We start from the raw sequence: 115,343 nt of genomic DNA on the forward strand, positions 1-115,343 counted from the left end.
TTAGATTAGAAGATGCAAAAGGAAAAGTAGTGATAGAGAAACTAGTAAGTGACAAAGACGGAAAGATATATGGAGCAGTAGAAAGAGAAGGAAAATACTATCTAGTAGAAACAAAAGCACCAGAAGGATATATGTTAAGCCCTAAAAAAGTAGAGCTTAACATAGAAAAAGGAAAGTTTGAAATAGTGGATCTAGGAAATATAGAAAACGAAAAAGTTAAACCTATACCTAACCCAGATCCAGAAAAACCAAAACCTGTTGATCCAGAAAAACCTTCAATAGATAAACCTAGTACAGGTAAGCCAAATAAACCATCAATAAACCCGGGAGTTACATCTCCAGCTACAGGAGATGCTAGTATCTTAACATACTCTTTATTAGGAGTTGGAGCAACAGGTTTAATGATTGGAATAAATAGAAAGAAAAAGAAATAAAGTTTAAATGGAAAAGTTAGTAGTTTGTAAACTACTAACTTTTTTATTTGAAATAATATGAGCCTAATTATTAAAGTGAATACTTTAACAATCAAGCTCATACTAACAATGCGGAAAAAAGATTTTTAAAATCTTTGATGAAGGGTCAATGGCATAACCCTCAAATATATTATACGGAGATTAAAATAAAACCTTTACATAAAAATAAAAAACATTTTTATACATAAACTAAAAGGGTATTTATAGAACTATAAAAAATGAGTTAAATCCGGAGGCAATTATGAAAAAGAAAATTAGAAAAGCAATAATACCAGCAGCAGGACTAGGAACAAGATTTTTACCAGTGACAAAGTCTCAACCTAAAGAAATGTTACCTATAGTTGATAAACCAACTTTACAATACATAATAGAAGAAGCTGTAAAGTCAGGAATAGAAGAAATTTTAATAGTTACAGGAAAAAATAAAAAATCTATAGAAGACCACTTTGATAGAAGCATAGAACTCGAGTTAGAGTTAGAACAAAAAGGAAAAACAGAAATGTTAAATATGGTAAAGGATATATCCAATATGGCAGATATATATTTCATACGTCAAAAAGAACCTAAAGGACTAGGCAATGCAATTTATTGTGCTAGAAGTTTTGTAGGTGATGAGCCATTTGCAGTACTTTTAGGAGATGATATTGTAGATAGTGAAGTACCTTGCTTAGCGCAATTAATTGACGTATATGATGAATATAATACTTCTATACTAGGTGTTCAAAGAGTAGAAAAAGACGAGGTTGAAAGATATGGGATAATAGATGCTACATATATAGAAGAAGGGGTTTATAAAGTTGATGATTTAGTAGAAAAACCAAAATATAATGAGGCTCCATCGAATATAGCTATACTAGGCAGATACATAATAACTCCAACAGTTTTTGAAATACTAGAAAATCAAAAACCTGGTAAAGGTGGAGAAATACATTTAACAGATACATTAAAAACATTAAGTAAATATGAAGCAATATATGCGTACAATTTTGAAGGTAGAAGATATGATGTTGGAAATAAATTAGAATTTTTAGAAGCTACAGTGGATTTTGCATTAAAAAGAGATGATTTAGGAAAAGAATTTATGGAGTTTTTGAATCATAGAGTAAATCATGGAAATGATGATTTAAATCATAAAAAAGTAGATGAAAAAGAAATTGAAGAACTTGAAATGATAATACAAGAATCTGATAAAACTAATTATTAATATATTAAATCAGTAAAACTAAAATTTATTTTAAATCAATATAGAAAAAAGATAGATAAGGACAGTAATATGATGAAATACTAAAAGTATAATTACTTTTAGTATTTCATCATATTACTGTCCTTATATTTTTAAGATTATTTAATTATATTTGACATAAAAACTATAAACCAAATATAATAAGCATATAAGAATAGAAAGGGGAGAAAAAATTGAATATACAAAAAAACTTTCTACATAAAAATGGATTAGTAACAATAAATTTAGCAAGAGAGCTAATCCTAATGGAAGAAGGAGATAAGATAAATACAATTGATAACTACTCTAAAAAATACAATGTAGGAAGAGGAACAATACAATCAGTTATTAAACATCTGGAAAGTGAAGGGGCAATAAGTTTAGAAAGAAGGGGACATTTAGGAACATTTTTAATATATATAAACTATAAAAAACTTTGGGAGTTTACAAATTATAAAACAATTGTAGGGGTTATGCCGTTACCATATTCAAAATTATACCAAGGTCTATCTACTGGACTAAATATTGTACTTGGAAAAAATGACTTTTCAGTGGCAATGGCATATATGAGGGGAGCTGAAACAAGAATAGAAAGTTTAAAATATGGAAGATATGATTTTGCTATAACATCTAAACTAGCTGCAGATCAAATATTGAAAGAAAATGATGAAATGAAAGTAATTTTAGAACTTGGAGAAAACACTTATGTAAATAAACATGTATTGGTATATGGACAAGGTGAAAAAATTGAAATAAAAGATGGGATAAAAGTTGGAGTTGATAAAACTTCAAGAGACCAGTACTATTTATCGATAAAAGAATTTGAAGGCATAGATGTAGAATTTATAGATATGTCTTATAATCAAATTGTTACTAAGATATTAAATAAAGAAATAGATGCAGCTGTATGGTCAATAGATGAGATAGAAGAAAAAGAGATACTTTTATCATATAGAGATTTAAAAAATCATAAAAGTAAAGATTCAAATACGGCTGTAATTATAATTAACAATAACAATAATGGTTTTGATCAACTAATAGAAAAACTAGTAAAACCAAGTGAAGTAAGAGATATACAGCAGAAAGTTATACAAGAAAAAATAACCCCAAAATATTAAAAAATAAAAAAATGCAAAAAAACAAGGAAAACGATTGACAAAGATGGTGAGATTAAGTAATATAAAGACAAGAAATATTTAAACTCAATATACAAAAAAATGTACATTGAAAGATTCAATAAAGCCTTTTAGTTATAAAAGGTTTTTACATTAAACTCAATGTACAAAAAAATGTACATTGAGTTTAATGTAAAATAAACGAGAGGTGTATATTATGGATATAAGACTGGCAACATTACATCAAGCAGGTATAATTGATAAGCAAACGCTATTATATCTAAGAAATATAGTAATAAAATTAAAAGGTATAGGAATTGAAGAAAATAGTGATGATATGCAACGAATGATAACTCACTTTGCAATGGCAATATCAAGACAACAAAAATGTGAAGTAGCATATGAGATGGAAGACTTTTTATATGAAGAAGTAAAAAAAGATAAATATTATAAAGAAAGTCTTAGATTATGGGAAAACATACAAATTGATATACCAATAGAGTTTAGTGAAAATGAAAAGAAATTTATGATTTTACATCTTTGTACATTAATTAATAATAAATAAAAAATAATAAAATAAAAATATAAAAAGGAGAGATTAAAATGATAAGAATAGTTGTAGGCGGACAAATGGATAAAGAAAGAATAGCTAAAAAAATAGAAGAAATAGGAAAAGATAAAATTACCCTTGAAGTAAAAACAGACTTAGATGCAGCTATGGCAATGAAAACTGGACAAGCTGACTATTACTTTGGAGCATGTAACACAGGTGGAGGTGGAGCATTGGCAATGGCAATAGCGTTAGTTGGAATGAATGAATGTTTAACCGCATCGATGCCAGGTACTATGTTACCAAAAGAAGATATAGTAAAAGGAATTGAAAATGGTAAAAAAGCATTTGGGTTTACACCTCAACATGCGGATGAAGTTATAGAGATAATATTAGAAAAAATATTAGGCTAAGGAGGTAAATATAGTGGAAAATAACACTGTTGAAATTAATAATACAAACTCAAATATGACAAAGAAGATAGTGTCATTAGGTTTATTAGCCCTTTTATTTTCAGGATTATATTATATAACACAAGGTATGGGAGACGTATTTAAATATATAGTAGCTGCATTACTTGGAGGCTTATCATGTGTACTAGTAAATAAAAATATAGCAACATTTAATGATGCGCTAAGACCTATAATGCCAGAGTATATCGAAGGAAGAATGAAGAGAGCTGAACTTGCAGCAACTAGTTTTGCATTATCATTTGGATTAGTTGTAGGATTTGGGATACCGTTTTCAATAGGATCACCAATAATATTAGCACACAGCATACTATTAGGTTCTGACATAATAGGTACATGGTGTCCAGATTCTAAAAAAGGGACTATAATGTCTGCTGCAATTGGTGGATTATATGGAGTTGGAGTTGTATATGGACTAGAAATAGTTGTTCAACTATTCGCAATGTTACCAGTAAACTTCCTAGATGCTTTGGGTCAAGTTGGAGCACCCGTAGTAGCAGCATTTGCGGTGTTCCCAGCGATAGTTGTTGGTTACCAATATGGATTTAAAAAAGGAATAATTACATTCGCAATAGTGGCATTAGTGAATCAACTTGTGATGACATTTGGAAAGATAAAAGTTGGAGAATCTGTTATAAGTTTAAGTCCAGATGGAATGGCATTACTAGTAGGTGTAATAATCATGTTAGGATTTGCTATGAGGGAAAAAAGTGATGGAAGTAATTCCAATCAAGCACTAATCGGTATATTCGAACAAAGACTTAAAAATATAAAGAAAAATGTATTTATAATAGCTGTAATGGGTGGATTAGTAGCAGCAGCTACAAGTTTAATGTTCTTTGCGGGAGATCCAACGTCTCTAAAATTACTAGCAGAAGGTAAGACTATGGAAGCTGGTATATCAGCAGCAGCAAGAGCAGTAGGATTTATACCATTAGTATATACAACAGCTATAACAACTGGAGTATATGGACCAGCAGGAACTACGTTGGTATTTGTAGTAGGAATAATATTTATGCACAATCCAATACTTGCATTTATAGTAGGAGCATTAGTAATGTTCTTAGAGGTAATATTACTAGAAAAAGCAGCAGCAGGACTAGATAAATTCCCTGGAATAAAAAAATCAGGAGATCATGTAAGAACAGCTATGAATAAAGTACTTGAAATAGCTATAATGGCAGGGTCTATGATGGCAGGAAATGCACTAGCTCCAGGAACAGGATTTTTATTCGTAGCAGGTGCATATGCATTAAACAAAACTGCTAAAAAATCTATGGTAGAAATAGCTGTAGGACCAGTAGCTGTGATAGCACTTGGAATATTATTAAACATATTATTTGTATTAGGATTGTATGTACCAGCAGTGTAATAATTAGTTATTTAAAGGGATGGTTAAAAATACCGTCCCTTTAAAAATAAGGAGATGAAAAAATGAAAAATTACACAAATATACAAATACATGCTAAAGCAAGTTTAAAAGCTATGAAACAAAAAGGAAAAACTGTAATTCATATGAATGAAGATGCGATTATAGATTATACAGAAAAAATAACAAATAATGAAAATCCTATGTATATGGGAGTAAAAGATAACAAAGGAATAAGCAGAGCAATGCTTAAAAAGCTAAATAAGGAAGGATTTATACTTCACACAATAGATGATAAATCAGTTGGAGGAAGGGCAATAGATACAAACCTAATAAACCCATTAACCGGAAAAGTTATGACAGGATCATCAAGTGCAAGTGCAATAAATGTGTTACTTGGAATAAATGATTTGGGGATAGGTACAGATGGTGGAGGTTCTGTATTAGCACCGGCTATATGTTTAAATTTATATTCATATCTTGCAAAAGGAATGAACCTTAAGATTTCTCAAATTAAAAAATCAACAGATGGTATTAGCTTTGAAGCAGGCATAGGTTTTATATCAAAGGATATTGAAACACTAAAAAAAGCAGTAAATGTATTTTTAGAAAAAAATAATCAAATAAAAGAAGGCGTAAATTATGAAATATATGGGATAGGAGATAAAAATTACTTAGATAAATTTAAAAAAGTTAATAATATATCAAAGTTTATAGATTTAAATTTATATTCAAAAAGAGAAGAGTTAATTAAAAATTTAAATGAAATAAAAAAAGAAAGAAAGATATTTATATCATATGAAAAAGAAATAGATATAAATGGAAATGGAGATTCTCTTATAGGTATGTTTGGAGAGTGTGGAGCGAATATTCAACAAAATGGAAATAAGGGAATTATAAGAATATTAAATATGATAAATGCAAATTGTTTGGCTATACCTGATATAGAATTAGGATCAGCATATTTAATATATACATTTGACAATAAATTAGTTGAAAAACTATTTAAAATAGGAATTGAAATAGACAAAAAAATAGAAAAGAACAATGTATTTGAAAGATATTTTAAAGAAAATTACAACTTAAGAGAAAACAGTATAATATTTGATTTAGGAGATTGATTATGAAAATAATAGACGGATACACATTATGCCATGAACATATGTATATTGATTTATCTAAAGTAAAACAAAATGAAGATTGTAGATTAGACTGTAAAAATGAAACTATAAGAGAAATAAAAAAGCTATATGAAAGTGGGGTTAGGAATATAGTTGAAGTAACCAATATGGGTATAGGCAGAGATATAAATTATATAAAAGATATAGAAAAAGAAAGCAATATAAATTTTATATTATCAACTGGATTTTATAAAGAACCTTTCTTACCAGACATAGTAAGTGAAAAAAGTGAAAAAACCCTAGCTAAATTAATGCTAAAAGAGTTAACACAGGGTATAGAAGATACAAATTATAAAGCTAGTTTGATAGGTGAAATAGGAACTAGCAAAGACTTTATGACAGAACTTGAAAAAAAGGTATTTGTAGCAGCTTCTATAGCTCATAATGAAACTAATTGTCCAATAACAACTCATACAACACTAGGTAGTTATGGAATAGAGCAAGTAAATTTATTCAAAGAATATAATGTAAATTTATCTAAGGTAGTTATAGGTCATGTAGATTTAAGTGGAAACATAGATTATATATTGAGACTACTAAATGAAGGTGTTTATGTAGAGTTTGACACAATAGGGAAGATAAATTATTTACCAGATGAGAAAAGGGTGGATATGTTAGTTGAAATATCTAAAAGAGGGCTTATAGATCAAGTGGTTATGTCTGTTGATATAACTAGAAAATCTCACTTAAAGTACAAAGGTGGAATAGGATACAATTATTTATTTGAAACTTTCATACCTAAACTTAGAGAAGCTGGTATTAGTGAAAATAACATAGATAAAATGTTAAAAGAAAATCCAAAAAACTTATTTAAATAACAATTCTTAGGAGGATTAATATGAAGACATATCCATTACAAAGTATATCAATAGAACAAGCTAAACAATTACAATTTAAACTTATAGATGAAGTAACTAAAGAATTTAGTGGAAGTGAAATATTAACAAGGGGAGATTTAGGAGTTGTAAAGGGGATTAACAAACCAAGCACAACTTTAAAAGTTGAAAAAGTAATAGCTAATTTTTTCAACCAAGAAAAAGCTATGCTTGTAAGAGGGGCTGGAACTATGGCTATTAGAATGGCGTTATATTCATCAGTAAAAAGAGATGAAAAAGTTTTAGTTCACACAGCACCTATTTATCCAACAACTAATACCTCTATAGATATGTTAGGAATAGACACTATAAGTGCGGATTATAACAATGTAGAAGATATAAAAAATGTTATAGAAAATAATAAAGATATAAAGGTTGCAATAGTTCAATACACAAGACAACAGCCATCAGACTCTTATGATATAAAGCAAGTAATCGAAACTATAAAACAAACTAATAAAGATATAACTATTATAACTGATGATAATTATGCAGTTATGAAAGTTGAATATATAGGAGTTGAAGCAGGAGCTGACTTATCTTGTTTTTCATTATTTAAGTTATTAGGTCCAGAGGGAATAGGTTGTATTGTAGGTAAAAGTGTATATATAGACAAGCTTATAAAAACTAATTACTCTGGAGGACTACAAGTACAAGGACATGAAGCTATAGATTGCTTGAGAGGACTTGTATATGCACCTGTAATGCTTGCTATACAAGCTGATGTAACAACTAATATAGTTAATAGATTATTAAACAAAGAAGTAGAAAAAGTAAAAAATGCATTTATAGCTAATGCTCAATCAAAAGTTATATTAGTTGAATTAGAAGATGAGATAGCAAATGAAGTATTAATAGAAGCTGAAAAACTAGGGGCAGCGCCAAATCCAGTTGGGGCAGAGTCAAAATATGAATTTGTGCCAATGTTTTATAGATTATCAGGAACATTTATAAATGCTAATCCATCATTAGCTAAGAAGATGATAAGAATAAACCCTTTAAGAAGTGGTGAAGATACTGTTCTTAGAATATTAAATCAAGCTATAAAGAATGTAGAAATCAAATAGAGTGGAGGTATAGTGTATGTTTCTTGACAAAACAATAAAAGACAATAAAAAGCTTATAGACTACTCAATAAATCTTCATAAAGAAGGAGAAATTCTACCAGACACATATGTAATAGATATAGATACATTAATTGATAATGCTGCAAAAATATACAATGAAGCAAATAAATATAATATAAAACTTTATTATATGACTAAGCAATTTGGGCGAAATCCATATATAGCTAAAAAATTAAAAGATATAGGTTACGAAGGGGTAGTAGCAGTTGACTACAAAGAGGCTTTAATTATGCATGAAAATAATATAAAAGTTTCGCATATAGGTCACTTAGTTCAGGTACCTAAATACATTTTAAAAAAAGTAATATTAGACATAGAGCCTGAGGTTATAACTGTATTTTCTATAGATAAAATAAAAGAAATCAATGATATTTGTAAGGAGCACAGTATAAAACAAAAAATTCTTATAAGGGTATATGCTGATGAAGATACACTTTATCCATCTCAGTTTGGAGGGTTTAATATAGATTCATTAAATAAAACTATAAAGGAAATAATTAAATTTGAAAATATAGAAATAGAAGGATTAACAGCTTTTCCTTGTTTCTTATTTGACACAGAAAAAGAGGTTATAAAAGCAACAAATAATATAAACACAATTAAAAAAGCGAAAAGATTAATAGAGTCTAATTACGATATAAAGATAAATCAAATGAATATGCCTTCAGCAACATCTGTATATAATATAAAGGAAATAAAAAAACATGGAGGAACACATGGAGAGCCTGGACATGCTTTAACAGGTAGTACACCGATGCATGCTGTAAAAGATTTAGAAGAAAAGTTATGTATGGTGTATGTATCAGAAATTTCTCATAACCTAAAAGATACAGCTTATTGTTTTGGAGGAGGTAATTATAGAAGATCTCATCTAACTAAAGCTATGGTTGTTAATGATGACTCTAGACAAGATATTGTTGATGTTATAGAAAATGATCCTTTTAGTATAGATTATTACTTTGAACTTAAAGGAAACCATGAAATAGGATCAACTGTAATTATGAATTTTAGAACTCAAATATTTGTAACTAGAAGTGATGTTGCTTTAGTTGAGGGACTTAAATATAATTCACCAAAATTAGTTGGAATATATGACAGCTTAGGAAGAAAGAAGGGGCTATAATATGAAAAGATTCATAGTAGTAGTTTTAGATGGATTTGGAATAGGGGAGATGGAAGATACTAAAATTGTTAGACCAAAAGATATAGGAGCTAATACTTTTAAACATATAGTAGAAGAAACTAATATATACCTTCCAATTTTAGAGAAATTAGGGATATGTAATGCATTGGGATTCGAAGTTGGAGATATGAAATTTTCAAAGTATGCCATGTTTGGAAAAGGTAATCTTATGCATTTTGGAGCAGATACATTTTATGGACATCAAGAAATAATGGGATCTACACCTAAAAAACCACTAAAAGAACCTTTTTTGAAGGCAAAAGAAAGAGTTAAAAAAAGGCTTATATCAAATGGATATAAGGTAAACGAGTATGGAAATGAAGCTAAGATATTGGTTATAGATGATTGTGTCACAGTAGGGGACAATTTAGAAGCGGATTTAGGACAAGTTTACAATATAACTGGATCTTTAGATTTAATAAGTTTTGATGAGCTTGTTAAAATTGGAAAAATAGTAAGAAAAAGTGTTTATACATCTAGAGTTATAACTTTTGGAGGCGAAAATATAAGTCTTGAGGATATATTAAATGCATATGAAGAAAAAGAAGGTATATATGCAGGAATAAATGCGCCTAGAAGTGGAGTATACAATAAAGGGTATCAAGTAATACACCTTGGGTATGGAGTAGATCCAAACACTCAAGTTCCAACAATACTAGGTAAAAATAATGTAAAAGTTTATTTATTTGGAAAAGTAGCAGATATAGTTGAAAACAACTACGGTATAAGTATACCTGGAGTAGATACAGGTGAAGTATTTGATCAATTTATACAAAAGGTAAAAGAAAATGAATCGGGATTCTTCTGCTTAAATGTTCAAGAATCTGATTTAGCAGGACACCAACAAAGCAGTGAAAAATACGCTAAAGTTCTTAAAGTATCAGATGATAAGTTAAAGCAGCTTATAAACATTTTGGATAAGGATGACATACTAGTAGTTATGGCAGACCATGGAAATGATCCCACTATAGGTCATAGTCAGCACACAAGAGAACAAGTTCCAATACTTATATATAATGAAAATATTAAACCAGGGTATATAGGTGAATTAAAAACATTAGCAGATATAGGAGCAACAGCTATAGATTATTTTAGTCTAGAAGGAACTGAAAATGGAGCTAGCTTTTTAGACAAAATACCAATTACTACTAAATCATAAATAAAAAAAGGTGCCAAATTAACGATTTTCGACAAAGATAAATTTATAAATTTATCTTTGTCGAAAATCGTTAAAGGCACCTTTTTTTATTTCTTTATATGCACATCCATTTGAGGATAAGGTATATTGATGTCCTCCTTATCAAATCTTATTTTAACTTCTTCCAATAAGCTACCATGAATATCCCAGTAATGCTCAGATTTACACCATACTCTAACTGTAAAATCTATAGAACTAGGTCCATGGGCAGTTATACCTACAAAGTAAGATGGATCAGATAAAATAAACTTTTGCTTTTTAACAACATCAATTAAAACATCTTTAACATGATTAACATCATTGTCATAACTAACACTAAACGTTAAATCTACTCTTCTTTTTTCTTTAGCAGAGTAGTTAACCAAACTACCATTTGATAAAGATCCATTAGGAATTAGTATCAATTTATTATCTACTGTTGTAAGTTTAGTATAGAATAAACCAATCTCCTCAACACTTCCTTGATAAATTCCTGTTTCTATATAATCTCCGACTTTAAAAGGTCTGATTAAAAGTATGATAAAACCTCCTGCGAAGTTTGATAAACTTCCTTGAAGAGCTAAACCAATAGCAACCCCTCCAGAAGCCACCAATGCAGCAAGTCCTGTTAATTGAACATCCCAATATCCAAGTATTATTAAAAATAGGAATGCTTTTAATGTTACTTCAGCAAATGCATGTAAAAACTTAGTAAGAGTTACATCAACAGATTTCTTCTGTAGAAAAGTTGTAAAGTGCTTAACAACCTTTTTTATAATTTTTAAACCTATAAATATAACAAGTAAACCTATAACAAGTTTAGCTCCGAAAGTTGTAATCCAATTTAAAAACTTTTCAGTTAAAATATCTAAAGGCATATTACTGATTTTCTCAACATTTTCAGTAACAGATTGTACTATATTTTCATCCAAAATTTAACACCTCGCTCTTATTTAAAAATTTAGCTAATAGATATGATATAACATTTTTCAACAAAAGTCTACAAATGAGGGGGTGGCAGAGAAATAACAGGGATAAAAATATTAAGATTGTAACCAAAAATGACGAAATATTAACCTTAGGAGGCTTTTTATTTTGGAAAAAATTTTATATAATAGAGGTTAGGCGAAATTAGAACTAGGAGGAAAGTATGAGTAATTTGGCAAAATCAGCATTTTGGCTTATGGTAGTCACTATGTTATCGAAAGTGTTAGGACTTGGAAGGGAATTAGTATTAGGATATTTTTATGGGACGAGTGTGTATAGTGACGTATATATAGTAGCAATGAATATACCATTAGTAGTTTTTGCATCTATAGGTACAGCTTTACTTACAACATTTATACCGTTATATCAAGAGGTATTAAATGATAAAGGAGAAGAAAGAGCTTTAAAATTCTCAAATAATATAATGAACATAGTGATTATATTAAGTATAATACTAGGTATTTTAGGATATATATTCGCAGAACCTCTAGTAAAAATGTTCGCATTTCATTATGAGGGGGAAAAGTTAATATTAGCAGTTAAATTTGTAAGAATTATGATAGGTGGAGTTGTGTTTATTGGTTTAAGTAACTTAATGACTTCATACTTACAAATAAAAGGTGATTTTACTATTCCTGGGATGATAGGTTTTCCTAATAACATAATAATAATACTATCTATAATATTAAGTGGAGTTACAGGAAATATATATATATTAGCAATTGGTTCATTAATTGGAATGTTATCTCAATTTTTATTTCAAGTTCCATTTGCTATTAAAAAAGGATATAAGTTTAAGCCTACAATAGATTTTAAAGATGAATATTTAAAGAAAATGTTATGGTTAGTTATGCCTGTACTTATAGGAGTAGCGGTAAATCAAGTAAATACAATGGTTGATAGAAGTTTAGCATCAGGACTTGAAGATGGTGTAATAACAGCACTAAGTAATGCTAATAGATTGAATGGATTTGTTATGGGGATGTTTATTGCAACTTTAGGGGCGGTTATATATCCAACTTTATCTAAATTATCAACTGAAAACAATAAAGAGAAATTTGCAGAATCTGTCGCTAATAGTGTAAACTGTGTAAATTTATTAGTTGTTCCTGCATCAGTTGGTGCTATGATACTTGCGACTCCAGTTGTTAGAATATTATTTGAAAGAGGGGCATTTAATGATAGATCAACAACACTAACTGCAACAGCTTTAATATTTTACTCAGTTGGTATGATTGGATTTGGATTAAGAGATATATTAAGTAAAGTATTTTATTCATTAAAAGATACGAAAACACCAATGATAAATGGTATAATAGCTGTCATTTTAAATATTGTGTTAAACCTAGCATTAGTAAAAGTTATGGGGCATGGGGGATTAGCTTTAGCAACAAGTTTATCAGCTATTATATGTATAATACTTTTATTTATAAGTTTAAAGAAAAAAATAGGATATTATGGTCAAGATAAAATAAGAGCTACATTTATAAAAACATTAGTAGCATCTCTTGTAATGGGAGTTGTAACATATTTTGTATATAAATTCTTATTTGGAATTTTGGGATTAGGATTTATACAAGAAGCAATCTCTTTAGGAGTTTCTATAGCTATAGGCGGAGGGATATACCTAGCACTTATAATAGTGTTTAAAGTAGAAGAAGTAAATATGGCAATAGATATGATAAAGAAAAAGTTAAAAAAATAATAAAGTTATTATAAGGGTTAGTGTATAAGTTTTGCTACCAAAGCTGGAAAGATGCTTTAAAGGTAGCTAAAACTTATACACTAACCCTTTTTTAGATGTGGAAAATGAGGGAAAGGAGGGAAGTGAATATTAATCTCCCTCCTATATATACTTAAAATTCGCAATAAATAAAAAACTATGTTACAATTATAACAACATAAGATAATTGACGAGGGGGATTTACATGAAATTTATAAAGAAGTTACTATTATTAACACTGCCAATTGCAATTTTAATCCTAGGTGCAGGATGTACAAATAAAAGTAGCAATACTAATCAAAGCGAAACTTCGGGAAAGTCAACAGTACCTATGAAAGGGTTTTTCTGGGAGGCTAAAAAAGGAAATGATATTATATATTTAACTGCATCTATGCAGCCAAGTAAACCGAATTTAGATTATAATAATGGAAAAATGAAAAAAATATTGAAAGAGACAGATGCTTTAGCACTTGAAATAAATTTTAAAGATCAAAAAACAGTAAAAGATCTTCAAGAACAACAACAAAAAGAAATATATTTAAAAGATAAAAAACTAAAAGACTTACTTACAAAAGAAGAACAAGGGAAGTTAGATAAAATTTTAGAATCATTAGGACTAAAATATAAAGAAGTTGAAAATCTAAGTCCAAGTGGATTTTTATCATTAGTTAAACAAGTAGAAGCAGAAAAAGCAGGCTTAACAGGTACTTCTTTAAATGGTTATTTAGCAAATAAGTTTAGTGAAGATAAAAAGACAATAGTATCACTAGAAAGTAATGAAACACAAGTAGATATATTAAAAAAATCAACACAAGATTTAAAAGACTTTGTAAATGGATTTAGCTCAAAAACGTTACAAGATACAACAAAAGATTTGAATGAAAATATGTATGCCTTTATAAAAGGAGATACTGGATATATGGAACAAGAAGCGAATAAACTACAAAAATATAACTCAAAAGAGTATGAAACACAATATTTAAAAAGAGATGAACAAATGGCAAAAAAAATTGATGAATTAGCAAAACAAAAAGAAAAATATATTGTATCAGTAGGAGCTCTTCACTTCTTTGGAGAAAACAGTATATTAAAAAATCTTGAAAATATGGGATACACAGTAACTCAAATTAAGTAAATTCAATATATTTAGCAATTTACAAATATAAGACTAACACTAATCAAACAAGAAAAAGGGGAAGTATTCAACTGACGAAAGACTTAAAGTCCGATTTTAAGGGCTTTGTCTGAAGAAAGTGAACACTTCCCCTTTTTCTAGTAACCCAAAAACCTAAATACAAAAAGGATAGGTGTTCAACTGACGAAAGACTTAAAGTCTGATATTAAGGACTTTGTCTGAAGAAAGTTAATATCTATCCTTTTAGTAAAATTTAAAGAACTATACTAAACTTTTAAAAATACATGTCGTATAACTATTTATAAGTATATATTAGAGGTGATAAAATGATTGACAATATAGATTTATTAAAAATGACAGCATTAATGTCAAATAACAATAGTTATAAAACTTACAATAACACAGAGAGCGGACAAGCATTTGATATGTTAATATTAGGTTTATTAAAAGCAGTATCAAATACGCCGCAAGGTAGAACTAATCAATATGTAAACAATTGTTGTACATGTTGTAATCATAATAATAACAATATACAAACATCAAATAATAAAACTGAAAACTTAGATACAGTAAATTCTATGCATAATAGTAATAAACTTACGGCAACATCTAAAAATAAAGATGTAAATGCACAAATAGAAAATGCTATAGCTATATCATCTAAGAAATATGGGGTTGATGAAAATTTAATAAGATCAATAATAAAAGTAGAATCAGACTTTAATCCTAAGTGTACATCAAAAGCAGGAGCTAAAGGTTTAATGCAACTTATGCCTGAAAATTGTAGAGATCTAGGTGTTAAAAATCCATATGATATATATGAAAATATAGATGGTGGAACAAGACATATAAAAGAATATTTAGATAAGTACAATGGCGATACGAAAATGGCTTTAATGGCGTATAATGGAGGACCTACAAGAATGAGAAAAAGAGGAGTTAATTCTCCAGAAGATATATATTTAATGCCAAAAGAAACACAAAATTATGTGCCTAAAGTTATGAAATATTATAAGGGATAAACTGAATATTACCTTGTAGATACTTAAATATACATCTAGCGATTTTTGCGCAAGGGGGTAAATATGAACTACAAGCAATTGATAGAAATTAAAAATAATGTAAGAGCACATATGAATAAAAAAGATACGTTAACAGGTATATATAATAAGGATTACTTTTTTGATTATATATCAAACAAACCAAATGGAACTATTATAAAGATTAATGTAGATGGAATAAATTTTGTGAATGTACATTATGGAATGGAAATTGGAGACACATTGATGAGATTTATAGCTATTTGTTTAGAGGAAAACTGTAATTGTGAAAATGCAGTAATAGCTAGATTTTCAAGTTTTGATTTTATAATTCATAAAACTAATACAAACAATGAGAGAATTTATGAATTCATGGAAGAAATTAAATCTATATTAACCAAAGAAATAAAAGATATATATAAGGTTTATATCAATTTTAATATAGCTGCAGTTATATACAAAAATGATGATTTAGACATAGCTGATTCTATTAGCAAATTAGATATATGCATGAAAAATTTAATTAGCAAGGGGAATAGAGTTGGGATATATAATGATACATACGAAGAACATATAAGTATACAATCGATAGAGAGTGCAATAAAGAGTAATGAAATTAAGTTGCATTACCAACCTAAAATAGATTTATATACAGAAAAAATAGTAGGGGTAGAAGTTTTAATAAGATGGTTTAGTAAAATACATGGATATATACACCCTGAAAAAATAATATCGTTTGCAGAAGATTGTGGATATATAAATATTTTAGGTAAATGGATACTAGAGAAGGCTTGTATAGATATAAATTATTTAAATAAAAAGTTAAACACAAATATAGATTTATCAGTAAATATATCTCCACTACAATTAGAAGAAAAAGACTTTATAAGCGATATAATTGAAATATTAGATGAGACTGCATTTGATTCCAAATCTTTAAAGTTAGAAATAACAGAGAGTGAAAATATAGAAGATATAATAAAGATAAATGATATAATAAATAATATTAAAAAAACTGGAATAAAAATATCGATAGATGATTTTGGAAAAGGATTCAACTCAATTAACTATATAAAAAATTATAATGTAGATGAAATAAAGATAGATAAATCCTTAGTTGAATATTCAAATAGAAATCCTATGTTTGTTGAAAGTTTAATAAATATGATTCACACAACTCAAACAACTGTTGTTGCTGAAGGTGTAGAAACAGAAAAGGAATATTTAAGGTTAAAAAGTATGGAATGCGATTTAGTACAAGGATATTACTTTTATAAACCAATGGATTTAAATGAGTTAATTGAGTCAGTAAAAGAAGAAAAACTTACAACAGAGGAAGAATTAACTGTAGGGGAATTTTATTAATTAGAGGTAAATATGAAAATAAGAGAATTTAAAATTTCTAGTGAAAATAGTTCAATAGATATAAAGAAGCCAAAACAGTCACTAAGTTTTAGTGATAGTTTTAATAAGGTGAGTATATCTAAAAGTAAAGAAGAGGTAGATAGATATTTAAATCAAATTAAAGACATAGGAAAAGACTTAGCAAATACAAGAGGATATTCACATGTTATTAGATATAAGCAAGCGATACAAAAATATTTGAAGTCTGTAGTTGATTATACCTATGAGACAGATAAAAAAGATTCTTTTTGGAGTAATAATTATTTTAAAACAGTAAAAGTAGTTGATGAAAAATTAGAGAACTTAACTAAGTCTGTTTTAGAAAATGAAAAAGATAATATAGATATTATTTCAGAAATAGATGACATTAATGGGCTTTTAATTGACCTATATTTGTAAAATAAGGAGAGGCACTTATGCAAAGCAAAAATGAAATAAAAGAGATATATGAACCTCAGTTTGAACAATTACAAAAGGGTGAGACAGCATCTGTAAATGCTATAGAAGCTATATCACATGCAGAGATGGAATTAGAAGTTTTAGTAGGTAGTACTCGAGAAAAAATTTCTAGTATAGTAAATCTCAAAGAAGGAGATATCTTAGAGTTAGATAAGTATTTAGAAGAACCATTAGATATAAGTATAAATGGGGTAACTATAGCAAGCGGAGAAAGTATGATAATAAACGATAAAATAGCGGTAAGATTATCAAAGATAAAATCAATGCAAGAAGAATATTAAATTCTTGAGGAGGTAGCGTTTTGAAAGTTACTAATGATAAACATATAGCATTCAATAGCATATATAAGATGGATAAATTAAAAAATAATAATGAAAATAAAAGTCAAAATAATACTGATAGTGTGCAAATATCAGAGTTAGGAAAGTATTTAAGTAAAGTTAGTTCAAAAGAAGAGCCTATGGATATGGAAAAAATAAATCGACTTAAACAGCAAATTGAAAATGGAACTTATAAAGTTGATTCTAGAATTTTAGCTAAAAAAATAGTAGGAAAATTGTAGGAGGAGAAAAAAATGAGTCCAGAGTTAAAAGTTATAATATACGAACAAAGAAAACTGTTTAAAGAGTTATTAAATTTACTAGATGAGCAGTATGATTTAATACTTGGAAAAGATCCAACATTATTAGATAAAATTTCAAGAAAACTAGAAAATGTATCTAGAGATATAGCAAAGTTAGAAATTCAAAGAAGAAACATAGTTGGATCTGATTTTAGTATGGGGACTTTAATAGAAGAAAATGATGATAAAAACATTAAAGAAGCTTATGAGGAAATAAAGAGTACTATAAAAATGATAGAAGTTCAAAAAGAATCAAATCATGTTATTTTAAAGCAAAAACTATTTTTTACTAAAAAAATGTTAAATGTAATAAAGCCAAGTCAAGGAACAGGTACATATAATTATTGTGGACAAGTAGGAAAGTAAAAATTAAATAATCGGAGGGAATATATGTCAGGATTATTAGGTAGTTTACAATCAGCAAGAACTGGTATGAGTGCAAGTCAGGCATCAATACAAACGACTTCTCATAATATCAACAATTTAAACACTCCAGGGTATTCAAGACAACAAGTAGAGCAAAAAGCAAGAAGTGCATATAGTTATCCTGGATATAACAGTCAGTTAGGCGCTGGACAATTAGGGACAGGAGTCGAAGTTACCGATATAGTTAGGGTTAGAAATTCATTTTATGATTTCCAATTTAGAAATGAAAGTCATACATATGGTCAAATAGGTGTGAAATATGATCATTATAGTACTATGGAAACTATATTTAATGAACCATCTGAAACAGGGATTTCTTCATCTATAAATAATTTCTTTATGAGCTGGCAAGAACTTTCAAAGAATCCTAATGACGTTGGATCTAAGGATATAGTTATTCAAAATAGTGACTACTTAGCTAAAAATATAAGTAATGTATATAAAAAATTAAATGAGTTAAGTGAAAATGCGAAAAAAAAGCTAAATGAAAATATAGACGATATAAATGGAAAGTTAAAAGAATTAAAAGAGCTTGATAAACAAATTAAATTAGTTGAGGGTAGCGGAAAATCTCCTAATGATTTAATGGATGAAAGAGATAGAATTTTAGATGATTTAAGTTTTAAAATGAACATAAATGATGAAAATGTTCAAAAGCTATTAAAGGATAAAATAGCAAGCGGAGAAAATATAACTGAAGATGATCTAAAAAAGATACCAGGTGTATCTGGAGAAATTAAAGGTTCTTTTGAAATGCTTGATAAAATAGAGGGATACAAAAAGGATTTAGAAGAATTGGCAGAAGGTATCAAAAAAAGTGTAAATGATACTTTAGGAGTAGATATATTTGAAACTGGAACAGACTCTATACTAAAAGTAAAAGATGATATTTTAGATAAAACTACGGATTTAAATATAACGGCAGAGACTGCGCAAAAAATGTATAAATTAAAAGATGAAAAAGTAAGTATCGGTGGAGAAGATATAACTATAAATAATTTCTACAATAGCATAATACAGAGACTAGGAAATGAAACTCAAGAAGTTAGAAGAAACGAAAAAAACCAAAGCAAGGTTTTAAAAGAAATAGATAATTCAAGATTAAATGTATCGGGGGTATCATTAGATGAAGAAATGATAAACTTGATACAATTTCAGCATGCGTATAATGCAAGTGCAAAGGTAGTTTCAACTATTGATTCATTACTAGATGTTGTAATAAATGGGCTAGTAAGATAATTTTAGGAGGAGAATTATGAGAATAACAAATTCATCAATGATTAGAAGTCATATGTATGATGTTCAAGAAGGTTTACAAAGAATGGACAATTTAAATAGACAAATAGATTCACAAAAACAAATAAATAGAGTTTCAGATGACCCACATAAAGCTATAAAAATAATGAACTTAAACAATGAAATAAAATATGCAGAAAAACATAATCAAAATGTAGAAGAAGTTGTAGGTTGGATGAATAATACTGATGCTAACCTAGAAGAGTTTGGAACTCTGCTTGGAGATATAAAAAACAGTGTATTAAAGGTTGGAAACGGAACTTACTCAGATGAAGAAATGAAGGCTATACAAGCTGAAATGAATGAGAAAATAAAAGCTCTAGGAGAAACTTTAAACACTACTCATGGTGGAAGATATATGTTTGGAGGAACATCTGTGGATGAACCACCAGTTCTCATAGAAGAAAAGGATGGGGTTGTTACTTTAACATTAAATCCTAAGATAAATGATGAAGATTTAAAAGCTGAAATTTCTGATGGAATAAATTTAGATTACAATGTTTCTGCAAGTGAGATATTCAATAAAGATGGGAAGAATTATTTAGATTCAATAAATGATTTATCAAAGCTTATGAATGATATAGCTAATGGAGTAGATGTAGAAGATAATAAAAAAGAGTTATTGGGAGATGTAAAACAAAATATAGATGACTTTTTTAATCATACTGTTGATACTAGAACTAAATTTGGAGTGAAAGTAAATACGGCAGAAAAAATAAAAGATCTTAATGATGAAAATATATTAAATATGAAAGGTGTATTATCATTAGAGCAAGATGTAAATTATGTAGATAAATTTATAGAATTAAAATCTGCAGAAATGGTATATAATGCATCTATTCAAGTTGGAGCAAAACTTATACAACCTAGTATATTAGATTATTTAAGATAGAGGTGAAATTATGAAAGTAGTATTTGAAAAGGGACTTCCAGGGTTTGAAAATCATAAAAACTTTGAGATAAATGATATTGAAGAAAATCAAAAATTTAAAGTTGTAAATTCTTTAGATGATAAGAGTGTAGGGTTTATAGCTGTATCACCGTTTGATATAAAAAAAGATTATGAAATTAAATTAGATGATGATACTATAAATTCATTAAAAATAGATAGGCCAGAGGACGTATTACTATTAAATATAGTAACACTTGGAAAAAAGCTAGAAAATAGCACTGTAAATCTAAAAGCACCTTTAGTAATGAGTGTAAAAAATAAGCTAGGTTTACAGTTAATATTACAAGATGACAAGTACAATATAAAAGAACCTTTAATAGGATGTGGTAAAAATGTTAGTAATTTCTAGAAAAAAAGATGAGTCACTATTAATTGGAGATGACATAGAAATAAAGATAGTTAAGGTAGAGGACGGAAGTGTTAAATTAGCTATAGATGCACCAAAAGATAAAATAATACTTAGAAAAGAAATATATGAAAAAGTAAAAGAAGAGAATTCAAGTGCAATAGCTAAATTAGATGATATTTTAAATTATTTTAAGTAGGTGAGGTAATATATGTACACGGCAAATCCATACAATGCGTATAAACAAAATTCTGTAAATACGGCATCTAAGGAGCAATTACTTTTAATGCTATTAGATGGAGCGGTTAAATATACAAAAATAGCCAGGTTGGCGATACTTGATAGAAATATAGAAAGAGCTCATAAAGAATTAGTTAGAGTTCAAGATATATTTTTAGAACTTATGATAACTATGGATAGAAGCTCTAAGGCTATGGATGATTTATATCAGTTATATGAATATATAAAAAATGAATTAGCTAAAGCAAATATGAAAAAAGATATAAAGATAATAGATGAAGTGCTTCCTTTGATAGAGGAAGTAAGGGATATGTGGCATGAAGTTGATATGAAAATTAAAACTGGTAAATAGGGGGTAATTTTATGACAAGTGTTGGTAGTGCAAGCAGTGTGAGAATTCCAGGTCTTGCAACTGGTATGGACACTGATTCTATGATAAAAGACATGCTTTCAGGAGAACAACAAAAAATTGATAAAGCAAAGCAAAAACAACAAACAGTAAAATGGCAACAAGAGATATATAGGGAAGTGATGAAAGATATTAAATCTTTACAAGATAAGTATTTTTCAGTAGCTTCTCCAAATTCTATAATGAGTAGTAGTGCATGGAATACATTAACTATAGGAAGTTCAAATGAGAATGTAATTACAGCATCAGGAAGTGCAGGAGCTAATAAAGTTGATTATAGTTTTAATGTTGTAAAGCTAGCTCAATCAGCTAAAATGAACTCAAGCAAAGCTACAAATAATGTGGATATAAAAAAAGATAGCTCATTAGAATCTTTAGGTTTAAGCGGAGAACAAAAGTTTTCAATAAAATTTGGAGATGGAGATAAAGAGATATCGAAAGAAATAACAATAAGAACAGAACCTTTATATGAAACAGATAGTGATGGGAATTTTGTATTAGATAAAGACGGAAATAAAGTAGTAAAAGAGCCTGCTGATACTGTAGACACTTTAATAAAGAAGATAAATGACAGTACAGATGGAAATGTTAAAGCATCTTATAGCGATATGACAGGTGAATTTACTATTCAAAGTACTAAAACAGGAGAGAATTCTAAGCTACAAATAGTTGATGATTCTGGAAACGAAAGTGGAGCTTTAGATTTTTTAGGAATTTCAAAAAGTGAAAAAGGCTCAAATTCACAAATAGAAGTTAAAGCAAAAGATGGATCGTTTACAAAAACGTTAAATGAAGAGTCTAATTCATTTAGTATAGATGGAATAACATACAATGTTCATACTACAGGGACTTGTGAAATAACTTCAAAAGAAGATGTACAACCTGTAGTTGATAATATGAAAAAATTTGTAGAAGATTATAATAAGATAATGGATAAAGTTTATTCTCTTGTTACAGAAAAAGCAAATAAAGATTATCCACCATTAACAGAAGCTCAAAAGAAAGATATGAGTGAAGAAGAAATAGAAAGATGGGAAAAGAAAGCTAAAGAAGGATTATTAAGAAATGATTCTGAAATGAGAAGCTTCATGGATAAAATGCAAGGTTCAATATTTGGAGACAACATGACTTTTTTAATGGAATGTGGATTAACTTCAAATGAAGATTATACAAAAAAAGGGCAATTATCTTTAGATGAAGACAAGTTTAAAAAAGCACTTCAAAACAATAGTCAAAAAGTATATGATGCATTTGCAGGAGGCAATGATAGTGTTTTAGAAAAAATGAAAGATACTATGTATGATTATGTAGGAACTTCATCATCTGTTTTTGCTAAAAAGGCTGGGCTTGAAAAAACTTCATCAGTTGTGAATAATTTTTATTCAGAGCAAATAAAAAGACAAGAAGATGCTATAAAACTTCTTCAAAGAAAAATGAATGATAGAGAAAATAAATTATACAAACAATTTGGACAGTTAGAAGCAAGCATGAATAAGCTTAATTCACAAATGAATTATTTTGCACAAATGTAAATTTAGGAAGGTTAAATTATGATTGAACTTGCTAATAAATATAAAGACATATCATTAGATATAATTAAAAAACTAAAAAATAAAGATATAGAAGAGATAAACGAACTTTTAGATATAAGACAAAACATACTAGATGATGTTACTAATTCAAAACAATTCAAAGAAATACTTTTCAAAGAAAATATACTTGATATAGATGAAAGTATAAAATCTTTATTAAAAGAACAGATAGAAACTACAAAAGAAGAAATTAAAGAACACAATAGATCCAAAAAAGCTAGTATGTCTTATATTAACATAGCCAAAGAAAATTTAAATATTTTTAATAAAAAAGTATAAAGTTTTTCTAAATAGTTCCGATATATAATATTGTAAGCGATACTTGGCCAAGTAATTGCAAATAAAATAAAAAGACAAGGATGTCGTAAAAAACTAAGGAGAGTATAAAAATGAGAATAAACACTAATATGAATGCTATGATAGCAACTAACCAAATGAGCAAAAACACTGCTTTATCTGGAAAATCTATGGAGAAATTATCTACAGGATTAAGAATAACTAAAGCTGGAGATGACGCTGCAGGTCTTGCTATATCTGAGAAAATGAGAGCTCAAATAAAAGGTATGGAACAAGCAGATAGAAATGTACAAGATGGTATATCTATGGTACAAACTCAAGAAGGTGCTTTAGAAGAAGCTGGAAACATAGCTCAAAGAATGAGAGAGCTTGGAGTTCAAGCTGGAAACTCTACTTTAACAACTGAAGATAGAACTAAGATAAGCACAGAGTTAACTCAATTAAACGAAGAAATGGGTAAAATAGCTTCTGAAACTAAGTTCAACGGTAAAAATATATTAGATGGATCTAATGCTAGTATGACTATACAAGCTGGTGCAAACCAAGAAACAAGAGTTATATCTAATATAGATTTAAAAACTATAGGAACTACATTAAGTTCAAAAGTTAAAGTTGGAACTGAAACTGAAGCTAAGGACCTAGTAACTGCTTTAGATACTGCATTAGAGTCTATAAATAATGGAAGATCTAAACTAGGAGCTGTACAAAATAGATTAGAATACACTTCTTCTAACTTAACTACATCTACAGAAAACTTAACAGCTGCAGAGTCTAGAATAAGAGACGTAGATGTTGCTAAAGAAATGGTTAACTTATCTAAGTTAAATATATTAAACCAAGCATCTCAAGCTATGGTTGCACAAGCTAAACAACAACCAGAATCTGTAACTCAATTATTAAGATAATAATAATTAAGTTTTAAACTAAAGGGTAAAGCATATGCTTTACTCTTTATTTTTAAATTTAATTAAATTGAAAGGATATAGAATTATGCTACTAAGTATAGTTATGATGATAAAAAATGAGGAAAAATATTTAGATAATACTTTAAAATCATTAAATCCTTTAATGAATAACATAAAGAGTGAACTTATAATTTTAGATACAGGATCCTCAGATCGAAGTGTTGAAATTGCCCAGAAATATACAGAAAAAATTTATTTTGCAAAATGGAATGATAACTTTGCTCAAATGAGGAATATATCAATAGGGTATGCAAAAGGAGAATGGGTACTTATATTAGATGCAGATGAAGAATTAGTTAACTATGAAAATTTAATTAACTTCTTTAAAAATGGAATACATAAAAAATATAATAGTGCATCCATAGAGTTAACAAATATAATGTCAGAAGATAAAAAACTTTTTAATAAAGCATCTATTGTTAGATTATTTAAAAAAGATAAGACTTTTAGATATGAAGGTGCTATACATGAACAACCAATATATAAAGAACCTATATTTAATGATGTAGCTAATTTTAATCATTATGGATATATGTATAAGAATGAAGAAGTTAAACAAAAAAAACTTAGTAGAAATGAAAAAATTTTACTATCTGAGTTAAAGGCCAATCCTAATAATCCATACATATACTATCAGTTAGCTATGAACTATTCAGCTTTTGGAGATAAAAAAGAAGCCCTTAGTTACATGAAAAAATCTTATAAAATGTACAATGAATTAAGAACTACATATTCATATGTAAGTTCCGGTTTAGCAAAATTATATATTGAATTAGATGAATATGAAGAATGTGAAAAACTGTGTAAAGAGTATATAGAAAATGATGATAAAAATATTGATATGTATTGTTATATTGCAATAAGTCAGAATAATCTTAAAAATTATGAGGAAAGTCTATATAATTATAATAGATATTTATACTTAATCGAAAATTATGAAATATCAACTCAAGCTAAAGACTTATACAGTATATGTGACACTATAAGTTTTAGAGAAAATGCTAAAATAGACATACTTAATATATATTATAATTTAGGAATGTATGAGAAGGTTATAGCTGAATCAAAAAACATAGATTTAGAACAACTAAAACAAATATACTACGTGCTAATTATGAGTTTATATAAATTAGAAAGAGAATGTGAATTATTTAATATATATGAAAAAATATCACTATCACAAGTTGAAAAAAATATATTTCAAGAAAATATAGAAGATATAATTTTAAATATTAAACAATCGGATAGATTTAAAATATATAATATTCTAACTAAAATAGATGGAAACTATGGAATTTTAAATAAAATAAGGATAGGGCTGCAATTATCAGATGAAGAGTATAGTGAGATTTTATTAGAAGAAAATGAATTATACTATGCAGATGTCATTTATTATGCATTAAAAAGCGGAAGTGATTTGGTAAAATTGTTGGCAGGAGTTAATCATGTAAGTCTAAATAAATATTTTGGATATTTAGTTTTATATAGAAGAGGTTGTATATTAGAACTTTATGATTATTTAGTTAAAGCTTCTAACACGATGGATTTGAATAAAATTATAATATATAGATGTTTATCTAAATATTTACTATTTGATGGAGGGTTAGAAGGTGAAAAATATGAGCAATTGATATATATGTATTTAGCATATAGTTCTGTTTATATAAAACAAATATATAATGAGTTGTTAAGTGATGAAGAGTTATTAAGATTGGTTAATGATGAAGATGATGTCTTTATAATTAAATTAAATTTAATAGAAAAGCTCAAAAAAAATAACCCAGTTGAATACATAAAAAATATGAGACAACTATTAATTGAAAATAAAAAATATAAAAATATTATATCTATATTAATTAATAATTTTAAATCTGAGATTGAAGAAAATGAAGAACTCAAAAATCTTAAGAAACAATATAAAGAGATTATTAAAAGTGACGTAAATAAAGGTGATATAAAAAATGCTCAAATAAAAATAAATGAATATCAAAACTTATTTGAATTTGAGTCGGAAATTTTAAATCTAAAAGCTATCACAAATATACTAACTTCAGAATTTGTAGAGGCTGATAATATCCTTAAACAAGCGTATATGATTGACAGAAATAATTATGATGTTATTTTTAATATAGCATTTGTTAAAGAAATGCTTGGAGAGTTTAATGAATCAGTTAAATACTTGGATTACATAATAAAATACTGTGACGAAGAGACTATTGTATCTGATGCAAAAGATAAAATTGCAGAAATTATTTAGTATGAATATAAAAACAAGGGTAAAGTTAATGCTTTGCCCTTTAATTTTTATTAAGGGACAGTATAGAATGATTAACTTTAAAAGATGGGAATATTTTTCAAACACTAAAGTTTAGGAAAAAAATGACGAAAAATATATTATAATGGTTTATATTGTAAAAAGAGTATATGAACATATTCCAAGATTTGTATAAGGAATTTATTTGTTACTTAAATAATAATTTAGGAGGCATTATGGTAACAGCATTAATATTTGCAGGTGGAGTAGGAGTTAGAATGAATAACAATGCAAAGCCTAAACAGTTTTTACAAATAAATGGAAAATCAATTTTATTACACACAATTGAAAAATTTGAACGACATGTTCAAATTGATAACATAATTGTTGTTTGTATTGAAGGTTGGATAGATTATTTAAAATTAGAACTAAAAAAACATAATATAAAAAAAGTAAAATGGATAGTTCCAGGAGGTAGTACTGGACAAGAATCTATTTTAAATGGATTAAAAGAGTTAGAAAAACAATTGGAAATAAATAATGATAATATAGTTCTTATACATGATGGTGTAAGACCAATTATAGATAATTACACAATAACAGAAAATATAAATAGTGTACGAACATATGGGAATGCGATTACAGTAGCGCATGAGATAGAAACAATAGCATCTGTTAATGAAGACGGAAAAATTGATAGATTGATAGATAGAAATACTGTTAAAATAGCAAAAGCACCGCAAAGTTTTTACTTAAAAGACATAATAGAAGCTCATAAAAAGTCTATAGAAGATAAAAAAGTTGATTTTATAGATTCAGCAACATTAATGAGTTACTATGGAAATAAATTACACACTGTAATTGGACCATCGGACAATATTAAGGTGACTACAGCTAAAGACTTTTTTATGTTAAAAGCTATGCTTGAATTAAGAGAAAACTTACATGAGTTAGAAAGATTGGAGAGTTATGATGACAGAGAAAGAGTATATTATAGATAGTTTTAAGAAAAATTTAAAAAAACTAAAAGACAAAAAAGTAGTTATTTATGGAATAGGAAAAAGTACAAAAGTAGTATTGGATGAATTTACAGATTTTAACTTCATTGGACTTATGGACCCTGTAAAAGAAGGGGATGTTATATTTGGGAAACCAGTATTATCTGTTTCAGATATAGGAAATATGGATGTTGATGCTATTGTTATTATAGCTAGGGCTAGCAATCTATCAATAATATATCAAAGAATTGAAAATATATGTAATTCTAAAAACATTGAGGTCTATGATATAAATGGAAGTTTAATAGAAAATATTATAAATGAAAATCAGTTAGAAAGTGAGTATTTCAATAAAAGCATTGATGATATAAAGAGTGTGTATGAAAATTATGAATGTATAAGTTTTGATGTGTTTGATACGCTTATCATGAGAAAAACATTATATCCTGTGGATGTTTTTCAAATAGTAGATAAAAAAGCAAAAGAAAATAATATTTATTTTGGTGATTTTTATTCTCTTAGAACAGAAGCTGAAAGAGAACTTAATTTAGAGAAAAGTCCTAAAATAATTGATATATATAATAGATGTCAAGAAAAAGAGCACTTTTCAGATGAAATTAAAGAAAAGTTAATGAAACTGGAAATTGAAACAGAACGTGAAGTACTTATTCCTAGAACTGAGATGGTAGAGTTATTAAAATGGTTAGTAAGTAAAGATATTGATGTATATTTAATCTCAGATATGTACTTAAGCAAAGAGATTTTAGAGCCAATATTAAATAATTTTGGAATTCAAGGATATAAGAAATTAATGGTATCATGTGACTACGGAAAATCTAAGTGTAATGGTTTGTATAATTACTATTTAGATCTTACAAAAAAGGAAAAATATTTACATATTGGAGATAATTACGAAGCAGATGGAAATATGGCGAAACTAAATGGATTAGACACTTATTCAATTAAATCTTCAATTGATATGATGGACCTATCTAATTTAAGAACACTTAAAAAGTATGATAATGATTTTAGAAGTAGATGTATAATAGGGAATTTCATATCAAATGCCCTGAATAATCCATTTGCTTTTTATAAAACTGAAGGAAAAATAGCTATTAATAATAATTATGATTTTGGATATAGCTTAATAGGGCCGTTTATATTTACTTTTATAGAATGGATGTTAGGTAAAGTAAAAAATGAAGGAATAGATACTTTATTACTATCAGCAAGAGATGGATTTATAATTAATGAAATTTTAAAATCAAAAAAATTGAATTTAGATAATAAGCTAAATATAATTTATTTTAAAACATCGAGAATGAGTTCTGCGATAGCAGGAATCAAAGATGAAGAAGATATAAAATACATATCATCATTAGCTTTTTCAGGGAGTGCTGAGGAGATGTTGCAAACTAGATTTTTCTTAGATGTAAATGATATAAAAGCTAAGGAACATGGAGAATCTGATGAAAAATATATTTTAAGACATAGAGATTTAATTTTAGGTAAAGTAAAGGAAGCTAGAGCCAATTATTTAAAATATATTGAGTCACTTGAATTAAAAGATGATGCAAATATAGGTTTTTTTGACTTTGTATCTTCTGGAACATGTCAAATGAATTTAGAGAAAATAATGAATAAAAATCTAAAAGGTCTATATTTCTTAAAAGTATTAGAAGATTATGAAGGTAAGTTAAACTTAGATATTAGCACATTACTAGAATCTAAGTTTGTATATGAAAAACAAAGTTGTATGTTTGATAGCTATATTTTCTTAGAAAATATAATGACATCTTATGAACCATCTATAAAAAACTTTGACGAAAATGGATTAGCTAAGTATCTTGATGAATCAAGAAGTAATTATCAAATTGAAAAGATTAAAGAAGTTCATAAGGGAATCTTGGATTTTTATTTTGATATGGACCTTGTACCTAGTGGTAAGGTATCTAGCAATGAAATATTACTTGTAGATGAGATTCTAAAGAACATTAAAAATGGATATAGTTTAATTTCGGCTAGTATATTTAAAGATACTACTTTAAAGGATGAATTCTGTAGTAGAGAGTTTGATTCAGCAGCTTGTCTTGCATTATAGAAAGGATAATCATATGCGATTTTATATAAAAAAACAATTGATTCAGAATTGTAAATTTTTACTAGAAGTACATAAAAATATTAGAAAAAATTTAAGTAAAATAGATGTAAATTTATTGATAGAATGCCAGCAAACAGCTGTACATGTTGGAAAAAATATATTAGAAGAAGATGGGTATGAGGATGTTGTCTCTATCTTGGAGCAGTATTGTGAATTAGTTTATCAAGTTAATGATGAAGAAATAGATAAAACTTCTAAAAAAAATATACTAAAAAATATGGATTTATTTATACAGAATACGAAGAAATGTATTAAGTTAATACCTGAAAGGTATGAAATTTTGTTTTTACCATATAAAGCATCTATGTGGGATAGCATGGAAAGTATTTGGATTTCTGTAAGCAAAGATAATCGTTACGATGTTAAAGTTATGCCGATACCATATATAGAAAAAAACGGAAGTGAAGTGAACGGGACTGTAAAATGGGAAGGCGAACAATTTCCTGAATATGTTGGTATAACTTCTTTCTTAAATTATGAAATTGATAAAAATCATCCTGAAATTATAATAATTCACAATCCTTGTGATGAATATAATACAGTAGCATCAGTGTTACCCAAATATTACTCTTATGAATTAAAAAAGAATACAGAAATATTAGCATATGTTCCATACTATGTAACTGGAGGAAGTCAAGCTGATAGTTTTTATAATCTTCCTTCATATGAAAATATAGATTTTATATTTACTCAAAATAATAATTTTAAAAATTATTTTCACAAAGAATTTAAAGATAAATTAGTTCCGTTAGGTTCTCCTAAAATAGATAATATAGTAAGTAATAATTTAGAATTAGGGACAAGCGAGGACGATTTAAATAATTCTGAAAAAAAAGTAATTCTTTACAATACGAGTATTTCAAGCATTTTGCAAGAACGTGAAAAAGCTATAGATAAAATGAATGATGTTTTTGATTGTTTTAAAGGCAGGGAAGACGTTAAGTTAGTGTGGAGACCTCACCCGCTTACTGAAGCAACTATAACCTCTATGGCAAAAGAACTTGAGCCTAAGTATAAAAAATTAAAAAATATGTTTTTAACTGAAGATATTGGAGTTTTAGATAAATCTTCAGATGTGACAAAAGCAGTTAAAAGTGCAGATGCATATATAGGAGAAGAAACGTCATCATTAGTACATTTATTTGGAGTTCAGGGGAAACCTATATTTCTTTTAGAAAACAAATTATCAAGTTATAATAATCAGATAATGGAAAATAACCTATGTTTTTCTGATTTTATAAAAATAGATAATAAATTATGGTTTGTACATAACTTTTTACCTGCATTATTTACTTATGATATAGATAATCAAAAGATTGAATTCGTAAAGAAGTTACCTTTTAATTCGGGGAATATAGTACGCTCATACTGTGAGATTATTAAATACAAAGAAAAATTAATACTTATACCTATGAGTTCAAGAGAGATATGTGTTTACAATATTAAAACTAAAGCAATTTCTACTCAAGAAATAAAACAAGCTAAATACTGTAATTTTATGAGAGGCATCACTTATAATAATAAGTTGTTTATGATACCTACAGCATACGATGCTATAGTAGAATTTGATATGGAACAAGAAAAAGTAAAATATCATAGCAAATGCATTACTAAATTAAAAAAAATTACTGGGTATGACGGTGGATATAATTTTATGTATGGTGTAGTTGAAATAGAAAATAAACTATACTTATCTTCAGTACAATCAAATTACATTTTAGAATTTGATATGGATAAGGGAACATATATGATATATGAAGTAGGAGATAAAGGGCATACATACTGGGATATGGTATTTGATGGTAAATATTTCTGGCTAAATCCATTTAAAGGAAAAGATATAGTGCGTTGGAATAAAGAAACTAGTGAAAGTAAAGTATACAATTCTTATCCAAAAGATTTTAAGGGAGATTCAGAGTGTTTTTTAAGATTTATAGATTTCGATGAAAAAATTATTGCTGTACCTAAAACTTCAAATATGTTTATATCTATAGATAAAAAAAGTGGGAAATTAGAACAAATTAATTTGAGTTTACCAGAAGTCACAAATGAAAATATATTCTGGGGAAGCAATTATTACTTTGCTAAAAAAGTGGGCAACGCAAAACTTGCCACAATGTCAGCCTATGATAATAAGTTTAGATTAATAGATTTAGAAAATAATTCTTGTGAAGTTATAAGTATAAATAATATAGAAGATGAAACTATTGAAAAACTTATGAAACAAGGGTTTGATAAGATGGGAGATAATCTTCCGTATGCAATCAGAGAATCTAATATTTTTACACTTGATGCATTTATCAAGTACTTATCTAATTATGAACATTTAGTTGAAGAACAAATTAAAGCATACTCACAGGTTATAGACAATATAGATGGCACTTGCGGAGAAAAAATATTTTGCTTTTTAGATAAAGCTTTAGAGAGGGAAATGCAAAAATTATGATTACAGATTTAGAACAAGTTTATAGATGGCTTTGCGATTTAGAGTCGAAAGAAATATTTTTAAATAGATTAAACTATAACATTACTGGTGATTTTAGATACATTTCAAATATAGTAGATAAGTATGTACAAAGAATATCCGATAATTTTTCATGGGAAAATCTAATATCTAGAATTAAAAATCTTACTGATGAAACTAAAATTGTAATTTATGGTGCAGGGGGAGAAGGAGATGCTCTTTACTGGATTTTGAAATCATCAGGTATTGAAGTTGATGTATTCTGTGATAGAAATACAAGTTTATCTGGAAGTAAGATAATTCCTGTAATTTCTCCGAAGCAGTTATTTGATGATTATAAATCAAATAAAATTGCTATTGTTATTGGTACAGAAATGTACTTTGATGAGATATATAAATTTTTAATCCAAAATGGTATTAGAAAAGAAGATATATATGGTGGATCAGCGGATACTACAAAACAGTATTTTGATAAGGAACTATTAAGTTTAACTGAAAAAGAGTATTTTGTTGATTGTGGAGCCCTTGATTTACAAACAACAATGAATTTTCTTAATGTATGTTGTGAAGGTAAATCATATGCATTTGAGCCAGATGTATCTAATTTTGAAAAATGTATGAAAATGAAAGAAAAATATAAATTAAACAATATAGAAATATATAATCGTGGTTGTGGATCGAAAAAGGAATGTTTAAAATTTACTTCAACTCAAAATGGAAGTTCATATGTAAGTGATAATGGTAATGCAGAAATATCAATAGAGACATTAGATCAAATGCTAGAATCAAAAGAAATAACATTTATAAAAATGGATATTGAAGGCATGGAATTGGAAGCTTTGAAAGGTTCGGTAGAAATTATTAAGAAACAGAAACCTAAATTGGCAATTTCTATATACCACAAAAGTGATGATTTAATAAACATTCCTATACTTATTAAAAACTTAGTACCAGAATACAAGTTTTATATAAGACATTATAGTATTTATCCTGCAGAAACTATTTTGTATGCAGTTATTTAAGGAGAAATCAAAATGGTAGAACAAGATTTAATCATAGAATCATTTAATAATATTTTTAGTGAATACAAAAAATCTGATATCGTATTATATGGAACTGGATTTAGAACAAAGTGTGTCATTGAAAATTTTCCAGAATATAATTTCATAGGAGTTATAGATAAATTTTGTAATGAAGATTCATTTTGCGGGATTCCTATAATTACAATGGAAGAGGTATATATCAAAAAAACTACATTAGTTATAATTATGGCACAGCCGAGCTCAACAAAAACTATATTTACAAGAATTGGGTATGACTGTTTAAAAAATGGAATAAAGGTATGTAATTTCCATGGAAGAGATTTATTTCAATTGTATAAATATAACAAGAAAAATATTCTTATGAATAACTATTTTGATATAAGCAAAGAGATTTTTATAAATCAAATAGATAGGCATGATTCGGTAAGTCTTACTATATCAGAGATTTTATTTACTACAAAATATTTAAATCGAGTAGATTTTTATGAAATCTTAGCACATAAATCAAAAGAAATTGGACTACAAGAAGCAGCAAACTTTTTTAAAGCAGCAAAAGAAGAATTAAATACGAATATAGAGTTGAATGAATTATACCTTAAACTAGCAAAAAAATTATCTATTTCAGAAAAAAGTTTACTACAATTTAAACAATTTGAGATCGAATCTTGGACAAGCATGATCGTTTTTAGAAATGATATAGTAGAGGGGATAAGATATGCTATAAATAAGAGTAAAAAAGTGTATTTATACAATGATACTGTATACTCTAATGAGAACATAAATAAGTTTATTATAAATAATTTAGAATTAAATTTAGAAAGTCTATATTTAATAGATAAACTCTCATTTGATGAATTTGATAAAAATAATCTGTTTTTAGTAACAGATAAAAATGAAAGAAATATAAGAAGTAAATGTGACACTTTAAAGATTAAATCCCCTATTGATATGGCAAACATATCTGGGTATTCAGATTTATTATTGAATGCACATTCTGTTAATGAACGAAGTATGTGTGCTATGTTTATAGCGTACGCATTTAATAGTCCGTTTGCATTATACAAAAGTGATGGATTATTAGTTGTTGATGATATAAAAACATTTGGATATTTGTTTATAAGTCCAATTGCAGTTAAGTTTGTTTTGTGGATTATAGAACAAACTAGAAAAAACGAATATGATACAATTTTATTTGCAGCTAGAGATGGATATTTAGTTCAACAATTATTTAATATTGCTAGGAAATATATTAAAGTAAATTCAAATGTAGAGGATTTATATTTTCAAACATCACGTACTGTATGTATAAAATCTAATATAGAAAATAAAAGTGATATTAAGTGGATATGTGAATCTCCATTTGCACATTCTCCAGAACAATTGCTTATAAGAAGATTTGAACTAAATGAAAATGAAATAAAAAAGTATGATGAAAAAATATATAAAGATACATTTCAATATGCATTAGAATATGAAGCTGATATTTATAAAGAGTCAAGACGAATTAGAAATAACTATCTAAAATATATTGAAAATTTAAATCTAAAAAAAGATAAAAAATATGCTTTTGTAGACCTTGCATCATCAGGGACATGCCAATATTTTTTAGAAAAAATTATGGATTTTAAATTAGATGGATTATATTTATGTAGATATATGAATTTAAATAAAGAAAGAAATAAGCTTAATATAAAATCTATGTTTAATAATGGATTTTTATCTTATGGATTTCAAAGTTTTTTAGCTGAAAATTATATGCTACTAGAAACTATTTTTACTTCGTTTAAACCAACTTTAATAAGTATTGATCAAAATGGAGAGCTAATATATGGAGAAGAGACTAGAAATACAAGTGAATTTATTTATTTAGAAACACTACAAAGCTGTATAAAAAATTACTTTAAAGATTTTTTGAAAAATATGTTTGTTGAAAATGAAAATATAAGTGTGGAATTCATAGATTATATATATAGTTTAAAAGAGTATCCGTATACACGAGAAGGTTGTAATGAACTTAGTAATTTAATGCTTCGAGATGATTTAGGACAAGGTATGATACCGTTACAATGAAAGTAGGTGAAAGGATTGTCAAATTCATATAAAAGTAGTTATAGCACTGATGATAAGAATTATAATACCTTAGATTTAAAAATTAAAAATTACATTAGCAATAATAAATCAGAGGACTTTGATGAAATTCTTATCAAGGACAATAATTTTGAAGTCTTTTTTAACTTTAGCAAAACGAGGCAGTCTATTTTAAATTGGTATGATTTCAAAGAAGGAGCGGACTTACTTGAAATAGGTGGAGAATTTGGAGCTCTTACAGGTATGCTTTGCGAAAAGTGTAAATCTGTTACATGCATTGAAAGTGATAAACTTAGATCAGAATGTATTTTAAAAAGATATGAAAATAGAAATAACTTAGAGATTTTTAACAGTATTGAAAAAATCATAAATTTAAATAAAAAATATGACTACATAATTATTATAGGGACTATAGAGCTTATAGAAAATATACCTGGATTTTTGACAAAAATGAGGTCGTTACTCAAACCTGAAGGAGTTATTTTGATAGCTACAGAAAATAGATTAGGATTAAAATATTTTTGTGGAGCTTCTTACCCAACATTAGAAAATCCATTTGATGGCATAAATAAAAGATTTAAAAAAAATGGAAGAACTTTATATACTAAGTTTGAACTAGAAAATATTATCAAGAATTCAGGATTAAAAATAAATAAATTTTATTATCCAGTTCCTGATTATAAATTTACTCAAGAAATTTACTCGGATACATATTTACCAAAAGGGTCTTTAAAGGAAAGGGTAATGCCTTATTATTTAAATTCGAAGTCATTGATTGCAGATGAGATGTCTCTATATGATGATATTATAGAAAATAATGTTTTTGAAGTATTTGCGAACTCATTTTTAATTGAATGTAGAGAAATAGATGTTGAATGCAAAATTGATTATGCGGCAATTTCTACTGATAGAAAAGCAGAAAATGCATATGCTACAGTCATTTATAGTGATAAAACAGTTAAAAAAAAGCCACTATTTTCTCAAGGTGTACAAGGTATAAATGATTCTTACAATAATATAAAAGAGTTGGAATTAAGAGGTTTGAATACTGTAAATACAAAAATAAAAAATAACGAATTAAACATGCCATTTTTAAAAGCTAATACACTATCTAAGGTTTTAAAAAATTATATTAAATATGATAGAGACAAGGCTTTAAATTTATTTGATTCTTTATACAAAGATATATTAAAGTCATCTGAGCATGTGAATCAAAATTTATGCTATTTAAATCAATTTAGTAAAGAAACTCTTGATATGGGGATTATACTGAAAAATGCATATATTGATATGGTTCCGGTAAACTGTTTTTATGAATATGATAAATTAATTTACTTTGATCAAGAATTTAAAATGGATTATTTTCCTGCAAATTATGTAATGTTTAGAGCAATTAAATATACATATCTTCTTATTAAAGAAACAGATAATATAGAGTTAGCTAAAGAGGAATTAAAAGATAAATATGGATTAAATAATTTATGGGATTTTTACGAATCAATTGATATAAAATTTGTAATGGAAAATAGGCAGTTTGAAATTTATAAGAACTATCTTTCATGGGTAGATGTAGACAAAAATATAATAAATCAAAATTCAAAATTATTAACAGGATTATAATATGGATAAAAATTTTTTAGACTCAGAAGTTAGAGATGATTATCTAGTTACATCTCATAGTAAAAAAATATGGGCTGTTCAGTTGGATTTATTAAAAAAGTTTCAAGAAGTTTGTGAGATGAATAATTTAAAATTTTATTTAACCTATGGTAGTCTATTAGGAGCGATAAGACATAATGGTTATATACCTTGGGATGACGATATTGATATTGCAATGCCAAGAGAAGATTATGATAAGCTAAAGGAAATTGCTACAAAAGAGTTTGAAGATCCGTACTTTTATCAAACGCAAGAAAATGAAATTGATTTTTTCGGTGGTGGATTTTCAAGACTAAGAGATAGTAGGACTACAGGTTATGAATACATACACTATGGACATGATTTTAATGCTGGTATATGGATTGATATAACTGCTATAGATAACGTCCCTAATTTTTATTTATTTAGAAAACTACAAAGACACATGGTATGTTTTTATCAGCAAATTATGTTCGCAAAAATATATAGCAGAGATAATGATTGTTTTTTAGACATTTCTTTTTTAAAAATGAAATTATTAAAAAAGATAGCTAATATGTTAACACATAAAGAAATTTGCTTTAGACTAAATAAGTGGTGTAGTATAGCTAAAAATAAAAAAACCAAAAATGTAGGAATATTAACGCAGTATAAATGCTATGAAAAAGAATTATATAAAGCTAAGTGGTTTAGAGATGTTAAATACAAAACATTTGAAAATCTAAAAGTACCTATACCAATAGAATATGATGGATTTTTAAAAAAAATATTTGGAGATGACTACATGAAGTTACCTCCTTTAGAAGAAAGAAAGCCTCATCATAATGGATACTATAACAGTGAAAAATCATATATAGATATAAATAAAGGTATAGAATTAAGGTTTACAGATATATTTAGAACTTTAAATCAAAAGCAAGTTGTTATATTTGGAGCTGGAGAAATGCTTGATGCATATATGAATAGATATGGAAAAAAATTCAAACCAAGTTTTCTTGTAGACAACGATTGTAATAAATGGGGAACGCAAAAGTATGGTATTAATATAAAATCTCCAGATGAGTTATTAAAAAATGGACAAAAACTACACATTATTATATGTAGTATTTATTTTCCGGAGATAAGTAGGCAGTTAAGTAACATGGGAATTAAAGATTATTACATATATTCAAAAAAGCGTGAATGGATATTAGAAAGATTACCAGAGTTGGAGGAATATGAAGTTGAAAAAGTATAAGACTGGATATATTGCAGGAGTTTTTGACTTGTTTCATGTAGGTCATTTAAATGTACTAAAAAATGCAAAAGATAGATGTGATAGCTTAAGGGTTGGAGTTTTATCGGATGAGTTAGTTGAACATTTTAAAGGTAAGAAACCATATATACCAGATTTAGAAAGAATGGAAATAATTAAAAATATTAAGTGTGTAGATGATGTGGTTAAAGTGACCTTTAAAAATATTAATAAAATGGATGCTTGGAATTTATATCATTTTGACTGTTTATTTTCAGGAGATGACTGGAAAGGAAATGAAAGTTGGAACATTGATAAACAAAAGCTTAATGAAGTTGGATCTAATATAGAATTTTTTAATTATACAAAGGGGACTAGCTCAACACAAATAAAAAAATTAATTTTAGAAGAAACAGGTATATGTTAATTATGGAATATATGAATAGTAAATCAAAGATAAAAGAAGGAACTTATTTTATAACAGGAATAACAGGATTTATTGGATCCATTATAGCAAAATCTATAATTAAATCTGATAATTATAAAAATGGGAAAATTAAAATAATAGGACTTGTTAGAGATATAGACAAAGCGTTGGAGATGTATTCTAATTTTGATCAATTCAACTTAAAGTTTATCAAAGGTGATTTAATAAATTTAGGCCATCTAGATTTATTAGTTCAAAATGATATTAGCAGTATAGACTATATATTTCATTGTGCGGCAACAACAAAATCATCTGAGATGATTTTGAGACCTGTAGAAACTGCTGATGGAATTGTTCTAGGAACTAAAAATATTCTAAATATAGCTAAAAAGTACAATGTAAGTAGTATGGTATATATTTCATCTATGGAGGTTTATGGAGTTATAAGTAGTGATGGGGATAGAACAGATGAAAATAATATTGGAACTATAGAAATATTGTCAGAAAGAAGCTGCTATCCACTTGGTAAACAGATGGCAGAGCATTATTGCTTTTCATATTATAAAGAGTATGATGTACCTGTTAAAATAGCTAGACTGGCTCAAACATTCGGTGAGGGAACGTTGAAAAATGATACAAGGGTATTTTCTCAATTTGCAAAATGTGTTATAGAAAATAAAGATATTGTGCTTCATACAGAGGGGGATTCTGTTGGAAACTATGTAGAATCAGAAGATGCAGTTAGTGCACTTTTCATTTTATTGAACTATGGGATTAATGGAGAAGCTTATAATATAGCAAATGAAGAATCTACTATGACTGTTTTTGAAATGGCAGAACTTGTAGCAAATGAAATTGCAAATAGAAAAATTAAAGTTGTTTTTGACATACCAGAAAGTAACATATATGGATATGCAAAAAAAACAGAGCTTAGGTTATCATCATCAAAGATAAGGAGTCTTGGATGGGAACCTAAGTATAAAATTAAAGATATGTACAAAAAACTTATTTTTACATTTAAAAACTAATTAAAATTAGATAAACTTAATTAATAAAGAAAAAATAAAGGCTTGAAACTTAAGTTTCAAACCTTTATTTTTTTTCTTTTATACGATTTATAGGAATTAAGGCTTTTGAATAATTAAAACTATAAGAGAGTTCATAGTATTTTAAGGCTTTTACAGAATCTCCTATCAATTCATAAAATAGACCTAAATTAAAAGCCGCCAAATAAGTACCAGTTCCATCAACTATTTCAAATTTAGTATATTTTCCAAGTTGCAAGGCATTTAAATAGGAAAACTCTATATTATTAAAATAATTCATATACTTTTCAGGGTTATATGAAACTAATTCTGTAAAAAATACTCCACAAGCAAAGTAAAAGTCACAAGAATTATTCATTAGATCAAACACGTTATCAATAATTTCAAGACCTTTTTCAAATTGATTGACTTTAATCAAATTGTATATATAAAGAATTATACCGTCATTAAAAAAATTGTCTTTATCAAAATTTACATTGTTATAAAATTTATCAAAGTATGGGGACGCATCCACATACATACTAGCACTATAGTAAGTTTTAGCGGCTTGATATAGAAGATATGAATCGTTTGAATTAATTTTTAATTCATTTAGAATTAAAGAAATATTTCTATCAAATTTATTTGTATTTAAATATCCGTCATGTTCTATTTCTATATCAACAATTTCTCTAGGTAAAGACATATCTAATTGCTCATGTATGCGTCTTTCGAAGTATACACCTTTTGGAGCTAGCCTTGAAATAAATGCATTAGATTTTTTAACTTCATTGTCTTGTTCAAATAAATTTATTACTTTAATTTTACCAATGATGTTTTCTTTAGAATTAATAAAATTATTGATTTTATCTATATTTAAATTTGATAAGACTTCATCAGCATCTAAAATTAAATTCCAGTCTCCACTAGATTGTTTAATTGCAAAGTTTCTAGCATCAGAAAAATTATTGTTCCATTCATAGTCGAATATCTTGGCACCAATCTTCAAAGCTATTTCTTTTGTTTTATCTGTTGAACCAGTATCAACAACTATTATTTCGCTAACGAAGTCTTTAACAGACTCTAGACAACGTCTAATTTTTAATTCTTCATTTTTTGTAATCATAACTAAACTTAAAGTTTTCAATTTTGTACCTCCTGTGCAATGTATATATGAATAAATCTTAGTATATCAGAAAAAAATTGAGGAAAATTATAAAATCACTAAATGAAATAAAAATATAAAAAAAATTTATAAATTTCAAAAAAACTATACAGTTTCAAATTAAAATGCCGATTATTAAACTAAATGAGAAGCTTTTGCAAATTAATGTAGAATAATGAATTATTCTGTTATAAAAAATCAAATTTTAGAATTATCCAAAATAAAAGTAAAAGCTTGAAATAAGTGATATTTTGGTATAAAATGTAAGTGTAAGTCGAAAAATGATATTTAAGGGCAAAACTAGGGAAATCTAGCTACGCAAAACTATAGGGGCTAAGGCTTTGAAAAGCTATGCTCGCCAGTTACCGAAGAGTTAATAAAACTTTTTGTTATCATTGCTAATATTGAAATTGTAAAATTAAGCAAAGAGATACTAAAAATTTTAAGAAAATCTATAAAATCATATTAATACATATTGGTGAAGTGTGTGTATTTTTAAAATACATAAAATTTGCATATACTTTTGTTATAAAAACTATTTGTGTAAAAATTCACGATGAAGTTATAATTATGATTAATTTTCTTTTCTCGTTTTGTTTTAATTTTCAAATAAAAAATTAGTAATAATATTCTATAAAAGTGATGAACTACTCTTTCAGAGTAGTTTTTTTTAATTCTAAAAAACATTTTAAGCATTGGAGGGGAAAATGGAAGTTTACAATTTACTAAAATCAGGATTAGATGCAACAGAATTAAGAAGTAGAGTTATTGCTAATAACATTGCAAATATTAATACTCCAAATTACAAGAGAAAATATGTAGAGTTTGAAAATACACTAAAAGAGTCTATGGATAAAAATACTAAGCCTGATATAAAAACAGATACATCATCAAAAGTCAGAGAAGATGGTAATAACATTGATTTAGAAAATGAAAAAGTTAACCAGGCGGCTACAACTCTTGAATATAACGCACTTATAACTTTAACGAATATAAAACTAGGGATGAGTAGAAGTGTAATAACAGGGAGGTAAGTAAATGAGCATTTTTTCAGGAATGAGAATAAGTGCAAGTGCACTTTCGGCAGAGCGATTAAGAATGGATGTTGTTTCATCAAACATAGCTAATATGAAAACAACTAGGACACCTGAGGGCGGAGCTTATCGACGAAAAGTGCCTGTATTTGAAGAAAATTATGATAAAAAATTAGGGATGCTAGGCGTGAAATCAGTAGCTATAGAGGAGGATAAGTCTCCACTAAGAAAATTATACGAACCAAATAACCCAGATGCAGATGCCCAAGGTTATGTGGAGTATCCAAATGTAGATATTTTAGTTGAGATGACTGATTTAATGACAGCATCTAGATCTTATGAATCAAATATAGATACATTAAATGCACAAAAAAGTATGATTTCAAAAGCTTTAGAAATAGGTAGGTAAAAGGAGTAGTTTATGAGTGGAATAAGTACTATAAATGCAATAAACAATATAGCAACAAATAACAATTTACTTACGGGAGCTAGTAACACAGGAAAAGTTGAAAAAGAAAATAACTTTGGAGATGTAATAAAAGAAGCATTAGATAAAGTTAATGATAAGCAGGTACAATCAAATCAAAAAATTCAAGACCTTATAAAAGGAGAAAAAGTCTCTATGCATGATGTAATGTTGTCAGCTCAAGAAGCGCAATTGTCAATGCAGTTGATGATTGAGGTTAGAAACAAGATATATGAAGCTTATCAAGAGCTAAATAGAGTCCAATTATAACTTCATAGCAAGGAGAATTTTAAATGAATATAAAGGAATTTCCGCAAAAAACAAAAGATTTTGTAATCGTAAAAAAAGATCAATTTATTGAGCTTCCTAAAAAAAAGAAAATAATAATTGCAACTGCAATTGTGACTTTGGTTGTAGCAGGAATATTTGGAATTAATTATGCAAAATCAAATAAATATGCAGTGCTTTTTTCAGGATTAGATTCTAATGATGCTACGGTGGTAACTAAAGAGCTAGAGTCGAAAAAGATTGAAACTAAAATAAAAGGCGATAGTATTTTAGTACCAAAAGGAGACGTAGATAAACTTAGAATGGAATTATCAAGTAATATTTCTAATGGATCTAAGGGATTTGAGTTAATGGATGGGGGATCATCATTTGGGATGACTGATGAAGAATTCCAAATTAAAAAGCAAAGAATGATTCAAGGTGAAATTGAAAAAACCATAAAAGTTTTTCCTCAAGTACAAAGTGCTAGAGTTCATATAACTCAAGGAGAAGAATCTGTATTTGCTAATGAAACAGTACCTGGGAAAGCTGCAGTTTATGTAGAGTTAAATCCAGGACAGACTTTAAAACAAGATCAAGTAATATCTATAATGTCGCTTGTTTCAGCGAGTACACAAAACGTACCAAAACAAAATGTTGAAGTAATAGATCAAAATATGAAATTGTTATCAGATGGATTAATAGACGATAAAGGAAATGTACATACAAATAGCTTAAGTGAAGTTGATGAATCTATTAAAGCTGAAAAAGACTTAAGTAAAGACTTAGAAAGATCGATACTAGGTCTGTTAGAACCTATATTTGGAGAAGGAAATATAAGAGCTAGTGTTAATACAGATTTAGATTTCGATTCAAGTGAAAAAACTGAACTTATAATAGATCCAAATAAAGTAATTACAAAGGAATCAAAGTCAAACAGTAAGTCGAGTGAAAGACAAAACTCAGGCGGAGCTGTAGATAATAATATGAGTAATATTAATGAAAGTGGAAAAGGAACAGATGAAGATACTCAGCAAGAAGTAGAATATCAAACTGGGAAAACTGAGACAAAAGTAATAAAAGCTAAAGGTGGCATAAATAGAATAACTGCTTCAGTTGCAATAAATGGAACACTTACTAGTGCAGAACTAAGAAATGTTGAAGGCATGGTAGCAAATGCAGTTGGTATGCAACCTAAAAGAGGAGATAGTGTTAAGGTAGTTTCTATGGGATTTGGCTCAGAAGACGAAGATACTTCTACATTTGGAGTTATAAAGAGTGCTATAAGTAAGGACAAATCATTAGGAAGGGTGTTAATTATAGCAGGTGTACTGAGTGTAATTATTTTACTTTTAATAATAGGTACAATAATTTATATGATTATAAAGAAAAAGAAAGCATCTAGTGAACTAGATTATGTAGATGAAGAAGATGAAATAGAACTAATCAACAAAAAACTAGAAGAGTTAGAACAAAATAGATTAAATAGTAACGAAGAAGAGGATGAGGAAAATATTAGCTTAGAAGATGAAGTTAAACAATTTGCAGCTGATAATCCAGATCAAGTTACAGACCTAGTAAATAGTTGGTTAAATGAGTAAAGGGTGAGATTATTTGCAGACAGAAGGTATAAAAGGTAATGCATATGACTTAGGAGATATACCTAAGTTTAGAAGAGTCACAGGATCTAGAAAGGCAGCTATACTTTTAATGACATTAGGTCCTGAGATAGCTTCAAGTGTAATAAAAAATCTTTCAGATAGAAAAATTCAAAAAATAGGGGTTGAAATAGCTAATATAAATACTGTAAAGCCAAGAGAAAGAAGAGAGGTTTTACAAGAATTTATAGAGTTAAACAAGGGAAAAGAGTTTGTAATAGAAGGTGGAATTGACTGTGCGAAATCTTTACTTAATGGAGCATTAGGAAGTCAAAGAGCTACTAAATTATTAGAAGGTATAAAATATGACGCATATACAAAGTTATTTATATCAGCTAGAAAGGCTGAGCCTGAACAAATACTAGCATGCATACAAGGTGAAAGTCCTCAGGCTATAGCTATAATATTAGCTCATATTCAACCTGATAAAGCAGCAGTAGTATTATCTGAATTACCTGATGAACTTAAACTTGAAATTGCACTTAAGATAGGAACTACATCAAACATATCACCAGCTGTAATAAAATCTATAGACAAAGCTATAGAAGAAAAATTAAATAGCTTAGGAAAGTTAGAGATGGAAAGTGCTGGTGGTGTTAATAGCTTGGTAGATATATTAACAAATGTTGATAGAAAAACAGAGAAAAATATTATCAAATTTATCGAGCAGAAAAATGAAGAATTGGCTGAAGAAATTAAATCTAACATGTTTATCTTTGACGATATCGTTAGACTTGACAATATGGCTATTCAAAGAATTCTTAAAGAAGTTAATGTTAAAGACCTTGCATTTGCGCTTAAAGGAGCATCAGCGGATGTCTCAACTGCAATATTTAAAAATCAATCTCAAAGAGCATCCCAAGCATTACGAGAAGAAATTGATTTACTTGGTAAGGTAAAGATATCTCAAGTGGAAGAAGCTCAACAAGCTATTGTAAATGTTGTTAGACGACTTGAAGATGCTGGCGAAATAACATTATCTAGAGGTTCAGACGATGAGTTTATTTAAAAGTAACAGTATTTTAAAATCTAATGGAGTAGTTTTTAAAGGTGTTAAGCCTTTAAAAACTACTACTAAAGCAAAACAAATTAACAATGAAGAAATAATTGATGAAAATGAAGAGTTAAAAGTCAAAGAAGAAATTGAAGAACAACTGCATCAAGCAAAAGATACTTGTGAAGATATGATATCAAATGCACAAGTAGAAAGTGAAAGAATTGTTCAAGAAGCACAAAATGAATGTGAAGAAATAAAGAAAAAAGCATATGAAGAAGGTCATAACATAGGATTAAGAAATGGTTATGAAGATGGCTACAAAGAATCATATGAAGATAATATTGAAAAAGCAAAAAAAGAGTCAGAAGACATTATCAATAAAGCAAATAATATTTTGTTACAAGCCAATGAGCAATTTACAGACTTTTTAAAAGATAGTAAAAAAGATATTATTAGTTTGAGTATATCTATAGCAGAAAAAGTCCTTAAAGAAAAATTTAAAGATGTAGACGCTATGAATAATATACTTGAAGCTACTATAAAAGAGTATGAAATTAAAGAAAATTTTGTAATAAGAACTAATGCAATATATATAGAAAAAGTTAATGAACAATTAAATGAGTTGAAAAGCCAACAATTAATAAAAGGAGAATCATTTATATTAGCAGATGACTTTATAGAACCAGGAAACGCAATAATTGAAACCAATAAAGGTAGATTAATAGTAGGGGTTGACTGTGTTTTAGAAAAGGTGAAAGAGGAACTTTTATGATAGATATAGACTTTGAAAGATTGAAAAATAAAGTTTTAGAAGTTAAAGAGGTTATATCAGAAGGTAAGGTAACTAAGATAATAGGTCTTACTGTTGAGGTAGAAGGTATAAAGGCTTTTGTCGGTGAGCTTTGTACAGTTTACAATTATGCAGATGAGCCTATAAACTGTGAAGTTGTTGGTTTTAAAGATAAAAATGTAATTTTAATGCCACTAGGAGAACTTGCAGGAGTAGCTCCTGGGTGTAGAGTTGTTGCTAGAGGAATACCACTCAGTGTTAAATGTAGTAATGATTTATTAGGTAAAGTGCTTGATGGAATTGGAAACCCAATAGATGATGAAGAGGTTTTAGGAGGAGAAAGATACAGTCTTTCAAATGAACCACCTGATCCAATGAAAAGACCAAGAATAAAAAATATAATGCCTACAGGTATAAGGGCGATTGATGGATTCTTAACTTGTGGAGAGGGTCAAAGGATAGGTATATTTGCAGGAAGTGGTGTTGGAAAAAGTACAACTTTAGGAATGATAGCAAAAACAGCTAAAGCTGATGTAAATGTTATTGCCCTTATAGGGGAAAGAGGTAGAGAAGTACTGGACTTTATAGAGAGAGACCTAGGTGAAGAAGGTATGAAAAAATCTGTAGTAGTTTGTGCAACTTCTGATAAATCACCTCTACTTAGATTAAAGGGAGCACTAACAGCAACAGCTATAGCTGAATACTTTAGAGACCAAGGTAAAAAAGTTATTTTAATGATGGATTCTGTAACCAGATTTGCAATGGCTCAAAGAGAAGTTGGGTTAGCCATAGGGGAGCCACCTGCACAAAAAGGATATACACCATCAGTATTTGCACTACTTCCAAAACTTATGGAAAGAAGTGGGATGTCTGATAAAGGGTCGATAACTGCTTTTTATACAGTTTTAGTTGATGGAGATGACTTTAATGAGCCAATTGCAGATACAGTAAGAGGTATTTTAGATGGTCATATTGTTTTATCTAGAGACCTTGCACATAAAAATCATTACCCAGCTATAGATATTTTAAATAGTGTAAGTAGACTTATGAAAGAAATTTGTGAGGACCAACATCAAGAGTGTGCATCTTTAGCAAGAGATATATTAGCTACATACAAAGAGGCTGAAGATTTGATTAATATAGGTGCATATGAAAATGGATCTAATAAAAATATAGATTTAGCGATCGAATACATAGATAAAGTTAATTCATTTTTAAAGCAAGGTGTAAATGAAAAAACTAAATTTGAAGAGAGTATAGTCGAACTAAAGAACATATTCAAATAACGAGGAGAGGTTTAAGTGACAAACTATAAGTTTAAGCTACAAAAGTTATTAGATATAAAAATAAAAGAAGAAGAAGAGAGCAAATTAGAATATACAAAGGCACAAAATGATAAAAAAGTAGTAGAAGATAACATCAAAAAATTAGATTGTAGTTACAAAAAATATGCTCAGTTTGAAGATTTAGAGGATACTATAAGTCAGAAAGTAAGGTTAAACTATCTTCACTCAATAAGTCAAACTATAGAGCAAAGCAATAGAATATTAGTAGAAAAAGAAAGAATAGTAGTAGAAGCTAAAGATAAATTTATTGAAAAACAAATAAATAGAAAATCTTTAGAAACATTAAAAGAAAATAAATTTATAAGGTTAAGAAAAGAAGAAGCGAGAAAAGAACAAATAGAAAATGATGAATTTGCTTTATATGCGTACATGAGAAATAAAAAGAATATATCATAAAGGATGATTGAGATATGAATTTTAACTTAAATTTTTCCTTCGACTTAGTAAACTTAGCACTTGGAAAAAGCAATTTAAGCACAAAGTTATCAAGTAAAGGTGGATTTGAAGATTTACTAGCTTCTTTAGATATGGACATTGAAAATACAAATGTAGATCAAAAAAATGAAGATTGTGATTTAATAGCATCATTAATTCAAAATCTTTTTTCAAATTTAAATAAATTAAAAGAAATGGATAATTCAGATTTAAATCCAGATTTGAAAAAAGAAGAAATTTTGAAGTCAATAAACGATACTATTTTGAGCATAGATGATAAATCAAACTTAAGCTTAAAAACATTAGATATCGATAAGATGATGAAATTAAGTAATGATGAAATAAGTAGTTATATTGATTTAAATTTTAATTTAGATAAATTTACTAAAACTGATGATTTAAATTTACCAACTGATGATGAAATTATTTTACCTAAAGGTTTAAATCTAGACAAATTGTCGAAAAAAGCTGGTGAAGAAAACACTAAACTGGCAGAAAATATCAATGAACAGGATGAAAATCCTAAAGATGGAATTAAAAAAGTAGACAGTGAGATAAAATCTTTAAAGTCATATGAAGAATTAAATGTAGCAACAAATGCTAATAAAAATAATATTGTAGATGTGAATCAAAAAGATAAAAGTAAGGATGAAAGCTTGAGTATCTTAGAAAATATAGCAGATAAAAATGCAAGTGATTTATCTATAATAAACAACAAAACATTTACTCAAGAATCCTCTACAAATAAAAATTTGCCAGCAGTAACCATACGTGCAAGTAACATTGGTGATGATTTTATAAAAATGGTTAAATACTTAAAAAATAATAATATAGAAGAAATCAAAGTCAATATAAATCCTAAAGAGTTAGGGGACATGACTATAAAGCTTTTAAAAGATAGTGAAGCTACAAAGGTATTTATACATGTAGGAAAAGAAGAAACTTTTAATATGTTAAATAAAAATTTACATGATATAAATAAACATCTAACAGATTTAGGAATAAAGGCTAAAGATATAGTTGTTGAAATGAAATCCAATGATCAAAATTTCTTTTCAGATAACTTAAGTCAACAATTTAGCAAAAAAGAAGAACAAAAAAAGCAAAAAAGAAATAATAGAAGCAGTGACACAGTACTAAATTCTGTAGAAGATTTAGATGAAAATAAAATAGATGAATCAAATCTTAATATATTAGCTTAGAGGTAAATTATGAATAATTTTATGAAAGTAAATACACAACAGGCAAGTACTAAAAGTTCAACAAGTACCAAAACTGTAGCAAATACCAAGTCGTCTGATAAAACAGAAAATGGAACACAAATAGTTATGCCTGGAGAAGAAACAAATAAAGATTTATTTTTAAAGTTACTAGTAGCACAAATGAGTAACCAAGATCCTCTAAACCCACAGGACCCTACACAATATGTAACGCAGCTTGCTCAATTTAGTTCGTTAGAGCAGATGCAAAGTTTGAATGAAGGAATGGAATACCTAGTAGGTTTAACTAATGGAGTTTTAGTAAACTCTGCAATGAGCACAGCATCAGCACTTATAGGAAAGAGAATAGAAGCTTATGCTCCAAAGGAAGATGATACTGAGGAAACTAATAATGTAGTTAAAGATGATGAAAAGCCAGATGATAAAAAAACTATTACAGGAGTAGTAGAAGGCATAAAAATTAAAGATGGTATTGTTTACATGGAAGTAAGAGTAGATGAAACAGGAGAATTAAAATCTATAGAATATGGATCTCTTATAAAAGCAAGTGAAAATAAAGACTCTTTAGAGTCAAATACAAATAAAAAGGGAGAGTAATAGTATGTTAAAGTCAATGTATTCAGGAATAAGCGGAATGAAGGCAAATCAAACTAAAATGGACATTGTTGGTAATAATGTTGCGAATGTTGGGACAACAGCTTTTAAAAAATCAACTACAAGATTTTCAGATGCATTAAACCAAACAGTAATATATTCAAGTGTTCCTGGTGGAGCTGCTGGAGACCCTAATGTAATAGGAGGGGTTAACCCAGGGCAAGTAGGGGTTGGAACTAAGGTAAGTGGAATATTTAGAAATATGGCACAAGGTGCAATACAACCAACAGGAAGACCAACAGATTTAGCTATAGATGGAGATGGATTCTTTGTTGTAAGTGTAGGACCTAATCAAGAAGCTTACACAAGAGATGGGTCATTTACATTAGATGCTAATGGAAACTTAGTAACATCTGATGGATATAAAGTTTTAAATACAGACGGAAAGCCAGTAGAAATACCAAAAGAACAACCTAATCCAGATGGAGAAATGCAAAAGGTTTTATCTTTTAATATATCAAAAGAAGGTAAAGTTTCATATTTACTAGCAGATGGAACGAAGGTTGAAAATGCTCAAACATTAAAAATAGCAGTATTCCAAAATCCAGAAGGGATGGAATCTTTAAGTGGAAATCTTTATGGAGAAACAGCTAACTCAGGAAACCCTATGTATGGAGTTAAATATGGGCTTATAAATCAAGGGGCTATAGAAATGTCAAATGTTGATTTATCAGAAGAATTCACTGAAATGATAGTTACAACTAGAGCTTTCCAAGCGTCAAGTAAAGTTATAACAACAAGTGATGAACTTTTACAGGAAATAATAAACTTAAAAAGATAGTAGGAGGATAATATGAAAAAAAATGATATGTTAACTCCCTTAGGTCTTATTTTAGCTCTTGGATTTGTTGCATATGGTATATCAATAGGAAAAACAGGGATAGGTGCATTTGTAGATGCACCATCCATAGCAATTACAGTTGGAGGATCTTTTGCATCAGTACTTATAACATTTTCAATGGAAGATTTAAAAACAGGATTTAAAATAACTAAGGAAATATTAAGATCAGGGAATATAAATAAAGTTGATTTAGTAGATCAATTTAAGGAATTAGCTAGAAAAGTTAGAAAAGATGGACCTTTAGCGGTAGAGCAAGAAGTTTCTGAAATAGAAGATGCATTTTTAAGAAAAGGCTTAGAGTTAGCTATAGATGGTATTGACATGGAAGATATTAAAGAAATATTAGAAATAGAAATAGATGAAGTAGAAAGTAAATATAGTACAGGGTCAAAAATATTTAAAATATGGGGATCTTATGCACCTGCATTTGGTATGGTTGGAACATTAATAGGATTAATTCAGATGCTTTCAGACATGGGAAGTCCGGACACTATAGCAAGTGGTATGGCTGCAGCTCTTATAACTACATTTTATGGAGCATTAATGGCTAATGCTATACTAAATCCAATTGGATTTAACATTCAAATAAAAGGGGAAAGAGAATGTGAACGTATGGATATGATGATTTGTGGAATTATGAGTATCCAAAATGGAGATAGCACTAGAGTTATTGAAGAAAAATTAGTAAACTTCTTAACTCCAAAAGAAAAGAAATCTTATTACACTAGAGGAACGATAGAAGGTGAAGCAGTAAATGTCGCGTAGAGATAGAAGAAGAGGAAAAGGCGATGATGTAGAAACTGGGTCTTGGATGGACACATATGCTGACACAATAACATTACTTCTTACTTTCTTTATCCTACTATATTCAATATCGGCAGTAGATAGTCAAAAGTTAAGTAAATTATCAAAAGCTTTACAAAGTTCTTTAGGTGGGGGTACATCTATAGAAAAACTTAAAAATATAGAAGATTTAAAAGTGGGAGTAGGAAAGGCTAATTTAGAAAAAGAGGACCTTGCAAAGAAAGTTAATAAAGCAGTACAAGATAATAATCTGCAAGATTCAGTTAAAGTAAGAGAAGAAGATAGAGGTATAGTACTTCAATTAGATGAAAACATACTATATGATTCAGGAAAATCAGATTTAAAAGAAACGAGTATAAAGGCATTAGACACTATAACTAAGCTAGTTACAGATATGGATAATGATGTTTTAGTAGAAGGACATACAGATAATATTCCTATACACAACTCACAGTATGCATCAAACTGGGAACTATCAACAGCCAGAGCTGTAAGTGTTGTAAGGTATTTTGTTGAAAATAAAGAGGTTCCACCAACGAGATTTGCAGTCAAAGGATATGCAGAGTTTAGACCTTTAGTAGCTAACGATACTCCAGAAAATAGGTCGACAAATAGAAGAGTAGATATCTTAATAGTAGATAAAAAAGAAAAAGCTAAGCAACAAGAAGAACAAAATCAACAACCGCAACAAAGTCAAGACACGAAGGAGTAAGATAACTTATTATGTATGAAACATTGAGATACTTAGTAAACTTAAGTGCATTTATAATTCTGATGATTGGAGTAATTGCTATTGCTTATAAAATGAATGGAATAAACTTACAAAATGTTGGGATGTATAAATATGCAAAAATTTTAGAAAAAGTTGGGATTAATAAAGATACATATTTAGTTGTTTTAAAAACAGGAGAAGATGGATGTGTGTTGTTAGTCTCAAATAATAACATAGAAAAAATAAAAGATTTAACTACAGAGGACGTAAAAGAAATAGAAGATAAAAGACAAAATAACAATGTATTAAAAGCAGATAAATTAAAGTTTAAAAAATTAAACTTAAAAAAAGATATACAAAACCCTATAAATTTAATAGGTAAGCTAAAGGAGAAAAAAGATGCAAACATTAAGTGATATAACACCATATTTAAGCGATTATACTCCTTTAATGAAAATGTTTATAGTTTTAACAGGTTTAATGTTTTTAGGTGCAATTGTCTTTATGATGACAAGTTTTGTAAGAATTATAATAACATTTTCTTTTATAAAGTCTGCACTAGGTGCTCAGCAAACAATACCTAATCAAGTGTTAGTTGGACTTGCAATATGCTTGACTATGTTTATTATGGCTCCTACTGTGAAGCAAATAAATGAACAAGCACTAAAACCCTATATGAGTCATGAAATTAAGTTTGAAGAAGCCGTAGAAAAAGCAGAAAAACCTATAAGAAAATTCTTATTAAAACAGACTAGACAAGAAGATATAAAACTATTTGTTGAAAACTCAGATTTAAATGAAAAGAATTTAACTAGAGAAAATGTACCCTTATATGTATTAATACCAGCATTTTCTATTAGTGAATTAAAAACAGCTTTCCAAATAGGATTTTTAATTTATTTACCATTCTTGTTAATAGATTTAGTAGTATCAAGTGTACTTATGTCTATGGGTATGTTTATGCTACCACCTGTTATGATTTCACTACCATTTAAATTATTACTATTTATTATGGTAGATGGATGGAATTTATTAATAAAATCTTTATTGCTAAGTTTTCAATAATTGAGGAGCGTACTAAAATGAGTGAAAGTGTAGTAGTCAGCATAGTAAAAGAAACTTTATATACAGGAATGTTAATAGCGGGGCCTATTTTAATTTTATCTTTATTGGTAGGTTTACTAATAAGTATATTCCAGGCAACCACTCAAATCCAAGAACAAACATTATCTTTTATACCGAAGTTGATAGTTGTAGCGATTACATTGGCAATCGGTGGAGCTTGGATGTTAAATGAGCTTATTCAATTTACAAATAAAATTATGAATATGGTTGCAAATATAAAAGGATAACTTTTAAAAGTGATATTTGTATTTTTAAGATTGATTGCATTTTTTTCATGCATAACTATAATTTTCCCGAGTGGAACGCCAAATGTATTTAAAGTTACTTTCACACTATTTATGTCGGTAATAATTACTTCTACAATAAATGTTAATGTAGAGGTTAAAAATGTATATGAGCTAGTCAATATTGGAGTAATGGAAACTATAACAGGATTAGTTTTAGGTTATATAACAAGTATATGTATAAACAGTTTAAAGATAGCTGGAAGCTTAATAGATCAACAACTTGGGTTATCGATGATAAATATTTACGATCCAACCAGTCATGAGAGTAACACACTAATTGAGAATATAGTTTATTGGATTGGGATAATGGTATTTTTTAGTATAAATGGTCATCATGAGCTTATAAAAGGTATAAGTCAAAGTTTTAAACTTATAGAGGTTGGAAGTTATATATTAAAAGATAATTACACATATGTTGTAAATATATTTATTCAGTGCTTTATAATCGGATTTAAGATAGCAGTTCCGATAATACTAGCACTTATAATAACAGATTTTATAATGGGTTTAATTTCAAGAAGTGTACCACAATTAAATGTAATGGTAATAGGAATGCCTTTAAAGGTAATTGTTGGAATAATGTTCTTTGTAATTTCACTACCATTTATATTAAATGAATTACATAATTTATTAATTAATATGACTGACATTTTAGATGGAACTTTTAAAGCAACTAGCAAAATGCACGTAACATCTATGGCGCCGTTAGGTTTTTTGCTTTCAACTGATGATAAGACAGAAGAGCCTACTGGTAAAAAAATAAAAGATGCTAGAAAAAGTGGAAATGTAGCAAAAAGTAAAGAAGTTGTAACAACAGTAACACTTTTAGGTGTCCTTATGATAATTTACTCTATGTCTGATTTTGTAATTGGAGAGCTACAAAGCTATATAGTTCAATATCTAAATACTGGTTTTACAAATGAGTTTTCAATAGCATTGGTAAAAGATTTATTGATGATTCTTTTGATGGGATTTATGAAAATTATAATACCAGTTGGTATGATTATCATACTTTTTTCATCAATAGGAAACCTTATGCAAAGTGGTTTTTTAATGACAACAGATCCATTAAAGCCAAAGTTATCAAAACTAAATCCTATAAGTGGATTTAAAAATATGTTTTCTAAGAAAGCGTTAGGAACTTTAATAAAAAGTGTAATTATTGTAACTGTTCTTTTTAAAGTAGGATACTCATTTATGGAGAAAAACTTCATGGGGATAATGAAAACCGGAGATATTTATCTCCCATATTTAATGAAAACTATAGTTGAGTTAATTAGAGATTTAATACAAAACATAATTCTTGTTTTAGTAGTTGTATCTACTCTAGATTTTGCATATCAAAAGTATGTATATAAAAAAGATCTTAAAATGACAAAACAAGAGGTAAAAGAAGAGTTTAAGCAAATGGAAGGTAATCCAGAAATAAAAGGTAAGATAAAGCAAAAGCAAAGAGAAATGTCATCAAGAAGAATGATGGAATCTGTACCATCAGCTAGTGTAATTGTAACAAATCCTACTCATATATCTATAGCTATAAAGTATGAAAAAGGAGCAGATTCTGCACCAACAGTTGTAGCAAAAGGAGCAGATTTAATAGCCTTTAAAATAAGAGAAATAGCAAAAGAGCATGATATACCTATTATAGAAAATAAACCTTTAGCAAGGCTTATTTATAAAGAAGTAGAGATTGAACAAGAGATACCAGAAAAGATGTATCAAGAAGTAGCAGAGGTATTAGTTGCAGTTTATAAAATAAAAAATAGATATAAAAAAATATAAAAAGAGGTTTTAAATGGAAAAATTAGGGCTTAAAAAAAGAACTGATATATTAGTTGGATTTGGGATAATTGGAATTATACTTATGATAATAATTCCACTACCACCTTTTTTATTAGATATAATGCTAGCTATAAATATAGGGCTGTCAGTGCTTATATTACTAATGACGATATTTTCAACTAGTATATTAGAATTATCAATATTTCCAACGATACTTCTAGTGACAACTTTATTTAGGCTAGGTCTTAATATATCATCTACAAGACTTATATTAGGGCAAGGTTATGCAGGAAATGTTATAGAGTCTTTTGGAAGTTTTGTTGTTGGAGGAAATTACGTAGTTGGTATAATCATATTTTTAATAATTGTAATAATACAATTTGTTGTTATAACAAATGGTTCGAGTAGAGTATCTGAAGTATCAGCAAGATTTACCTTAGATGCAATGCCAGGTAAGCAGATGAGTATAGATGCAGATTTAAATGCAGGAGCTATAGATGAAAAGACAGCTAGAAAAAGAAGAAAAGAATTGCAACAAGAAGCTGAGTTTTATGGTTCTATGGATGGGGCATCAAAGTTTGTAAAAGGTGATGCAATTGCAGGTATAATCATAACTACAATAAATATACTTGCAGGTATAGTTATTGGTGTTGTAATGCTTGATATGGATTTTATGGAATCGATTCAAACTTATACAAGACTTACAATTGGAGATGGTTTAGTAAGTCAGGTTCCTGCATTAATTATTTCAACATCTGCAGGTATATTAGTAACTAAAGTTAATGGCGATGAAAACTTTAGTACTCAATTAGGAAAACAGTTAATATCAATTCCTAAAGCAGTAATTATGGCAGGTATAGTTTTAGTATTACTAGGATTATTGCCTGGATTACCTAAATTATCATTTTTCACTTTAGGAGCAGGAGCTATATTTATAGGTTACACACTTAAAAAAGAAGAAAAAGAGGCCGAAGCGGAAGCCTTATATGAAGTTGAAGCTGCACCAACAGCTGAGGAAAGTCTAGAAAATGCAGAAGATGTTTCATCTCTTTTAAATGTAGAACCTATAGAGATAGAAATTGGATATGGAATAATTCCTTTAGCTGATGAAAGTAGCGGTGGAGATTTATTACAAAGGATTGTATCTGTTAGAAGACAATGTGCAATTGATATGGGAATAATCGTTCATCCGATAAGGATAAGAGATAACCTACAGTTAAATCCAAATCAATATACTATAAAAATAAAAGGTATACCAGTAACAACATATGAACTTATGCCAAATATGCTTTTATGTATGAACCCAATGGGTATGGACGTAGATTTGGATGGTATATCAACTAAAGAACCTACATTTGGGTTGGATGCCTTATGGATAGAAAAAGACAAAGCAGAAGAGGCAGAATTATACGGATTTACTGTTGTAGACCCTACAACTATATTAGTAACTCACTTACTTGAGACTATAAAATCTAAATCTCATGAACTTATGGGACGTCAAGAAGTAAAGGCGATAATAGATGCTACAAGAGAAAAATACAGTGCAGTTGTAGAAGAGTTAATACCAGATTTAATGACATTAGGAGAAGTTCAAAAAGTATTCCAAAATCTATTAAAAGAAAAGGTATCTATAAAAGATAGAGTCACTATACTAGAAACTTTAGCAGATAATGCAAGAAATACTAAAGATTTAGAGCTACTTACCGAATATGTAAGAATGGCTATGAGTAGAAGTATATGTCTTGAATTAATAGATGAAAACAATTCGATAGTAGTTACAACACTATCTATGGAAATTGAAACTTTAGTAGCTAATAGTTTACAAAGATCTGTAAATGGAACATATCCAGCGATAGATCCAGAAACTACTAATAAGATTTTCAAAGGAATACAATCGACTATAGAGTCTGTTAATTTTAATAATAATAGACCAATAGTATTAGTTTCTCCTAAGATAAGAGCACCATTTAGAAAATTAGTTGAAATGGTGTTTACTAACTTAACTATACTGTCATTAAATGAAATACCTAATGATGTACAAATAAAATCTCAAGGGGTAATTAATATATAGTGATTGGAGTTGTTGACATTATGATTAGTAAAGAAGAACTTATAAATCAAAATATGCCTATTGTTAGAAGTATTGCTTCTAAGTATTATACAAATAAAATAGGAATGGAATACGAAGACTTAGTAAGTTATGGGGTTATGGGATTATTAGATGCAAGTGATAAGTTTGACGAAGGAAAAGGTGTTAAATTTTCAACTTATGCTTCTATAAGAATAACATCTTATATAATAGATGAAATTAGAAAACAATCACCAGTATCTAGAGGATGTATAAGTAAAGTAAGATCATATAAAAATTGTATAGAAAATTTACAACACAAAAATTTTAGAGAACCTACAGTAAATGAAATAGCTGACTTTATGGAAATATCAAATGACGAAGTTCATAAAATAAGAAAAAGTACTTTAAATTTAAGTACAAGTTCTCTTGATAATATGGTTTTAGATAGCGAAAATGATTTAAAGCTTATAGATATAATAAAAGACGAGTCTATAAACGTAGAAGCATCAATAGAAAAAGAAGAGCTTATAGAAACAGTAGCTAAGGCGTTAGACTTGTTAAAGGAAAAAGATAGACTTGTGCTATCACTGTATTATTATGAAGAATTGACACTTAAAGAAATTGGCGAAATATTAGGAGTTACAGAGTCTAGAGTTTCACAGTTAAGTAAAAAAGCTATTTCAAATTTAAGAGGTATGATGAAAAAACTAAAATACCTGGATTAGGAGGAAATATGATAAGAGGACTATATGCATCTGTATCTTCGATGTTAAATTTACAGTCGAGACAAAGTACAATAACAAACAATATAGCAAATATAAAAACTAATGGATATAAAGAAGATAAATTAATATCTAAAAGTTTTGAAGAAATGACTTTATCCAATAATGATAATTACCAAAATGGAAAAGCATATCAACAAATTTTAGGTGGAGTAAGCTTTGGTACTAGAATAGACGAAGTTAATACAAATTTTAAGCAAGGTACATTTGTAGCAACTGAAAATAATTCCGATTTTGCAATAGATGGTAGTGGATTTTTTCAGATAAGAGACTTTGGTGGAAATACATTTTATTCTAGAGATGGATCATTTAAGGTTAACTCACAAGGATACCTTGTAACAAATGGTGGTCATAATGTTATGGGATTAAATCAGGCAACAGGAGCTAATGAACCTATATATGTAGGTAATGGTAAAATTACAGTTACACCTTCAAATGAGCTTATGGTAGAAGGTGGAGCTAGTTATAAATTTTCTATTGTAGATTTCAATGATTACAAAAATCTTAAAAAAGTTGGAGATAATTTATACTCAGGAAATAACCCTAAAAACTCAAATAACTATTCTATAAAACAAGGATATGTAGAAGGGTCAAATGTAGATTACATAAGCTCAGTAACAGAAATGATGGAAACAGTAAAAGAATTTGAAGCTAATCAAAAAGTTATACAAACTATAGATTCAACATTAAGACAAATAGCTAATGAAATCGGAAGTGTAAGGTAGGTATAAAATATGTATAATATAATGCATAATAGTAAGTCTGGGATGTTATCAAGTCAATCTAATATAGATTTGATTTCAAATAATATAACAAATTCACAGACTGTAGGATATAAAAAATTAGATGCTAATTTTTTAGATTTATATCAAGAATCATTACATAAAAATTCATACCCAACTAACTCTACAAGCGTTAGAACTGGTACTGGAAGTAGGATATCTCAAGCAACTAGAAATTATGAACAAGGTGCAATTAAAGAAACTAAAATAAATACTAATTTAGCAATAGATGGAGATGGCTTTTTTAGAGTGATGAGATCAGATGGAAGCTATGCATACACAAGAAATGGAGAATTTAATTTAGATTCAACTGGTAAATTAGTAGATGATAAGGGTAATATACTAGATATACAACCTTTAAATGGGAATGGTAAAAATATTAATATGAAAAATGGAGATTTAAGTATACATAAGAATGGGGAAATATATCTAGACAATAACAAAGTTGGAGTGATTAATTTATATCAACCTAAAGGAGATGCTGATTTTGTATCAGTAGGAGATAATTTATTTACTGCAAAGCCAACTAATGTTGAAGCGGTACAAAATAAAAGCATATTACAAGGACATGTAGAAATGTCTAATGTAAACATGCAAGATGAGATGGTAAATTTAATAATGGCTCAAAGGTCATTTCAGTATAACAGCAAGGGTATACAGGTAGGAGACGATATGTGGTCAATGGTAAACAATCTTCAAAGTAGATAGAATCGGAGGCATATAAAATGGAAATTACAATCAGAGATTATGATTTTAAAAAACCTCAAAGATATTCTGCTGATAATATGAGATTTTTATCACTTATAGCTGAAGACTTTTGCAAGTATATGAATTTAAATATAGCATATGATTTAAAACAGAAAAGCATAAATGCTAAACTTAAAAAAGTAAGGCAAACTAATTTTGAAGAATTTATGAAATCGATTGAATATGACTCGATAATAATAGAACATGACATATTACCCTTAGTAAAGGGACTTATATATCAAATGGATAAAACAGTAGCTCTTACACTTATAGATTTAATGTTAGGTGGAGATGGAAGCTTTAAAAATAAAAATAGAGAACTAACTGAAATTGATAAGCATCTAATTTTGAATATTGCTGAAACTTTTATAAAAAGGTTACACATAGTAGAAGGATGTAATAAACGGGAAGTTTCAAATATTTATACCAATATTGAATCCAGCAATAAGTTTTCAGTAAGTGAGTCTGTACTTATTGCACAAATGACTATGTATAATGGTACCGAAGAAATTGGAAAGATGCATTTTTGCAATCCTTATTGTTGTATGGAGCCAGTACTTGAACAATTAGAAACAAAAAAACTTCTAAAAACTAGAGATATAGAAGGTCAATATGAATTTACCAATGCTATATATCAAAACATTTGTAGTGTAAAGGCTGATATGACTGCAACATTAGGAAATACAAACATATCTGTAAGAGACCTTATTAATTTAAATGTAGGAGATGTTTTGAAACTAGACAATAAAGCGAATGGAGTTGCACTACTTAGCGTAAATGGATATAATGTTTATGAGTGTAAGCCAGGGCTTATAAAAAATAAAAAAGGACTTATTATAGTAGACACAATAGATAAACAACAACCATAGATAACAAAGTTCATTTGTAAAGGGTGAAAATTATATATGACAAAGATACTAAAAAGCAAATACAGTAGCAGTGGCGAACGATGTGTTGATGCATGTCTGAATTATGGTGAATTAAGGTTTGTAAACGAAGATGGATCACCTATGAGTATTGAAATACCTCTAGATAAATATGAAGAAGCTATAGCGGATTTTGAAGATAGAATAAAGGAAGGTATGACACATGCAACATTAGAGCCAAAAGAAATATTAAAAAGAGGAGCTTTTACATATAATCAAGCTAAAATTATAGCTAATGAAGGGAAAGTAAGAGGAGTAGAATTTTTTGAAATTGATGGAAGTGTAGAAACAGAACATATACTAGGTATGTCAGGATGTATAGAATATGCACTATCTATATGGAATGGAGATTCGAAAAATGAAGCGCTTATCAAATCTATTTTGAGAAGTATAAAAATTTATGGAGATAAATTTATTGAAAGTATAAACTTAGATAATACTGTGGATAAAAGTGAATACTGTAGATTTGCAAATAGTCTACACTCTACGAATAATTCACTTGATATAGATTTGTATAAATATAGAAACCATACAATAGAAGATGATTTTTATTTAGAAGATGAAAAAAATTATCAAAAAATTAACAATGTGAAATTAATATTAGGTGTTTTAGGAGGTACATTAGCCTTCTTTATATTGGCTCTTATTACTAATTTTGGAAAATTATTAAATAATTCTTATATATACATACTGCTAAACATAGTAGGAATAGGCGCAGGAGGATTTGTAACAGCTAGATTATCAAAATTAATACTTGATAAATATATAAAAAATACTAATCAAGAAGTTATGGAAATGTTTAACGAAGAAGTTGAAAGAGTTTCAAGAGATAATTTATTAACAGAAAAAGAAATTTACATAATCTTAAAAAATATCACCAAAGGGGAATTTTCAAAACTACTTTTAGATATGAAAGGTAGTGTAAATAAGAAAATTTCTAGTGTTAATATAGTTAATAAGGAAAGTAAATTTATATTAGATGCAAGAAGATATGTAATATTACCAAGTGAATATGAAATAAAGCAAGCATTAGACTCACTAGTAAATGGATATAAATCAAAGTTAGATAATGATTATAATGTAGAAAATGTAAAATAATATGAAAAAAAGAGCTATATAATATAGCTCTTTTTTATTTAAGTTTTAACTTTCAAGTCCTTTTTTCATTGGAGAGAATACTAACCCTGAAAATATAAGTCCACATAATGCACAACCTATATAAAGTACAGGAGTTAATACAGGTTTATCTAGCAAATTTCCAGATATACCACAGATTAGTCCTAATAACAAGAACATAACCATATTATAACTTCTTCTCAACCGATCCATTGCTGATTACAACCCCCTTTAAATTTACGAAAATCGTAGGAAGTAAAAACACGAGGTAGTCAATTGAATTCTCAATTAGCTACATATATATATATTAACACAAATTTAATACTAAACCAATAAAACTAGGTACTTTACTGATTTTGTTAATAAGATTTAACATTAAAATTTTATCAAATATGTAATTAAAGAAAAGAGGTATAAAAATGAATAACAACACATTAGTCAATTTTGAAGAAATTCAAAAACTAACAGAAATAGATAAAAAAACAATAGAACAAAGGGCTTTAAAATTAACAGAAGAAACAGGAGAAGTAGCACAAGCTATACTTAGTAATATAAATGCATGTGGATGTGGATATAAAAATAAATCAAAGCATGATATAACTGAAGAATGTTTAGATGTTATTATAGTTGCAAGTTCAATAATAAGTCAAAATTATGAAAATGAAGTAGATATTGAACTTATAAAAGAAATATACAATAAAAAGTTAGAAAAATGGAAAGAAAAGTGCAGTCAAAAGTAAAAGTTAACTCATAAATAATGAGTTAACTTTTTTTAATCTTAAGGAAATTATGTCCATTAAAAATGTTTGAAGAAAATATAACGCTTAGCTATATATAAAATAATATTTCTTTTTAAATAAAATATATTGAAATGATATTTCAAACATGGTATTATGAAATTACAAATAAGAAAACGAATTCACAAAATATGGAGGTCAAAAAATGGATAAATTAAACTTAGCGAAATTAACAACAGAAAGTAGAAATCAAAATACATTAAATATAGATAAAGTATCGACTTTAGAAATGGTTAAGATGATAAATGAAGAAGATAAAAAGGTAGCAAATGCGATAGAAAAAGAATTACCTCAAATAGCAAAAGCTATAGATGGAATAGTAGAGAGAATGCAAAAAGGTGGAAGATTAATATATATAGGTGCAGGAACTTCTGGAAGGTTAGGAATACTAGATGCATCAGAATGCCCTCCAACATATGGAGTATCAGAAGAATTAGTTCAAGGATTAATTGCAGGAGGTCAAGAGGCTATATTTAGAGCTAAAGAAGGTGCTGAAGATTCTAAAGAATTAGCTGTATTAGATTTAAAGGACAAGGATTTAAATGAAAATGATATAGTGGTAGGTATTGCGGCATCAGGAAGAACACCATATGTAATAGGAGGATTAGAGTATGCAAATAAAGTAGGAGCCCTAACGGTATCAGTTACATGTAATGCAGACTCACTAGTAGCAAAAGAAGCTAAAATAGCAATATCTCCAGTTGTTGGACCAGAAGTTGTAACAGGGTCTACAAGATTAAAGTCAGGGACAGCACAAAAGTTAGTATTAAATATGCTATCAACAGGTAGCATGATAAAAATGGGAAAAGTATATGGAAACTTAATGGTAGATGTAAAAGCAACAAATGAAAAATTAGTTGAAAGATCTAAAAAAATAGTGTGTGAAGCGACAGGAGTAAGTTTTAAAGAAGCAGAAACTATTTTAACTGAAACTGATTTTGATGTAAAGCTATCTATATTTATGATCTTGTCAAACTTAGAAAAAGAAGAAGCTAAAGTAATATTAGTAAAGAATAATGGATATATAGCAAAAGCTCTTAAAAATATATAAAAATAGATAGGAGGAATTGTAATGACAAACCAAGAAATAGCAAAAAAGTTAGTTGATTTAGTTGGTGGAAAAGAAAATATTAAAAGTGTACAAAACTGTATGACACGTTGTAGACTTGAACTTTTAGATTATTCAAAAGTTCAAATGGAAGAATTGAAAAAGTCAGAAGGTGCATTAGGAGTAGTTCAAGCAGAGGGACAATTACAAATTATTTATGGACCAGGTAAAGTAAATAAAGTAACTGAAGAAGTAAATAAGATAGTTGGTGAAAAAGTATTACTAGGTGATGATGCAATAAAAGAAACAAAAGATAAACTAAAGGAAAAAAATAATACAAAATTCAAAAATGCACTTAAAAAAGTTGGAAATATATTCATACCTTTAATACCACTATTTGTAGCATGTGGATTGGTTTTAGCAGTTAATAATATTGCAGGTGTATATTTTGGAGAAGCATACACAAGTACAACTGCAGCTAAGATAATAGGATTAATAGGAAACGGAGTTTTCTCAGTTTTATCTATATTAGTTGGATTAAATGCAGCAAAAGAATTTGGATCACAAATGCCTATGATGGGTGGAGTACTTGGCGGAATTTTATCATCTCCAGTACTTGCTGATATAAATTTATTTGGAATGACATTAACACCAGGTAGAGGTGGAATAATATCGGTAATACTAGTTGCACTATTAGCAGTTTATATTGAAAAAGGATGCAAAAAAGTAGTACCAGATGTGCTAGATTTATTTATAACACCGCTATTAACACTAACAGTTTCAGTTTTAGTTGCATTATTAGTATTACAGCCAGTAGGTGGATTTATATCTGATTCAATAGGTTTAGTAGTAGCAAATACTGTAGCATCAGGAAATATGTTAGTTTCTGTTATATCAGGAGCAGTGTCAGGAGCGTTATTCTTACCATTAGTTATGACTGGAATGCATCAAGCATTAACGCCTATACATGCAGATTTAATAGCAAGTACAGGTTCAACAGTTTTACTTCCAATACTTGCAACAGCAGGTATGGCTCAAGTTGGGGCTACAATAGCAGTTTTTAAAAAGACTAAAAATAAAAGATTAAAAGAAACAGCAAAAAATGGATTAGTACCAGGATTTTTAGGTATAGGAGAGCCTTTAATATATGGAGTAACATTACCTCTTGGAAAACCTTTCTTAGGAGCTTGCTTAGGAGCTGGAATAGGTGGAGCAGTAATGGCATTTTTCAAAGTTGGAGCAGTTGCAATGGGAGTATCAGGATTACCACTTGCACTATTAATAGCTGATGGGAAAATGTTTGTCTTCTTAATTGGAGTGGTAGCATCATATGCAGGTGGATACTTCTTTACAGAATTATTAGGGTTTGAAGATCCAGTAGAATAAAAAGTAGTAAAGGACTGACCTAAGGTTTGGGCGCTCCAGATATAATACTAAGTTATGCTCCCAAAGCTTAAAAGATGCTTTGAAGGTCGCTACAAATTAGTATTATATCTTGACCCAGCAAATAAGGGCAGTCCGTTTTTATATGATGAGGAGGAAGTATTTATGAGTTTAGGATTTTCAGTTTATTTTGGATTAGATAACACAAAAGATGAGAATATACAATTATTAAGAGATGCTAAGGAGTTAGGATTTACTAGGATTTTCACATCACTCCATATTCCAGAAGCTAATTATGATATTTTAAAAGTTGAAGTGAGAGAGTTTTTTAAATTAGCAAAGCAATATGATATGGATATAATTAGTGATATATCTCCTAATACTTTTAAATTTTTAGATTTGGATAACATGGATTTAAAAGGGTTAAGAGATATGGGAGTAAAAACTATAAGAATTGACTTTGGATATACAGAAGAAGAGATATCCACTATGAGTAAAAATGATTATGGGATACAAATACAATTAAATGCTTCTACAATAACAGAATCATTTTTTAAAAATTTAGATAAATTTTCTCCAAATTATGAAAATATAGATGCACTTCACAATTTTTACCCAAGAATCGGAACGGGGATATCTGAGGAATGCATGTTAGAAAAAAATAAAATTTTAAATGACAGAGGAATAAAGATATGTTCATTCGTTCAGTCTAATAACAGAAAAAGAAGTCCATTAAAAGATGGATTACCAACATTAGAAGATCATAGAAATAAAGATGTAAGGCAAGCTGCAAATCATTTGTTTGCAATAGGAAATCAATCAGTTTTTATAGGTGATTCACTTCCAAGCAAAAAAGAGTTAAATGATTTAGCAAATCTTTTTACTGAAGGAGTAGAATTAAGAATAAAAGTAGATACTAAAGATAAGGTTTCTTTAACATTATTAGAAGAAATATATAGTTCACGAACTGATGGAGCAAGAGATGCTATAAGAGCTAGTGAAAGTAGGTTAATATTAAATGGGAATAATATAAAACCTGAAAATACAGTAGATAAAAATTATGGAGACATAACTATAGACAATGAAGGATATAAGAGGTATATGGGAGAGCTTCAAATTTTAACTACAAATCAAGCTTACGATGCTAGAATAAATAAAGTAGCATCAGTTTTACAAGATGACTTTTATCTATTAAAATATATAAAGGATGGTAAAAAGTTTTATTTTAGAAAGGTTTAAGTTATGAATATTTTAGAGTATATAAAACAAAATTATGAAGATTTTACAGATAGCGAGAAGCTTATAGCTGACTATTTACTTTCTAATAATGAAAGTATAATTAATTTATCAGCTAAAGAAATAGGGGAAATAACAAATACTTCAGCAGCTACATTGATTAGATTTTCAAAAAAGTTAGGTTTTGAAAGTTTAAATGAAATGAAGTTAAAGTTATCTATGAGTTTAAGAGATAGAAAAGAAAAAGCTGATTTTGAGTATATAAACAAAAAGCTTGAGACAACAGATATTATATATGGGATAAAAAAATCAATTGATAAAGTTATGGATAAAACGGTGAATTTAATACAAGAGAAAGATTTAGAAAAAGCAATAGATTTGCTTTCTAAAGCAAAGAATATATACATCTATAGCGTTGGCGTTTCAGGGTTAGTAGGACAAGATTTTTATTATAAATTAAGTAGAATAAATAAAAGATGTATAGCACATGTTGACACTCACTTACAAATTACTTCATCTATTTTAATGGAACCTGAAGATGTAGCAGTTGCAATATCATATTCAGGAACAACAAAAGAAGTAATAAAGTGTGTAGAAAATGCAAATAAAAATAATGTTCCAGTAATAAGCATAACAAAGGCAAGTATAAGTAATAAATTAGAAGATTTATCTGATATAACGTTAAAGGTTCCTTATGTAGAAAAATCTTTAAGAGAAGGAGCTATGAGTTCAAGAATATCTCAACTTGCGATAATAGATATGCTATTTATAGGTATGGCTAAAGAAAATATTGAAGAAATAGAAAATAAATTAGTAGCAACAAGAGAAGCAGTAAAAGATTTAAAGTTATAAGTAAAGATAGGGATATAGTTGTATTTTGCTACACAAGCAAAATACAACTATATCCCTATGCTTAGTGTAAGAAGGAGTAGAAGAAGGGTGTATGTAGTTGATAAACACTTAAAAGGCAGAGGCTTTAGTGTGAAGAATCAACTATCTACACCCTTTCGTACAATACAAAGTAAATCCACAAATTATGAGAAACTAGTGAAAAATATGAAAGAATTTAACTAAAGGAAAACTATCGAATTTAAGTGAATAGATAATATAAAACAAATAGAATAATATTAAGCAAAGGAGTTAACAAATGAATAAAGAAGGAAAAGTTGTAGTAGCTTCAACAATTTTAACAACTGCACTAGTTTCAGGATTTACTTTATCACAAGCTCCAATTCTTGCAAATGAAGAATATAAAAGGATAGAGCAGCAAGAAGTAGCCTTAAAAAATATTGAAGATAAGACTAATAAACAAGAAAATCAAAAAGAGGAAATTATTAAAGAAGATGAAACTACGGTCAAATCTAATGAAAATGAAAAAAAATATAAAAAAGATTATTACACCAATAAAAATTCAAATCAGCAGATATCAATAAATTCTCAGTATAAACATACAAATGAACAACAAAATCAAGTAAAGCCGGAAAAACCAACAACACCTGAAAAGCCAGTAGAACCTCCAGTAAAACCTGATGAACCAACAGCACCTGAAAAACCAGTAGAACCTTCAGTAAAACCTGATGAGCCAACAGCACCTGAAAAGCCAGTAGAACCTCCAGTAAAACCTGATGAACCAACAGCACCTGAAAAGCCAGTAGAACCTCCAGTAAAACCTGATGAATCAACAGCACCTGAAAAGCCAGTAGAACTTCCAGTTAAACCAGAAGAGCCAACAGATAAAGAAAATCAAAATAGTAATTTAGACGAAGAAGTAAGTCAAAATATTTTTAATTAATAATATTAATAAAAAATGAATTTATTAATTAAATTTTAATATACAAATTAAAATAACTTAATTTTGATAAATCTAATTAACAGGTTATATCAAAATTAAGTTATTTTTAATTAAAATTAATGCAGAGTGGGTATATCAATTAAGTAAAGATATATAATACTCGGTTAGCATAATAGATAAATACCATTTTTAAACATTGAATATGATGTCAAAAAAGATAATAAAATATCTCATTGTGCTAGAATATAAAATATATTAATCAAAAAATTTACATAAGGAGTATGAAAATTGATAGTAAATAGAAGAGAACTTAAATATCCAATAGGTGAAATGGATTATTACAAAGTGAATGAGCTTTTTAAGGAGGTATTAACGCCTGATCCAAACAATAAAAGTTATGGATATCGTATACGAAGTTTATACTTTGATAGTTTAAACAATGATGATTATTATGCAAAAGTAAATGGAGAAGAAATAAGAAAGAAAATAAGGTTGAGGGTATATGACACTAACACAGATAAAGTTAAACTTGAAATAAAGCGAAAGATTAATGTAAGTCAAAGAAAAGAAACAACTACTATAAGTAGAGAAGATGCAATTGCTCTTATAAATAAAGACTATAGTGTACTTTTAAAGTATGAAAATAACACATCTAAATCTGCGTACAATATAATGACTATAGGACAATATAGACCAGTAGTACTTGTAGATTATAATAGAAGGGCTTATATACATAATGAAAATAATATACGAGTTACATTAGATAGTGATATAAAATCTAATGAATTTAATTTTGATATGTTCAATGAAGATATATTAATGACACCTATTGTAGATTATTACAATGCGGTTTTAGAAGTGAAATTTGATGGAGAATTATTTTGCTGGATATCTCAAGCTTTAGCTGGATTAGATACAACAAACAGATCTCTTAGTAAGTATTGTAGTTCAAGACAGTTTTTTGAAAATTATATATTATAAGGATGTGGTAGAATGAAGGAAACATTATACAAATACGTAACAAACCAAAGTGGAACTATAACAGCTTTTGGAGCATTGGAAACAATGTGTATAGCACTATTATTATCCATGGTAGTATTTTGGACATATAAAATAACATTTAGTGGAGTTATGTACAATAGAAAATTTAATGTATCTTTAGTAATGCTTACTTTAGTTACAACTATGGTAATGATAGTTATTGGTAGTGATATAGCCCTATCTCTAGGAATGGTAGGTGCATTATCTATAGTTCGTTTTAGAACAGCAATAAAAGATCCAAGAGATACTGGATATATATTTTGGTGCATAGCGATAGGTCTTAGTGTAGGTAGCTCAAATTATATGGTAGCAATTATAGGGTCATTATTCTTATTTGCGGTCTTATCTATGTTTAGCTTTAGTGGATTTGGAAAAGAAGACAGATACATATTAATAATAAGAGGTTTAAGAGAAAAAGAAGAAGAAATTATGAGATGTGTATTTAACTCATTTAAAGGTAGTCAATTAAGAGCCAAAAATTCAGTAGGAGATAATATAGAAATAATATATCAGATAAAAATTAAAAATAATGAAGATAAAAATATTATAAGCAGTCTATATAGTATAGAAGGGGTTAGCACTGTAAATATAGTTGCTCAAAATGGAGAGACAATAGGTTAGGGGATATATTATGAAAAAAGATATATTTAAAAGCTTTGTAGCAATTACTTTTTTATTTGTAACATTATTAATAGTATCAAATCTAAGTAATATAAAAGAATTATCAAAGAAAGAATTCGAAAAAGCTAAACAAAAAAACTTCAAAACATATCAACAAGAAAGTAAAATAAGCAAAGACTACAACTTACCTATAGTTTTGATTGATACAGATGGAAACACTATCAAAAGAGAAGATAAAACTGTTGGAGAAATTCAAATTTATGATAATAAATCAGGATTAAATAGATTAAGTGATACGCCGAACCTAACAAGTAGAGTGAGTTTTAAAATAAGAGGAAATAGTACTAGTAAATATCCTAAAAAACAATACATAATAAAACTTATGGATAAAAAAGGTGGGGAGAAAGAAAAAAGTTTACTAGGAATGCCAAAGGATTCTGAATGGGTGTTAAACGCACCTTTTGCGGATAAATCTTTAATGAGAAACTATATAGCATTAAAAACATCTAGCAAAATAATGGGATATGCTCCTAGAGTAAAATTTTGTGAAGTGTTTTTGGTAGATAATAAAAGTCTTAATATAGATGACTCTAATTATCAAGGGGTTTATATGATGATTGAAAAAATTAACAGAGGAGAAGACAGAGTAGATATAACTAAAACTATAGAGGGTAGAAATGATAGCAGTTTTATATTAGCTAAAAATAGACAAAAAGAAGGGGATATAGAAGTTGATAGTTATGGAAAAGAAATTTCATTATATAATAATGGATTAAATATTGAATATCCAAAAAAAGATTTAACACCCGGGAAATACAGATATATACAAAAGTATGTAAGTGAGTTTGAAAGAATGCTTTACTCTGATAAATTCAATGATCCAGAGGTGGGATATAAAAAATATATTGATGATGATTCTTTTGTTGATTTTTATATAATTAATGAATTTTTCAAAAACACTGATGCAGGAATTTATAGTACATATATGTATAAGGACTACAATGGAAAAATGAAGTCTGGTCCAGTTTGGGATTTTAATCAATCATTAGGAAATCACACTGAAGATATAGGACAACCATATGACTACAAAGGATTTTTTATGAATCAAAGGCCGTGGTTTGATAGATTAATTGAAGATAAATTATTTGCCGATAAAGTTGTAAATAGATATAAGGAACTGAGAAAAACTTATTTAAGTGATGAATATTTGATAGGAGAAATAGATAAAACTCAAGAAAAATTAGGTAAATCAATTGATAGAAATTTTAATAAATGGCCAATTAAACTATGTAATCAAGCAGAGGTATTTGAGGAAAATAGCTCTGATTTATTCGATGATTCTAATATAAAAACGCCACAAGAATATATTGAGTTTTTAGATAAGCACTCTCATTTATTAAAATCCACAGAAGGCAAATCTAAATCATATGAAGAAGAGTTAAACTTAATGAAAAATTTTATAGAAAATAGAGGTAAATGGATGGATCAAAATATAAACATCTTAAGTAAGTGGGCAATTTAATAGGAGTGAAATTAGATGAAGAAGTTTTTAACTATTTGTATATTAATATTTTTAATAGGTATAGTTGCATTTGGAAGCTTTATATCGAATGATGTTTTTGTAAAAAATAAAACTTACTTTGCAAAAACTAAAGGAAAAGATATTTATATAGCTAAGGATGATAAATGGGAAAATTTAAAAATTATAGGCGTAGATTTAAATTCTACTAAACCTGGGGTATTTCCAAGTGAAAATATGATAAGTGAAGAAGAATATTTAAGATGGATAAGTTATATTTATGATATGGGGGCGAACTGTATAAAAGTTTCGCATACAATGGATGCTAGTTTTTATGATGCACTATATAAATTTAATAAAGATAAAAAAAATCCTATATACTTAATGCAAGGAATTTACTTTGATGAAAAATTACTTAAAAATGGTAAAGACCCAGAAGGAAAAACAGCATCTGAAGCATTTAAAAATAATATTAAAATTGCAATAGATTCTGTCCATGGTAATTTAAATAACTTAAAAAAATCAGATGTATTTCAAAAATATAAAACAGATGTATCAAAATATGTTATCGGATATAGCTTAGGAATTGAATTTGCAAAGCATGACTTAATATATGCAGATATTATGAATGAAAAATCTCCATACAATGGTAAATATATGTATACAAATAAAGATGCATCTTCATTTGAATCATACCTAGCTAAAATGGGTAATTATTTAACTAAATATGAGTTTGAAAAATATAAGAAACAAAGCTTAATAAGTTTCATAGGTACATCACCATCTAACCTAGTTAATAATAAATCTAGCAAAGATAAAAAGGAAATAAAAAACTTTGTAGATGTTAGCGATATAAAAAGAACAAGATCATTAAAAACAGGTATAGTTGCTAGTTACAATATATATCCATCTTTTACTGATTTAAAAGAATATCAGGACAATATGGATGAATACTTTAAAAAGATTAATGATCATTACAAAATACCGGTTATAATAGGAGAAATGGGTGTCCCATCAAGTAGGGCAGGAGGAGATTTTAATAAAGATTTTAATAAAGGCTATATTAATGAACAGGAACAGGGGAAAGCTCTAGTTAGCGCATATAGAGCTATAAAAAAATCAGGAATTTCAGGATGCTTTATATTTGAGTTTCAAGATAGTTGGGCATCATCATCATGGAATACTAAAGATAGTAAAATATTAGATAGATCGGCATATTGGAGTGATACACAAACATATAGCCAAAGTTTTGGACTTATGGACTTTGAGCCAGGAAAAGTAAATGAAACTCCATATCCAGATGATAGCTTAAGTGATTGGAAAAAAAGTGATATTTTAAATCAAAATGATAATTTAAGTTTATATGCAAAAAGTGATGAGAAGTATTTATACTTAATGGTTAAGTCGCAAAAAATTTTAAATTTAAAGAAAGAAGGATTATATATAGACTTGGATGTAACGCCTAAGTCAGGGTCAAATAAAAGTACTCAGTATAATCTAAACTTTGATAAACCTGTAGATTTTATAATTAGTATAAATGATAATGAAAATTCGATGGTATCAGTACATGAATACTATAATAGATTTAACTTTTATGAAAACAAAACACTTTATGAACAACGACCAGATTTAATAAGAAATACACCTGATATAGACTATTTCTCACCTATTTATATGGATATAAGACCTAAGATGTATGTTAAATCATTAAACGAGACATTAGATAAAATAAGTTATGAGACTGGTAAATTAACTAAAGGTAATGGAAACCCTAATAGCAAAAATTATAACTCAGCTGCAGATTATTATATAGGAGACAATTATGTAGAGGTGCGTATACCATGGGGGCTTATAAACTTTATGGACCCGTCAACAAAACAAATTCAAGATGATTTTTACAAAGAATTTAAGACTAAGCCCTTAAGAATAGATGATATAAATATAGGAGCCACTGTAAAAGAAGAAGATAAGACTATAAATCGATTAAATAGCAAAGCTTACAATTTAAATGGATGGAACGTACCTGAGTATAATGAGCGTTTAAAACAATCTTATTATATAGTTAAAGATGAGCTAAAAAAGTAAAGAGGAAAATTTTATGAAAAATATAGTTGATATATATTTAGTACTGAGCTTTTTTATTTATATAATAGCTTGTGCTGTTATTTATATGATAGCAAAAGATATTTTAAACTTTAGATTTTTAAAAAAAGTAAAAATCATAAAGCCAGAGTTTGAAGCTGAAATTTTAAAACAATTGAGTTGTGTAAAAAATGGAAATGAGATATCTAAAATGGATATATCATATATTATAGAAAAATTAAAATATAAAACTTATATTAAGGTTTTTAATAATACCATAGAAGTTTTTAATAAAGATATAAATAATCATAAATATACAAAAATTTATATGGAGAATTTCGAAGATACAGTAAATAGATATGTTTTAAAGCATAAATTAAAGGATAATACGTTAAAAACATATATGGCTATCAATCTAGGAGAATACAAGCTGAGTAACTACGAAATAAGTGAGTTTTTACTTAGTTGTATAAATACTAAGTCTATATATTTGAGGATAGCAGCATTAGAATCAATATCGAAAATAGGAAATATAAATACATTGAAAAGTGCTATTGAATATGTATCTAAAGAAGAAAAATATATAAATAATAAAGTTTTCACAGATATAATAAATCAATTCGGAGGAGACAAAAGTGAATTAGATAAATATTTGATAAATGATTTTAAAGAGTTCAATGAAAGCCTCCAAAAAGTAATTGTTGAACATTTTAAAAATAATAAAATTAAATTTGTAAGAGAAGAACTATTAAAGATATTAAAAGATAATATAAGCAAAGAAATTAATATAAGTATAGTAAAATATTTCACTATTATAAAGTATGATGAATGTAAGGATATAATCATTGAATTGTTAAATAATGGGGATTGGGAATACAGAGCTGTATGTGCAATTGCTTTAAAAAATTATAAGTGTAAACGTAGTGAAAAAGCACTTTTAAAAAGTATAAATGATAAAAATTGGTATGTTAGATATAACTCTGCAATAAGCATATTAAAATTTGATGATAAAGATTTAATAAATTATATATTAGAAGATGATGATAAGTATGCAAAAGATATACTTTTTTATGCAATATTTATGGATAACAAGATATCATATGAAGAGTATTTAGAAAAATTAGAGGAGATAGAGGTAGAATATAAATGTTAAGATTATTCGTAGATTATTTAAATACGTTCTTTTTATATTATATGCTTATTTACGCTATAGTGTTTTTTATATCTACTATATTTGCTATTTTAAATTTAAATGAAGATAAGCGTAATAAAATGTATTTAAATGAACTTTCACTGAAAAGCACAGATAACTATGTACCTGTTTCTATATTAGTTCCAGCATATAATGAGGAAGAAACAATTTGTGATTGTGTTGAATCATTATCGTATGTAGATTATCCAGAATATGAAATTGTAGTTATAGATGATGGGTCAAATGATGATACTTCTAATAAATTAATAAATAAATTTGAATTAAAAAAAGTTCCAAGGCCTATAAGAAGACTGGTTAAATGTAAGAATGAACAATTTATATATGAAGGTTATGTTAAAGACGGAGTGAAGTTGACATTAGTTAAAAAAGAAAATGGAGGAAAAGCAGATGCATTAAATATGGGAATAAATGTATCTAAATATCCATTGTTTGTTTCCTTAGATGCAGATTCAATTTTACAACGCGATTCTATTAGTAATATAGTTATGCCATTTATGGAAGATGATACAACTATAGCTGTAGGAGGAAGTATAAAAGTAGCAAATCAAGTTGTTTTGGATAAAGGGAAAGTTATTAAAGTAATGCCACCTAAAAAGATTCTTACAATATTTCAAACAATAGAATATTATAGAGTATTTTTAACAACAAGAGTGTGGTTCAATAGTTTTAATGGAAATTTAATAATATCAGGAGCCTTTGGACTGTTTAAAAAAAATGCAGTTTTAAATGTAGGGGGATATGACACAGATACCGTCGGCGAAGATATGGATCTTGTAGTAAAACTTCATTCTTTTTATAGAAAAAATAAGATTAAATATAAAATTAAATATGAATATAAAGCTATATGTTGGTCACAAGTTCCGGAGAAACTTAAGGATTTAAAAGGACAAAGAAGAAGATGGCACATAGGATTAATTACTAGCTTAAATAGTCATAGGTATATATTTTTAAATCCTAAATACGGATTAGTAGGTATTTTTTCTTTTCTTTACTTTGTTGTGTATGAAATGTTTTCATGTATAATTGATGTTTTTGGTTTAATTATAATTTTAATATCGTATTTTAGTGGATTACTGAATTTGAAATTTTTAATTACTTTTTTATTTATATATATTTTTTATAGTGTAATAATTTCTTTGACAGCTATAATACTTGAAAACTATATGTTTAAATATATTTTAAAGTTATCCAGTTTATTAAAGTTAATGTTATTTGCATTTCTTGAAAGTTTTGGGTATAGACAACTATGCTCATGGTATAGGATAACAGGGTTTATTGGATATAGAAAAAGAAAATACCAATGGAATAAAATAAGTAGAAAAAAACAAAATAAAATTAAATAAAATAACAGAGAAATTACTAGAGTATACATCTATTAACAAATAATATTTTTTATTTGTATCACAAAATTTGTAGTAAAATGACGAAGGGAAATTATAGTATACAAAAGTGTACTATGGTAGAATTAGTTAGATTAATATATAAGGTAGGAAGAGGTGTTGAAGTATACTCTTTATATGGGCGCTTTGAGTATATGGAACTAGTAGCGCAACCGGCTTTTCTAATTTGCAATTTTAAATATTGTTTAAAAGAAAAGGAGGGAAATATATTATGGCAAACCTAGTTATATCAATGTCATTTATAACTAGAGAATCTTTAGAGCGTGTATTTAAAGAAATTTTAAGTATGGATAATATAATATTAAAAGAAAGATTATCTGATTTGACTAAAGAAGAATTATTAAATTCAGAATTGATATTTATAGAAATAGAAGATAAGACAGAAATTGATTTAGAATTAATAAGGTATATAAAGTTACATTCAAAGGACACGAAGATCATTGTTTTAGATAGAAATAAAAGTGAATTCATATTTACCAAATTAGTTCAAAGCAATGTAGATGGATATATAGTTAATATAAAGGACAAAAATGAATTTATATATAATATAGAAAAAATATTAAGAGGCAAAAAAGTATTTGAATCAGATTTAATTGAAAACATAGTTCAAAATAAATATATAATTAATATGGATCTACTCACAAAAAGAGAACATGAAGTATTAAAAGAAATTGCAAAGGGAATTAATAATAAAGAAATTGCTAATAATCTTTATATAACTGAGTATACAGTTAAAAAGCATGTAAGTAATATTTTTTGTAAGCTAGGGTTTAAAAATAGACAAGAAGCTATAATTTCAATGTTAAATATATCATAATTAGATGTTTCAAAATTTAAATTTGAAACATCTTTTTTTATTTTAAACTTATACAATTTAGTAGCGTATATATTAATATTTAAACTTTTATATAACACTTTTAGGTAATACTATAACACTTAAAGATGACAGTATATACTTAAAATTAATAATATATTTTTTAATTTTAATAATTTAATATATTATTAGGTTACTTTTATTGTTATAGATTCATTTTAGGGGGGAAAAAAATGAAGTTTTTGATAGTTTCAGAATGCTTTTTATTTAGAAATTCACTTACTCATTTATTTAAGAATGTTTTTGATGATGTAAATATAAAATCCTTATCAAATTTAAATGACATAAGTATAGAAGATATAATTAATAGTGAATTGTTATTTTTAGATTCAAATAGTCAGCAGGGTTATATTACAAAGGCAGTAAAAGAAATTAAGGAATTTAAAGATATAAAAATAATAATATTGGATACAAAAAAAGATAAAAGCTTGTTTTTAGATTTACTTAAAGTTGGAATTGATGGATATGTATTAGATATATCAGATGAAGATGATTTCAAATATATAGTAAAAAAGATAATTAATGGGAAGAAGTTTTTTGATTCAGATTTATTGGGAAATTCTAAGAATGAATATTTATCTAATTTTGAAAATCTAACAAAAAAAGAAGAGCAAGTAATGAAATTCTTAGTTAAAGGATTAAGCAATAAAAACATAGCAAAAGAAGTAGATGTAACTGAATATACAATAAAAAAACATGTTAGTAGTATTTTATCTAAGTTAAATTTGAAAAATAGACAAGATATAATGATTTATGCAATTGAACAAGGGAAAATGTAGAAAAATGAAACTTGTATTACACTTTAGTACCATTACAAATACAACTATTTTATGATTACGTATACTTAATATAGATATATACTATAAGTATGATTACTAAACGAAAGTAGTAATTTTGAGTAGTTTAAGTGGTTTAGATGCTAAGAGGTATATTTTGTATTTGGGCACTTTGAAATATACTGAGCTAGTAGTGCAACCGGCTAAATAGCTTGATATTTTATGGGGGGAAAATATGCAAGTTATAGTTATTTCTGAGTCATTAATAATAAGAAAAGGTATAGTACAAATTTTATCAGAAGAAAGTTGTGTAAGTGAAGTTATAGAAAGTCATTTATATTCAGATATACATAAAAAAAATTATGATTTGATTATTATAGATTTAAAAAAGACAAATGAAGGATGTATGAATGATTTAAAAAATATAAAATTGACTACAAATACAAAGGTGATGATATTAGATTTTTACGAAGATAGAAGTTTATTTGCAAAATCTATGAAAATAGGTATAGACGGATATATACTGGCAAACATAGATTCAGAAGATATAGGATATGCTGTAAAACAAATATCTAAGGGTAAAAAATATTATGATTCTGATTTAATTGAAACATATATCTCTAGAGGTGAAAATGAAGGTATAGAAACACTTACAAAAAGAGAACAAGAAATATTAGTTTGTATAGCAAAAGGAAAAACAAATATTGAAATTTCAAAAGAATTGTATATAACAGAACACACGGTAAAAAAACATACTAGTAATATATTTTCAAAATTAAATTTAAAAGATAGAATGCAAGCAGCTATATATGCGTACAATAGAGGAATTGTTTCTTTGTAAAAATATGAATAAAAAAATAATGGTATGACTTAATTTAAGTCATACCATTATTTTTTTATTCATAAAATTTAAGTAGGACAATAAATAAAAACTTAAAATGTCTATAGGGGGGAATAGAACTTGTATAAAGTAGATTTAAATAGTGATTTAGGAGAGAGTTTTGGTTGTTATAAACTAGGTATGGATGATGAGGTTTTAAAGCATATAAGCTCAGCAAATATAGCTTGTGGGTTTCATGCAGGTGACCCAATTCATATGGATAAAACTGTAAAATTAGCACTGGAAAATAATGTGCAAATAGGTGCTCATCCAGGATTTATGGATATTATAGGGTTTGGAAGAAGAGAAATGAAAATTAGTAAAGATGAAGTTAAGGCTTATGTAAAATATCAATTAGGCGCTCTTAATTCTTTTGCTACTTCAAATGGAGAAAATATACAACATGTAAAAGCTCATGGCGCTCTTTATAATATGGCTGCAAAAGACTACGAGTTATCTTTAGCTATAGCGCAAGCGGTATATGAAGTTGATAAAAATATAATTCTTCTTGGACTTGCAAATAGCTCAATTATAGATGCTGGAAAAGATGTTGGGTTGAGGGTTGCAAATGAAGTATTTGCAGATAGAGCATACAATAGTGATGGCACATTAGTATCAAGAAATTTTGAAGGATCTATTATACATGACACAAATATAGCAATAAAAAGAGTTATAAAAATGGTAAAAGAAAATAAAGTAGAGGATATAAATGGAAAAGACATAGATATCAAAGCGGATTCTATATGTGTACATGGAGACAACCCTAAAGCTATAGAATTTGTAAAAAGTATAAGATCAGAGCTTATAAAGGAAGGCATAAATATATGTTGCATAAGTGAAGTTATTAAATAATTGGAGGGGTATTTATGTCTAATAAAAAAAATTTAACAGCTCTTATGGGAGCTGCTTTTATAATGGCTACTTCAGCCATTGGACCTGGCTTTTTAACTCAAACAGCTAAATTTACAGAGTCATATGGAGCTAGTTTTGGTTTTGTGGTTTTAATGACTACTATATTTTTTGTTGGAGCACAGCTTAATGTATGGAGAATAATAGGAGTATCGGGGCTTAGAGGTCAGGATATAGCAAATAAGGTTTTACCGGGATTAGGTTATTTCATAGCAATATTAGTAGGTATAGGGGGACTTGCATTTAATATTGGAAATGTAGGGGGAGCAGCACTTGGAGTAAATGTAATGTTTAATGCCAATGTTACAATATCAACTTTAGTATGTGGATTTATAGCAATAGCAATTTTTTTAATAAAAGAATCTGGACCAATAATAGATAGATTTACAAGATTTTTAGCAATTATAGTAATAGTTGTAGTAGGATATGTTGCTATAATAAACAAACCTGATATGTACCAAGTTGTAAAAGGAACATTTGTTCCAGAAAATCCAGGAGGATTGATTTTTCCAATAATAACACTTTTAGGCGGTAGTGTTGGAGGATATATAACTTTTGCAGGAGGACACAGACTTATTGATGCGGGAATAACAGGGGAAGAGAACTTAAAAGATGTAACAAAATCTTCAATATTAGGTATAGGTGTAGCAACTATAGTAAGAATTTTATTGTTTTTAGCAGTTTTTGCAGTTGTTTCACAAGGATTAAGTTTAGATCCTGAAAATCCAGCTGCATCAGCTTTTAAATATGGAGCAGGAAATTTAGGATACAAATTTTTTGGATTAGTATTATGGAGTGCTAGTATAACATCAGTTATTGGAGCTGCGTATACATCTGTTTCTTTCATAAAAACGCTTCACCCATTAATAGAAAAACATGAAAATAAATTTATAATTTTATTTATACTTATTTCAACATTAATAATGGCAGTAGTAGGAAAGCCAGCAAGTTTACTTATTTTAGCTGGGTCTTTAAATGGATTGATTCTTCCAATTACCTTAGGAGTTATACTATTAGCATCTAAAAACAAAGAAATTGTGGGTGAATACAAGCATCCAAAATGGCTATTAATTTTAGGAATTTTAGTAGTAATAGTTACTGCGGTAGGTGGATTAATATCGCTTAAAGATATAACGAAGTTATTTTAAAAATACTTGCTGGGGGGATAAAATTAGTTATGGAAACAAAATATTTATTAGCAGGAGATAAAGCTATAGTAGTTGAATTTGGAGATTTTATAGATGAAGAGATAAATAGAAAAGTTATAAATTTAATGAAAAGTATAGAAAAGTCTAGTTTAATTGATTCTATATATGAGATGATACCAACATATAGGTCACTTATGATAATTTATAACCCTTTAAAAATAACATTTAATAAGCTTATAAATTCAGTAAAAGATATAGAATGTAATTTGAAAATTTTAGATAAAAGTGAAAAAAATATAATTAAGATACCTGTTTTGTATGGAAATGACTTTGGGCCTGATATAGAGACGGTTGCAAAACATAATGGATTAAGTATTGAAGATGTTATAAGGCTTCATAGTGAAGCTGAGTACTTAGTTTATATGTTAGGGTTTACTCCTGGTTTTACATACTTAGGGGGAATGAACAATAAACTAGAGACTCCTAGGCTAGCTAATCCAAGGGTTAAGATACCTGAAGGATCTGTAGGTATAGCTGGAAAACAAACAGGGGTATACCCTATAGAGAGCCCTGGAGGATGGCAATTAATAGGAAGAACGCCTATTAAATTGTATAATCCTAAAAGAGAAAATCCTATATTATTAAAAGCAGGAGATTATGTGAAATTTGTACCTATAATAAAGGATGAGTTTGATAAAATTTTAAATGAAGGGGGCACTAATTAGTGGGAGCTAAAGTTTTAAATAAAGGATTACTAAGTTTAATCCAAGGTGGTCCTAGGATAGGGTTTCAACAATACGGGGTTCCTGTTTCTGGAGCAATGGATGATTATTCATTAAGAGTTGCAAATTTATTAGTTGGAAATGATGAATATGAAGCATGTATAGAATCATTAATAATTGGACCTACTATAAAGTTCGATGAGAAATCTATTATAGCAATAACTGGGGGAGATTTAGGACCTATGTTAAATGGAATTAGAATTGATATGTATAGAAGTTATATTGTAAGTAGCGGAGACATATTATCTTTTTCGGGGGTTAAAAATGGATGTAGAACTTACATTGCATTTGGTGGAGGACTAAATATACCTATTGTTATGGGAAGTAAGTCAACTTATATAAAAGGTAAACTTGGAGGATATAAAGGTAGAGAACTCAGAGATAAGGATTATATAAAACTTTTAAAATTTGATGGGAATATAAACTCAATTTTGCCTAAAAAGTATGCAAAAGAGTATGATAAAGAAATTACGTTAAGAGCAATAAGGGGACCTCAAGATAATATGTTTGACTCAAAAAATATAAAAACTTTTTTTAACTCTGTATATAATGTAACAAATGAATGTGACAGAATGGGGTATAGATTATCTGGGGATAAAATTAACCATTTAGATGGGGCAGATATAGTATCAGATGGAATAGCATTTGGTGCAATTCAAATTCCAGGACATGGGAATCCTATTATTATGATGTCGGATAGACAGACAGTAGGAGGTTATACAAAAATAGCTAATGTTATAAGCGTAGACTTATGCAAATTAGCTCAAGGCAAACCAGGAGACAAAGTTAAATTTAAAGAAGTAGATATATATGAAGCACATAGAATTTTAAAAAAATATGAAGAGAAAATTTCTGAAGTTAAGAATAATATAAAAAAGTTTGAATTACTAAATAAAAAATTTTACAGTATAAATTTAAATGGAGTTAATTACAGAACAATATGTGAAGAAATTAATTAAATTTTAATAATTATCTAATTATATACAAATAAATGCCAATATATAACATTTTTTACTACAAAAACTTATTTGGAATAAAAAATATTATATATTGGCAAATTTTTTATACTATTATTTTATTTTACTAATCACCTCAAAATCCCTATATTTAGGACAAACATTAAGGATAATCACAGTCACTATTATTTTAAATTTAAAAATTTAATAGTATTTTTAAAAGATTCTGTACAAAATTTTAAAAAAACACTAATTTCGACAAAAACCTACAGTTAAAAAGTGTATACTCGTAGTAATAACAAAAAGTATTAAAGGAGTGATTCCATGAAAATAAAATTTGATTTATTTAGACGGAAAAATTCTAAATGTAATGGGAAAAATTATATAGTAGAAAATAATGAAATCTATTTAAATAGAAAGCATCCAGGATATAGTTACTTAAAAGAATTTAATTTAAATAAAGACTACTTAGACAAGTCAGATTTTGAACCTGGAGGTAAAGGTTCATTAAAAAAAATAGATTGGATTAAATCTAGCGATAGCATAAAAGAAATTAAATCATTAAAGGCAGAAGAGGAGTACACATCTGAATTTAAGAAAAATTCACTTTATTATAAATCTGTATATATGTGTCCTAGGTGCAATAGTCATATGCTTTATAAAATTAGAGCATATAATATAGACACCGAATTTAAAAATAAAAATAAAAGAATACACCATATATATACATGTCCTAAGTGTAGAATATTTTTAGCTTCAATTAGGATATATAGCAAATTACACTCTAGATGGATAGGAAATAAGCTTTCAAACTATGCACTTATAAGTGATAGTTATCCAAGATTAAAGTATAGAATAATTTTAAACTATACTGAAGGCCTACACAGCGAGTAATTAAGTAAATATTTAGGAGAAAAAATTTATGCAAAGAATAAAATACTTAAAACTATTTATATCTATAGTTTTTCTAATGATACTTAGAGTTGATATTTCTAATGCACAAGAAAGTATAAATTTTAAAAATATAACTATAAACCAAGGGTTATCACAGGGAACAGTACAAGCAATAGAACAAGACAGTAAAGGGAGAATATGGATAGGAACAAATGATGGACTAAATGTTTACAATGGCTATGAATTTAAAGTGTATGGGCAAAAAAAAGACCCTAAGAAAGGAATAGCAAATAGTTATATTATAGATATAAAAGAAGATAAGAAAGGTAATTTATGGGTTGCGACTATAGGAGGCGTAAGTAAAATAAATACTGAAACGGATTCTATAAAAAACTACTACAATAGTAAGGATAATGGAAATTTATCAGATAGCAGTGTTTATGATATTTTGATAAATAAAGATGGTGAGGTTTTAATTGCAACAGCAAATGGTGTAGATGTATATGATGAAAACAATGATAAGTTTAGACCAGCAATTAAAAATTTGAATGAATTAAAAAGCAAACATATATACGATATAACTGAAGATGATAGTAGCAATTATTGGCTGGGGACTAAAAAGGGATTATATAAATTTGATAAAAAAGATGAAACGGTTGAAAAATTTCTAACTAAAGAGACTTGTGGAAAAGATTTAACTGTATACAAAGTTTATTTTGATGGGGATAAAAATTTATGGGTTGGGAATAGAAATGAAAATCTATATAAAATAAATACAAAAACAAATAAGATAAAAGAGTATGATCCTCCAGAAGGAATTGACAAAAACTCATCTATAAGAGACATACTACAGGATAAAAATAAAGACCTTTGGATAGCAACAGACTCGGGATTAGTCAAATACGATAAGTTAAAAGATAAGTTTAGAGTTTATCAAAAAGGAAAGTACGAGGTAAATGGGTTAACCGATAACTTAATATTTTGCATTATGGAGGATAAAAGTGGTCTTCTATGGCTTGGGACTTATTCTGGTATAAGTATATTTGATTCAAAGACTAATATAAATTATTATAAGCATGATCCAAATCCAGAAGATAAGACATCAATTTCTGATAACATGGTAAGTGGGATTTATAAGGACAAAGATGGAGTATTATGGGTTGGAACGAATTCTGAAGGGGTAACGGTTTTAAATAGAGAAAAGGAAAAAACCTATTATATAAAAAGAAAAGATGGGTTAAGCAGTAATAAAGTATATGATATAAAGGGGAAAGGCGATCTAATAGTAATATCAACGGATGATGGATTGAATGTAATAAATAAAAAAGAAAAAACGTTAAAGGTATATAATAAAGATAATGGTTTAAAAAATAGCAATGTAAGAAGTGTGTTCATAGATGATGATAATAAGGTATGGCTAGGAACAACAGAAGGAGTTGCAACATTAAATATAGATACAGGTGAAATAGTAGATATGTCTAGTTTATCATCTGAATATAATATAGAAGATAAATTAAATGGATGTATTTACAAAGATAGTAATGGAATATATTGGATAGGTTATTTTTTAGATGGTGGACTTTTAAAATTTGATCCTAAAACTCAAAAAACAAAATTATACAGGATGAGAGAAAATGACTTAAATTCTATAAGTAATAATTCTGTAAGGGTTATAAATGAGGATAAACAAGGTAACTTGTGGATAGGAACGAATTATGGACTTAATAAATTTAATCCAAAAACGGAAAAGTTTGAAGTTTACACAATGGAAGATGGATTACCTAATAATACTATATATGGAATAGTAATAGATAAATCAGATCATATATGGGTAAGTACCAACTACGGATTATCAAAATTTGATCACAAAAAAAATGAGTTTACAAATTTTGATATAGTAGATGGATTACAAGGAAGGGAATTTAATGGGAAATCATTTCACATAAGTGAGGATGGTGAAATTTTCTTTGGAGGAACAAATGGATTAAATTCATTTAGATGTGAAGAGTTAAAAAAGAAAAAATATTATATAGATTTATCTATAGGAGATATATATGTAAATGAAAAAAGGTACAATAGCATTGAAGATGCTAACTTTAAATTTAGCGAAAATAATATAAGTATAGAAATGTTTTTACCATATTATAAAAATATAAGGGACACTAAATATTACTATAAGATAGAAGGAGTAGACAAAGACTTCAAAGATGTAAAAAGTAATAAACTGAATTTGGTAAACTTAAATCCAGGTAAATATACTTTAAAACTTAAGGCAATAAATAATAATGTAGCTGAATCAAATGAGAAAATAATTGAATTTTCTATAAAGCCACCAATTTGGAAAAGTAAGATAGCTATGGTTATCTATGGTATTATATGTATATTTGCTATTTTATATTATGATAGCAAAGTAAAGCTATTAGATTCTATGGTAAATAAAAGAACAAAGGCACTTACAAAGGAAATTGAAAAAAATGAAAAATTATTTAATAAAGTTTTAAATTTAGAAAAGAAAAAAAATAGTTACTTTGTAAACTTATCTCATGAATTAAGAACTCCGTTGAATGTTATATCATCAACTGAGCAATTAATAAGTATTATGATTGATAAAAAAGGTTTAAGTAAAGACAATCTAAAGTACCATATGAGTGTAATTAACAAAAATGCAGAGAGATTATTAGAGTTAATTACAAATTTAATGGATATAGAAAAAATAGAATATGGAAAATATAAAATAAATAAAACAAAACAAGATATAGTTGAGGTCATAGAAAATGAAGCTTTAAGGCTGAAAAATCATGTAGAATGTAAAGGAATAGAGCTGATAATAGATCCAGAGATAGAAGAAAAAATAGTTAGTTTTGACAGAATAGAAATAAAAAGATGTATAGAAAACTTAATAAGTAATGCTGTAAAATATACACCAGAAGGTGGAACTATAGAATTAGGTATAAAAGATCATATAAATGAAGTAGAGATATATGTAAAGGATAATGGAATAGGGATAGATGAAGAACATAAAAAAATTATATTTGATAGATTTAGACAGGTAGTAGATGCAAATGAAGAAATTCAAAATTCAAGTGGATTAGGACTTACGATAACTAAAGAAATAGTAAACTTACATGGAGGCGAAATCTATATTGAAAGTGAATTTGGGAAAGGGAGTAAATTTATTATAATATTACCAATTGAATAACTAAATAAAAAATAGAATACACTAATTGTATTCTATTTTTTATTCTAAAAATTTAAAATCCAAAAAATGTTAAAAAAAATCGAAAAAACGCGAAAAAAGTAAAAAAAGGAGTATAATATACACATGATTAATTAAGTAAAAAATATAAATAGGAGGGGAAAATGGATAAGTTATCAAAGAAAATAGACTCGTATATGATAGCACTAGTATTAGAATTATTTATTGTTGTAATTGTATTATTTATATCAAAAGAAAATACTAATTTTTTATTGAATTTTATCATGCTAGGAATTACATTTTTAATTTCGATAACAACATATATAGGAGGTATTATATTTGGGCTTATATTGACATCAGTAGCAATATTTCTATATGCATCTTTAATATTTTACAGAAATACAGTATTGAATATAGATATAAACTATATATCTTATATTTGGATGTTAAGTATGCCTATCATATGTATGACTAGTGGAAGATTATCTAGTGTCATTTTATCGCTTCAACAAGATAACAAAGTATTAAAAAATAAATATGAAAATCTTGTTACAGTTGATGAAGTAACGGGCCTTGGAAATATTAAACATTTTTATTCTACTTTGGAAAAAGAAATGAGTAAGTCAAATCGACATAAAAATAAGCTAACACTAATGATAATAAAGCTTCCTTATTATAAAGAAATTAGAAAAATAATTGGAGAAGAAAAAACATATAACTTAATTAAAAGTGTAAGCAATATAATAATAGATTCTACAAGGTCTGAAGATGAGAGATATTATTTGGAAAGTGATATGATAGGGATTATAATGCCCTATACAGATTTTGATGGTGCAAATACAGTAAAAGAAAGAATTAAAAAAAATATAAGTGAATTAAACTTAGAATTGAATCAAGGAAAGTCATATATAGATATAGATACTAAAATAGCTATTGTGGAATATAAAGAAAGTATAAATAGTTCTATAGAATTTAAAAATTTATGCGAAGAGGAGCTTCAGTATGATGTGTAAAAAATATATTGCTATAACTTTAAGTGTTTTATTAGTTTTTAGCAGTAGTAGTCTAGTTTTTGCAGACATACAGAAAAAAGAAAAAGCTCTAATACTATATGAAAATCAAAAAACATTTTCGTATAAAGAAAATGTAGTAAATCACTTAAATGAAGTTTTATATAGATTTAATAAGAGTGTAGATAATATATATGTAAATGACTACAAAAAAGGAACTTTAACAAAATATGATTCCGTATTTGTAATAAACATAGAAAATGAAATAAATAATGCTGATTTGTTAGATGATTTATCAAATTATAAAAGTGGAGTATATTGGATAGGGAATAGAATTGAAGATTTTTTAAGCTATAGTGATAAATATGATTTGATCTATGATAAAAAGGTAAATAGTATAAATGAATTAAATTATAAAGGAAAAAAACTAACTATATCTGGAAGTGATTATTTTGATGTGGTGAATGCCAGAGGTGAAAATTGCAAGGTTTTAGCAACTATGAAAGATTCGTATAATGAATATCCTTATGTTGTAAACAATAAAAATTTATATTTCATCGGAGAGTACAAAGTAGATCAGTCTTTTATATTTGAAGATACTTTAAATGATTTTTATAATATGAAAAACTTTGAAAAAGGTAAAGTATTTGTAAGGATTGAGGATGTACATTTATTTAGAGATAAAAATAATTTAAAGGAGGTTGCAGACTATTTATACTCTGAAGGGATACCTTTTATGATAGCATTAATTCCAGCGTATGTAGATAGCAAAACTGAAAAAATAAATACTATAAAAGATGACCCAGAATTTATACAAACAATAAAGTATATGCAAGATAGAGGTGGTAGTGTTGTTTTACATGGATATATGCACTCCTTAGATAAGAGAGAGATTTCAGGGGAAGGTTATGAATTTTGGGATATGGAAAAAGACGAGCCTATATCTGAAAATATGGATAACTATGTTAAGGATAGAGTTTTAAGTGGATTAAGATTATGTGTAGAACAAGGCGTTTACCCTCTTGCTTTTGAAGCACCTCACTATGCTATGGATCAAAAAGGGTATACAGAATTAAAAAAATATTTTTCAACTTATGTTGGACAATACCAAAATAATAATGAAAACTTTGCTACAAGCAGTTTCCCATATATCATAGAAGGAAGTAAGGATTTTAATATTTTAATTCCTGAAAATTTAGGGTATATAGAGCGAGATAATAAATTTTCAATAGATATTATAAAGAATAATTTTTATAAACTTTCTATGGTAAGAGGATATACTGGAGGATTTTTCTTTCATCCTTATATGAATATGGATTATTTAAAGCAAGTTATATCGTATTTAAAAGATAATGATGTAGAGTTTTTAAATTTAAAAGATATAAATAATTATGTAAAAATTGATGATATAAATATAAGGTCTCAAGATGGAAAAATAGATGTTAGTTACAATAAGCATAAGTTAAATGATAAATCTCAGATGGATTTTGAAAATTCTATGTCTAATATAAATAAGATAATTGTAATATTTATATCTATTGTGTTGCTTGTATTTACTATAATATTTATATTCTTTAGATTTATAAATAGGCGAAAGTTTAGAAGGAGATAGTTATGAACAGATTTACTATAGTAGATTACTTATTTTTATTTTCTTTAATATCTATATGGGCGATACTTTTTATAAATATTCTTTTAGCTGCAAGTGGATATGTATATTATCTTAAAAATCTTAACTTTAAGGATGAAAAATTAAAAGAATATCCATTTGTATCTATATTAGTTCCAGCTCATAATGAGGGAAAAGTTATAGGAAAAACTGTAGAGTCCTTACTATTATTAGAATATCCAAGGGATAAAATGGAATTAATAGTAATAAATGATAATTCAAGTGATGATTCTAAATATATACTTCAAAGTATAAAAAATAAATATAAAAAATATAATTTTACTATTATAAATACAGATAATATTACTGGAGGTAAAGGAAAATCAAATGCACTGAATATTGGATATCAAGAAGCAAGAGGAGAATTTATTGCAATATATGATGCAGATAACACTCCAGAAAAAACAGCACTTAGATATTTAATCCAAACTATAGTAAAAGATGATAAGTTAGGAGCCGTTATTGGAAAATTTAGAACTAGAAATAAACATAAAAACATTTTAACAAAGTTTATAAATATAGAAACGCTAAGTTTTCAATGGATAGCACAAGCAGGACGAAGACAGCTATTAGGGCTTTGTACAATACCAGGAACTAACTTTGTATTAAGAAGAACTACTATTGAGAAGCTAGGGGGATGGGATACTAAAGCAATAGCTGAAGATACAGAGATAAGTTTTAGAATTTATAAATTAGGGCAAAGAATAACATATGTTCCGCAAGCTGTAACTTGGGAACAAGAACCAGAGACTATAAATGTATGGATAAAGCAGAGAACTAGATGGGTTAAAGGAAATATATATGTGTTAGTTAAGTATATAAAAAATATATTTAAGGGAAAACAAAATAGAGTATTATTCGATATAATATATTTTTTCTCGGTGTATTTTTTATTTTTAACTTCAGTTGTAATATCAGATTGTATATTTGTTTTAAGCTTATTTAATTTAGTACAAGTGAATATACCATTTAACTTTTGGATTGTATGGGTATTATCATATGTCTTATTTATTTTGCAAGTTAGTATAACTTTATCCATGGAAAAAGGAGAAAGTGGCTTGGAAAATATATTTTTAGTTGCAATTATGTACTTCACATATTCACAAATGTGGTTATTGGTAGCTATTAAGGGTATGTTTGGACATTTTCAAGATGTATTTTTAAAAAGAGAAGCTAAATGGTATAAAACAGAAAGATTTTAGGGAGGTACTTAATGAGAATAATAACGATAGCATTATCATTAATACTAACTTTTTCCAATATTAGTTTGGTATTTGCAGATAATGAAGATGTAAAAGCATACAAATTTCAAGATGACGTAACTATAAATGGTGTTATTGGAAGCACCGAAAGATTTTTTAATGTATCTCAAAATTGGGATGTTAAGGATTTGAAATTAAATTTAGTATATACGAAAAGCGAGTTATTAGATGTAAATTATTCAACCATTACAGTATTTATTAATGGAGAACCTGTAAGTTCAAAAAGGTTAGATGGAAATAGAAAATATCAGGACAAATGGCAAGTTAATATTCCTAAAGAACTTGTAAAATCAGGATATAATAGTATTTCTATAAAAGCATATAAAACTATATCAGATAAAATATGTAGAGATGATTCTAATACTGCAAATTGGTTAGTAATACATAAGCAATCAGATATAGAGCTGAAGTATGACTTAAAAGCTAACTCAAATGAAATAAAAGACTATGATAGTGTATTTGCAAATATAGGTAATGAAGAGTATGTAGATACTACTTTTGTACTACCAAATAAATATAATAGTAATGAATTAAGCTCCATAATGAACTTAAGTTTAAATATGGGACAAAAACTAAAGGCTGACAATTTTAAGCTAGATGTAAAATTAAAGTCAAATTTAAAAGAACACAATAACAATATTATCTATGTAGGTGGAACAACTAATACTTCTACAGATTTTTTAAATTTGCTAAGTGATGATGAAAAAAATCAAGCTAAAAATCAAGCTGTTATAAAGCAAGTAATCTCTCCTTTTAATAAAGAAAAAAGAATGATTTTAATAATATCAGATAATGGTAAAGCTCTTAAAAATGCAACTAGATTAATATGTAGTAATGAGCTTTTAGAGGAATTAAATAGTAGTAGTTTCATAATTGATGAAACTAAAGATGTTTTAGATACAAAAAAAGAGACTAAAAATAAATTGACTTTAAATGACTTAGGTTATAATGATTTTTTACTTAAGGGACCTTTTTCACAAGAAACGAACTTTGATGTATCTATACCTAAAAATAAAATAAGTACAGATGGATCTATTCTGAATTTGAAATTTAGATACGCTAAAAATTTAGATTTTGAAAGATCGTTAGTTACTGTATATGCAAATGATAAGCCTATTTCAAGTAAAAAACTATCTTTAGAAAAAGCAGATAATGATACTTTAGAAGTAAACCTTCCAACGGATGTTCTAGGTGAAAATTATTATAAAATAAAAGTTGTATTTAATTTAGAGTTAAAAGATTTAATGTGCGTTACAAGAGATACAGATAACCCATGGGCTTATATTTTAGATAGCTCATTTATAAAGTTTGATTTTAAAGATCATGATACTTTGAACTTCAAAAGCTACCCATATCCTTTTATAGATAATCAACAGGCAAATGATATAAATGTAGTTGTTTCTAAAAATTTAAATTCATCAGATTTAAGCAATATAGCTAATATAATTGGAAATATGGGAAGAGATGTAGATTATAATACAGGAAATTTAAATGTATTAACTGATAGTGAATTTTTAAATACGAATAAAAAAGGAAATCTTATAGTTATAGGAACTCCAGGGGATAATAGTATTTTAAAAGGTATAAATAAAGACTTATACATTAAATTTAATAAAAATTTTAGTGGATTTGAAAATAACGATAAAATCAAATTCTTAGATGATGAACATTCAAAACAATTATCAACAATGCAACTTATAAATTCACCTTATAATAAATCAAATTCAGCTATTATAGTGTCTTCTTTAGATAAAAATAGCTTGAGTTCATCAGTAAGGTATTTATCTGACAACAATTTAACCAGAGATTTAAAAGGCGATGCAGCTGTAGTAAATAGAGATGGAGGTATTCAGGATATAAATTTCAAAGAAAATAACACAAGAGATGAAGAGTCTGAAGATAATTATGCTAAATTTAAATTAGAGAAAGCAAGTTTAACATTTGTACTTATTGCAGGATTTTTATTTTTAACTGTAATAATATCAGCTATATTATTAATATTAAAATATAGAAAGTAGTTGATACATTTGAAAAGGATAATAGTTTTTATAATTATATTAGCTTTATGTAGTGTAATGGTTATATATAAACATGATAAAGCAGAAGTACCAGATAAGATAAATTCAGTGAATTTATCTACAGATTATGAGATTAATCAGGCATTACAAGATATAAAAATGTTAAATGCAAATACTGTAAATGTACCGATAGTTATAAAAATACCTTCTTTAGAATCTAATGAAATGATTATAGATGAATATAGTAAAAATAAGGCTATACAGATTATTAAAATTTTGAAAAAAAATAATAAAACAGTGATATTAGAAGCATTTCCTTGGATTGATAATGGAAGTAAATATGAAACTGAGTATAATCCTAAAAATAAAGAACAATTTTTTAACGACTGGAAAAGTATATTAAGTGAGCTAATTGATGAAGTAGCAGTTCCATGTAAAGTAGATATTGTAAATACAGGATCTAACCTTAGTAAGCTTGAACCATATGAACAAAATTGGTGTGACATAATAGACTTTACAAAAAAGAGATTCAAAGGTCTTGTAACATATAAAACTTCATGGTGGTACACTGCTAAATGGGATATCAAAAGTAAAGAATTATACAATAAAAAACTAAATAACAAATTATTTTCGAAAGTAGATTTTATATCTATTGCAGCTTATTTTGAGCTTAGTGATAAACCTACAAATACAGTTGAGGAATTGGTTAAATGCATAAATAGTTCTACAGTAAATAATAGAAATCAAAATATAAAACAAGAAATTGAGAATTTTGCAAATAAATATAATAAAAAAATTTTTTTAGGGGAATTAGGATTTCCACGACTTGAATATGCAGCAACACACCCTTGGAATAATAATGTATCTGACTTGGTAAATGGAGATGAGCAAGCTAGATGCTTTAATGCATATAAAATAGTCTTTGACAAGGAAAAATATATTAAGGGGGTTTCTATTTTTGCTGTAGGGCAAAAAGGTAAAGATAAAATGTTTTACCCATCAAAAGAGAGTATGAATTTTATTAAACTATGGTATAAGTAAAATGGGAATATATGGTTAGGAAAGATTAAAGATAATATTATTATTAAATACAAAACAATTGAAACGGAGAGAATTATGCTTAAAAAAATAAGTAACATTTTAGTTATTCTCATAGTATTAATACCCATAATTGATAATAATATATATTCACAGGAGAAACCATATAAAAATAAAGTTATAAAAGTTGGATTTTATGATTATAACCCGTATTTTTATATAGACAAAGGAAATCCAACTGGATATTATAATGATATATTAGACACTATATGCAACGATTTGGGAATTGAATATGAGTATAAATATACTAATATTTTACAAGCGATGAGTATGTTAAAAAATGGAGATTTAGATTTACTTATTGGAATTAATAGAACAGAAGATAGAGTTAATGAATTTGAATTTACAGATAGCTATATAACTTTAGAAACGTATGGTTTATATACTAATAAGTCTATAGACTATGGTAATATAAAAGGTTTGAATAATTTAAGGTTTGGATATATACCTGGAGAAACAAACTCAAAATGGATAATGGATTTTTTAGAAGATAGAGATATAAAAGTAATTCCTGTTGAAGCTCAATCTTATAAAGAGCTTGATGATTTATTAGTAAAAAATAAAATTGATGCTACTATTTCTCATATAAATAATACAAATTTAAGCGATATGAACGAGATTTTTGAATATTCAACAGGACCTGTTTACATAGCTGGAAATAAAGAGAATAAACAACTTGTAAAAGCTATAGATAGCAAGTTAAAGTTGTATTCTAAACAAAAGTATAGTCCGATAGATAATCTTAAAGATATATATTTTAATAACAGTGAGGGTGGATATAAACGTAATTTCAATACAATTATTTTAATAGGATTAAGCATTATTGCATTTTTATCATATGTTTTTTATAAAAAAAAATTACCCTATATTAAAAAGTGCACGATGAAAAAAATCATAAGAGAAGATTTGAAGAAAAATAAATACTTTTTATACTATCAACCTATAATAAATCCTAAAAAAAATGTAATAATTGGATTTGAGGGGTTATTAAGATTAAGAAAAGACAATAAAACACTAACCCCTTATTTTTTTATAAAAGATATTGAAAATAACGATATGTTATTTGAAACTTCATTACATATATTAAAACTTGCAATAAATGATTATGACATTATAAAAAAATACAATAATATGAAAAATTATGAATTTTATATATCATTAAATATGTCTTTAAATGAAATTGAAAATGACACATTTATAAAACAAATATGCGATATAGCAACTTTAATGAATATGAAAAAACACAGTATATGTATAGAAATTTTAGAAAAAGTTGGAATAAATGATTTAAGCAAAATAAACAGATCTATAGAAAAATTAAAAAAGTGTGGATTTATGATAGCTATAGATGACTTTGGTGTTGAATATTCCAATTTAGACATATTAGAAAAATTAGATTTTGATATAGTTAAAATAGATAAATACTTTATAGATAGTATAGAAAGTTCCATTTTTGTAAAGGAAATTATTATATTTTTATCCAATATATGCAAAGCCACAAATAAGTCAATTGTATGTGAAGGTGTAGAATATAAATGTCAAAAAGATTTTATAAAAAATATAAAAAATGAAAAGATATATATACAAGGATATTATTATTTTAAACCACTTAGCATAAATGAGATAAATAAAATAAATATTGATTAATGCATACTAATGATTTATAATTAGATAAACTGATTACAATATCTGTATAAATTTGACGATAAGGGTCAAGAGTTTCTACCAAATCACCGTAAATGATTTGACTACAGGAAGTTTGTTTATTATTATTTATAGTAAATGCAACTCCTGTCTTTTTAGACAGGAGTTTTTTTAAACTTTCTCAACATTATTTATGCAGTATACTAAAATTTGGAGGCATATTTATGGAAAAGTTAAAAGAAAAAATATTAACTGAAGGAAGAATTTCAGGTAATGATATATTAAAAGTAGATAGTTTTTTAAATCATCAATTGGATGTAGCGTTTTTAAATGAAATAGGAAAAGAGTTCTCAAGAAGATTTGAAGGTAAAAAAATAGATAAAATACTTACAATAGAAGCTTCAGGTATAGCTATAGCATCTATAGCATCTCAACATCTTGGGAATGTACCTGTAGTATTTGCAAAAAAAGTTGAATCTAAAAATTTAGATAAGGACGTTTATGAATCTGAAGTATATTCATTTACTAAAGCTAAAAATTATACAATAAGAGTTTCAAAAAGATATTTAAATAAAGGTGAAAACATATTAGTTTTAGATGATTTTTTAGCGAATGGAAGAGCTGCAATAGGTTTAAATGAATTAGTTGAGCAAGCTCAAGCTAACTTGGTTGGAGTTGGAATAGTTATAGAAAAAGGATTCCAAGATGGGGCTAAGCTTTTAGATGAAAAAAACATAAATTTACAATCATTAGTAGTTTTAGAGTCGATAGAAAATGGACAAATAAAGTTTAAGTAAAAAAGCTGGTTTTAACCAGCTTTTTTTTATGCATTAATTTGTAGAAAAAAATAGATAATAATTTCTGTTAAATAGTCAGAAAATGTTATATAATTTAATTAGGTAAAAAATGGAAATGAAAAGGGGGGGTCCCATATGAGGCTAAAGATAAAACTGGTAATTGGGATTACCTTAGTTTTTATATTTTTGGGGTTAGGTTATATAATTATAAATACGACTATGCGATATCAACAAGAGTTTGGTAGCATTGTATATAATTACAATGAAAATGAAGAAATCGGAAAAGAAAAAAGCTAATTAGTCTTAAAACAAACTGCGTATGCAGTTTTTTTACGCATTAGGGAAGCGAATAAAATTATTGAATTTGTTTTAATTTTTTCAATATGTTACTATTTTGAAATAGTTGTTACGAAGCTGTAATACACATAAGGGGTTAATTGGAGTATAATGTATATATAATAAAAAGTGACATTAAGTGACAGTAAGGGGGAAGTTATGAAAAAAAATAACAATATTTTTTCTGGCTCTAATAAAAACAAGAAGCGGGCAAAACTAAATGTTAAAAGAGCATTTTTACTAATGGTAGTATGTGTAGTTATATTTGGTTCTTTTAATAAAGTTAAAGCTTATGTGGATGAAACAATAAAAGAAAAACAAGAAGAAAAAGTTGCAGAGGAGAAAAGACTTGCAGCAGAAGAACAAAAACGTAAAGAAGAAGAAGAAGCTAAAAAGAAAATAATCGGAGTTAAGCATGGAGCAGAAAGTTACAGCTATAGTGCAGAAAAAGTTGCAGAGAAGCTAAAAAGTGGAGACTATTCAAATAATGGAGAAAAGGTAGTATTTTTAACTTTTGATGATGGAACATCAACTACAGTTACTCCAGAGATATTAAAGACATTAAAAGATGAAGATGTTAAAGCTACATTTTTTGTAACAGGATCTAATATAGAACGTGGTGGAAAGAAAGCTGAAGATTTACTAAAGCAAGAGTTTGAAGAAGGACATGCAATAGCAAATCACTCATATAGCCATGATTATGGTATATTATATCCAAATAGAACATTAGACTTAGAAGCTTTCAAAGCTGACTTTAAAAAGACTGATGAGATATTAAAAGGAGTTTTAGGACCTTATTTCTCAACAGAAGTTATAAGATGTCCAGGTGGACATATGTCATGGAAAGGTATGGAACCTTTAGATGAATATATGGCTGCTAACAGTATGGCTGCAATAGATTGGAATGCCTTAAGTGGAGATGCTGAAGGTAAAAAGAAATCACCTGAAGAATTATGCAACTATGCAGTAAAAACTTCAGAAGGAAAAGAAATGGTAGTTATTTTAATGCATGATACTTATGGTAAAGAAAATACTGCAAAAGCTCTTCCTCAGTTAATAAAATACTATAAAGATAATGGATATCAATTTAAAGTATTAGTATAGTGAAAATTAATTTATTGATTATATATTAAAAAGAAGAGGATATGATGTATATAAATTTACATTGTATACTCTCTTTTTTTATTTTAAATAAAAATATAGAGATTAAGTTATATATACAAAATCTCTATATTAATTAAATTTATTAAATTTTATTTAAGACATTAAATAATACTGTATCAATGCTATCATTTATAACTAAATCAGCTTTATTATCAGCAGGAGTAGTACTTTTATTTATAAGTATTAAATTCTTGCCTTTAAAATAGTCTATAAGACCTGCTGCAGGATATACTATAAGTGATGTACCTCCTATAATTAAAGTATCAGCGTTAGATATAGCATCAATTGATCCTTTTATTATAGAATCATCTAAACCTTCCTCATAAAGAACTACATCAGGTTTAACTGTATGTCCACATTTAGTGCAAGTTGGGACATCCTTGGAATTAAGAATGAAATTAGAGTCATAAAACTCATTACAACTAACACAGTAATTTCTATGTACAGACCCATGAAGTTCAAATACATTTTTGCTACCTGCCATTTGATGAAGCCCATCGATATTTTGAGTAATTACAGCTTTAAGTTTACCCATCTTTTCAAGTTTAGCCAAAGCAATATGAGCATTATTAGGTTTTGCATCAGGATATATAAGTTTTTTCTTATAAAAATTAAAAAATTCCTTAGTATATTTTAAATAAAATGTATGCGAAACTAATTGCTCTGGAGTTAAAGTAATATTTAATTTCTCGTTAAATAATCCATTGGCACTTCTGAAGTCAGGTATATTAGACGCTGTTGACACTCCAGCTCCGCCAAAGAAAACTATATTATTACTTTCATTTAAAATCTGAGCTAGATTTTCTATTTTTTCTGACATTAAATCATCTCCGTTTTAATTTATATAAATATTCAAACTCTCATTCATTAATAAGTTTTACTTTAAATATTCATCTATAGATTGAGCAACAATTTTAGCAGCTACAACAGCTTCTATAACAGTTTTAGCACCATGAGTAACATCTCCACAAGCAAATACTCCATCGCGAGTAGTATGTCCACTATTATCTGTCATAATAAGTCCTCTATTATTAACATCTAAGCCTTTGTTATTAGAAACAATAGTATTTCTAGGAACTTGGCTAACTGCAACTAGTATAGAATCACATTTAAATAAATTTTCACTATCTTCTACAGTAATTAAAGAAGTAGTCCCATCTTCATTAACTACCTTTTTAGTATCAGCTAAAATTATGCCTTCATTAACTATTTTTATAGGAGCTTTATAAGTCATAAACTCTACACCTTCTTCAATAGCTTCATGAATTTCAGCTTTAGTTGCTGTCATATTATCAAAGTCACGTCTATATGCTACGAAAACATCTTTTGAACCATAATGTTTAGCACTTCTAGCAGCATCCATAGCAACATTACCAGCACCTATAACAACAACCTTATTTCCTAAGTCGTAATTCTTAGGAGAACGTAGGTAATCTATAGCATAGTGCACATGGCCTAAGCTTTCTCCTTTTATCTCTAATCTTCTTGGATTCCAAACTCCAGTACCTATAAATATAGAATCATATCCATCTTCAAGTAATTTGTCTAATGTAAGTATAGGACCAACTGTAGCGTTGATTTTAAACTTAACTCCCATATTTTTTAGTATATTGATTAAATTATCAATTATTTCTCTTGGAAGCCTAAATTCAGGTATACCGTATCTAAGAATTCCTCCAAGTTGTTCGTTTTTCTCAAATACAGTTATATTATAGCCTTTTTTTGCTAACTCAAATGCAACTGTAAGACCAGCAGGGCCAGATCCAACTATAGCAATGTTTTTTCCGTTTTTACTTATATTAGAAAAATCAGCATCTTTTAAATAGTTTTTAGAAATTTCTTCTTCTATTTTATAAAACTGAATTGGTTCTCCTTTAATTCCTCTTATACAATTACCAGCACACTGATCTTCATGAGGGCAAACAATTGCACAAACAGCAGAAAGAGGATTATTATTAAATAGAAGTTCACCAGCTTCTTTTATTTTACCTTCTTTATATAAATTTATTACAGTAGGTATATCTGTGCTTATAGGGCAAGCACTTTTACATCTAGCATTTTTACAGACTAAACATCTATTAGCTTCTAAATTTAAATCTAACAAAAAATCACCACCTATATTAATATCTATTATTATACCCCAGAATAAGTACTTATAACATAGGTAAAATGTCGTAAAATGTAAAAACATATAAACAAACGCATATATTTGACTAAGGAATAAGCTAAATATATAATAAAAAGTATAAATTAATAAAACATAAAAAGGTTATTAAAAAATTTTATAATCTTTTAATATTTTAGAATGGAGCATAACATGGATATTTCGCCTTTAATTATATCTATAAAAACATCAGTTGTAGCAACTATAATAACTTTTATATTAGGTATGGCTATATCTTATAAAACATTTTGGTACAAAGGAAGATATGAGAGTTTAATTGATACTATATTAACTTTGCCGCTTGTATTGCCACCTACTGTAGTAGGTTTTTTTATATTAATTACAATAGGAAAAAATGGGCCTGTAGGAATGATCCTTAAAACGATAGATATAAATCTTATATTTACATGGACAGCTACTGTAATTTCAGCGGTCATCGTATCTTTTCCTATAATGTATAGAAGTTTAAAAAGTTCATTTGAACAAATCGATAATAATATGATATTTGCAGCAAAGACGTTAGGGCTTAGTGAGAAGGAAATATTTATGAAAATAATGTTACCGATCTCATATCCAGGTATAATCGGAGCTGTAATTTTATCATTTGCAAGAGCTATTGGAGAGTTCGGAGCCACACTTATGATTGCTGGTAATATACCTGGAAAAACTCAAACTATGCCTATTGCAATATTTTTTGCCGTTGAAAGTGGGGATATGAATAAAGCTATGATTTGGGTTATGATTATCATTGGAATCTCGGCGATTGTAATAACTATATCAAATTTTATATCTAAATCTAGAGATAAAAAATTTGGGAAAGGGAATTGAAATGTCTTTACATGTTGATATAGAAAAAACTTTAAGCAATTATAAGTTAAAGGTATTTATAGACCAAACAAATAAAATCACAGGATTGTTAGGGGAGTCTGGGTGCGGGAAAAGTATGACTTTGAAATGCATTGCAGGGCTTGAAAATCCAGATAAGGGTAGAATTACTTTAAATGACAAGATTTTATATGATTCAGAAAAAAATATAAATTTAAAACCTCAAGAAAGAAATGTTGGTTTTGTATTTCAAAACTATGCGTTATTTCCTAATATGACTGTATATGAAAATATAGAAATAGGATTAAGGAATATAGATAAAAAAAATAAAAAGTTAATTTGTAATAAATACATAGAAGATTTTAATTTAGAAAAAGTAAAAAATAATTTACCAAATCAACTATCAGGGGGGCAACAGCAACGAGTAGCATTGGCAAGAGCTTTAGCGAAAGAACCAGATATATTGCTTTTAGATGAACCATTATCGGCGTTAGATTACCATTTAAGAGATGAAATTGAAGAAAACTTAAGAGTTATACTGAACAGATATAAAGGGAGTACAATATTTGTAACGCATAATATAAATGAAGCTTATAGAGTTTGTGAGGATATAGTTGTATATGATGAAGGTGTTGGAGTAGTAACAAGAAATAAATATGAATTATTCAATAATCCAAAATCTATAAAAGAAGCAAAACTAACTGGGTTTAAAAATATATCAAGATTTAAATTTATAAATGATAATTTGATTTATGCAATAGATTGGAATTTAAATATTAATATACACAATGCAAATCAATATAAAAATTTACAATATGTATGTATACGCGAATATGATATAAAAATTAGTGATAATAGAAGGAGTGATGAGATTTATATGGAAGTTATAAATATTACAGAAAATCCTTTTGACTTTACTATTGGAATAAAAAATGAGAAGTTTAGTAATGCAGCTGTTATTTATATGAATATTAAGAAACATGATATAAATACAATTATAGGTGACTCGATAAAAGTGATTTTTAATAAAGAAAAAATCTGCTTTTTTTAGAAAATTCAAAACAAAGGAGGAGTTACAATGAATAATTTAAAGATAGTATGTGATAGTTTATCTGATATATCAAAAGAGTTAAGGGATAGGTATGATATCGAAATGGTTCCGTTGACGGTTAGATTTGATGATAAAGAATATAGAGATGGTATAGATCTAGAGCCTAAAGAATTTTATGATATGCTGAGAGATGGGAAATTACCTCAAACATCACAAGCTACATACTCTCAATTTAAATCTGTATTTGATAAATTTGTAAATGAAGGTAGAGAAATTTTATATATATCAGGATCATCTAGGGCTACGGGAACATGTCAAAGTGCAATAATGGCTAAAAATGATACGGATGGTAAAATATATACTTTTGATACTATGAATTTTTCATATGGTTGTGGTATGCAAGTTGTTAAAGCTGCACAAATGGCTAGAGAAGGCGCTAGTATAGAAAATATTTTAAAGCAATTAGAATATATGAAAGAAAATATGTATGTAGTATTTTCTGTAGATGATTTAAAATACTTGCAAAGAGGTGGGAGGATATCATCATCTAAGGCCGTTATAGGTAATATGTTAGGAATAAAGCCTATATTAGAAGTTAAAGATGGGTTAGTAACACCAGTGGCGCAAGTAAGAGGAAAGAAGCATGTATTTTCTAAAATGGTAGATATGGCTAAAGAATATTGTGGAGAAGGAAAAGAAATTGCTATAGGCCATGGTGACTGCAATCAGGATATGAGCAAATTAAAGGATATTGCAACTAAGGAGTTAAATCCTAATGGCATTTCAACAGTAGATGTAGGCTCTTGTGTAGGAGCTCATGCAGGTCCAGGAATTTTAAGTGTATTTTGTGTCAGGTAGATAAGTGATATAAATTTAAAAGATAGAAACTAGGCATAGGTCATTGTACTTATGCTTTTTTACGCTTAATGAAATTTGAGATATGCTAGTCAAAATGATAATTTGTTAAAAAATTACCATTATATTTAGTGTATTTGTAGTCAATTGATTGCGATTAGTATACAATTTATGTGGGAGGGGAGAATTATGAAGTTATATGCGCTTTGTTGTGTTACTGTTTTAGGTATATTTATATACGGAGGACAAGGGGAAGAGCCTGTAATGAAAGAAGTTTTTAACGAGATTCAAATAGAAGAATCAACAAAACTGGACATTGAAATTTTTTGCGCATAAAAAAAGCACATCATATGATGTGCTTTTATAATATGCTGACTAAGCAGCAGTATCTTCGTCATTTCCGTTACCACGTATTACATCAGCAGTAACTATTTTGTAGTTCTTGAATATTGTATGTCCTAAGAATCCAGCGAATATACTTACTACTATACATCCAGCAGCAGCCATTAAAGCAGGAGTTCCGTTTTGTCCAACTGCTACAGCGAAACCAGCTATTGGAGTAGCCATACCTGGAACACTTATTGCAAGAGGTGCAACGTAAGTACTTATTAAAGCAACTACAACACCTGATAATGCTCCACCTATAAAGTTAGTAGTGAATACTGGTATTGGGTTTGCAGATATTATATCTGATTGAGTTAATGGCTCTATAGCAACAGCTATAGTATCTTTCTTATCACCAAACTTCATTCTAGAGAAGAATACGAAGTTCATGAAAGAAGAACCAAATACTGCTAATGCACCTATTGCCATTGGAAGACCAGTTAAACCTATTATAGATGTTAATGCCATTGATGATAATGGAGCGGTAGCAACAACTGTTATTAATCCTCCAAGTATTATACCCATGAATATTGGAGAAGATGTAGAAGCAGCTGTTAAAGCTTGTCCTATTTGCATTAATGTATCATTAACTATTGGGTTCATAAACATAGCTATTGCTCTTGATAATGGAGCAGCAACTAATATTATAACTATTAAGTCAAGACCAGCAGGAGTTTTTTCCTCTAAGAACTTAACAACGAATGATATTAAGTATCCTGCAACGAATCCTGGAAGTATTCCGAATCCTGAAACTGTTAAACCAACTAAAACTGCATAAACTGGAGATACTCCTAAAGCTAATGGTACTAATATACCAGCAGCAACTCCGCCTAAACTACCGTTTGCAGCTCCAACTTGTTCTAAGAAAGAGATTCCGAATTGTTGTCCAAATAATGAAGCGTGGAATGCTTCAACTAAGAAACTTGCGCAAGCAGCACTTGCTAGTGCACCCATAGCTTTCATACCGTGAGGTGCTTTGTAACTGAATAAAGTGAATAATGCCAGTACAACTAATAATAGTGCCGTACTCGTTATAATTTGCATCATAAAAAGTTTTCCTCCTCGTTGATTAAAATAAATAAATGCTTGTTATTGTTTTCCCGCGTTTTGCGGTTATGATTCAATTATATTATAAAAAATTAATTTTGTAAATAGTTTAAATGTAGAAAAATGTAGAAAGAGTTAGAAAATAAAATCAAATTTGAAAAATAATGTTAAAATTGCAACGCAATCAGATTGCTGTTTTTGGGTGTTGTCTATACAAAGGAATTAGTGTAAACTAGAATTTGACAATACTTTTAAGGGGGTGGAGGTGAAGAAATGAATGAAATAATAAAAGACATTATAGACTTCGTATCAAAAACTTTTCCTAAGATACACGCTAGTTTATATTTAGAGTCTTTAAAAGAGTATGCCGCAAATATAAATGTAAACAGAACACAATTAAGAGCACTTGTATTCATAAATAATAATGGGGAAATAACAATGACGGACTTATGCGAAAAATTAAATATAGAAAAAGGAAGTCTTACTACTATGGTAGATGACTTAACTAAAAAGGGATACCTAACTAGAACAAGAGATTCAAGAGACAGAAGGAAATATATATTAAATTTAACAACTTCAGGCGAAGAGATAGCTAAAGACTTTTTAGAAGCATTAGGAACTAGATTAGAATCAAGATTTTTAGAATTAAATGAAGAAGATCGTAACAAATTTATGGATTCTATAAAAAACCTAGAAGATATACTTATAAAAGAAAGCTAGGTTATGTGCATAAGCACCCAATTTAAGAGACAAGTTAACAATAAGTGAAAAAAAGTGGCGAAAAAATAGACTAATCAAATGATTAGTCTATTTTAAATTTAGTTATTAGTTGCTAAATCACTTTTAACTTCCATATATTTTTCAAGACCTTGCTTTAAAATATTTGCAGCTTTCTTTAAATCATGTTCATTTAATATATAAGCAAGTCTTATTTCGCTTTTACCTAATCCTTCAGTTCCGTAGAATCCTTCAGCAGGACAAGCCATAACAGTTTCTCCATCTACATCAAATTCATTTAACATCCAGATTACAAAATCTTCTGCATTTTCTATTGGTAATTTAGCAAGTATATAAAATGCGCCTGTTGGCTTTTCGCATATTACTCCTTCGACTTTCATTAACTCACTATATAAAACATCTCTTCTTTTTTCATATTCTTCATTAACTTTTTTAAAATAAGTATTAGGAGTTTTGTACAATTCTATAGATCCTATCTGATCAAGAGTAGATACACACAATCTTCCTTGACATAATTTTAAAACCTGAGCAATGAACTCTTTATTTTTACAAGCTAAAGATCCTATTCTTGCTCCACATGCACTATATCTTTTTGAGACGCTGTCAACTATTATTACTCTATCTTTTATTTCTTCTATATTTCCAAAGCTTATATAATCTAAGTTATCATAAACAAATTCTCTATAAACTTCATCAGCGATTATCCATAAGTTATTTTCTTTTGCTATATCAGCTAACATATGAACTTCTTCTTTTGTATAAACAGTTCCAGTTGGATTTCCTGGATTTGATATAAGTATTGCTTTAGAGTTTTTATCAATCTTAGAACAAATTTCTTCTTTACTTGGAAGATGGAATCCATTTTCTGGATGAGTAGTTATAGGTTTTACAAAAACGTTTACACAAGAGCTGAAACCATTATAGTTTGTATAAAATGGTTCAGGCACTAAAATGTTGTCACCAGGATCACAAATAGCCATCATGGAAAATAATAAAGCTTCACTACCACCATTAGTTATAAGTATTTCATCTTTTTCAAAATGCATATCATATGTAGCATAATAATCAATCATTGCATCTATTAACTCAGGTAAACCTTGAGATACAGCATACTCTAAAACATCACTATTAAAAGTATTAACAGCATCAAAAAAACCTTTAGGTGTTTTTATATCAGGTTGACCTATGTTTAAATGATAAACCTTTATTCCTTTTTCCTTAGCAGCAGTTGCATAAGGAACTAACTTTCTTATAGGTGAAGATTGCATAGAAACAACTCTATTAGAAAAGTACATTTTTAATACCCCCTGTATTATGAAAAATATGTAAAATCCCCTTACAAGAGAATAATATCATAAACGAAGGTAAAAAGCACTCAGTTTTTTCAGATATTATAAGGGTTTTATAAGATTTACAATCTGTGATAAAATATGTAAAATTATAACTATAGATTTACAAAAAATATTATAGCAAAATAGTATTTTGAAAATATTATATTAAGTATATATTAAAAAATTAATTAATTAATAAATACTCTGGATAGAGGTGTTGAATTTGAGTGATTTAAGGGTAGATTTATTTAGTGGAGATGTAATTATATTTGCGCCTGATAGAACAGGTAGACCGACTGATATGAAAAAAATTGAAGATGAAAAAGAATTAGCTAATATTTATGAAGAGAAATGCCCTTTTTGTAGAGGAAATGAAGAACTTTCAGCAGGGACGACTTTTCAAATAAATGGTGATTCTGGATGGATATGCAAATCTATTTATAATAAATATCCAATAATAGAAAAAGGGGTTATAGGTATAAGTGGAATTCATGAAGTTATTATAGATACATACAGACACAATGGTTCTTTTTACAACATGAATGAAGTTGAATTTAAAAATATGTTTCTAACATACCAAAATAGGTATAAAGAGTATATAGAAAACAAAGATACTGTATATATTAGTATATTTAAGAACTTTCTTAAGAAGGCTGGAGCATCTTTAGCTCATCCTCATTCGCAAATTATTTCTATGTCTTTAATACCTAAATATATAAAAAATGAAGTAGATATACTAAAAGAGTACTATGAAAGTAAAAAAGAAAGTTTGTATGAGAAAGTTATAAACGAAGAGTTAACTTTAAATGAGAGAGTTGTGTACAACGGAGAAAAATTTGTGGTTTTAATTCCGTATGCATCAATGTATAACAATGAAGTTAGAATAATATGCAAAGATAGTTCTAAATTTGAAGATTTAAGTGAATTAAACTTAAATGAACTTGCCTATATCTTTAAAGAAGTATTTGGGAAAATATACAATGAATGTGGATATATGCCTTTTAATTTATGTATGCATGCACATCCAAAGGGATTTGAAAATGATGATTTATTTCATTTGCATTTCCATGTAATTCCTAGAAAATATAACTTTGGAGGATTTGAAGTAAGTAATGGAATATATGTATCTTCAACTAAGCCACAAGACTTTGCAAAAAAAATAAAATTTATGTAGACACAAAGGAGAAAAAAATGAAATTTATATCTTGGAATGTAAACGGCCTGAGAGCCTGTGTAACTAAAGGTTTTATGGAGTTTTTTAAAGAAATAGATGCAGATATATTTTGTTTGCAAGAAACAAAACTTCAAGAAGGTCAAATTGACTTAGACCTTGAAGGATACTATGATTATTGGAATTATGCTCAAAAGAAAGGTTATTCAGGTACTGCTATATTTTCAAAAAATAAGGCATTAGATGTTAAGTATGGAATAGGAATAGAAGAACATGATAACGAAGGAAGAGTTATAACATTAGAATTTGAAGATTTTTACTTCGTAACAGTATATACTCCAAATTCACAACAGGGTTTAAAAAGACTTGATTATAGAATGAAGTGGGAAGATGATTTTAGAGATTATTTAAATAGATTAGATGAGGTAAAACCTGTTATAATGTGTGGGGATTTAAATGTAGCTCATACAGAGATAGATTTAAAAAATCCTAAGACAAATAGAAAAAATGCTGGATTTACAGATGATGAAAGAAATAAATTTACAGATTTTTTAAATTCGGGGTTTATAGATACATATAGATTTTTTAATCCAGATAAAGAAGGGGTATATAGCTGGTGGTCATATAGATTTAATGCTAGAAACAATAATGCTGGATGGAGAATTGATTATTTCTGTGCATCTGATAAGTTAAAAGATAGACTGATATCAGCAGATATTCATACGGAAATACTAGGTTCTGATCATTGCCCAGTTGAGTTAGTCATAAAATAAAACATAAAATCATAATACCTTTAATATAATTTAATAAACCGTTAAATAAAGGAGGGTATTATGAATATAGTACAGCTTAAAGAAAAAGTAAATAAAGGGGTAGCTTTAGGAGCTGAAGTTGTTTATATAAAAGAAGAGAGTCTTTTGTTTGGAATAGAGTCTATAGTTAGAAATGAAGATAATGAAAGTGTAGTATTTATAAAGTCTAAAGGAGAAAGCTTAAAAAGTGAAGATTTTATAAATATTATAGATGAAGTATACAATCAAGTTGGAAATGTAAATGTATATGTAGGAAAAGAAAGTAAATTTAGAAATGAAGACAAACCAATAGATGTTGTAGAGTTTGCGCAATATGAAAATATAAAAATGTTATTTTTGAATGCATAAAAATGCATAAAAAAGATAAGTCCTAAAATTAGGACTTATCTTCTTTTTTTATACTTAAAACCATGTTTTGATTTTTTCTTACTGGATTTAGGTGAAACTTTAGGCGTTGGAGCTGGTATATCATCTATTAAAAATTGATTAGTTTTCCCCATCTTATAAGCTAAATCTATAAGTTTCTTATCATCTGAAGTTAAATCTCTTCCTAGTATCTTTTTAAATTCTTCAAATAAAGCAAGGTAGTTAACTTTCTTTTTAACTGATTTAGATCTAGTTCTATTAGATTTAATAGGTGTATATACATAAGTATCTGCAACTATATTTTCATCGTAGATATTTTTTAAAACTAAAGCTGTATAGTAAGCGTCGTTTAAAGCATCGTGGTATGCTTTATCTTGTTCAAGTTGTAAAATTTGTATAGCATTTTGAAGACCTATACTTTGGCCAGTTGGATTATTAAAGTACGATGATGCATACTGCTGAACATTTATATATAACTGGGGCAATCCTTTTGAAGGAAGTGAGTAATAATTTATATTTCTGTATAACTCCTTTAAATCTCCAGAACCCCAAACGCACATTATACTAGACTTGCTAGAAATAAACTTTCTAAATTCCTTATATACGTTTGAAAAAGAAGGTGCATCTTTCACTTTATCCAATGTTATATGAGTCATTTTTCCAACAAATGGATGAATGATTTTATATATATTGGGTTTTACAAAACTACTAAATTTGTCTATTATATTAAAATTAGCATCAAGTTTTATAGCTCCTATTTGTATTATTTCAAAAGGGCATTGTTCGTTAGAAAATGTTTTGTTATTTTCTTTATCAAACCCCTGATTAAATTCTAAATCGAAAACTATATATTCCATACGAATCTCTCCTAAAAATTTTTGGTTATTAATTTAGTATACCCTATGTAAAAAAAAAATCATACACAGGATTTTTAAGTAAATTTAAAAAATTAAATATATTGCGAACAAAATACAAATATATTATAATAATATAAATTATATTGCGAATTAAAAGTGTTTGATTTAAAAAAACATCATAATTTGTAAATCATAAAATAAAATCAGTGAATTGGGGGATAAAAATGCAATCTTTATTATATGTTATTGAAAAACATAGTCACAATGAAAAAGATTTAAAGGAACTATTGTCTCAACATGAAAATATAAAATTTGTATCTCTGATGGGAGTTGATCTAGGTGGAAATGCTATAGATGAAAAAATACCTATAGAACTCTTTCTAGATGATATTACAGGATTTTTAAATTCAGGGATACAAACTGATGGTTCTAGTGTTGAATTATACAATATAGCAACATTAAACAATGCAAAAGTTGATTTAATGCCAGATAATGATGCTATTTGGTATATAGATTATAATATGGAAAATATGTGTAATAAGTGCAACTTACCGATAGGAACTTTAAAAATACCAGCATTTTTATTACATGAAGGAAAAAGAGTTTGCTCTAGAGGGATTTTAAAAAAGTCAGAACAATATACAAAAGAGTCTATAATGCAAGTAATACAAGCATATCCTCATATGCTTGAAGGTCTGGGAATAAGTAGTATAGACGAAATAGAAAGCATAAATCTAACAGCTGCAACAGAACTAGAATTTTGGGTAAACACACCAGAAGATAAAGCGGATATAGAAGCACTTCATGTATCTCAAAGTTTAAAAGAACAATATTGGAAAAGAACAAAAGGAATTATAAGAACTTGTTTAGAAAATAGTTTAATAATGCTTCAAAATTTAGGATTAGAGCCAGAGATGGGTCATAAAGAAGTTGGAGGGATAACAAGTTCTATTAGTATAGATGGAAAAACTAATCATGCAATGGAACAATTAGAAATAGATTGGAAATATTCAACACCACTTCAATGTGCAGATAATGAATTATTAGCAAGAGAAGTCATAGAAGATGTTTTCTGTAGAAATGGTTTAGAAGTAACTTTCAAAGCAAAACCATTAGATAGCGTTGCAGGAAGTGGAGAACATATTCATTTTGGAGTTAGCGTAAAGCTTAAAAATGGAAAGATAGTTAATTTATTTTCACCACAGGATATGAAAAGCGATTATACAACTAAATTTGGATATGGAGCTTTAATGGGTATGCTTAGAAACTACGAGGTATTAAATCCTTTTGTAACTTCATCTAATGATGGATTTAATAGACTAGTTCCTGGATTTGAGGCTCCTATATGTATAGTTACATCAGTTGGACATTCATATGAAGTTCCATCTAGAAATAGATCAATATTAGTAGGTCTTATAAGAGATATTAATAGCTCTTTAGCTACAAGATTTGAGCTAAGATCCCCAAATCCATTATCTAATACATATTTAGTAATAGCTGGAGGATATCAAACTATTCTTCATGGTATAAAAGCTGTGGCAGAAAGTAAATTAGATATAAAAGATTTAGAAAAAGAACTATCAAAAGATGTAGGAGATGAAAGTTTTTACTTAGAAAAAAGCAGAGCTTATAGGGATGAAAATAATGTGTTTGAAGATTATGAAGAAGAAGAAAGAAATCAAAGATTTTCAACACCACCTGCTACTGTTTATGAAAATATGAAAAACTTAGAAACTCAAAGCTATAAGTTAGAATCATTAACTCAAGGAAATGTATTTTCAGATAAAATAATAGACTCATTTAAAGTAGGGGCTATAGACAAATGGAAAAAAGAGCTTAAAAATAGAATTATACAAGATAATATAGATATAATAAGAAGTTTAAGAAAATTACATATAAATGATGATATGGATGTTTTAGATGAAGTTTTATGGGAAGAGATAAACTATATAAAACATTATTTAATGAAAGATACAATGAATAAAAAATCTTTATTTACAAGAATAAAAGATTCTATAGAAATTAAAGATTATGAAACAGCATCAACTCTTCAAATAGAAATGAAAAAGAAAATGAAAGAAGTTCAACAAAAATATATTCAATATCAAAAAAACATATTTTAATAGTTTTTATATATAGATAAAATAGTATATCAAACCACTTTTATTTAGAATGTAAAAAGGGATTAAGTAAAACTTAATCCCTTTTTGTTATATTGAATGAACTTTTATCTGAAAAAGATATGAACAGATAAACTTACTATTAATAAATAAGCAATTATAGATGAGTATTGTTTTATTTTTAATTTATTTAAAAAATTTAACTTTGTGCAAGTTGCCATAAACAATACAAATAATAACATAGAGCTACTATCAAATATATAAAAATTAGTTTTTAATGTATAAATATGAGGTATTAAACATGCAAGTGATATTATTAGCGAAGGTGTATTTAGCTTACTAAGTGTAGGGAGTACTTTATTTATATTTGATTTTAAAGTTCTAGAATTTACTATCAAATATATATCAGAAAGTATGTATGATGCAGAATATATTATTATGAATATAGCAGATATAATTCCAAAGATAACCTCTTGATTTTTAATCATATTATCTTCCCCTTTTTAAATAAATTAATAGGTTTAAACAAATAGTTTATATTATTTTATTAAGTTTGATTGTCCATTGTGATTGATATTAAGTTAAATTTTGAATAATTTATATTTAACTTGTCTATATTAAGAAATAGTTATTAAGAAGGAGGAAAAAGTATGATTAAGAGTTTTAAAATATTAATGGCTGTAGGTTTAATAACGACTATGAGTACACTTAATATATATGGAGCAGAAAATGAAAATTCAGCAGGTGAACAAATTGTAAAAGATATATACAACTTAAAAATTGAACAAAGAAATATCAATGAAAAAATTTCAGATATAGATAAATCTATAGAAGAAAAAAAGTTAATTCAAAAAGAAAATAATGATGTGGAAGTTGTTCAATTAAACTTTGTTGATGATGAAAATAGCTTAAAAGACAATGAAGATTTATTAAAAAATTCTGTAGAGTCAGAAATAAAAGCTTTAGAGGATTCGAAATTATCTTTAAATGATAAAGTTAAAAATTTAGAAAATCAAGAAAATAATTTAAAAAATGAAATGAATGGAAAAGTAAATTATGGATCTTGGCCTGTTCCAGGATTTACAGAGTTGAGTTCGCCTTTTGGTTATAGAATTCATCCTATAACTAAAGAAAGAAAGCTTCATAAGGGTGTAGATATACCTGCTGATTATGGAACTGAAGTATTAGCTACTGACTATGGGGTTGTAAGTTTTTCGGGTGTTCAAAATGGATATGGAAATGTAGTGGCTATAAAACATTTTGATGGAAAAACTTCTATATATGGACATAATAGTGAGAACATAGTTAACGAGGGTGATTTAGTATATAAAGGACAACCTATCGCTAAGGTAGGATCCACAGGACGTTCAACAGGTAATCATGTTCATTTTGAAGTAACAATAAATGGAGAGTTAAAAAATCCTTTAGATATAACTTCTAAATAAAAATTAAAAAAACATTGAAATTAAAAGCTTATATGATAAAAAATTAAAAGTTTATTATATAAGCTTTTTTATTGTTTGATTTAATAAAAAAAGAATTTTATTGAATTTGTTTTATTCTTAAAATTGGTATTACCAATTATTCGAAAAAAATTAAAATAAAAAGGTTGTGAAGAAAATTGTTTGATTTTTTGAAATATAATGAAATATTGCTAAGTAATTGACTTTATATTTCAAGAGTACTATAATTATAAATTGTTTGATAAGAAAACGGTTAGAAATCTAATTAATGGAAAGAATGGGGTGAACAGTATGGAAAATACAATGGAGGCAATTGCTACCAACAATCTATTGTTTATATTTTCAGTAGTAGTAGTAACAGGTATAGTATTAGGTAAATTAAGTGAAATACTAAAATTACCCGATGTAATTTTATATTTAATAGCAGGAATAATAATAGGACCAGCTGTTTTAAATATAATAAGTATAGAAGCTTTTCCAATAGAAAATAATCTTATACTGACTTTCGGATCGGCATTTATATTATATGAAGGCGGTAGAGAGATAAATTTAAAAGTTTTAAATAAAGTTAAAATTAGTGTAGGTCTACTTTCAACTTTAGGAGTTGTAATATCTACGGTTGTAGTTGGATTAGCAACTAGTAAGATTTTCCCAGTATCAATTATGACGGCTTTACTTATAGGTGCAGTAATAGCATCTACAGACCCAGCAGCACTTATACCAGTATTTAAGCAAGTTGCAATAAAAGATAAAATTAAGCAAACAGTAGTAAGTGAATCAGCATTTAATGATGCAGTAGGAGCAATACTAGTAAGTACTTTATTAGCAGTTATAACATCAGGATCATTTTCACTTGGTGAAAGTGCAAAGGAATTATTAATTTCAGTAGTAGTAGGGTTAGCAGTTGGAGTTGTTATAGGTTTATTATTTTCACTTTTAGTTTCAGATAAAAAATGGGGTGTATTCCACTCATATGCACCAATAATTTCTGTTTTAAAAGTTGCATTAGCTTATGAAATAGCTACTAAGTTACATGGAAGTGGATATATGGCTGTATTTATAGCAGGACTTATAGCAGGAAATAGAAAATTATTTGGACTATGGGTACCAGATATTGATTTTCATGCAGAGCATTGTTTTAGAGAGAGTGTAGGAGCATTATGTAGAATGGCTATATTTATAGTTTTAGGAACTCATGTAGACTTATCTGCACTAGCACAATATTGGTTACCTTCATTATTAGTAGTTTTAGTTTTAATGTTTGTAGCAAGACCATTAGTAGTTTTAGTATGTACATTATTTGATAGACAAGCTAAATGGAATTTTAAAGATAAGTTGTTTATGATGTGGGTAAGAGAAACAGGGGTTATACCAGCGGCTTTATCAGGAATAATTGTATCTATGCAACTTCCAGGTTATCAAATAATTTCATCAGTTGTATTTATGACAATTTTAATAACATTAATAGTACAAGCTAGTACTACAAAAATATTAGCTAAAAAATTAGGTTTATTAGAAGATGATAAAAATGAAAATTCAAAAACTGAAAAAGTAGCATAATAAAATAAAGGCTATCTAGGTAAAGTAATATGTATCCATATAACTTTCGTTAGATAGTCTTTATTTTTGTTAATAAAAACTATGGAAAAGGAGGAAAAAAAGTAGTTTAATAGAATTTATTTTATATAGAGAAAAATTACAGGAAGATTTGAAATATTCAATAAAATGGAGGTGGATTTATGAAAAAAAGGCTTATAGGAGATGCCTTGGTATATTTTATTGCTCCGATTGTTCTATTTTCTATATTTAAAGGAGAATCTAAAATATATTCTCTTATGACTACTACTATGATTTTAATTGCATACTCTATGATTATTAAATATAATCAGTTTAGGTTTAATTTTTCAGGTTTGTTTTTTTCAATTGGATACACCTTTATGCAATCTTTAAAGATAGGATTAAATGAGCCTTATCATATATATATATATAATATATATTGCTTAATAATTGCTTCTATAGTTATAGGGATATTAAACTTAGTAGATAGAAACATATTTAAACAGATATACATAGATATATTAAAAATCCTTAATTTCAGTCAAATTCAAATCATTAACTCAATCAAAAAAAATAACTTATATAAAGAATTTTATAAGATTACATCAATTGTAACTATCCATATATTAATATTAATTTTAGTAAAATCTCATTCAGTATTTAGCTTAGGAAAAGCAGGATATTTGAACAATTTAAACATTGAAGCTTCAATATGTATTATATTTTTTATTGGAGAAGCTGTACTAATTTCTAAATTTATAAAGAATACAAAATATATATTAACTAAAAGTAATATAAAAAATATTAAATTTGTTACAAATGAATCAAAGATAATAAATATTAACAAATATAAAAATATTAATAAATAAGGGACTATTTTACAAAGTCCCTATTAATTGTGTAACAAAAGATGCAATTTTATTATAATCTATAGAATTTTTAAAATTAATTATATTATCTACCATGAAGTTTATTCGATCATTTAATCTTTTATCAACTAAAGCATCTAATAAGTTTTTTAAGTCATCTTCATCGTTATATACAATGCCGATACCTTTATCTATTATAAATCGAGCATTTTCT

The 115,343-nt window shown here is 27.5% G+C and carries 112 protein-coding genes and 4 riboswitches (1 of these 116 running past the window's edge); of the genes, 102 read left to right on the forward strand and 10 right to left on the reverse strand.

Annotated features, from left to right (window positions below; translation table 11 throughout):
- From ACRDDE_RS13130 to ACRDDE_RS13180, 11 genes are all read left to right on the forward strand, one after another.
- On the forward strand, positions 1 to 434 hold a 434-nt coding region (locus ACRDDE_RS13130; RefSeq protein ID WP_438627950.1), incomplete at its 5' end, for a SpaA isopeptide-forming pilin-related protein.
- Positions 435 to 714: 280 nt separating this feature from the next.
- On the forward strand, positions 715 to 1,677 hold the full coding sequence (gene galU, locus ACRDDE_RS13135; protein ID WP_438627952.1) for a UTP--glucose-1-phosphate uridylyltransferase GalU: 963 nt from the start codon (positions 715 to 717) through the stop codon (positions 1,675 to 1,677).
- 212 nt (positions 1,678 to 1,889) lie between these two features.
- A complete protein-coding gene (gene yhfZ / locus ACRDDE_RS13140; protein WP_438627954.1) occupies positions 1,890 to 2,813 on the forward strand; it encodes a GntR family transcriptional regulator YhfZ in 924 nt (307 codons plus the stop codon).
- 214 nt (positions 2,814 to 3,027) lie between these two features.
- Positions 3,028 to 3,375, forward strand: coding sequence for a PRD domain-containing protein (locus tag ACRDDE_RS13145; RefSeq protein WP_438627956.1), 348 nt, complete (start codon positions 3,028 to 3,030; stop codon positions 3,373 to 3,375).
- A gap of 38 nt (positions 3,376 to 3,413) precedes the next feature.
- Positions 3,414 to 3,773, forward strand: coding sequence for a DUF2620 domain-containing protein (locus ACRDDE_RS13150; RefSeq protein WP_195946128.1), 360 nt, complete (start codon positions 3,414 to 3,416; stop codon positions 3,771 to 3,773).
- Between the two features lie 13 nt (positions 3,774 to 3,786).
- Positions 3,787 to 5,202 (forward strand): YhfT family protein, encoded by a 1,416-nt coding sequence (locus ACRDDE_RS13155; RefSeq protein WP_438627959.1) that lies wholly within the window; start codon positions 3,787 to 3,789, stop codon positions 5,200 to 5,202.
- 62 nt (positions 5,203 to 5,264) lie between these two features.
- Entirely contained in the window at positions 5,265 to 6,320 is a 1,056-nt protein-coding gene (locus ACRDDE_RS13160; protein ID WP_438627961.1) for a hypothetical protein, read from the forward strand.
- A 2-nt stretch (positions 6,321 to 6,322) separates the two neighbouring features.
- Entirely contained in the window at positions 6,323 to 7,198 is an 876-nt protein-coding gene (locus tag ACRDDE_RS13165) for a phosphotriesterase family protein (protein WP_438627963.1), read from the forward strand.
- A gap of 20 nt (positions 7,199 to 7,218) precedes the next feature.
- Positions 7,219 to 8,322, forward strand: coding sequence for an aminotransferase class V-fold PLP-dependent enzyme (locus tag ACRDDE_RS13170; protein ID WP_438627965.1), 1,104 nt, complete (start codon positions 7,219 to 7,221; stop codon positions 8,320 to 8,322).
- Positions 8,323 to 8,338: 16 nt separating this feature from the next.
- The gene (locus ACRDDE_RS13175; protein WP_438627967.1) at positions 8,339 to 9,505 is read left to right on the forward strand and encodes a YhfX family PLP-dependent enzyme; all 1,167 of its coding nucleotides are present in this window, start codon (positions 8,339 to 8,341) and stop codon (positions 9,503 to 9,505) included.
- Position 9,506: 1 nt separating this feature from the next.
- Complete coding sequence (locus ACRDDE_RS13180; RefSeq protein ID WP_438627969.1) at positions 9,507 to 10,724, forward strand: phosphopentomutase; 1,218 nt, start codon at positions 9,507 to 9,509, stop codon at positions 10,722 to 10,724.
- 86 nt (positions 10,725 to 10,810) lie between these two features.
- On the opposite strand, the gene ACRDDE_RS13185 is transcribed toward ACRDDE_RS13180, so the two are convergent.
- A complete protein-coding gene (locus ACRDDE_RS13185; protein WP_438627971.1) occupies positions 10,811 to 11,674 on the reverse strand; it encodes a mechanosensitive ion channel family protein in 864 nt (287 codons plus the stop codon).
- Between the two features lie 218 nt (positions 11,675 to 11,892).
- On the opposite strand from ACRDDE_RS13185, the gene murJ reads away from it, so the two are divergent.
- The 26 genes from murJ (at position 11,893) to ACRDDE_RS13315 (ending at position 39,970) form a co-directional block, all read left to right on the forward strand.
- Positions 11,893 to 13,434 carry a murein biosynthesis integral membrane protein MurJ gene (gene murJ, locus ACRDDE_RS13190; protein WP_438627973.1) on the forward strand — a complete coding sequence of 514 codons (1,542 nt, stop codon included), beginning with the start codon at positions 11,893 to 11,895 and terminating at the stop codon, positions 13,432 to 13,434.
- A gap of 223 nt (positions 13,435 to 13,657) precedes the next feature.
- Positions 13,658 to 14,587 (forward strand): TraB/GumN family protein, encoded by a 930-nt coding sequence (locus tag ACRDDE_RS13195; protein ID WP_438627975.1) that lies wholly within the window; start codon positions 13,658 to 13,660, stop codon positions 14,585 to 14,587.
- A 326-nt stretch (positions 14,588 to 14,913) separates the two neighbouring features.
- The gene (locus ACRDDE_RS13200; RefSeq protein ID WP_438627977.1) at positions 14,914 to 15,609 is read left to right on the forward strand and encodes a lytic transglycosylase domain-containing protein; all 696 of its coding nucleotides are present in this window, start codon (positions 14,914 to 14,916) and stop codon (positions 15,607 to 15,609) included.
- A 63-nt stretch (positions 15,610 to 15,672) separates the two neighbouring features.
- Positions 15,673 to 16,992, forward strand: coding sequence for an EAL domain-containing protein (locus tag ACRDDE_RS13205; RefSeq protein WP_438627979.1), 1,320 nt, complete (start codon positions 15,673 to 15,675; stop codon positions 16,990 to 16,992).
- A 12-nt stretch (positions 16,993 to 17,004) separates the two neighbouring features.
- The gene (locus ACRDDE_RS13210) at positions 17,005 to 17,430 is read left to right on the forward strand and encodes a YaaR family protein (protein WP_142729895.1); all 426 of its coding nucleotides are present in this window, start codon (positions 17,005 to 17,007) and stop codon (positions 17,428 to 17,430) included.
- Positions 17,431 to 17,447: 17 nt separating this feature from the next.
- The gene (locus ACRDDE_RS13215; protein ID WP_438627981.1) at positions 17,448 to 17,771 is read left to right on the forward strand and encodes a FliM/FliN family flagellar motor switch protein; all 324 of its coding nucleotides are present in this window, start codon (positions 17,448 to 17,450) and stop codon (positions 17,769 to 17,771) included.
- Positions 17,772 to 17,791: 20 nt separating this feature from the next.
- Complete coding sequence (gene flgM, locus ACRDDE_RS13220; RefSeq protein WP_438627983.1) at positions 17,792 to 18,052, forward strand: flagellar biosynthesis anti-sigma factor FlgM; 261 nt, start codon at positions 17,792 to 17,794, stop codon at positions 18,050 to 18,052.
- A 12-nt stretch (positions 18,053 to 18,064) separates the two neighbouring features.
- Positions 18,065 to 18,478 carry a flagellar protein FlgN gene (locus ACRDDE_RS13225; protein ID WP_438627985.1) on the forward strand — a complete coding sequence of 138 codons (414 nt, stop codon included), beginning with the start codon at positions 18,065 to 18,067 and terminating at the stop codon, positions 18,476 to 18,478.
- 24 nt (positions 18,479 to 18,502) lie between these two features.
- On the forward strand, positions 18,503 to 19,777 hold the full coding sequence (gene flgK / locus ACRDDE_RS13230) for a flagellar hook-associated protein FlgK (RefSeq protein WP_369284807.1): 1,275 nt from the start codon (positions 18,503 to 18,505) through the stop codon (positions 19,775 to 19,777).
- A gap of 16 nt (positions 19,778 to 19,793) precedes the next feature.
- Positions 19,794 to 20,726 (forward strand): flagellin N-terminal helical domain-containing protein, encoded by a 933-nt coding sequence (locus ACRDDE_RS13235; protein WP_438627987.1) that lies wholly within the window; start codon positions 19,794 to 19,796, stop codon positions 20,724 to 20,726.
- 10 nt (positions 20,727 to 20,736) lie between these two features.
- The gene (gene fliW, locus ACRDDE_RS13240) at positions 20,737 to 21,135 is read left to right on the forward strand and encodes a flagellar assembly protein FliW (protein ID WP_438627988.1); all 399 of its coding nucleotides are present in this window, start codon (positions 20,737 to 20,739) and stop codon (positions 21,133 to 21,135) included.
- Positions 21,119 to 21,331 (forward strand): carbon storage regulator CsrA, encoded by a 213-nt coding sequence (gene csrA, locus ACRDDE_RS13245; RefSeq protein WP_025162497.1) that lies wholly within the window; start codon positions 21,119 to 21,121, stop codon positions 21,329 to 21,331. The genes fliW and csrA overlap by 17 nt, the downstream gene beginning before the upstream one ends.
- A gap of 12 nt (positions 21,332 to 21,343) precedes the next feature.
- On the forward strand, positions 21,344 to 21,724 hold the full coding sequence (gene fliS / locus ACRDDE_RS13250; protein WP_438627990.1) for a flagellar export chaperone FliS: 381 nt from the start codon (positions 21,344 to 21,346) through the stop codon (positions 21,722 to 21,724).
- Positions 21,725 to 21,735: 11 nt separating this feature from the next.
- Positions 21,736 to 23,313: a flagellar filament capping protein FliD gene (fliD, locus tag ACRDDE_RS13255; protein WP_438627992.1), complete on the forward strand. Its 1,578-nt coding sequence runs from the start codon at positions 21,736 to 21,738 to the stop codon at positions 23,311 to 23,313.
- Between the two features lie 18 nt (positions 23,314 to 23,331).
- On the forward strand, positions 23,332 to 23,652 hold the full coding sequence (locus ACRDDE_RS13260) for a flagellar protein FliT (protein WP_438627994.1): 321 nt from the start codon (positions 23,332 to 23,334) through the stop codon (positions 23,650 to 23,652).
- 110 nt (positions 23,653 to 23,762) lie between these two features.
- Entirely contained in the window at positions 23,763 to 24,575 is an 813-nt protein-coding gene (locus ACRDDE_RS13265) for a flagellin N-terminal helical domain-containing protein (protein ID WP_278655813.1), read from the forward strand.
- An 85-nt stretch (positions 24,576 to 24,660) separates the two neighbouring features.
- A complete protein-coding gene (locus tag ACRDDE_RS13270) occupies positions 24,661 to 26,892 on the forward strand; it encodes a glycosyltransferase (RefSeq protein ID WP_438627997.1) in 2,232 nt (743 codons plus the stop codon).
- Positions 26,893 to 27,125: 233 nt separating this feature from the next.
- Positions 27,126 to 27,890 (forward strand): IspD/TarI family cytidylyltransferase, encoded by a 765-nt coding sequence (locus ACRDDE_RS13275; RefSeq protein ID WP_438627999.1) that lies wholly within the window; start codon positions 27,126 to 27,128, stop codon positions 27,888 to 27,890.
- Complete coding sequence (locus ACRDDE_RS13280) at positions 27,862 to 29,988, forward strand: hypothetical protein (RefSeq protein WP_438628001.1); 2,127 nt, start codon at positions 27,862 to 27,864, stop codon at positions 29,986 to 29,988. Before ACRDDE_RS13275 ends, ACRDDE_RS13280 begins: the two co-directional genes overlap by 29 nt.
- A 13-nt stretch (positions 29,989 to 30,001) precedes the next feature.
- A complete protein-coding gene (locus ACRDDE_RS13285) occupies positions 30,002 to 32,494 on the forward strand; it encodes a hypothetical protein (RefSeq protein WP_438628003.1) in 2,493 nt (830 codons plus the stop codon).
- The gene (locus ACRDDE_RS13290) at positions 32,491 to 33,534 is read left to right on the forward strand and encodes an FkbM family methyltransferase (RefSeq protein WP_438628005.1); all 1,044 of its coding nucleotides are present in this window, start codon (positions 32,491 to 32,493) and stop codon (positions 33,532 to 33,534) included. The genes ACRDDE_RS13285 and ACRDDE_RS13290 overlap by 4 nt, the downstream gene beginning before the upstream one ends.
- A gap of 12 nt (positions 33,535 to 33,546) precedes the next feature.
- Positions 33,547 to 35,625, forward strand: a complete 2,079-nt coding sequence (locus ACRDDE_RS13295) for a hypothetical protein (RefSeq protein ID WP_438628007.1) — start codon at positions 33,547 to 33,549, stop codon at positions 35,623 to 35,625.
- Between the two features lie 15 nt (positions 35,626 to 35,640).
- Complete coding sequence (locus ACRDDE_RS13300; RefSeq protein WP_438628009.1) at positions 35,641 to 37,263, forward strand: methyltransferase domain-containing protein; 1,623 nt, start codon at positions 35,641 to 35,643, stop codon at positions 37,261 to 37,263.
- Between the two features lies 1 nt (position 37,264).
- A complete protein-coding gene (locus ACRDDE_RS13305) occupies positions 37,265 to 38,518 on the forward strand; it encodes a LicD family protein (RefSeq protein WP_438628011.1) in 1,254 nt (417 codons plus the stop codon).
- Positions 38,505 to 38,942, forward strand: coding sequence for an adenylyltransferase/cytidyltransferase family protein (locus tag ACRDDE_RS13310; RefSeq protein ID WP_438628013.1), 438 nt, complete (start codon positions 38,505 to 38,507; stop codon positions 38,940 to 38,942). The genes ACRDDE_RS13305 and ACRDDE_RS13310 overlap by 14 nt, the downstream gene beginning before the upstream one ends.
- A complete protein-coding gene (locus ACRDDE_RS13315; RefSeq protein WP_438628015.1) occupies positions 38,936 to 39,970 on the forward strand; it encodes an NAD-dependent epimerase/dehydratase family protein in 1,035 nt (344 codons plus the stop codon). Before ACRDDE_RS13310 ends, ACRDDE_RS13315 begins: the two co-directional genes overlap by 7 nt.
- A 64-nt stretch (positions 39,971 to 40,034) precedes the next feature.
- Here ACRDDE_RS13315 and ACRDDE_RS13320 read toward each other — a convergent pair whose 3' ends face one another.
- Positions 40,035 to 41,114, reverse strand: a complete 1,080-nt coding sequence (locus ACRDDE_RS13320) for a glycosyltransferase family 2 protein (protein WP_438628017.1) — start codon at positions 41,112 to 41,114, stop codon at positions 40,035 to 40,037.
- 301 nt (positions 41,115 to 41,415) lie between these two features.
- Positions 41,416 to 41,502: riboswitch (cyclic di-GMP riboswitch) on the forward strand.
- A gap of 337 nt (positions 41,503 to 41,839) precedes the next feature.
- Between ACRDDE_RS13320 and flgB the strand changes: the two genes are divergently transcribed.
- Genes flgB through ACRDDE_RS13435 form a run of 23 tightly spaced genes read left to right on the forward strand, consistent with a single transcriptional unit; the run spans position 41,840 to position 61,956 of the window.
- The gene (gene flgB / locus ACRDDE_RS13325) at positions 41,840 to 42,166 is read left to right on the forward strand and encodes a flagellar basal body rod protein FlgB (protein ID WP_438628019.1); all 327 of its coding nucleotides are present in this window, start codon (positions 41,840 to 41,842) and stop codon (positions 42,164 to 42,166) included.
- A 4-nt stretch (positions 42,167 to 42,170) separates the two neighbouring features.
- Positions 42,171 to 42,575: a flagellar basal body rod protein FlgC gene (gene flgC, locus ACRDDE_RS13330; RefSeq protein WP_021429648.1), complete on the forward strand. Its 405-nt coding sequence runs from the start codon at positions 42,171 to 42,173 to the stop codon at positions 42,573 to 42,575.
- 12 nt (positions 42,576 to 42,587) lie between these two features.
- Positions 42,588 to 42,902: a flagellar hook-basal body complex protein FliE gene (gene fliE, locus ACRDDE_RS13335; protein WP_438628021.1), complete on the forward strand. Its 315-nt coding sequence runs from the start codon at positions 42,588 to 42,590 to the stop codon at positions 42,900 to 42,902.
- A 23-nt stretch (positions 42,903 to 42,925) separates the two neighbouring features.
- On the forward strand, positions 42,926 to 44,500 hold the full coding sequence (gene fliF, locus ACRDDE_RS13340; protein WP_438628023.1) for a flagellar basal-body MS-ring/collar protein FliF: 1,575 nt from the start codon (positions 42,926 to 42,928) through the stop codon (positions 44,498 to 44,500).
- A 13-nt stretch (positions 44,501 to 44,513) separates the two neighbouring features.
- Positions 44,514 to 45,566 carry a flagellar motor switch protein FliG gene (fliG, locus tag ACRDDE_RS13345; protein ID WP_025162510.1) on the forward strand — a complete coding sequence of 351 codons (1,053 nt, stop codon included), beginning with the start codon at positions 44,514 to 44,516 and terminating at the stop codon, positions 45,564 to 45,566.
- On the forward strand, positions 45,553 to 46,326 hold the full coding sequence (locus ACRDDE_RS13350) for a FliH/SctL family protein (protein ID WP_438628025.1): 774 nt from the start codon (positions 45,553 to 45,555) through the stop codon (positions 46,324 to 46,326). Before fliG ends, ACRDDE_RS13350 begins: the two co-directional genes overlap by 14 nt.
- Entirely contained in the window at positions 46,323 to 47,630 is a 1,308-nt protein-coding gene (fliI, locus tag ACRDDE_RS13355) for a flagellar protein export ATPase FliI (RefSeq protein WP_025162512.1), read from the forward strand. Before ACRDDE_RS13350 ends, fliI begins: the two co-directional genes overlap by 4 nt.
- A 15-nt stretch (positions 47,631 to 47,645) precedes the next feature.
- A complete protein-coding gene (gene fliJ / locus ACRDDE_RS13360; RefSeq protein ID WP_438628027.1) occupies positions 47,646 to 48,086 on the forward strand; it encodes a flagellar export protein FliJ in 441 nt (146 codons plus the stop codon).
- Positions 48,087 to 48,100: 14 nt separating this feature from the next.
- On the forward strand, positions 48,101 to 49,327 hold the full coding sequence (locus ACRDDE_RS13365; protein ID WP_438628029.1) for a flagellar hook-length control protein FliK: 1,227 nt from the start codon (positions 48,101 to 48,103) through the stop codon (positions 49,325 to 49,327).
- A gap of 9 nt (positions 49,328 to 49,336) precedes the next feature.
- The gene (locus ACRDDE_RS13370; protein ID WP_438628031.1) at positions 49,337 to 49,942 is read left to right on the forward strand and encodes a flagellar hook assembly protein FlgD; all 606 of its coding nucleotides are present in this window, start codon (positions 49,337 to 49,339) and stop codon (positions 49,940 to 49,942) included.
- Between the two features lie 4 nt (positions 49,943 to 49,946).
- Positions 49,947 to 50,780 (forward strand): flagellar basal-body rod protein FlgF, encoded by an 834-nt coding sequence (gene flgF, locus ACRDDE_RS13375; protein WP_438628033.1) that lies wholly within the window; start codon positions 49,947 to 49,949, stop codon positions 50,778 to 50,780.
- A gap of 12 nt (positions 50,781 to 50,792) precedes the next feature.
- Positions 50,793 to 51,605, forward strand: a complete 813-nt coding sequence (locus ACRDDE_RS13380) for a motility protein A (protein WP_438628035.1) — start codon at positions 50,793 to 50,795, stop codon at positions 51,603 to 51,605.
- On the forward strand, positions 51,595 to 52,356 hold the full coding sequence (locus ACRDDE_RS13385) for an OmpA/MotB family protein (RefSeq protein ID WP_438628037.1): 762 nt from the start codon (positions 51,595 to 51,597) through the stop codon (positions 52,354 to 52,356). The genes ACRDDE_RS13380 and ACRDDE_RS13385 overlap by 11 nt, the downstream gene beginning before the upstream one ends.
- Positions 52,357 to 52,367: 11 nt before the next feature.
- Positions 52,368 to 52,772, forward strand: a complete 405-nt coding sequence (locus ACRDDE_RS13390; protein WP_438628039.1) for a hypothetical protein — start codon at positions 52,368 to 52,370, stop codon at positions 52,770 to 52,772.
- Entirely contained in the window at positions 52,756 to 53,421 is a 666-nt protein-coding gene (fliP, locus tag ACRDDE_RS13395) for a flagellar type III secretion system pore protein FliP (RefSeq protein ID WP_438628041.1), read from the forward strand. Before ACRDDE_RS13390 ends, fliP begins: the two co-directional genes overlap by 17 nt.
- 17 nt (positions 53,422 to 53,438) lie before the next feature.
- On the forward strand, positions 53,439 to 53,708 hold the full coding sequence (gene fliQ, locus ACRDDE_RS13400) for a flagellar biosynthesis protein FliQ (RefSeq protein WP_021429736.1): 270 nt from the start codon (positions 53,439 to 53,441) through the stop codon (positions 53,706 to 53,708).
- Between the two features lie 9 nt (positions 53,709 to 53,717).
- A complete protein-coding gene (locus ACRDDE_RS13405) occupies positions 53,718 to 55,550 on the forward strand; it encodes a fused FliR family export protein/FlhB family type III secretion system protein (protein WP_438628043.1) in 1,833 nt (610 codons plus the stop codon).
- Between the two features lie 13 nt (positions 55,551 to 55,563).
- A complete protein-coding gene (gene flhA / locus ACRDDE_RS13410) occupies positions 55,564 to 57,621 on the forward strand; it encodes a flagellar biosynthesis protein FlhA (protein ID WP_438628045.1) in 2,058 nt (685 codons plus the stop codon).
- Between the two features lie 20 nt (positions 57,622 to 57,641).
- A complete protein-coding gene (locus ACRDDE_RS13415) occupies positions 57,642 to 58,346 on the forward strand; it encodes a sigma-70 family RNA polymerase sigma factor (RefSeq protein WP_021429636.1) in 705 nt (234 codons plus the stop codon).
- Positions 58,347 to 58,354: 8 nt separating this feature from the next.
- Positions 58,355 to 59,128 (forward strand): flagellar hook-basal body complex protein, encoded by a 774-nt coding sequence (locus ACRDDE_RS13420; protein ID WP_195946155.1) that lies wholly within the window; start codon positions 58,355 to 58,357, stop codon positions 59,126 to 59,128.
- A 9-nt stretch (positions 59,129 to 59,137) separates the two neighbouring features.
- On the forward strand, positions 59,138 to 59,893 hold the full coding sequence (locus ACRDDE_RS13425) for a flagellar hook-basal body complex protein (protein WP_438628047.1): 756 nt from the start codon (positions 59,138 to 59,140) through the stop codon (positions 59,891 to 59,893).
- Between the two features lie 17 nt (positions 59,894 to 59,910).
- Positions 59,911 to 60,801 (forward strand): flagellar motor switch protein FliM, encoded by an 891-nt coding sequence (locus ACRDDE_RS13430; protein WP_419741855.1) that lies wholly within the window; start codon positions 59,911 to 59,913, stop codon positions 60,799 to 60,801.
- Positions 60,802 to 60,837: 36 nt separating this feature from the next.
- Positions 60,838 to 61,956, forward strand: coding sequence for a hypothetical protein (locus ACRDDE_RS13435; RefSeq protein WP_438628049.1), 1,119 nt, complete (start codon positions 60,838 to 60,840; stop codon positions 61,954 to 61,956).
- 45 nt (positions 61,957 to 62,001) lie between these two features.
- Here the strand turns inward: ACRDDE_RS13435 and ACRDDE_RS13440 are convergent, their stop codons facing one another.
- Positions 62,002 to 62,187, reverse strand: coding sequence for a hypothetical protein (locus ACRDDE_RS13440; protein WP_114543864.1), 186 nt, complete (start codon positions 62,185 to 62,187; stop codon positions 62,002 to 62,004).
- A 206-nt stretch (positions 62,188 to 62,393) separates the two neighbouring features.
- Here ACRDDE_RS13440 and ACRDDE_RS13445 point away from each other — a divergent pair, with 206 nt between their 5' ends.
- From ACRDDE_RS13445 to ACRDDE_RS13590, 30 genes are all read left to right on the forward strand, one after another.
- Positions 62,394 to 62,714 (forward strand): MazG-like family protein, encoded by a 321-nt coding sequence (locus tag ACRDDE_RS13445; protein ID WP_438628051.1) that lies wholly within the window; start codon positions 62,394 to 62,396, stop codon positions 62,712 to 62,714.
- Positions 62,715 to 62,916: 202 nt separating this feature from the next.
- Positions 62,917 to 63,822 carry an N-acetylmuramic acid 6-phosphate etherase gene (murQ, locus tag ACRDDE_RS13450; RefSeq protein WP_438628053.1) on the forward strand — a complete coding sequence of 302 codons (906 nt, stop codon included), beginning with the start codon at positions 62,917 to 62,919 and terminating at the stop codon, positions 63,820 to 63,822.
- Between the two features lie 21 nt (positions 63,823 to 63,843).
- Positions 63,844 to 65,205 (forward strand): PTS transporter subunit EIIC, encoded by a 1,362-nt coding sequence (locus tag ACRDDE_RS13455; protein ID WP_438628055.1) that lies wholly within the window; start codon positions 63,844 to 63,846, stop codon positions 65,203 to 65,205.
- Between the two features lie 162 nt (positions 65,206 to 65,367).
- On the forward strand, positions 65,368 to 66,441 hold the full coding sequence (locus tag ACRDDE_RS13460) for a MupG family TIM beta-alpha barrel fold protein (protein WP_438628057.1): 1,074 nt from the start codon (positions 65,368 to 65,370) through the stop codon (positions 66,439 to 66,441).
- A 3-nt stretch (positions 66,442 to 66,444) separates the two neighbouring features.
- Complete coding sequence (locus ACRDDE_RS13465) at positions 66,445 to 67,290, forward strand: MurR/RpiR family transcriptional regulator (RefSeq protein WP_438628059.1); 846 nt, start codon at positions 66,445 to 66,447, stop codon at positions 67,288 to 67,290.
- A gap of 295 nt (positions 67,291 to 67,585) precedes the next feature.
- Positions 67,586 to 68,230: a hypothetical protein gene (locus ACRDDE_RS13470; protein WP_438628061.1), complete on the forward strand. Its 645-nt coding sequence runs from the start codon at positions 67,586 to 67,588 to the stop codon at positions 68,228 to 68,230.
- A gap of 288 nt (positions 68,231 to 68,518) precedes the next feature.
- A complete protein-coding gene (locus tag ACRDDE_RS13475; RefSeq protein ID WP_438628063.1) occupies positions 68,519 to 69,211 on the forward strand; it encodes a polyphosphate polymerase domain-containing protein in 693 nt (230 codons plus the stop codon).
- Positions 69,212 to 69,223: 12 nt separating this feature from the next.
- Positions 69,224 to 69,892, forward strand: coding sequence for a DUF4956 domain-containing protein (locus ACRDDE_RS13480; RefSeq protein WP_438628065.1), 669 nt, complete (start codon positions 69,224 to 69,226; stop codon positions 69,890 to 69,892).
- A 10-nt stretch (positions 69,893 to 69,902) separates the two neighbouring features.
- On the forward strand, positions 69,903 to 71,414 hold the full coding sequence (locus ACRDDE_RS13485) for a CotH kinase family protein (protein ID WP_438628067.1): 1,512 nt from the start codon (positions 69,903 to 69,905) through the stop codon (positions 71,412 to 71,414).
- A gap of 15 nt (positions 71,415 to 71,429) precedes the next feature.
- Positions 71,430 to 73,496: a hypothetical protein gene (locus ACRDDE_RS13490; protein WP_438628069.1), complete on the forward strand. Its 2,067-nt coding sequence runs from the start codon at positions 71,430 to 71,432 to the stop codon at positions 73,494 to 73,496.
- Positions 73,497 to 73,509: 13 nt separating this feature from the next.
- Positions 73,510 to 74,646, forward strand: a complete 1,137-nt coding sequence (locus tag ACRDDE_RS13495; protein ID WP_438628071.1) for a HEAT repeat domain-containing protein — start codon at positions 73,510 to 73,512, stop codon at positions 74,644 to 74,646.
- Positions 74,640 to 76,049 (forward strand): glycosyltransferase family 2 protein, encoded by a 1,410-nt coding sequence (locus tag ACRDDE_RS13500; RefSeq protein ID WP_438628073.1) that lies wholly within the window; start codon positions 74,640 to 74,642, stop codon positions 76,047 to 76,049. The genes ACRDDE_RS13495 and ACRDDE_RS13500 overlap by 7 nt, the downstream gene beginning before the upstream one ends.
- Before the next feature lie 141 nt (positions 76,050 to 76,190).
- A riboswitch (cyclic di-GMP riboswitch) is annotated at positions 76,191 to 76,273 on the forward strand.
- Between the two features lie 44 nt (positions 76,274 to 76,317).
- Positions 76,318 to 76,923 (forward strand): response regulator transcription factor, encoded by a 606-nt coding sequence (locus tag ACRDDE_RS13505; protein ID WP_438628075.1) that lies wholly within the window; start codon positions 76,318 to 76,320, stop codon positions 76,921 to 76,923.
- Between the two features lie 230 nt (positions 76,924 to 77,153).
- Entirely contained in the window at positions 77,154 to 77,759 is a 606-nt protein-coding gene (locus ACRDDE_RS13510) for a response regulator transcription factor (protein WP_438628077.1), read from the forward strand.
- A gap of 126 nt (positions 77,760 to 77,885) precedes the next feature.
- Positions 77,886 to 77,970: riboswitch (cyclic di-GMP riboswitch) on the forward strand.
- 21 nt (positions 77,971 to 77,991) lie between these two features.
- Entirely contained in the window at positions 77,992 to 78,597 is a 606-nt protein-coding gene (locus tag ACRDDE_RS13515; protein ID WP_438628079.1) for a response regulator transcription factor, read from the forward strand.
- Positions 78,598 to 78,717: 120 nt separating this feature from the next.
- Positions 78,718 to 79,488 carry a LamB/YcsF family protein gene (locus ACRDDE_RS13520; RefSeq protein WP_438628081.1) on the forward strand — a complete coding sequence of 257 codons (771 nt, stop codon included), beginning with the start codon at positions 78,718 to 78,720 and terminating at the stop codon, positions 79,486 to 79,488.
- A gap of 14 nt (positions 79,489 to 79,502) precedes the next feature.
- Positions 79,503 to 80,693: an NRAMP family divalent metal transporter gene (locus tag ACRDDE_RS13525; protein WP_438628083.1), complete on the forward strand. Its 1,191-nt coding sequence runs from the start codon at positions 79,503 to 79,505 to the stop codon at positions 80,691 to 80,693.
- Between the two features lie 29 nt (positions 80,694 to 80,722).
- Positions 80,723 to 81,418: a 5-oxoprolinase subunit PxpB gene (gene pxpB, locus ACRDDE_RS13530; RefSeq protein WP_438628085.1), complete on the forward strand. Its 696-nt coding sequence runs from the start codon at positions 80,723 to 80,725 to the stop codon at positions 81,416 to 81,418.
- Positions 81,418 to 82,434: a biotin-dependent carboxyltransferase family protein gene (locus ACRDDE_RS13535; RefSeq protein ID WP_438628087.1), complete on the forward strand. Its 1,017-nt coding sequence runs from the start codon at positions 81,418 to 81,420 to the stop codon at positions 82,432 to 82,434. Before pxpB ends, ACRDDE_RS13535 begins: the two co-directional genes overlap by 1 nt.
- Positions 82,435 to 82,755: 321 nt before the next feature.
- Entirely contained in the window at positions 82,756 to 83,325 is a 570-nt protein-coding gene (locus ACRDDE_RS13540; RefSeq protein WP_438628089.1) for a hypothetical protein, read from the forward strand.
- A gap of 28 nt (positions 83,326 to 83,353) precedes the next feature.
- Positions 83,354 to 86,524 (forward strand): ligand-binding sensor domain-containing protein, encoded by a 3,171-nt coding sequence (locus ACRDDE_RS13545; protein ID WP_438628091.1) that lies wholly within the window; start codon positions 83,354 to 83,356, stop codon positions 86,522 to 86,524.
- Between the two features lie 161 nt (positions 86,525 to 86,685).
- A complete protein-coding gene (locus tag ACRDDE_RS13550; protein WP_438628093.1) occupies positions 86,686 to 87,534 on the forward strand; it encodes a GGDEF domain-containing protein in 849 nt (282 codons plus the stop codon).
- Positions 87,524 to 89,143 (forward strand): DUF2334 domain-containing protein, encoded by a 1,620-nt coding sequence (locus tag ACRDDE_RS13555; RefSeq protein ID WP_438628095.1) that lies wholly within the window; start codon positions 87,524 to 87,526, stop codon positions 89,141 to 89,143. Before ACRDDE_RS13550 ends, ACRDDE_RS13555 begins: the two co-directional genes overlap by 11 nt.
- A gap of 2 nt (positions 89,144 to 89,145) precedes the next feature.
- On the forward strand, positions 89,146 to 90,402 hold the full coding sequence (locus tag ACRDDE_RS13560; protein ID WP_438628097.1) for a glycosyltransferase: 1,257 nt from the start codon (positions 89,146 to 89,148) through the stop codon (positions 90,400 to 90,402).
- 11 nt (positions 90,403 to 90,413) lie between these two features.
- Positions 90,414 to 92,480 (forward strand): cellulose biosynthesis cyclic di-GMP-binding regulatory protein BcsB, encoded by a 2,067-nt coding sequence (locus tag ACRDDE_RS13565; RefSeq protein WP_438628099.1) that lies wholly within the window; start codon positions 90,414 to 90,416, stop codon positions 92,478 to 92,480.
- Between the two features lie 9 nt (positions 92,481 to 92,489).
- Positions 92,490 to 93,521 (forward strand): glycoside hydrolase family 113, encoded by a 1,032-nt coding sequence (locus tag ACRDDE_RS13570; RefSeq protein ID WP_438628101.1) that lies wholly within the window; start codon positions 92,490 to 92,492, stop codon positions 93,519 to 93,521.
- Between the two features lie 75 nt (positions 93,522 to 93,596).
- Positions 93,597 to 95,225 (forward strand): EAL domain-containing protein, encoded by a 1,629-nt coding sequence (locus ACRDDE_RS13575; RefSeq protein WP_438628103.1) that lies wholly within the window; start codon positions 93,597 to 93,599, stop codon positions 95,223 to 95,225.
- 22 nt (positions 95,226 to 95,247) lie between these two features.
- A riboswitch (purine riboswitch) is annotated at positions 95,248 to 95,349 on the forward strand.
- A 97-nt stretch (positions 95,350 to 95,446) separates the two neighbouring features.
- Positions 95,447 to 96,019, forward strand: a complete 573-nt coding sequence (locus ACRDDE_RS13580) for a xanthine phosphoribosyltransferase (protein WP_438628105.1) — start codon at positions 95,447 to 95,449, stop codon at positions 96,017 to 96,019.
- 135 nt (positions 96,020 to 96,154) lie between these two features.
- The gene (locus ACRDDE_RS13585; RefSeq protein ID WP_438628107.1) at positions 96,155 to 96,316 is read left to right on the forward strand and encodes a hypothetical protein; all 162 of its coding nucleotides are present in this window, start codon (positions 96,155 to 96,157) and stop codon (positions 96,314 to 96,316) included.
- 198 nt (positions 96,317 to 96,514) lie between these two features.
- Positions 96,515 to 97,459, forward strand: coding sequence for a polysaccharide deacetylase family protein (locus ACRDDE_RS13590; protein WP_438628109.1), 945 nt, complete (start codon positions 96,515 to 96,517; stop codon positions 97,457 to 97,459).
- Between the two features lie 142 nt (positions 97,460 to 97,601).
- On the opposite strand, the gene ACRDDE_RS13595 is transcribed toward ACRDDE_RS13590, so the two are convergent.
- Both ACRDDE_RS13595 and ACRDDE_RS13600 read right to left on the reverse strand, forming a co-directional pair.
- Positions 97,602 to 98,339 carry an NAD-dependent protein deacylase gene (locus ACRDDE_RS13595; RefSeq protein WP_438628111.1) on the reverse strand — a complete coding sequence of 246 codons (738 nt, stop codon included), beginning with the start codon at positions 98,337 to 98,339 and terminating at the stop codon, positions 97,602 to 97,604.
- 57 nt (positions 98,340 to 98,396) lie between these two features.
- Positions 98,397 to 99,623: an NAD(P)-dependent oxidoreductase gene (locus ACRDDE_RS13600; protein ID WP_438628113.1), complete on the reverse strand. Its 1,227-nt coding sequence runs from the start codon at positions 99,621 to 99,623 to the stop codon at positions 98,397 to 98,399.
- A gap of 213 nt (positions 99,624 to 99,836) precedes the next feature.
- On the opposite strand from ACRDDE_RS13600, the gene modB reads away from it, so the two are divergent.
- From modB to ACRDDE_RS13620, 4 genes are all read left to right on the forward strand, one after another.
- A complete protein-coding gene (modB, locus tag ACRDDE_RS13605; protein WP_438628115.1) occupies positions 99,837 to 100,511 on the forward strand; it encodes a molybdate ABC transporter permease subunit in 675 nt (224 codons plus the stop codon).
- Between the two features lies 1 nt (position 100,512).
- On the forward strand, positions 100,513 to 101,559 hold the full coding sequence (locus ACRDDE_RS13610; protein WP_438628117.1) for a sulfate/molybdate ABC transporter ATP-binding protein: 1,047 nt from the start codon (positions 100,513 to 100,515) through the stop codon (positions 101,557 to 101,559).
- Positions 101,560 to 101,586: 27 nt separating this feature from the next.
- Positions 101,587 to 102,417: a DegV family protein gene (locus tag ACRDDE_RS13615; RefSeq protein WP_438628119.1), complete on the forward strand. Its 831-nt coding sequence runs from the start codon at positions 101,587 to 101,589 to the stop codon at positions 102,415 to 102,417.
- 186 nt (positions 102,418 to 102,603) lie between these two features.
- On the forward strand, positions 102,604 to 102,750 hold the full coding sequence (locus ACRDDE_RS13620; protein ID WP_438628121.1) for a hypothetical protein: 147 nt from the start codon (positions 102,604 to 102,606) through the stop codon (positions 102,748 to 102,750).
- Positions 102,751 to 102,789: 39 nt separating this feature from the next.
- Here ACRDDE_RS13620 and ACRDDE_RS13625 read toward each other — a convergent pair whose 3' ends face one another.
- Positions 102,790 to 103,845 (reverse strand): PTS sugar transporter subunit IIC, encoded by a 1,056-nt coding sequence (locus tag ACRDDE_RS13625; RefSeq protein WP_438628123.1) that lies wholly within the window; start codon positions 103,843 to 103,845, stop codon positions 102,790 to 102,792.
- A 273-nt stretch (positions 103,846 to 104,118) separates the two neighbouring features.
- On the opposite strand from ACRDDE_RS13625, the gene ACRDDE_RS13630 reads away from it, so the two are divergent.
- The gene (locus ACRDDE_RS13630; protein ID WP_438628125.1) at positions 104,119 to 104,565 is read left to right on the forward strand and encodes a MarR family winged helix-turn-helix transcriptional regulator; all 447 of its coding nucleotides are present in this window, start codon (positions 104,119 to 104,121) and stop codon (positions 104,563 to 104,565) included.
- A 98-nt stretch (positions 104,566 to 104,663) separates the two neighbouring features.
- Here the strand turns inward: ACRDDE_RS13630 and ACRDDE_RS13635 are convergent, their stop codons facing one another.
- On the reverse strand, positions 104,664 to 105,878 hold the full coding sequence (locus ACRDDE_RS13635) for a pyridoxal phosphate-dependent aminotransferase (protein WP_438628127.1): 1,215 nt from the start codon (positions 105,876 to 105,878) through the stop codon (positions 104,664 to 104,666).
- Between the two features lie 259 nt (positions 105,879 to 106,137).
- Between ACRDDE_RS13635 and ACRDDE_RS13640 the strand changes: the two genes are divergently transcribed.
- Genes ACRDDE_RS13640 through ACRDDE_RS13650 form a run of 3 tightly spaced genes read left to right on the forward strand, consistent with a single transcriptional unit; the run spans position 106,138 to position 108,245 of the window.
- The gene (locus ACRDDE_RS13640; protein ID WP_438628129.1) at positions 106,138 to 107,088 is read left to right on the forward strand and encodes a galactose-1-phosphate uridylyltransferase; all 951 of its coding nucleotides are present in this window, start codon (positions 106,138 to 106,140) and stop codon (positions 107,086 to 107,088) included.
- Positions 107,089 to 107,105: 17 nt separating this feature from the next.
- A complete protein-coding gene (locus ACRDDE_RS13645) occupies positions 107,106 to 107,858 on the forward strand; it encodes an exodeoxyribonuclease III (protein WP_438628131.1) in 753 nt (250 codons plus the stop codon).
- 60 nt (positions 107,859 to 107,918) lie between these two features.
- Positions 107,919 to 108,245, forward strand: a complete 327-nt coding sequence (locus tag ACRDDE_RS13650; RefSeq protein WP_438628133.1) for a hypothetical protein — start codon at positions 107,919 to 107,921, stop codon at positions 108,243 to 108,245.
- A 35-nt stretch (positions 108,246 to 108,280) separates the two neighbouring features.
- On the opposite strand, the gene ACRDDE_RS13655 is transcribed toward ACRDDE_RS13650, so the two are convergent.
- Positions 108,281 to 109,120, reverse strand: coding sequence for an exonuclease domain-containing protein (locus ACRDDE_RS13655; protein ID WP_438628135.1), 840 nt, complete (start codon positions 109,118 to 109,120; stop codon positions 108,281 to 108,283).
- A 224-nt stretch (positions 109,121 to 109,344) separates the two neighbouring features.
- On the opposite strand from ACRDDE_RS13655, the gene ACRDDE_RS13660 reads away from it, so the two are divergent.
- Positions 109,345 to 111,243, forward strand: a complete 1,899-nt coding sequence (locus tag ACRDDE_RS13660) for a glutamine synthetase (RefSeq protein ID WP_438628137.1) — start codon at positions 109,345 to 109,347, stop codon at positions 111,241 to 111,243.
- A 104-nt stretch (positions 111,244 to 111,347) separates the two neighbouring features.
- On the opposite strand, the gene ACRDDE_RS13665 is transcribed toward ACRDDE_RS13660, so the two are convergent.
- On the reverse strand, positions 111,348 to 111,728 hold the full coding sequence (locus tag ACRDDE_RS13665; RefSeq protein WP_438628139.1) for a hypothetical protein: 381 nt from the start codon (positions 111,726 to 111,728) through the stop codon (positions 111,348 to 111,350).
- A gap of 162 nt (positions 111,729 to 111,890) precedes the next feature.
- Here ACRDDE_RS13665 and ACRDDE_RS13670 point away from each other — a divergent pair, with 162 nt between their 5' ends.
- The 3 genes from ACRDDE_RS13670 to ACRDDE_RS13680 all read left to right on the forward strand — a co-directional run bounded on the left by ACRDDE_RS13670 (position 111,891) and on the right by ACRDDE_RS13680 (position 115,129).
- On the forward strand, positions 111,891 to 112,685 hold the full coding sequence (locus ACRDDE_RS13670) for a peptidoglycan DD-metalloendopeptidase family protein (RefSeq protein WP_438628141.1): 795 nt from the start codon (positions 111,891 to 111,893) through the stop codon (positions 112,683 to 112,685).
- Between the two features lie 309 nt (positions 112,686 to 112,994).
- Positions 112,995 to 114,263: a cation:proton antiporter gene (locus ACRDDE_RS13675; RefSeq protein ID WP_438628143.1), complete on the forward strand. Its 1,269-nt coding sequence runs from the start codon at positions 112,995 to 112,997 to the stop codon at positions 114,261 to 114,263.
- Between the two features lie 179 nt (positions 114,264 to 114,442).
- On the forward strand, positions 114,443 to 115,129 hold the full coding sequence (locus ACRDDE_RS13680; protein WP_438628145.1) for a hypothetical protein: 687 nt from the start codon (positions 114,443 to 114,445) through the stop codon (positions 115,127 to 115,129).
- Positions 115,130 to 115,138: 9 nt separating this feature from the next.
- On the opposite strand, the gene ACRDDE_RS13685 is transcribed toward ACRDDE_RS13680, so the two are convergent.
- Positions 115,139 to 115,343 carry the end of an MGDG synthase family glycosyltransferase gene (locus ACRDDE_RS13685; protein WP_438628147.1) on the reverse strand. The gene runs 914 nt beyond the window's last position, so only the last 205 of its 1,119 coding nucleotides appear in the window; the start codon falls outside the window, past its right edge; its stop codon occupies positions 115,139 to 115,141.

The sequence above is a fragment of the Paraclostridium sp. genome (genome assembly GCF_051656405.1).
Taxonomy (GTDB): domain Bacteria; phylum Bacillota; class Clostridia; order Peptostreptococcales; family Peptostreptococcaceae; genus Paraclostridium.

What these genes read in the sequence shown, in the direction of transcription:
- galU (WP_438627952.1), top strand. Translation starts at nt 715, where the DNA reads ATGAAAAAGAAAATTAGAAAAGCAATAATACCAGCAGCAGGACTAGGA.
- ACRDDE_RS13145 (WP_438627956.1), top strand. Translation starts at nt 3,028, where the DNA reads ATGGATATAAGACTGGCAACATTACATCAAGCAGGTATAATTGATAAG.
- ACRDDE_RS13150 (WP_195946128.1), top strand. Translation starts at nt 3,414, where the DNA reads ATGATAAGAATAGTTGTAGGCGGACAAATGGATAAAGAAAGAATAGCT.
- ACRDDE_RS13160 (WP_438627961.1), top strand. Translation starts at nt 5,265, where the DNA reads ATGAAAAATTACACAAATATACAAATACATGCTAAAGCAAGTTTAAAA.
- ACRDDE_RS13165 (WP_438627963.1), top strand. Translation starts at nt 6,323, where the DNA reads ATGAAAATAATAGACGGATACACATTATGCCATGAACATATGTATATT.
- ACRDDE_RS13170 (WP_438627965.1), top strand. Translation starts at nt 7,219, where the DNA reads ATGAAGACATATCCATTACAAAGTATATCAATAGAACAAGCTAAACAA.
- ACRDDE_RS13175 (WP_438627967.1), top strand. Translation starts at nt 8,339, where the DNA reads ATGTTTCTTGACAAAACAATAAAAGACAATAAAAAGCTTATAGACTAC.
- ACRDDE_RS13180 (WP_438627969.1), top strand. Translation starts at nt 9,507, where the DNA reads ATGAAAAGATTCATAGTAGTAGTTTTAGATGGATTTGGAATAGGGGAG.
- murJ (WP_438627973.1), top strand. Translation starts at nt 11,893, where the DNA reads ATGAGTAATTTGGCAAAATCAGCATTTTGGCTTATGGTAGTCACTATG.
- ACRDDE_RS13195 (WP_438627975.1), top strand. Translation starts at nt 13,658, where the DNA reads ATGAAATTTATAAAGAAGTTACTATTATTAACACTGCCAATTGCAATT.
- ACRDDE_RS13200 (WP_438627977.1), top strand. Translation starts at nt 14,914, where the DNA reads ATGATTGACAATATAGATTTATTAAAAATGACAGCATTAATGTCAAAT.
- ACRDDE_RS13205 (WP_438627979.1), top strand. Translation starts at nt 15,673, where the DNA reads ATGAACTACAAGCAATTGATAGAAATTAAAAATAATGTAAGAGCACAT.
- ACRDDE_RS13210 (WP_142729895.1), top strand. Translation starts at nt 17,005, where the DNA reads ATGAAAATAAGAGAATTTAAAATTTCTAGTGAAAATAGTTCAATAGAT.
- ACRDDE_RS13215 (WP_438627981.1), top strand. Translation starts at nt 17,448, where the DNA reads ATGCAAAGCAAAAATGAAATAAAAGAGATATATGAACCTCAGTTTGAA.
- ACRDDE_RS13225 (WP_438627985.1), top strand. Translation starts at nt 18,065, where the DNA reads ATGAGTCCAGAGTTAAAAGTTATAATATACGAACAAAGAAAACTGTTT.
- flgK (WP_369284807.1), top strand. Translation starts at nt 18,503, where the DNA reads ATGTCAGGATTATTAGGTAGTTTACAATCAGCAAGAACTGGTATGAGT.
- ACRDDE_RS13235 (WP_438627987.1), top strand. Translation starts at nt 19,794, where the DNA reads ATGAGAATAACAAATTCATCAATGATTAGAAGTCATATGTATGATGTT.
- fliW (WP_438627988.1), top strand. Translation starts at nt 20,737, where the DNA reads ATGAAAGTAGTATTTGAAAAGGGACTTCCAGGGTTTGAAAATCATAAA.
- csrA (WP_025162497.1), top strand. Translation starts at nt 21,119, where the DNA reads ATGTTAGTAATTTCTAGAAAAAAAGATGAGTCACTATTAATTGGAGAT.
- fliS (WP_438627990.1), top strand. Translation starts at nt 21,344, where the DNA reads ATGTACACGGCAAATCCATACAATGCGTATAAACAAAATTCTGTAAAT.
- fliD (WP_438627992.1), top strand. Translation starts at nt 21,736, where the DNA reads ATGACAAGTGTTGGTAGTGCAAGCAGTGTGAGAATTCCAGGTCTTGCA.
- ACRDDE_RS13260 (WP_438627994.1), top strand. Translation starts at nt 23,332, where the DNA reads ATGATTGAACTTGCTAATAAATATAAAGACATATCATTAGATATAATT.
- ACRDDE_RS13265 (WP_278655813.1), top strand. Translation starts at nt 23,763, where the DNA reads ATGAGAATAAACACTAATATGAATGCTATGATAGCAACTAACCAAATG.
- ACRDDE_RS13270 (WP_438627997.1), top strand. Translation starts at nt 24,661, where the DNA reads ATGCTACTAAGTATAGTTATGATGATAAAAAATGAGGAAAAATATTTA.
- ACRDDE_RS13275 (WP_438627999.1), top strand. Translation starts at nt 27,126, where the DNA reads ATGGTAACAGCATTAATATTTGCAGGTGGAGTAGGAGTTAGAATGAAT.
- ACRDDE_RS13280 (WP_438628001.1), top strand. Translation starts at nt 27,862, where the DNA reads ATGACAGAGAAAGAGTATATTATAGATAGTTTTAAGAAAAATTTAAAA.
- ACRDDE_RS13285 (WP_438628003.1), top strand. Translation starts at nt 30,002, where the DNA reads ATGCGATTTTATATAAAAAAACAATTGATTCAGAATTGTAAATTTTTA.
- ACRDDE_RS13290 (WP_438628005.1), top strand. Translation starts at nt 32,491, where the DNA reads ATGATTACAGATTTAGAACAAGTTTATAGATGGCTTTGCGATTTAGAG.
- ACRDDE_RS13295 (WP_438628007.1), top strand. Translation starts at nt 33,547, where the DNA reads ATGGTAGAACAAGATTTAATCATAGAATCATTTAATAATATTTTTAGT.
- ACRDDE_RS13305 (WP_438628011.1), top strand. Translation starts at nt 37,265, where the DNA reads ATGGATAAAAATTTTTTAGACTCAGAAGTTAGAGATGATTATCTAGTT.
- ACRDDE_RS13315 (WP_438628015.1), top strand. Translation starts at nt 38,936, where the DNA reads ATGTTAATTATGGAATATATGAATAGTAAATCAAAGATAAAAGAAGGA.
- flgB (WP_438628019.1), top strand. Translation starts at nt 41,840, where the DNA reads ATGGAAGTTTACAATTTACTAAAATCAGGATTAGATGCAACAGAATTA.
- flgC (WP_021429648.1), top strand. Translation starts at nt 42,171, where the DNA reads ATGAGCATTTTTTCAGGAATGAGAATAAGTGCAAGTGCACTTTCGGCA.
- fliE (WP_438628021.1), top strand. Translation starts at nt 42,588, where the DNA reads ATGAGTGGAATAAGTACTATAAATGCAATAAACAATATAGCAACAAAT.
- fliF (WP_438628023.1), top strand. Translation starts at nt 42,926, where the DNA reads ATGAATATAAAGGAATTTCCGCAAAAAACAAAAGATTTTGTAATCGTA.
- ACRDDE_RS13350 (WP_438628025.1), top strand. Translation starts at nt 45,553, where the DNA reads ATGAGTTTATTTAAAAGTAACAGTATTTTAAAATCTAATGGAGTAGTT.
- fliI (WP_025162512.1), top strand. Translation starts at nt 46,323, where the DNA reads ATGATAGATATAGACTTTGAAAGATTGAAAAATAAAGTTTTAGAAGTT.
- ACRDDE_RS13365 (WP_438628029.1), top strand. Translation starts at nt 48,101, where the DNA reads ATGAATTTTAACTTAAATTTTTCCTTCGACTTAGTAAACTTAGCACTT.
- ACRDDE_RS13370 (WP_438628031.1), top strand. Translation starts at nt 49,337, where the DNA reads ATGAATAATTTTATGAAAGTAAATACACAACAGGCAAGTACTAAAAGT.
- flgF (WP_438628033.1), top strand. Translation starts at nt 49,947, where the DNA reads ATGTTAAAGTCAATGTATTCAGGAATAAGCGGAATGAAGGCAAATCAA.
- ACRDDE_RS13380 (WP_438628035.1), top strand. Translation starts at nt 50,793, where the DNA reads ATGAAAAAAAATGATATGTTAACTCCCTTAGGTCTTATTTTAGCTCTT.
- ACRDDE_RS13385 (WP_438628037.1), top strand. Translation starts at nt 51,595, where the DNA reads ATGTCGCGTAGAGATAGAAGAAGAGGAAAAGGCGATGATGTAGAAACT.
- ACRDDE_RS13390 (WP_438628039.1), top strand. Translation starts at nt 52,368, where the DNA reads ATGTATGAAACATTGAGATACTTAGTAAACTTAAGTGCATTTATAATT.
- fliP (WP_438628041.1), top strand. Translation starts at nt 52,756, where the DNA reads ATGCAAACATTAAGTGATATAACACCATATTTAAGCGATTATACTCCT.
- fliQ (WP_021429736.1), top strand. Translation starts at nt 53,439, where the DNA reads ATGAGTGAAAGTGTAGTAGTCAGCATAGTAAAAGAAACTTTATATACA.
- flhA (WP_438628045.1), top strand. Translation starts at nt 55,564, where the DNA reads ATGGAAAAATTAGGGCTTAAAAAAAGAACTGATATATTAGTTGGATTT.
- ACRDDE_RS13415 (WP_021429636.1), top strand. Translation starts at nt 57,642, where the DNA reads ATGATTAGTAAAGAAGAACTTATAAATCAAAATATGCCTATTGTTAGA.
- ACRDDE_RS13420 (WP_195946155.1), top strand. Translation starts at nt 58,355, where the DNA reads ATGATAAGAGGACTATATGCATCTGTATCTTCGATGTTAAATTTACAG.
- ACRDDE_RS13425 (WP_438628047.1), top strand. Translation starts at nt 59,138, where the DNA reads ATGTATAATATAATGCATAATAGTAAGTCTGGGATGTTATCAAGTCAA.
- ACRDDE_RS13430 (WP_419741855.1), top strand. Translation starts at nt 59,911, where the DNA reads ATGGAAATTACAATCAGAGATTATGATTTTAAAAAACCTCAAAGATAT.
- ACRDDE_RS13435 (WP_438628049.1), top strand. Translation starts at nt 60,838, where the DNA reads ATGACAAAGATACTAAAAAGCAAATACAGTAGCAGTGGCGAACGATGT.
- ACRDDE_RS13440 (WP_114543864.1), bottom strand. Translation starts at nt 62,187, where the DNA reads ATGGATCGGTTGAGAAGAAGTTATAATATGGTTATGTTCTTGTTATTA.
- ACRDDE_RS13445 (WP_438628051.1), top strand. Translation starts at nt 62,394, where the DNA reads ATGAATAACAACACATTAGTCAATTTTGAAGAAATTCAAAAACTAACA.
- murQ (WP_438628053.1), top strand. Translation starts at nt 62,917, where the DNA reads ATGGATAAATTAAACTTAGCGAAATTAACAACAGAAAGTAGAAATCAA.
- ACRDDE_RS13455 (WP_438628055.1), top strand. Translation starts at nt 63,844, where the DNA reads ATGACAAACCAAGAAATAGCAAAAAAGTTAGTTGATTTAGTTGGTGGA.
- ACRDDE_RS13460 (WP_438628057.1), top strand. Translation starts at nt 65,368, where the DNA reads ATGAGTTTAGGATTTTCAGTTTATTTTGGATTAGATAACACAAAAGAT.
- ACRDDE_RS13465 (WP_438628059.1), top strand. Translation starts at nt 66,445, where the DNA reads ATGAATATTTTAGAGTATATAAAACAAAATTATGAAGATTTTACAGAT.
- ACRDDE_RS13470 (WP_438628061.1), top strand. Translation starts at nt 67,586, where the DNA reads ATGAATAAAGAAGGAAAAGTTGTAGTAGCTTCAACAATTTTAACAACT.
- ACRDDE_RS13480 (WP_438628065.1), top strand. Translation starts at nt 69,224, where the DNA reads ATGAAGGAAACATTATACAAATACGTAACAAACCAAAGTGGAACTATA.
- ACRDDE_RS13485 (WP_438628067.1), top strand. Translation starts at nt 69,903, where the DNA reads ATGAAAAAAGATATATTTAAAAGCTTTGTAGCAATTACTTTTTTATTT.
- ACRDDE_RS13490 (WP_438628069.1), top strand. Translation starts at nt 71,430, where the DNA reads ATGAAGAAGTTTTTAACTATTTGTATATTAATATTTTTAATAGGTATA.
- ACRDDE_RS13495 (WP_438628071.1), top strand. Translation starts at nt 73,510, where the DNA reads ATGAAAAATATAGTTGATATATATTTAGTACTGAGCTTTTTTATTTAT.
- ACRDDE_RS13500 (WP_438628073.1), top strand. Translation starts at nt 74,640, where the DNA reads ATGTTAAGATTATTCGTAGATTATTTAAATACGTTCTTTTTATATTAT.
- ACRDDE_RS13505 (WP_438628075.1), top strand. Translation starts at nt 76,318, where the DNA reads ATGGCAAACCTAGTTATATCAATGTCATTTATAACTAGAGAATCTTTA.
- ACRDDE_RS13510 (WP_438628077.1), top strand. Translation starts at nt 77,154, where the DNA reads ATGAAGTTTTTGATAGTTTCAGAATGCTTTTTATTTAGAAATTCACTT.
- ACRDDE_RS13515 (WP_438628079.1), top strand. Translation starts at nt 77,992, where the DNA reads ATGCAAGTTATAGTTATTTCTGAGTCATTAATAATAAGAAAAGGTATA.
- ACRDDE_RS13525 (WP_438628083.1), top strand. Translation starts at nt 79,503, where the DNA reads ATGTCTAATAAAAAAAATTTAACAGCTCTTATGGGAGCTGCTTTTATA.
- pxpB (WP_438628085.1), top strand. Translation starts at nt 80,723, where the DNA reads ATGGAAACAAAATATTTATTAGCAGGAGATAAAGCTATAGTAGTTGAA.
- ACRDDE_RS13540 (WP_438628089.1), top strand. Translation starts at nt 82,756, where the DNA reads ATGAAAATAAAATTTGATTTATTTAGACGGAAAAATTCTAAATGTAAT.
- ACRDDE_RS13545 (WP_438628091.1), top strand. Translation starts at nt 83,354, where the DNA reads ATGCAAAGAATAAAATACTTAAAACTATTTATATCTATAGTTTTTCTA.
- ACRDDE_RS13550 (WP_438628093.1), top strand. Translation starts at nt 86,686, where the DNA reads ATGGATAAGTTATCAAAGAAAATAGACTCGTATATGATAGCACTAGTA.
- ACRDDE_RS13555 (WP_438628095.1), top strand. Translation starts at nt 87,524, where the DNA reads ATGATGTGTAAAAAATATATTGCTATAACTTTAAGTGTTTTATTAGTT.
- ACRDDE_RS13560 (WP_438628097.1), top strand. Translation starts at nt 89,146, where the DNA reads ATGAACAGATTTACTATAGTAGATTACTTATTTTTATTTTCTTTAATA.
- ACRDDE_RS13565 (WP_438628099.1), top strand. Translation starts at nt 90,414, where the DNA reads ATGAGAATAATAACGATAGCATTATCATTAATACTAACTTTTTCCAAT.
- ACRDDE_RS13575 (WP_438628103.1), top strand. Translation starts at nt 93,597, where the DNA reads ATGCTTAAAAAAATAAGTAACATTTTAGTTATTCTCATAGTATTAATA.
- ACRDDE_RS13580 (WP_438628105.1), top strand. Translation starts at nt 95,447, where the DNA reads ATGGAAAAGTTAAAAGAAAAAATATTAACTGAAGGAAGAATTTCAGGT.
- ACRDDE_RS13585 (WP_438628107.1), top strand. Translation starts at nt 96,155, where the DNA reads ATGAGGCTAAAGATAAAACTGGTAATTGGGATTACCTTAGTTTTTATA.
- ACRDDE_RS13590 (WP_438628109.1), top strand. Translation starts at nt 96,515, where the DNA reads ATGAAAAAAAATAACAATATTTTTTCTGGCTCTAATAAAAACAAGAAG.
- ACRDDE_RS13595 (WP_438628111.1), bottom strand. Translation starts at nt 98,339, where the DNA reads ATGTCAGAAAAAATAGAAAATCTAGCTCAGATTTTAAATGAAAGTAAT.
- modB (WP_438628115.1), top strand. Translation starts at nt 99,837, where the DNA reads ATGGATATTTCGCCTTTAATTATATCTATAAAAACATCAGTTGTAGCA.
- ACRDDE_RS13610 (WP_438628117.1), top strand. Translation starts at nt 100,513, where the DNA reads ATGTCTTTACATGTTGATATAGAAAAAACTTTAAGCAATTATAAGTTA.
- ACRDDE_RS13615 (WP_438628119.1), top strand. Translation starts at nt 101,587, where the DNA reads ATGAATAATTTAAAGATAGTATGTGATAGTTTATCTGATATATCAAAA.
- ACRDDE_RS13620 (WP_438628121.1), top strand. Translation starts at nt 102,604, where the DNA reads ATGAAGTTATATGCGCTTTGTTGTGTTACTGTTTTAGGTATATTTATA.
- ACRDDE_RS13625 (WP_438628123.1), bottom strand. Translation starts at nt 103,845, where the DNA reads ATGATGCAAATTATAACGAGTACGGCACTATTATTAGTTGTACTGGCA.
- ACRDDE_RS13630 (WP_438628125.1), top strand. Translation starts at nt 104,119, where the DNA reads ATGAATGAAATAATAAAAGACATTATAGACTTCGTATCAAAAACTTTT.
- ACRDDE_RS13635 (WP_438628127.1), bottom strand. Translation starts at nt 105,878, where the DNA reads ATGTACTTTTCTAATAGAGTTGTTTCTATGCAATCTTCACCTATAAGA.
- ACRDDE_RS13645 (WP_438628131.1), top strand. Translation starts at nt 107,106, where the DNA reads ATGAAATTTATATCTTGGAATGTAAACGGCCTGAGAGCCTGTGTAACT.
- ACRDDE_RS13650 (WP_438628133.1), top strand. Translation starts at nt 107,919, where the DNA reads ATGAATATAGTACAGCTTAAAGAAAAAGTAAATAAAGGGGTAGCTTTA.
- ACRDDE_RS13655 (WP_438628135.1), bottom strand. Translation starts at nt 109,120, where the DNA reads ATGGAATATATAGTTTTCGATTTAGAATTTAATCAGGGGTTTGATAAA.
- ACRDDE_RS13660 (WP_438628137.1), top strand. Translation starts at nt 109,345, where the DNA reads ATGCAATCTTTATTATATGTTATTGAAAAACATAGTCACAATGAAAAA.
- ACRDDE_RS13665 (WP_438628139.1), bottom strand. Translation starts at nt 111,728, where the DNA reads ATGATTAAAAATCAAGAGGTTATCTTTGGAATTATATCTGCTATATTC.
- ACRDDE_RS13670 (WP_438628141.1), top strand. Translation starts at nt 111,891, where the DNA reads ATGATTAAGAGTTTTAAAATATTAATGGCTGTAGGTTTAATAACGACT.
- ACRDDE_RS13675 (WP_438628143.1), top strand. Translation starts at nt 112,995, where the DNA reads ATGGAAAATACAATGGAGGCAATTGCTACCAACAATCTATTGTTTATA.
- ACRDDE_RS13680 (WP_438628145.1), top strand. Translation starts at nt 114,443, where the DNA reads ATGAAAAAAAGGCTTATAGGAGATGCCTTGGTATATTTTATTGCTCCG.